Source organism: Okeania sp. KiyG1, assembly GCF_014132355.1.
Lineage (GTDB): Bacteria > Cyanobacteriota > Cyanobacteriia > Cyanobacteriales > Microcoleaceae > Okeania.
In genome coordinates this window covers 1-82583 of record NZ_BLZO01000115.1, presented here as the reverse complement: position 1 = coordinate 82583, position 82583 = coordinate 1, and the positions used below count along the sequence as shown (strand labels likewise).

Below are 82583 nucleotides of genomic sequence, written 5' to 3'. Positions count from 1 at the left end.
TCGGCTGACCAAGTAATATTAACCACTGCATTTGCTGCCCGACGTAAAGCAAAGGGGTCAGAGGAACCTGTAGGTAACATTCCCAATCCAAAAATACTTACCAAAGTATCAAGTTTATCTGCCAAACTCACAACTTGACCGCTAATACTTTCAGGTAAAATATCTCCAGCACCTCTAGGCAAATAATGTTCAAAAATTGCTGTTGCTACAGCTTCATCTTCCCCACAAGCACGAGCATATTTTTCTCCCATTATTCCCTGGAGTTCGGGAAATTCATAAACCATTTGAGTTACTAAATCAGCTTTGCAAAGTAGGGCTGCTCTTTCTATATTTTTGCTTTCTTCTTGACTGATTTTTAACTGTTCAACTATTAACTTAGCTATATTAACAATACGTTCGACTTTTTTCCGCACTGAACCTAGTTTTGCTTGGAATGTTACAGCTTCCAATTCAGGTAAATAACTTTCTAATGGTTTAGCTAAATCTGCCTTATAGAAAAATTGCCCGTCAGCTAACCTAGCTCTAATTACTCGTTCGTTTCCCTTAGCAATAATCTCTGACTTTTCCGGGTCGCCATTAGAGATAGTAATAAAATATGGCAGTAATTCAACTTTAGATTTAGGAGTTTTTGTGGATTTCAAAACAGGAAAGTAACGTTGATGTGTCACCATAACCGTTGTTGTTACTTCCGAGGGCAAAATTAAAAATTCTTCGTCAATTTTACCAACTACTGCTGTCGGCCATTCAACTAAATTTGTAACTTCTGCTAATAATTCTGTCGGAACTTCTGCGATTCCTTGAACTTTTTTGGCTACAGTTTGTATTTGTTGCTCAACTTGACTCTTTCTTTGTTGAAAATCTACTTCTATATAAGCCTTTCTCAAGACTTCTGCATAATCTTTTGCCTGCTCAATTTCAATATATTCAGGATGTAAAACTCTATGTCCGTAGGAGATACGACCAGAAGTAATTATCTCAGAGCCATTTTCTAAATTTATCGGCAATATTTCCCCATCTAATAATGTTACTAACCACCGAATAGGACGAGGAAATTTGATATCTCCATCTGCCCAACGCATAAATCTTTTACCTTCAAGTTTATTAATCCATTCAGGTACTAATTTGATAAGAATTTCTGCTGTTTGTTTACCCTGAATTTTTTTATTGACGAAAACAAAATCACCTTTTTCAGTCGGGCGTATTTCTAGGTCTTTTAATTCTATTTCTTGTTTTTTAGCAAAGCCTTCTGCTGCTTTTGTAGGTTTACCGTCTTTAAAAGCTGCCTTTGCCGGAGGACCTTTAATTTCTTCTTCTCGGTCTGGTTGTTTAGTAGGTAAACTGTTGATGACAACAGCTAAACGTCTGGGTGTAGCATATATTTTCACCCCATCATTTGTTAAAAATGCCTCACTCAATGCAGTAGGGATAAGTTTTTCCCACTGTGATATTGCTTCAGAGACAAAAGTTGCGGGTAATTCTTCTGTACCAATTTCTAATAAAAATGTCGGCATAGCAAAATATTGACAGATTTGGATATTATTATACCGTTTCACTAAAGTAAAAAGTAAAAATTCAGAAGTTAAAAGTTATATTTTAAGTACTTAAAACCTCTACTATACAGTAATTTAAGCTTATTATTTTACTTCATCATTTACCAACTATTTGTGACATTTTTTAAGTGAAATGGTATTAGTTAATTACAACAGTTTACCGAAAAATTGAGTTTAAAGCTTTCCCCCTCTAATATCAACAGGACTTACCCATGCAACTCCCTTGAAAACTATTGTAGGGGCGAATGCCATTCGCCCTCACTCGACTTAGTCTCCGTGCGTAATATCATGTTCGGACGGGTCAGTTATAATAAAATTCAAGGACTTACAGTACCGACAGTACTAAAGAAATACTGAAATTATCAATACTATTATCCAATATTTCATAAGCATTCCTCCTTTCTTCCCTCCTGACTCCTGACTTCCCCTCCCCTCCACGGTCGGGGTTAGGGGTGGGTTGACTCCTGACTCCTCAGAACAGTTATTTATAAGTATTCAACCGAACATGATATAAGTCACGATCAAATCTCACGCATTTTTGCTACATCTTCTTGAGCGGGGGAGTAGGGGAGTGGGTAGGGACGTTGCATACAACACCCGTACATAAGAATAATTAGGGTCTGCGCTTCACTAGTCTTTTTTAAGGAGTAGGGGACCCACCCCTCGCTCCTCCCCTCCCAGGAGGGGAAAAGGGGAGTAGGGTAGGGACGTTGCATAAGTCCGTACGGGAGAATTTTTTTGCCCAACTCTCGCCCAAAATACGCTCTTTCTTTGAGCATGAAGAGCTGAAAACCAGGTACAATTTCTAGACCTAAAAGTCTAAAACATTTACCTGTAAATGCTTTGAGATTTATGAGCGCAAGCCCTAATTAGGGTCTGCTGAAAAAATTAGTTGGTGGGAGTAGGACACGGGGACGCACCAGACGCACCAGACGCGGAGATCGGGGAACAGGCAAAGGTTTCGGCCATTTTATGTGGATAAATTTTCTTGAATTTCAGCAGAAAATTTCAGTAAATTGATGCCAATAACAGCCATAAACGTAGGAGAATTACTGAATATAAAAAGCTCCATTACCCTAAGCTATCCTGAATTTTAGCTTTATGAGCGCAAGCCCTAATTAACAATAACTGGAGTGCTAATTATCAAAAAAGTTATTCAGTTTGTATTAATTACTTAATCAGGACTTACGCAAATCAACCTTGAAAACACCATATGTAGGGGCGCCATTCGGAGCTTTGCGGAACGCAAATGGCATTCGCCCTCACTGGATGTAGTGTCTGTGCGTAAGTCCTGTTAATAATTGAAGTGTCACTTAAGTTCAGCATTCTTTTTTCATCCTTGGTCTAAAACCAAATATCACACATTTTTGCTACCTCTTCTTGAAAGCAAGTAGTAGGGAAGTTGCATAAGTGGTGGTGCATTGTCCGGCAATGTTTGTTAGGAGGTACGGCAGTGGGAGCATCTTGCTCCCGTGCCTGGTATTCCTCTTTGCTGTATACCATGACGCTCCTGAGGACTATCAGACCTACCACCTACCACCTACCACCTAACACCTAATTCTGTGTAGCCTTACAGCGCTTTTGCTCATTCGATGAACCACATCTTCACACATCAAACCTTGTAGGGACGTTCCATGGAACGTCCCTACTGTGGTCTACTAATCATGAAAACCGCTGTAAATAAAATTAGTATAAGTTCTAAGTTTTCAATTTAGATATTTTTCAATTAACTATTCTATGACTATTATTTGTATTTTTAAATATTCTATAACTATCTTGAATAAATATTTTTTATTTTTATAACAAAGCATAAGTTTTAATTAATATCTGCCATGTTTTATACCATAATGAATCTTATACTATAAGCTCGTAAATATATGACATTGAAGTTAGTTAAGCCAATAATTAGTAAATTATTAATCCAGCACATACCTCTGGCAAAAATCAAAATTAAATCTTTTTCTTTCTAAATATTTATCTTTTCGGTCTTCCATTACCTATTCAGAAACTCTTGTAAGAAGTTTAACTATTTTGTGTTTTAAGAGACAGAATTCGTAAGCAATACAATTTATTTAGCGATCGCTTTTATTCCCTGTTATGTATTTAAACTAATAACTTCACTTCATTTAGTTAATAGTTTAAATACAGAGCCATACTCACACCTGGGTACTAATAATTACATCCTAGAGAAAAAAAAAATTTGTGAAGCAAAAGCATAAGACTGGGGTTATGATTATAGTTAAAGATGTAGACTGAAATTATGCCAATAACTTGAACTTGAGCCATCAATATTCATAATTCATATTTTTCAAGCCCAGCACTGAACAATCCGAAATTGAATCAGGAAAAAATGAAGAAGATACTCAAAGACTCAAATATGTAGCTTCTAACTATTTAAAGAGTTGATTCTCATTCAATTCTCAGTAAATAGTATCTGTTTATTCAATTTTATCTCTGATAATAGGGCTGATTAGGCTAAAATAAAATTTGATTGATGAAACTATATAATAAAGTTTCTCTTCAGGTGAAAGGCCATAATATTGAAATAACTCACTCAGATGTAACTTAAATTTTCCTACCATAAATAATGTTGAAGAGGACTCCCGTTATAATCGCACTTATTTAACAGTGATACGGGGCATATAAACTGCGCGGGAAACCCACGCTCGAGCGCCCCAATGCGAATTTCAACCAGAAAAATAATTGAGTAATACCCGCGCGCATTTTTGGCGTTATAATCATATAAATAGTCGTGGGGTACACGGTTGAATAAAAGCGCACCGCCTCTGCTGAGGGTTCCTTAGCGTCAAGACGGAGCAAGAAAGCTTCTGGAGATGGTAGTAGCGGGGGTGCAACTCAGTTTATTTGATTTGTTATCTAGCCCGAGAATCTGTTTTAGCGTAGCTTTGCGCCAGCACTCGCAAGAATCTCCCGTTATAATCGCGAGATTTAACTGTGAGAGTGTCAAAGAGATTCAATGATGATTATGTCCAAAGCCAAAAATTAGGTAACCAAAGACATTCGTATAATAATGCTTGCATAAGCAAAAATTACCAGAGGTATATTCCTCTACCCCGGAAACACTCTAGCTTACTATAAAGTCACACTATGACCACTTTCAATATGTACATGGCTGCCGCAACCAAAACTAAAAGCTCTGATGTCTCCACTTATAGAGATATTGCTAAATTGAACACATCAGCAATTATGGCTTGTGGGTTGACAATGACCTACCAATCTGGAAAACAGTCATACCAGGTACTAAAGAATATTGACTTGACAGTAAACAAAGGTGATGTCCAGCTATTGATGGGACCATCTGGTTCTGGTAAAACTACTTTACTGTCAATCTTAGCAGGATTATTAACACCTACATCTGGTAGAGTATGTATCCTGGGACAAGAAATCACTAAAATGTCCAGAAGCCAACTGGCCAAATTTAGACTTAAGAATATCGGCTTTATATTTCAGGGGTTTAACTTGTTCCCTGCATTGACGGCGAGAGAAAATATAGAAGTGGCTCTGAATATGAAGGGTATCAAAGGTAAGGCAGCAAAACATGAAGCTCAGGTACTTTTAGAGCAAGTAGGGTTAGCGCCCCAGGCCAAGCTACACCCAAGAGATTTATCTGGTGGCCAAAAACAAAGGGTGGCGATCGCCCGTGCCCTATGTGGAAGTCCTAGAGTAATTATGGCTGATGAACCAACAGCAGCGTTAGATTCTCACAGTGGTCATACAGTTATTGAGTTACTGCGTCGTCTTGCAAAAGAAGGTGGTTGTACAGTGTTAATGGTCACTCACGATCCTAGAATAATAAGTTCTGCTGATAGAGTAGTTTATCTTGAAGATGGGGTTGTGCAGGAGAATAAACTTTTATCAGACAATATCCTATAAATTTTTTCATATATTCATCTTCAAATTGATCATTCCCAGAATTTTCTAGCTCTTAACCTGGGAATTAATTCTTTGACCTCAGCTTAGATTGAAAAACTTTTTCCCCGATAATATTCTTGAAAATAAGTTAAATTAGCACAACTAGATCGATCTAGTTTAGTTAGTAATAAAGCAGTATTAGAGCTAGGAGAAAATATATCTAAATTAATTAGAGGATAATTTACCCAAGAAGTTTCCTGATTTTTTTGTAACTTAACTATTCTTTCGATGGAAATAATAGAAATACCAGAAAGTTTAGAGTTGGAATTCCTATCAATTATAATTTTATCTAAGTTAACTTCTGTACCCATGGGTTACCAAAATTTATAGGATTATAGAGAGGATAGTGCGAGTGCCAGCAGAATTATTCGTTGATTTGGATATAGATAGCAAATATTAATAGTATTAGTTGGATTAGATCCAGCCCGATAATCTTAACGTACTTCTTACATACCAAGTTTAACTCCTTATTTTCCAAAGCCAAGTTTAACTCATTGTTACCCCCCAACACCACTAAATATTCCAGATTGAATCAAGTATTGAGTAGGAGCATAAAATAAATTCTATAGTAGCGATCAAAGGTATATTCAGGATTTATCAAATAAATTGGTATACAATAGTTGGGGATTTTAGGGAAAGGTTTTCAGTTCAAATTAACTATTATAAAAATTGTCACAACCAATTTAAGATTGCTAAATTGAAAGACACGCTTAACAGAATGCGCGAATGCAGAATGTAGAATTAATTAATTTTTAAATTCTCAATTATTAATTATTCTGAGCCAGAATAGCAGATATCCAGGTATATAATTTAATTATTTCCATTTTTTGATTAGGAACCTAAAATCTATGGTGAGAGTAAACAAACAACGCTTGGGTGGCTGGCTACCATCCAAGCCGGAATTACTTCGTAAGTGGGTAACTAAGTTTTTGTCTAAACCTGTGGCCGATCCATCTGATTATGTCCCTCCTATCCAGGAGTTGCAAAATTTGGTAGCCAATACGCCTAGTCTACAGCTCACTACCCAAGCCATGTTTACCGAAGCCTACATATACGATCCGGATAACCCTACTGGAGCTCCAGCTGTGACCAGTTGGCCACAGTTTCTGGGTCTGCTCAACAATATTATGACTACATCCCCAGAATTTATTGTAGATAATGATGGAAAGGCACAAGGGTTGGTGGGTTTTCCTATTAATGCCTTACTAGACTGGCCTATGGGCACTACTTCAGGCTACTCCACGTTTTCTTCCGATCTGTTTAACCGTCAATTTCAGAAAGTACTCAAATATTGGGGGCAATTTCTGACTACTGAGAAATCGCGCTATGTCTTGGCTCATGGCGAGCCCGATGCAGATCCTCCCTCTATTGCCTGGTTGAGCAAGTCAGCCAAAGAGCAGATGGTAGCTGTAGCATGTCAACCCAGTCAAGACAGCTCTGCTTGCTTAAATAAGAAATTCGAGGAAATTTTCCAAGTACCAGATCCTCAAGATCCTTATTATCTAGGCTTTAATTCCTGGGACCAATTCTTTATACGTGAGTTTAAGCCTGGATTACGCCCCGTGGGTTCTGCCTCGGTAGTTAATGCCTGTGAATCTGCCCCATTGCAGTACAAGAGCAATGTCCAATTGTCAGATCTGTTTTGGCTCAAGGGTCAGCCCTACTCCCTGGAAAATATGCTCAATTTTGACCCTTTGGCAACTCAGTTTGCTGGAGGTTTGGTTTATCAGGCATTTCTAAGTGCACTTAGCTATCATCGCTGGCACAGCCCCGTGGATGGGGTAATTGTAAAGGCCTTTGTCGTTAATGGATCTTACTACTTGGAGAACAGGTACGAGGGAGTATACAGTTCCGAACCAGATCCATCAGCTCCTAATGCTTCACAGCCCTTTATTACCTCAGTAGCTACTCGGGCTGTAATCTTCATTGATGCTTGTGAGCGGGGTATTGGCCTAATGGCCTTTGTTGCGGTAGGTATGGCCGAAGTATCCAGCTGCGAAATTACGGTACGCGTAGGGGATAATGTTAAACGGGGCGATCAGTTGGGTATGTTCCATTTCGGAGGATCTACCCATTGCCTAGTATTTCAGCCTAGTGTTTCCCTAAATTTCCAGGTATCTGTAACTGATCAACCTAATCTGGATGCTACTAATGTGGCTGTCAAATCCAATCTGGCTACACTGGCGTAGATTGTCAGAGAACCCGGTCTAAAAAGTCTGTGCAACGGACGGGTGGGCGATCGCTATTTCTGAGACAAGAGATCGGCAAAACTTTCCAGAGAATCAATTAATACAGCAGTTTTAGTTAACTGTTTGAGCGATTCAATATTATCAATTTGATTAACAGTATCCACAATATTTGTAGGTACATTTTCAAACCTAGTTTCTAACACTGTGATGATTGATTCTCTTGTAGATTCTAGTTTCCCTTTTTCCAGACCAATCTCCTCTATACTGGTAATATAAGGTATCTTTTTTCCTCCTCATAATTATATACTTCTGTTTGAAATTGTCTTTTCAATTCCTCTGGCAAAATCATCATCCAGTCTATTAATCTGAACAACTGAATCACCATTTCTCTACTATAACCCCTCTCATATAGTAACCGCACCAAAGTTAATTTACCGAAAAATTGGGTTTAAAGCCTCGCCCATAAGCGGGCGACTTTTTTAGTTGATTTTATTTCAATAAATATGTTATCATGTTGTTAGTTTAAGAGTCAAATTATGAAAGCTAGATTTAAGTATCGTATCTATCCAACACCGGGACAAAAATATCAATTAGCCAAGCTATTTGGTTGTGTCCGTGTGGTTTGGAATGATAGTCTAGCTTGCTGCCAAGAAAAGTATAAATCAGGAGAAAAGAAACCTACTTATCTCAGAACTACAAAAACAGTTTATTACTCAAGCTAAAAAGACTGAAAATAGAGAATGGTTATCAGAGGTTTCTGCTATACCATTGCAGCAATCTTTAAATGATTTAAACCAGGCTTATCAAAACTTTTTCAAATCAACTAAAGGTCAGAGAAAAGGTAAACCTGTTAAACCTCCTAAATTTAAGAGTAGAAAGTCAAAGCAAACTGCTAGGTTTACACTCGTGAGGGTTTAAAGTTGGTCAACATAAAGTTTATTTAGCAAAAATTGGAAAGCTGAAAATTGTTTTGTCAAGAGAGTTACCTACTGCTCCATCATCAGTAACAGTAATCAAAGACGTAGGGCGAACGGCCGTTCGCCCCTACATAGATATTTCTTGAGTTTTGTAGTAGAAATACAACCAGAAATCTTACCTAAAACTGATAATTCAGTAGGTATAGATTTAGGTATTAAAACCTTTGCTACATTTAGTGACGGTACAAAGGTTGATGCTCCTAAACCACTCAAGAAACGAATTAAGAAGTTAAGAAAGGTTAAGTTTGTCATTATCTCATAAAACTAAAGGCTCTAAAAGGTATGAAAAAGCAAGGATTAGAGTAGCTAAATTCCATGCCAAACTGAAAGATACAAGAACAGATTTTCTACATAAATTATCTACTGAAATAATTCGTGAAAACCAAACAATTGTTTTAGAAGTATAACAACGTTTCTGGGATGGTTAAGAATCGTAAATTATCCAGGGCAATATCCGATTTAGGTTGGAGACAATTCCGGACACTTCTTAGAAGGAAAAGCAGAAAAATATGGTCGCGATTTTAGAGTAATTAGTCGTTGGGAGCCTACATCTCAAATTTGCTCAAATTGTGGCTTTAAAGGTGGGAAGCTAGACCTTCAGGTGCGAGAATGGGAGTGTCTCAACTGTGGTGCAAAACATGATAGAGACGAGAATGCAGCAATAAATATATTAGTCGCGGGCGGGCAGTCCGAGACACTAAACGGACGTGGAGGCAAGTGTAAGACTACCGCCAAGGTAGCAGCAGCCATTGTTAGCGACAGCTATGCGAAGCAAAACGTCAACCCACCGAGGAGTTACGGCTCGGTAGGAATCCCCGTGCCTTTAGGCCGGGGAGGATGTCAATTTCCAATCTAACGAGAGGATTTTGTAAGCATTCAGCTATTAGCAGTCAGCTATCAGCAACAAGATTCTCTTGTTAAGGACAGTGTTTAAATTAACAACTGACTTTAAGGGCAAGGAAGGGAAGCAACTTTTGTAGTAAGACAATTAAATATTGCTTTTATCCTAAACTAAAAGTAATAGCTGAAGTCCGCAGTTCCTCCGGAGGAGGCTAGCTGATGGCTGACGGCTGAATGCTTACAATTTAACTATAGGAAATCTCAATTTTAATTGACAACCCCAACGACTATAACTATATTTTCTAGGTCGCCATTTTTTCTTGTCATCTCCCAATACAGCTAAATTTACGACTTCTGTATTTTTCAACCGATACTTATTAATTGATAATGGATAATGAAAAATATCTTTAATTATTAATTATTAATTATTAATTATTAATTATCCAATAGTTTAATAATTTAACCACCGGAAATTCTGAAGTATAAGGAGCAGATTCAGATGGAAAGTACGAAGGAATTGACATTTATCGGTAATTTGTGGTAATTGTAACGCCATACAGAACAGAATATTGTACTGTTGCTTGCTAGAACTTAAAAACATAGACTATCCAAGACTTATATCTACAAAATGTCTATGTTTTTACGCCTTTAATTTGTGTTATTATCACATACGTCTGCTAAGACCAGAGGATTTTAGCAACTATTATTGAGTGTTTTGCACTCGACTTTTCATCAGAGATGAAAACCCCGAGGGAATCCTAAACTCAATGTGCTTGAGCGGAACATTAACCTTCCCGTGCCAGTAGACTTATGGACAGGTGAGTCGGAAAATCCCTTAACATCACCGATGAAGAGCGTGTCTAGGATTGTCTAGATTTTTAGAAGGTGCAAGACAATTCTAAGTTAGACCTCACTCAATCTAACCTACATTAACTCGCCCTCAAGTGAAAAGATGGCTGAGTTAAAGCCTAGTCAACTTAAACATTCCTCAAGGAGTCAAAAATGATACGCGCAATAATTATTTTTCTTGTTTCAATATTGTTAATTTCCTCTCCCGCGAGAGCTGCTGAGACCGAAGGAGATCTTAGTGGTTACTGGATGGGAACATGGACTAGCCTAAATGCACCTAATTACAATGGTGTAGTAGAAATGGACATCAAAAATGAAGGAAAGGATGTGTACGGCATCTCGGTGATAGGTAACACAAAGTGTTTCCCGGATCGAGTTTTCAAAGGTAAATTGTCAGGTAAATACAACAACTTTATCAGGTTTAAATTAGCTCCTATAGAAAACCCAGAAGATTCTTTCGCTAAAAACAGGGGAGTTATAAATAGGTATCGCAATGCTATTAGTATGGTCTATAGCTTTAACAAGCCTAACTCTGAATGTTACGGAGATGTTGGTACAATGTTCATCTCTAAGATTCAACCCTATTCTAGTATTCAGGGAATTACGAAGAAGTAATCCTATCTCTGTTTTTTTGCAAGGAGAAGGCGATGCAAATTTGGCGAGTGGCAAACGCCTTCTCTTTTGTCTAAAGTTCAGTGCAGCAAATGGGCGAGACAGTTGGGCTTTTTTGGAGAGATTTTTTCCGCAGCTCAATTCAGCAACCCCTAATTTTTTTCGGCGTTGCTGAATGGAAGTATGAATGCGCGATTGTTTGGTTCTCGCCTTCGCCCCCGCGCATCCCCCATTCAACAAAAAGTGCAGCATCTTCTGGCTTCCCCCGATCCTGCGGGGGACGGGAGGGGGATAAAAAGGGGGACTTTCAGAGTTTCTTCCCCCCAAAATTGGCTTGCTCGGGTAGCTCTGCATCATACCCAGAATCAGCAACGCCTTTTTTTCTAGTAGTGGTGAAACTATCAAATTAAGAATCACCACTAAATTTTCTCAATTAAAACAGACTAATATTTAATTCACAGTAACTAACTTCATCTCCAAAATTTTATTAATAATCTCTTCAACAGCTTTATCTGGAGTTGAAGCGCCAGAAGTCACACCTACAACTATCTGACCTTCAGGCAACCAACCTTCGGATATTTTTACCTCATTTCCTAAAGGTTTATGTTCAATTATATTCCCAGATAAAATTCTTTTAGCATCATCAATATGATAGGAAGGAATGCCATTTTCTATTGCCATTTCCTGTAAATGAGTCGTATTAGAAGAATTAAAACCTCCTATTACTACCATTAAATCTAACTTTTCATCGAATAAACTCGTCATTGCATCTTGCCGTTCTTGAGTCGCGTCGCAGATAGTATTAAAATTTTGATAATGCTCATTTAATTTATCCGGTCCGTACTTTTTCATCATTGTTCGTTCCAGCAACTTTCCTATTTCTTCAGTTTCACTCTTCAGCATAGTAGTCTGATTAGCAATACCAATTTGTTCTAAATCTAAATCCGGATCGAAACCTTCAGAATGAGCTAGTTTAAACTTATCCATAAACTCATCACGGTTGCCACCATTGAGAATATAATCGCAGACATATTCTGCTTGTGATTTATTCAGAACTATCAAATATTTATCAGCAAAAGAGCTAGTAGCTATAGTTTCTGCGTGATTATATTTACCGTGAATAATAGAAGTAAATTTTTCTTTTTCTGTTTTTCTACGCTATTCCAAACTTTAGAAACCCAAGGGCAAGTAGTATCAACAATTTGGCAATTTTTTTCCTTTAATATCTGCATTTCCTGAATACTTGCACCAAAAGCAGGTAATATTACAACATCATTATCTCCCACTACAGAAAAATCTTTTTACCATCAATTACAGGAATAAATTTAACTTTCATATCCCTCATATCTTGATTAACAGAAGGATTATGAATTAGTTCATAAGTAATCCAAATTTGTTGGTTAGGAAAATGTTGACGAGTTTCATAAGCTATAGCTACTGACCTTTCAACACCCCAACAAAAACCAAAAGCTTTTGCGAGTTTGATAGTAACATCCCCTTTTTGCAGGGTATAATCGTTATCTTTAATTTGTTGAATTAAGTTACTTTGATAAACAGACTGCATAACTGTGGCGACTTCTTCAGCATGACCAAACCCTTTGCGGTTATAATTCTCAGATTTTTTTAGCGCCCTGGTAAAAGCTTTTGTATCCATAGATTATGTTCAACCTTATGATTAAATTTCTTTTATTTTATAGCTCACCAAGGATTTTAATCCTTGGCTAATAGCTTAAATTATCTTAAGATGACTCTTGAGGAATATGCCATCTTTTTCATCTTCGGGACTTACGCAGAGACTCTACTTATCAAAATAATATGGGTCGCGCAACCCTGCCTTTTAAGGCGCAATATTTTTGGAGCGGAACTCAAATCCCCGTTACAAAAATAACTTCTGACTCACAGGAGTGCGCGTTCCGCAAGCGAGCTGGCGTCGTCGCGGGGTCGCACCGCTTCTGAGTTCTGACTTCTGACTTCGTTAAGGGGAGGACGAATACCATTCGCCCCTACAGATGGTGATTTAAAAGTCAATTTGTGTAAGTCCTATAGGGGTTAGAATCAATAGCTTTTATAGAATTTTTGATAATTAGCGCCCTAGTTAGCCTTAATTATTGTTATCTTTACTTCTCCCCTACTCCCCCACTCCCTCACTCCCCTACTCCCTACTCCCTCACTCCCCTACTCCCTCACTCCCCCACTCCCCTACTCCCCTACTGCGGTTCTTCTAGTCTCATTTTGCTATACATTTGAATCGCCGTACTCCAAATTTGATAACCATTCTCATTTAGATGGAGACCATCAGTACTAAGGTCCCCTCGGAGAAAACCTTGAGAATCTGTAAATAATGGGTGAAGATTTAAAAAAAATGCTCCCTCAGCATCAGCTAAAGCTTTTAAGCTACGATTTATTCTTCTGATGCGACTATTAGGTAATTGTAACAGATAATCACGACCTTCCCAGATAGCTGCCTCTCCACTGTGGGGTAAAATAGATTGGATAACTATTTGACTGCCAGGATGAATGGAGCGTAATTGGTTAATAATTTTTTTTTGATTTGCTAAAACGACCTGATCGCTCTCTCCATGAATTAAATCATTAATACCAATCATCACAAAAATTGTTTCTGGCCTGGTACTATCAAATAAATAAAGTCGCTTCAATAGGCCAGACGAAGTTTCTCCAGAAATTCCTTGATTTAACCAGGTTCTATCTCTAGGGAGAAGTTGTGAGGGAAACCAAAGGCTCAAAGAGTCTCCCACCATAACAGTTAGACGATGGGGACGATTTTTAGCAGCAGCGATCGCCTCTCGCTGTAACTGTTCTACCCATTGTTCATAAGTCCATTTATGGGTTCTACCAATAGCCAGAAGCTCTTTCCTGGGTTCTCCAAATAGTGGACTTGGTTTATTAGTTCTAATCCTATCAGTAACATAGTTTGTTGTAGCATTTGCTTGAGGCTCTTCTGACAATTTATAGTCACTCATTACTAGAATGGCCACTGTTAAGAACAGTAGCCCGTTAGCAGCTAAGGAAAACCAAGCCCAAGTTGGAACATTTTTAGATAAAGTAAACACCGTAGCTGAATTGACATACTCCCGAAGTTGCACTTAAGCTACAACGCAGGACTCTTCAGTCATGAAAAAAACGACCGCTGTTTTGACAGAGGTGATGCCCTCCCCCTGTGTTGACCTTGATAATAACATGCATACCTGCTAGGTTGTCAAGGGTATAGGAAGGTTTTATGTGTGGAGGTCTCCGACTCTTAGCCCTGGCATTCATCTCGACGCTCCCCTTCAGGAGAGCGCGGGACTTCCCGCCAGGGAAGTTAAATTAGTCTCCGATACTGAAGTAACTGATTTATGGCTATGGCCATTTTACCTAGAATTTTCCCATTAGTGTTTTTGCAGACCTCGATCAATATCCATTCTATTTGCCATACCAGTAGTACCAAGAGCATCAGGTTCTTTCATAAACCCTGTATAAGCTTCCATACCATGTTCGGCAATATCCAAGCCTTCAAATTCTTGTTCTGCATGGACGCGAATTCCCATAGTAGCTTTCAAAGCCAGCCAGAAGATAGTACTCATAATCACTGTAAATAATCCTACTGAGATAACACCTATGGCCTGAGTCAAGATATTAGCGCCTTCAACAAAAATACCAACAGCTAGAGTCCCCCATATTCCACAGACTAAGTGAACTGATGTGGCACCTACTGGGTCATCAACTTTCAACTTGTCAAATAAAGGTACAGAAAATACAACAATGATGCCAGCAACACCACCGATAATTACTGACTCTAAATAAGATACGCCATTACAACCTGCTGTAATACCTACCAGTCCAGCTAAAACACCGTTAATAATCATTGAAAGGTCTGGCTTACTATCTTTGAGCCAAGATGTAATAGTTGCAGTAGCTCCCCCTGCTGCGGCTGCTAAATTTGTGGTTACGGCGATATAAGCCACATTTTCGTTTGCTGCTAGTTCTGAACCTGGGTTAAAGCCAAACCAGCCGATCCACAGAATTAAACAGCCCAAGGTAGCAAAACCCATATTATGACCAGGAATAGCTCTCGGTTGACCATCCTCATCATACTTGCCCATCCTTGGCCCTAAAATATATGCTCCGACCAGTGCTGCCCAGCCACCAACTGAGTGGACTGCTGTTGAGCCTGCAAAGTCACCGAAGCCCATTTCAGCTAGCCAACCACCACCCCAGATCCAATGTCCGGTAATGGGGTATGAAATACCTGTGATTAACAAGCTAAAGAATAAAAAGGCACTAAATTCAATCCTTTCAGCTACAGCGCCAGAAACAATGGTGGCTGCAGTAGCGGCAAAAGCTGCTTGGAATAGAAAAATACAGGCAATGGTAAACCTGAAGGAAATGGGTCTAGTCCGTAGCTAGTAGCTTCCCCAGTTAGGAAAAAACCACCTCCACCAATGAAGGGATGGTCCCCGGCAAACATTATGGAAAATCCTATAGACCAATAAACTAATGTAGCTATGGCAAATACAATTAGGTTTTTTGCCAAAATATTAACTGCATTTTTATGACGACAAAAGCCAGTTTCTAACATTCCGAAACCAGCATTCATAAAAATCACAAATATTGAAGCTACTAAAATCCATATTGAGTCTAATACCCCTTTGACATACTCTGGGGTTAATTCTTGGTCTTGAGCTGTGGCAGCTCCTGCCCATAAGGCAATAATTATGAATACTAGAGGTATACAGGCTAATGTCGCAGGGGAAAACCATCTTGTCCGATGTAACCTGTTTATTAGTGCTGTCGGTTCTAAGAAACTGCTATATCTTGCCGATAATAACTGTTTCTTTTTTGTTCTATTGTTCTTGAACTTTACTTTAGATGTCATTGTGAGAACTAATTAATAGTTTACAATTGAAAATAGCGCACCAATTCTTGTATAGATTTTCTGTGTCTCTTGCTACTTTTATTTAATTTAGTAGCAATAGTTGTTTGAGTCTTTTCACTAAAGTCTCTGCCTGTAAGAATACCAATTATTTGTCAGATTTTTGTTCTAAAATGTTTGCAATTTAATTAAATTTGTGTTAAATATTCCTGATATCCCATTTCCTCTAATCTATTTTGTTTGTCCATGACTGATTCAGCTAGGGTCTGACGATATTTTTGGACTCGTTCTAATAATTCTGGTTGGTGGGATGCTAATATCTGAATGGCTAATAAACCAGCATTTTTGGCATTGCCGATCGCTACTGTGGCTACTGGTATTCCTCCTGGCATTTGCACTATAGAGTATAAGGAGTCAATACCTTGTAATGTTCGGGTTTGTACGGGGACACCAATTACTGGTAGTGGCGTTAAAGATGCGACCATCCCTGGTAAATGTGCTGCACCACCCGCTCCGGCAATTATGACTTTTAATCCTCTTTGATGGGCAGTTTGGGCATATTCAAACATTCTCTGGGGCGTGCGGTGGGCTGAGACAATGGCGACTTCTAAGGGGACTTCAAATTCTTCACAGATAGCGATCGCTTCTTTCATTGTGGGCAAGTCTGAGTCACTGCCCATAATAATTCCGATGATTGGGTTCATATTTCATATTATGTTCTGTAGCATCGGTATTGTATAGCGAAGGTAGGGAGTAGGGGAGTAGGGGAGTAGGGGGAGTGGGGAGTGGGGAGTGGGGAGTGGGGAGATGGGCAGTAGGGCAGTAGGGGAGTAGGGGAGTAGGGCAGTAGGGCAGTAGGGCAGTAGGGCAGTAGGGCAGTAGGGGAGTAGGGGAAAAATTCAAAAATGTATATCTTCACACGTTAGTGAGCAGAACAACCATTAAGTTTTCTATCATCCTAAGCCTTAATTATTGCATCATACTAATTACCATGGATTAATACTTAACTTAGGTAGCACTTCAATTATTAAGTAATTAACACTAGCCTTATCACTTTTTTGATAATAGACATCTTCAGAAAAGAGTCAGTAGGGGGGAAATAATTGATAATTTATGTCCGATAATTGATTTGATTTTTTATTATTGGAGATGTCTAATTAGCATCCTAGTGTCGCTACCCGGAAGTTAAAAGTTATGCATTTAAAAGTCAATCATTTTTGATTTGTAATTGTTTTAGGATTTTGTGACTGGTCAGTTATTTCCGCCATCCTGCACTAGGAGCGCATTAATTATTAGGTAGTGGTGCATTGTAATGGTATTTACATCTAATATTTTATTTTTATTTTTATTTTTGTCACAGTATAGCCAGTGGGAGCATCTTGCTCCCGTTCTAAGTGTTCTTTATCTCTACCTACCATTACTATGCAGGACTACCAATTATTATTGTGTTTACTTCATAGATTAGGATACGTCACTAAATTCCCAGAAACCAGATTTTTTTAATCATTTTTGGATGCTGTTATTATCCCTAAACCACTTAATATAAATAATCCGAATAATATCGAAGGTTCAGGAACTGCTTCAATGCGATTAAAGGTTATAGATGTGCCAAATAACAGATTACCATTACCATCAAAAATACGGTCTAAAGAGTCAATACTATTAGGCTTAATCACAATATCAGAAACAACTTTACCCCCAGGAAAAGTCGTCGAACAACCTTCTGGTTCGTTAGTCCCTACATAGGTATTAGAAACAAAAGAAAGGTTTACTTCACAGTTAAAACTATCTAAATTTGTAGCATTAATAAATTGTTCATATTCAGGGCGATCGCATAAACCAAATAAAGAAGTTTCGTTGAGGAAACGACTAATACTAATAGTAACTTGAGAGTCATTATTACTAAAAAAAGAATACAAGCGCACCCGAAAAGGAAACCCTCCTGTTGTTTGCTCTAAATAAACAGTTTCTGTATTTTCCATCAGGTCACTACCAATAAGTTTAACCGGACAATTTGACATTGTAACCTGAGGAATCATAGGATTATCAGCAACCTGTTTAGTATTATCAAATAAGCCAGTGAACCATTGTGATACCTGCTCCACTTGAAATAAAGTTGCAGCATGACTTTTTTGGGCAAATGTAAAACTTAAAAGTAGAGCGCTTAAAGTACAAAATTTAAGTTGATTTATCTGCATTTTTATACACTTCTTTTCATCAAAAATATCTTATTAAATTGCCACTTAGTTTAACACCGATTCTCATATTTTCCTAACTCTAATTTTTATTCACCTACCAAATAATTAAGGTTTAATACCAGTTTGATAAATATTTGCTACATTTTCGCATTGCGGGGAGTAGGGGAGTGAGGGAGTAGGGGAGAGATAAAAATAAGAATAATTAGGGTCTGCTGAAAAAATTGGTTGGTGGGGGTAGGACACGGGGACGCACCAGACGCGGAGACGCGGAGACAGGTCGATTTGTGGAGGAACAGGCAACGGTTTCGGCCATTTTATACGAAGAAATTTTCTTGAATTTCAGCAGAAAATTTCAGTATTTTGAGGCAAATAAGAGTCATAAACTTGGAGGTAAACTGAATATAAAAAGCTCAATAGCTTTAGCTATGCTGACTTTTAGCTTTATTCAGCAAACCCTAATTAACAATAACTGGCTAATAATTATCAAAAAATTATTCAGTCTGTGTTAATTACTTAATAATTGAAATGTCACTTAAATATAGAATTATTTTTTCAAATTGGTATAAAACCTCTCCTTTAAAAGAGAAACAAGAAAAAATTTTCCTGTTCGTCAATCCTATCCGTTTCCAAGGAGAGGTAATTATTAATTATTAATTATTAATTATTAATTGTTGAACAACTACCACCTTCTTCAATAAAATTTAAGCCCGTGAATTTAACTACTAAAATTATTAACGCTAAAGTCCCTGGTTATCAAGACCTACAACAAATTTCCCTCGACTCTACTGGCAATATTCAAGAAATTATCTCTCAAACAGAGGAACTTTTGCCTACCTCATCTACCACTATTGATGTTCAACAAGATTGGGTTTCTCTTGGTGGGTTTGATTTACAAATTAATGGTGCTTTGGGTTTAGCTTTTCCCGAAGTAGATGCAAATTCTACTACTAAAATACAGGAAATTTGTCAGTATTTATGGCAGCAAGGAATAGATGCTTTTTTACCCACTATTGTCACAACTTCTATAGATAATATTCAGCGATCGCTCCAAGTCTTCCACAATTTGGCCTCACAACCTCAAGACCCAGAAATGGCAAAAATTTGGGGCGTTCATTTAGAAGGTCCTTTTCTCAATCCAGAAAAGCGAGGGGCTCATCCATTGGAATATTTACTACCATTAACGCTCAAAAATGTCAAAGAAGTTTTGGGAGAGTATGCTGAGATAGTTAAAATCATTACTTTGGCTCCAGAATTAGACTCTACAGAAAAAGTCATTCCCTATTTAAAAAATCTAGGAATTACGGTTAGTTTAGGGCATTCTCAAGCCACAGCAAATCAAGCAGAAAAAGCTTTTCAATTGGGAGCTTCAATGGTGACTCATGCTTTTAATGCGATGCCGAGTTTACATCATCGAAAACCTGGTTTATTAGGAGCAGCAATTACAAATTCGGATGTTATGTGTGGTTTAATTGCTGATGGTCAGCACGTCTGTTCAACAATGATAGAAATTTTGTTGAAAGCGAGTCAATATCAGCAGGGAATATTTTTAGTTAGTGATGCTTTAGCACCCTTGGGATTACCTGATGGAATTTATCCTTGGGATACTAGAGAAATAGAAGTTAAAAATGGTACGGCAAGATTAAAAGATGGAACTTTATCTGGAACAACTTTACCTTTATTAGTTGGGGTTAATAATTTGGTGAAGTGGGGAATTTGTGATATTGAAACGGGAATTTATTTGGCGACTATTGCACCTCGGAAGGCGTTAGGAATAGATAGTGAAATTATTGGTAAGTCTGGGAAAAATTTATTGAGATGGAGGGTAATGAAGTCAGAAGTCAGAAGTCATTTTTGTAATGAGGATTTGAGTTGGCAGAGAATATTTAGAGTTTGCTGAAAAAAGCAAAATGTGGGGAGGGTGGGAAGTGTGGGGAGGGTGGGAAGACAGAGAAAGTAGGAATAATTGTTCTTTAATTTTTCTGTTCCGAATACTTTGGAAAGAGATGCTACCCAAAGGTAAACCAGAGCATCTCAAAAAAAATCTACTGAAAAATTTGGCAAGAGTGAGAAAGTAGGAATAATTGTTCTTTAATTTTTCTGTTCCGGAATACTTTTGGAAAGAGATGCTACCCAAAGGTAAACCAGAGCATCTCAAAAAAAATCTACTGAAAAATTTGGCAAGAGTGAGAAAGTCGGAATAATTGTTCTTTAATTTTTCTGTTCCGGAATACTTTTGGAAAGAGATGCTACCCAAAGGTAAACCAGAGCATCTCAAAAAAAATCTACTGAAAAATTTGGCAAGAGTGAGAAAGTCGGAATAATTGTTCTTTAATTTTTCTGTTCCGGAATACTTTTGGAAAGAGATGCTACCCAAAGGTAAACCAGAGCATCTCAAAAAAAATCTACTGAAAAATTTGGCAAGAGTGAGAAAGTCGGAATAATTGTTCGGGAGATTTTTCTGTTCCGGAATACTTTTGGAAAGAGATGCTACCCAAAGGCAAACCAGAGTGCCTCAAAAAAAATCTGCTGAAAAATTTGGCAAGAGTGAGAAAGTCGGAATAATTGTTCGGGAGATTTTTCTGTTCCGGAATACTTTTGGAAAGAGATGCTACCCAAAGGCAAACCAGAGTGCCTCAAAAAAAATCTACTGAAAAATTTGGCAAGAGTGAGAAAGTCGGAATAATTGTTCTTTAATTTTTCTGTTCCGAATACTTTTGGAAAGAGATGCTACCCAAAGGCAAACCAGAGCATCTCAAAAAAAATCTGCTGAAAAATTTGGCAAGAGTGAGAAAGTCGGAATAATTGTTCGGGAGATTTTTCTGTTCCGGAATACTTTTGGAAAGAGATGCTACCCAAAGGCAAACCAGAGTGCCTCAAAAAAAATCTACTGAAAAATTTGGCAAGAGTGAGAAAGTCGGAATAATTGTTCTTTAATTTTTCTGTTCCGGAATACTTTTGGAAAGAGATGCTACCCAAAGGCAAACCAGAGTGCCTCAAAAAAAATCTACTGAAAAATTTGGCAAGAGTGAGAAAGTCGGAATAATTGTTCTTTAATTTTTCTGTTCCGGAATACTTTTGGAAAGAGATGCTACCCAAAGGCAAACCAGAGTGCCTCAAAAAAAATCTACTGAAAAATTTGGCAAGAGTGAGAAAGTCGGAATAATTGTTCTTTAATTTTTCTGTTCCGGAATACTTTTGGAAAGAGATGCTACCCAAAGGCAAACCAGAGTGCCTCAAAAAAAATCTACTGAAAAATTTGGCAAGAGTGAGAAAGTCGGAATAATTGTTCTTTAATTTTTCTGTTCCGGAATACTTTTGGAAAGAGATGCTACCCAAAGGCAAACCAGAGTGCCTCAAAAAATCTACTGAAAAATTTGGCAAGAGTGAGAAAGTCGGAATAATTGTTCTTTAATTTTTCTGTTCCGGAATACTTTTGGAAAGAGATGCTACCCAAAGGCAAACCAGAGTGCCTCAAAAAATCTACTGAAAAATTTGGCAAGAGTGAGAAAGTCGGAATAATTGTTCTTTAATTTTTCTGTTCCGGAATACTTTTGGAAAGAGATGCTACCCAAAGGCAAACCAGAGTGCCTCAAAAAAAATCTACTGAAAAATTTGGCAAGAGTGAGAAAGTCGGAATAATTGTTCTTTAATTTTTCTGTTCCGGAATACTTTTGGAAAGAGATGCTACCCAAAGGCAAACCAGAGTGCCTCAAAAAAAATCTACTGAAAAATTTGGCAAGAGTGAGAAAGTCGGAATAATTGTTCTTTAATTTTTCTGTTCCGGAATACTTTTGGAAAGAGATGCTACCCAAAGGCAAACCAGAGCATCTCAAAAAAAATCTGCTGAAAGCTGTTTGCGCAGCATTCCGCAGGAAAAGTTTACCGCTGACTGCTTCTTTAAAACTTAGACAGGACTTACGCAAATTCTGAGACAATACGCTATCTGTAGGGGGCGAATGCCATTCGCCCCTACTAGATATGGCGCTTGGTGCGTAAGCCTTGTTAGACAAAGCAATATTTTTCCTTCTTCCCTCTTCCTTCTTCCCTCTTCCTTCTTCCCTCTTCCCTCTTCCTTCTTCCCTCTTCCTTCTTACTTACAATTTAGTGCCACATTCAGAACAGAAATTATGAGTAACACTATTTTGTGCCCCACAATTACTACAAGTAATGAACTCCACAGCTTGTTCAAGTTGCTTGCGAATAGGTAAACCAACCATTTGAGCATTACTCTTACCAGGGGCTACCATAGGATAACAATTCTCATCCTTAGTCACATGAGCATCCATCAACACAGGTCCATCGTGAGCCAACATTTGAGCGATCGCCTCTTTAAGCTCCTCCCGACTAGAAACCATCATACCTTTAATTCCATAAGCCTGAGCCAACATCACAAAATCAGGCATTCCCACCTCCATATTAGAAGAAGAATAGCGCTCGCCAAAAAACGCCTCTTGCCATTGACGCACCATACCCTGCCAACCATTATTAATAATCACAGTTTTAACATTAATGCCATACTGCGCCAGAGTCCCCAACTCCTGAATATTCATTTGAACACTCGCATCACCAGCAATACAAATCACCTCCCGGTTTGGCAGTGCCACCTTCGCCCCCATAGCAGCAGGTATCCCATAACCCATAGTCCCTAAACCAGCACTAGAGATCCATTGCCGAGGTCCATTTTTCAGAAATTGAGCAGCCCACATTTGATGCTGACCAACATCAGTAGTGTAGTAAGCATCTGGAGCCATTTTGCCAATTTCGTTAATTACCTCTTGAGGTGAAATACTATCTAAATGTTGGGGGGCAACTAAAGGATAATCTTGTTTCCAGCGATTAATCTTTTCTAACCAAGGTTGAGTTTGATGAGGATTAGCTAAATCTCCTATTTCTCGGCAACGACGCAGCAAGTCTATCAAAATTTGGCGTACATCCCCAACAATTGGAACTTCAGGAATCCGGTTTTTACCCACTTCTGCGGGGTCAATATCAATATGAATTACTTTAGCATGACAAGCAAATTCGTCTAACTTTCCAGTTACCCGGTCATCAAAACGGGAACCAACAGCAATTAATAAGTCACACTCACTCACAGCAAAATTAGCATAGGCAGTGCCATGCATTCCTAACATTCCTACTGATAGGGGATGATGTTCGTTAAAAGCACCTTTACCCATCAAAGTAGTAGTTGCAGGAATATTAAAATGTTCTGCTAATTCTTGAATTTCTGCATGAGCATCTGCGGATATGGCACCACCACCTATATATAGTAGAGGACGGCGTGCCTCTAGCATCAAATTTACTGCTTGGTTAATTTGTCGAGGGTTGCCTTTGACAGTGGGACGGTATCCAGGTAATTTGATGGCACCTGGTTCCACGGGTTCGTAGTCAAATTCTTCCAAACCTACATCTTTGGGAATGTCAATCAAGACTGGACCTGGACGACCTGTACTGGCAATATGGAATGCCTCGGCAATAATTCCGGCCATATCCCTTGGGTCTCGGACAACATAAGAATGTTTAACAACTGGTAGAGTAATGCCATAAATGTCTGTTTCTTGGAAGGCATCAGTACCAATCATTTTTCGGCCTACTTGGCCTGTTATTACTACCATGGGAATTGAGTCCATGTGGGCAGTGGCTATGCCTGTTACTAAATTTGTGGCTCCCGGACCTGATGTAGCAAAACATACACCTACTTTACCAGTGGCACGGGCATATCCATCGGCGGCATGAGCAGCTCCTTGTTCGTGTCTAACTAGAATATGCTCTAGGTCTCCTGCAGCTTCTGAACGGTAGAGTTCGTCGTAAATTGGTAATATCGCACCCCCTGGATAGCCAAATATGTGTTTGACTCCATGACGCTTGAGACTATCCATTAGTGCAAAAGCACCCGTTGCTCGTTTTAGGGTAACTTTAGTTTGTAATTGCACAGGTAATTCCTCTCTAGATACTATTATGTATAGTTAAAAGTATAATTTTAATCAAAAATGGGATGTAATAAAAAGTCTTTTTTTACATAATTTACAAAAAACTTTAAGATTCTCTATAAGAGAGTGTTTGTAGAATAAATATTAAACCATGTAGGATGCGTTAATGAAATGTAAGGCACTATCCCACAGCACGCGGTGTAGCTGTCAAACCGACCATTATTTCTGGAATAATGGTAAAGGTATCGTCGCACACCCTACTTAATTTTTTGTTTACAAATAGCTTCTAAGAGTCATTTTTTCGATATTTTTAAGATTTGAGAAGGCTACTCAAAAAACTGCTGAGTAAATGTATTTTTCTTAACAGACAAGGCCCACTTGGTGACAATCTTATTAAAGATGTCATCCTGATAAACTAAGTAAACTAAAAATTTAAGTGTAAGGAGTGAATAACTTGAAAAAAGTAGAAGCTATTATTCGGCCTTTTAAGCTGGACGAGGTGAAAATTGCTCTCGTTAATGCTGGTATCGTGGGTATGACTGTTTCTGAAGTCAGAGGTTTTGGGCGTCAGAAGGGTCAAACTGAAAGGTATCGTGGTTCTGAGTATACGGTTGAGTTTTTACAGAAACTCAAGGTTGAAATTGTAGTTGAAGATGACCAGGTGGATATGGTTGTTGACAAAATTATTTCTGCCTCTCGTACTGGTGAGATCGGTGATGGTAAGATTTTCATTGCTCCAGTAGATAGAATTGTAAGAATTAGGACTGGGGAAAGTAATATAGAAGCAATCTAGTTTTAGAGTAAGCATTCCGCAGGAAATGCTTACGTTTTAGAGATAGGTTTTTTTATGTTAGGTGACAGGTAGTTAGAAATTACTTTGAGACTTCTGGCAAAGAAAAATTTATGATTTTTGTCTTATCATTTATTTGATTTTAAATTTGCTTAAGAGGTCTAATAACTGAAGTGTCCAAACTTTTTTATACCTAAAAACCTATCCCTATCTCTAATCTTTAAAAATATTTATTTGAGTTATATCCGTAGGTTGAATTGAGAGAACGTAGCTTAAACAAATGTAGTTTTTTTGTTGAGTTTTACTGTCGCTTAATCCAACCTACAGCATATTAATAAGTACCAACATTAATGGCAGATTCTTTACTTATTTCTTTCAGACGTGCAGCATAATTTTCCAATATTTTCACTCTCTGTTCATTAGTCATCCGAACAGGTGCATATACAATTTCTGGTGCCAATACATCAAAACCAACAAATTGCAACATTCCTCTATGAATAGGGCGTAAAATTCCATTAATATCGCCGTTGAAACCTCCCTTAATATAAATATCTTCACCACCACCTGTGGTCAACGACAATAACGCCCGTTTTCCCTGAAAAACTCCTGTTTCATATATTCGACCGCCGCCATAAACTCGTCCCATAGCAAATACACGGTCAACCCATCCTTTTAAAACTGCGGGTAAACCAAACCACCACAACGGAAATTGCCAAATCATTAGGTCACACCACTCAATTTTCTCTATTTCTGAGTTGATATCTTCGGCAAAACTATTCACTTCAGTGGCATATTTTTCCTCAAGTTGTAGTTTGAGATAATTTGGATCTTTGACAGTTTTGAAATTTTGTCTGCTGGAAATAGGATTGAAATTCATTTCATGTAAGTCTGAAGTTTTTACCTCATTTCCTGCATCTACTAAAGCTTCACAAGCTTGACGAAACATTGCACCATTAAAACTCTGGGGTTCGGGATGCCAATACACAATTAATACTTTCATATTTTGGTTTTTCTATAATGTTGGGATTTATACCCATGCTCTCCGGCCTGTGGGAGCGTCCTATGGGAATGCCAATCAATGTTGTGGTTTCACAGAAAATATGTTAAAATGTGAAAGTAAAATTAGCAAGCAGTAAATGGTTGAGAAAGCGTACAAATTTAGGTTCTACCCAACTCCAGAACAGGAGAATCTGTTACGGAGAACATTGGGTTGTGTGCGTTTAATCTACAACAAAGCTTTAGCAGCAAGGACTCAAGCTTGGTATGAGAAACAAGAACGGTTAGGGTATAAGCAAACTTCTGCTATGCTTACCAACTGGAAAAAGCAGGAAGATTTAGATTTTCTTACAGAAGTAAGTAGTGTTCCATTACAGCAAGGTTTGAGACATTTGCAGACTGCCTTCTCTAATTTTTTCAGTGGGCGTACTAAATATCCTAACTTCAAGAAAAAACGTAATGGTGGTAGTGCTGAGTTCACAAAATCAGCCTTCAAGTGGAAAGATGGTCAAGTCTATCTAGCCAAATGTGCTGAACCATTACCTATCAGATGGAGTAGGCAACTACCACAAAACTGTATACCAACCACAATAACAGTAAAACTTGACCCTAGCAGCAGATGGTCAGTTTCTGTGAGAATCAATGACACTAGAGATTTAAAGCTCAAACCAGTTAATAAACAGATAGGTATTGACTTAGGAATTACCAGCTTAGTAACTACCAGTGATGGAAAAAAAATAGCTAATCCTAAAAATCTCAACAAGTTACACAAAAAATTAAGGTTAGCTCAAAAGTGTCTATCAAGGAAAACCTTTGGGTCAAATAATTATCAAAAAGCCAGGCTGAAAGTAGCTAGGATACACGCAAAAATCAAAGATTCAAGGCTTGACTATACCCATAAGCTAACGACTCAACTAATCAGAGAAAACCAAACAATAGTAGTTGAGGATTTGGCAGTAAAAAATATGGTCAAAAAGCGGTGCGACCCCGCGACGACGCCAGTCGCAAGGGAACGCGCACCAAGAGACCATAAATTAGCCAGAGCAATTAGTGATGCCAACTGGGGAGAGCTAGTCAGGCAATTAGAGTACAAAGCTGAATGGTATGGACGGGAATTAATCAAAATTGACAGATATTTCCCCAGTTCTAAGCGTTGCTCTAATTGTGGACATATAGTAGAAAAATTACCTCTAAATATCAGAGAGTGGGATTGCCCAGAGTGTGGTAGTCACCATGACAGGGACATAAACGCTTCGTTAAATATTTTGCGGATGGGAACCCGCGTCGGCGATAGACGCAAGGGAACGCCCACCAAGAAGGCTGCGGGACTCGCAGTGTCAGTCTGTGGAGCGACCGTAAGACCCGAAGGGAGTAAATCCCGGAAGGCAGGTGCTATGAAACAGAAAGCCCCTAACAGTGATGCTAGGAAATCCCGCGCTGTCTCGTAGAGGAGCATCGGGAGGATGTCAAATTTGATACAGTTGCTAGAGTGAGGATAGTCAAGTTAACGAAGTCAGAAGTCAAAAGTTATTTTTGTAACGGGGATTTGAGCTTCGCTCCAAAAATATTTCGCCAATCAAGGCGGGGTTGCGCGACCCATATTATTTTGATAAATATGAAAATACAGAAGAATCAAAAATATAGCTATCAAGTAGGTAATTATTTAGCATTAGATCATCCCACTTATGTTAGACGCTCGGCAGATAAAGAGCTATTTAATGCTTTGAAAGCAGGTGAATATTGTTATGTATTAAGTTCTCCACAAACGGGAAAATCTAGTTTAAAAATTAGAACAATACAACTGTTGCAAGCAGAAAATATTATCTGTATTGCCTTAGATATGACTAGAGTTAACAATAAACTTTTGACTCTAGAAGAATGGTATGAGCAAATAATTTTGACTTTAGAGAAGACTTTTTTATTTCCTCGGCATTTCCCGGAATTATGGTGGGAAGAAATGGCAGATTTACCTGCGGATGAAAGATTATTTATTTTTATTGAAGAGGTACTGTTAGTTAATACTCAAAATGAGAAAATAGTAATTTTTATAGATGAAGTTAATGATGATAGTGTTGTTAATTCAGGCTTTAGTAGTTTAGGGGTATTAATTGATTATTGTATTGAGGAAAGAACAAATAATCCAAGGTTTAAACGCTTAACATTTGCTTTGCTGGGGACAACTATACCCGATAATTTAATAGATAGATGTAGATTTATTGAACTTAATAGTTTCAAAAAAGAAGAAGTAGCTCATTTAGCACAACCATTTAAAGGGATAGTTAAACAGCCACTACAAGTTATAGAAAAAATATTATATTGGTCAGGCGGACAACCATTTTTGATGCAAAAATTGTGTCAAATAGCGATTGACTATCTGGGAGAAAGAAGAGGAGAAGAAAATTCTAATGATATAGCTTTAATAGAAGATTTAGTAACAATTTGTGCGATCGAAAACTGGGATTCACAAGACTACCCGATTCATTTCAACAAAATACAAAATCTCTTGCTGAAGAATATACAGAAATCTATAAGTCATTTAGAAATATATCAACAACTATTAAAACATGGTAGATTAAGACCACCTGGTCAAGATAATCAAAAATTTAAAAATGATGCGATCGCTAATAATAAATGGGAAATTAAAGAGTTATTGAGGTCTGGTGTAGCGAAAATAAATAATGGTTTTTTAGAGGTATACAGTCCGATATATGCAGAAATTTTCAATCAAGAATGGGTACAACAATATTTACCAACAGTAACTAATCTTGCTCCTCAAACTAATCCTCAAATATTAGAATTAAATGACCGGGAAAAAATATCTCTAATGGTACCTGATTTTTCTAATATTGAAGTGACAGAAATTAATCCAATAAATAGTAATGCTTTGATTAAACCACAACAGAAACAACAGGAGATACCAGTACAAAAAAATCAGAATCACATTGAAGAAGGAAGAAATTATCCCCCCTTGCCCCCCTTTGAAAGTAGGGAGGAAGAAGGCATTCCTTTGAAAGGAGGGAGGAAAAAGTTGTTGGGGTTTGAGTCCCTATCCAATTTTCAACACCCTGTAGACGGCGGGGTATTAAACTCAAAAGAAAAAGATAATAAAAATAATAATCCCAATGAAATTCAGGTTCAGCCACAACAGGAATTAGGGGAAATAGCAGCACAGAAAATTCAGAATAATCCCAATAATATTCCGCTTCAATTACAACAGAAACAACAGGAGATAGCAGTACAAAAAAATCAGAATAAAGTTCAAAAAAAACAGGTAGTTCGGAAAAAAGTCAAAAAATCTTCAAATCAACAGAATAAACTGAAACTAGGAGTGGCAGGTTTAGTTATAGTATCAATAACAGCAATGACAGTAGTTGGTTGGGCAACTAAACTTTTTCAAGATACACAAAATCAACTTCAAAGAACAGAATATCAGCTAGAAAAAGCACAATATGAACTTCAAGAAGCACAAGAAGGTACAAAACTAGAACACAAAGGAATTAGTGCTTTAAGAAAATTTGAAATTGCAGAAATAGAAGCATTACTATCAGCAATGCAAGCTGGAAAAGAACTAAAAGAATTAGTTGGAGGCGATCGCCCACTTCAATATTATCCAGCTACAAGTCCCATATTTGCCCTGCAACAAATCCTCAATAATATTCACGAGAAAAATCAAATTCCCAACGTCAAAAAAATTACCATGAGTCCTGATGGCCAACTACTCGCCACAGTTAACAATGATGGTACAGCCAAAATCCTCAAATACTCAGGTCAGTCCGTAGCTCAATTAAGAGGACATCAGGGCAAAGTTTCTCACATTAAATTTTCACCAGAAGGAAACATTTTAGCTACAGCAGGAGATGATAGTACAGTTAGAATCTGGGATTTTCTAGGTAAGCAGCAAGTAGAACTAACAGGCCATAAAGGCCAAATTTGGCAAATTACTTTCAGTCCTGACGGTAAATATATAGCTACTGCTGGAGAAGATGGCACTGCGAGAATTTGGAATATATCAGGCAAGAAAATAGCGACTCTCAAAAAACATCGAGGTCGAATCTTAGATGTCACATTTAGCCCAGATGGTAGATATATAGCTACTGCTGGATGGGATGGGACCGCGAGAATATGGAATAGATCCGGCAGACAGTTAGCCAGACTCAGGGGACATAAAGGTAGTGTTGAAAAAGTAATATTTAGTCCAGATGGTCAACGTTTAGCCACTGCAGGATGGGATGGCACAATTAGGATTTGGCGACGTAGCTCAGGTAAACTCCTAACCAAACTTAAGGGAGGTGAAGGCGGGGTCTGGAATGTCAGCTTTAGTCCGGATGGCAAAAGTTTGGCTACAGCAGGAGAAGATGGAACAGCCTTGATATGGGATACTTCAGGTCAAGTATTATCAAAACTTCCCGGACATCAAGGAATTGTCACCAGTGTAAGTTTTAGTCCGGATGGTGAACGTTTAGCTACAGCAGGTAGTGACGGTAGTGTGAAAATTTGGAACAATAATGGTAATTTGTTAGCCAATCTTAGAGGACATCAAGGCAGGGTTTGGGAAGTTAACTTTAGTTCTGATGGACAACGACTATTAACTTTAGGAGAGGATGGTACGGGTAGAACTTGGGAACTAGAAGATAATCACGAGGCAACACTCAAGGGAAACTCCGATATTTTTGGGTCAGTAAGTTTTAGTTCTAACAGTCAGAAATTAGCAACAGCAGCAGTTGATGGTACTGCCCGTATTTGGGATATTTCGGGAAAACCTTTAGCTCAATTCAATGGATATCTGGGAATGTTTGGGGATATGAGTTTTAGTCCTGATGGTCAACGTCTAGCTACTGCGGGAGATAGTGGTCAGGGTAGAATTTGGAAGATTTCAGGAGAAGAGTTGATAGAGCTAAAAGGTAAAAAGGGGAGAGCAAAGCAAATTGGTTTTAGTCCAGATGGACAACGTTTAGCAACGGTGGGAGAAGATGGTGTTGCCCGCATCTGGAATAATTCTGGTCAACAGTTGGCTGAGTTAAAAGGACATAATGGTCGCGTGTTGGATGTGGTTTTTAGTCCAGACGGGCAATATATTGGTACTGCTGGAGAGGATGGTATTGCCAAAATCTGGGATAGTTCTTTTCAGCTTGTGACAGAATTAAAAATTCTTTCAAGTTGGGTCGAGAGTATGGCTTTTAGTCCATCTGGAAAGTATATAGTGACGGGAGATAGCAATGGGGTAGTCAAAATTTGGGATTTTTCGGGCAATCAAATTGCGGATCTGAAGGGCAATATAGGTAGTGTGAATAATTTGACTTTTAGTGCTGATGGGGAACAGGTGGCTAGTATGGGCAAAGATGGAATGGTAAGAATTTGGGATATTACTGGACGTCAATTAGCTCAATTTGAGAATGCTAAGGCTTTAAGTGTGGATGGTAAATATGTGGCAACTTTGGTGGATAATAATTTACAGTTGTGGCGCGTGAAAGGATTAAATGATTTGTTGAAAGGTTCTTGTGATTGGCTTCAAGATTATTTTATTACTCATCCCAAGGTGAAGGAAGATTTAGAAATTTGTGATATGTAAGGGGTCAAGCGTCTGTAGGGGCGGGTTCCGCCTTAAGTTAACGGTTTTACCCACGACCTTGTAAACCCGCCCCCGCACCAATAATCTAATGCTGTGTCAGTCCAGTAGGGGCGGGTTCCGCGTTAAGTTAATGGTTTTACCCACGACCTGGTAAACCCGCCCCCGCACCAATAATCTAATTGCATAAAATTAGCTGTGTCAGTCCAGTAGGGGCGGGTTCCGCGTTAAGTTAATGGTTTTACCCACGACCTGGTAAACCCGCCCCCGCACCAATAATCTATTGCACTAAATTAGCTGTGTCAGTCCAGTAGGGTGTGTTAGTGTTAGCGTAACTGAGCGAAACCCTATATACAGCACTTTCCGTTGTTATGAGGTACACTCATCGCGGGCAAGATGCCCGCACTGCAATATTTTCATCATTCACCTTGTACACCATTTACCCGAAATCTGCTGTATGTTGTCAGTGCGTAACTCCCAATTAATTAAACTTAAAATCTACAACCTTTTTAAATTATGCTAAATCCAATACAACAATTTTCATGGCAAAAGATTCTCTCTACTTTATTGAGTTTTTTATTAGCAATATTTTTATTACTGCTAATAGCTACTCCCACTGCTTTAGCAAGTCTAAATGATGATAGATTTGATGGTAATATTTTTGCCCTTTATGCGGGTAATGGTTCTCTTGTACCTGCTAGAGTAACATTAAACGAATCTCTCAAAAGTTCTAAACCTGCCCTATTAGTCTTTTTTCTAGATGATAGTAAAGATTGTAAACAATTTTCGACTGTAGTTTCTCAACTTCAAGCATTCTATGGTCGTGCAGCAAGTTTTATTCCTGTTAATGTGGATGCTATTGTTACTCCTATAACTGATGATTCTACAAAATCAGCTTATTATTACGAAGGATTTGTACCTCAAACTGTTTTAATTGACCAAGAAGGAAAAGTTGCTTTAAATGCTAAAGGTCAAGTTGCGTTTGAAAAAGTAGATGATGCTTTTCGAGAAGTTTTTGATTTATTACCCCGCTCTGAGTCTGTTGAACTTAAACGTAGAATTGTTAATGAGGTAAATATTGAGTTGAGTAATTAGTTTAATTAGCTATCAGCTATCAGCGGTCAGCTATCAGCTCTATTAATTAATTGCCTTTAATGTATTTTCGTCATTACAATCGATAGGAAAGCAATCTCAGCTCCTAGTCTTAGATAAGCATTCAGCTATCAACTATTAATGAATTGCCTGTAAAGTATTTTTGGCATTGCTACCGATAGAGAAGCAATCTCAAATCCTAGTCTTTCGTACTTCATGCATAAGTCCTGTATACAGCAGATTCCACTTTGGTGAAGTACACCCATCGCGGGCAAGATGCTATAGCGGGCAAGATGCCCGCACTACAGGCATTTAATTGTTAATATTTGTAGCTCATAGTAGCATTTCTCATAAAGATGAGGTAAATTTACAATCCCCCTAAATCCCCCTTAAAAAGGGGGACTTTGAAACCTCCCCCCTTTTTAAGCGGTTCCCCCCTTACTAAGCTATGCTTTATAAACATCTTTCTTAACATAAAACGTAGACATTATAGACAAGTTATGGGCAAGCCTCTAAAGGCTTTTTTGGGAGAAAAGTGTGTTGAAAAACACATTTTTTTGATAACTGTAGACAGAATTTTTCCTCCCTCTCCTCCCCCTCCTCCCCCTCTTCTCCACCCTCCCACAAGGGTTTCAGGAGTTCCTTATAAGGGATAGCTTACTAAGGGGGGTTAGGGGGGATCTAAAACTGTATCTCACCAATTTGAGAAACGCTATATACACTATATCCTTGTGTTTGCTAATATTTAACCTTGCTTTCCCTCCTTTACCGAATAATTAAGGCAGGACTTACGCAGAACCACCATATCTAGTAGGGGCGGTTTCCTCACGGAATGCTCCGCAAACGCGAACCGCCCCTACAGGTGGCGTATAAATTGGTATCTTGCGTAAGTCCTGTAAGGTTTAAAGACTCTCCTTTAAAGGAGAGGTAATTGTTAATTATTAATTATTAATTATTAATTGTTTAATGCCAATGTATCCTGATTTTCTACCAAAATTAACTGAAAGTCTAACTGAATCTACATCTATTTCTTTTGCTCAAAATATTCAGTATCAATCAATTTATACTCCTCTGACTTCTCAAACAATTAATACAAGTTTTGTCTCTCAAGGTGAAGATAATACCCCGATTTTATTACTACATGGTTTTGATAGTTCTATTTTTGAATATCGTCGCCTTTTGCCATTACTTGCTGCCCAAAATCAAACTTTTGCTGTTGATTTATTGGGGTTTGGTTTTACAGATAGATTGCCGAATTTAAAAATTAATCCACAGGCGATCGCTACTCATCTTTATTATTTTTGGAAAAGTTGGATTAATCAACCTGTTATTTTAATAGGTGCTTCTATGGGTGGTGCTGCTGCTATTGATTTTACTCTGACTTATCCAGAAGTTGTGAAAAAATTGGTATTAATTGATAGTGCTGGAATGCAAAATAATCCAATTATTAGTAAGTTTATTTTTCCTCCACTTGACTATTTCGCCACAGAATTTTTGCGTCGCCCTCAGGTTCGAGCAAGTATTAGTCGTAGTGCTTATTTTGATAAAAGTTTTGCTACTTTAGATGCTAATATTTGTGCCAGATTGCATCTAGAAATGCCTGGTTGGAGTCAAGCTTTAATTTCTTTTACTAAAAGTGGTGGCTATGGTAATTTCAAAAATAAATTGCCTTCTCTGCAACAGCAAACATTGATTTTGTGGGGAGAAAATGACCAGATTTTGGGTATTGGTGATGCTGGTAAATTAGAGGGAGCGATCGCTAATTCTCAACTGATTTGGATTCCTAATTGTGGTCATGTTCCTCACTTGGAAAAAGCAGAAGTTACTGCTAATTATATTCTTGATTTTATTAGAGAAAATTAATAATAGATTTTTTAAATAATTATTCTTGATTAGCTATTACTTTTTATCAAAATTGATTCACAGTTTTCAGCAAAATTTGGTTCAGCTTCAATACAACTAATAAAGTCAAGTTGACTAAATTTTTCCAGGTGGTTTTCAGAAGTATTCAAAAGTTGTTGATAGTAATACTCTAGAGCAGATAATAAAATTTAATCTGTGCTTTGTTTAGTTTTTTCCTGGATAAAGACAAGTTTTTGCGCCTGTTCTTGAGTTAGTTTAGTAGCAATTTTCATTGTTGTATAAAATTGATAGAATAATTTGAATATCCTAGCGTATATAAGCACAATACTTATATTACTTTCCTAATAGTAATTTTATTTCTGGAGAAAAGCAATAATGAGTAACTCGAAAGCAAAATGGGGTGCTGATGGTAGTGAGCTTCCTATAATAGACCCTCATACTAAAGCCAAGCATCAAATTATTGAAGAGTATATAGAAAATCTGATTATAACTCTCTATCAGAAAGCAAGACAAGGAGAAAAAACTTTTACTTTCATAGATGGGTTTTGTGGTGGTGGTATGTATGATGACCAAGAGTCTTCAAGACAGTGGGAAGGTTCTCCTATTAGAATTATTAAAGCTGTTCGTTCAGCTTATAAAAAATGTAAACGCAAGTATCCGCTCAATATTAAATATATTTTTATAGATAACGATAAAAATCATATAGACTGTTTGAAAAATTATTCTATGTTAGAAGCAGGTCTAGAAGAATTAGCAAATGAACAACAGCATGAAATTTCTGGAGATTTTGGTAGTTTAATAGAGCAGTGTGAATTTATTTGTAGAGATTTTGAAAATATAGTTTCTTATTGCATAAGTATAGCTGAAAATCGTAAAGGTCATTCTTTCTTTTTAATCGATCCTTTTGGATGGAGCCATGTATCAATGAATAGTATCAGGCGCATAAATACTCTCAAGGGTTCAGAAATTCTCTATACCTATATGATTAGAGATTTAAAAAGATTTGTCATCGGCAAAAATGGTGTTGATACGGTCAATTTTAATAAAATTCTAGAAGCAAGTGGGTATTATGAATTAGAAAATTTAAAATTACTTGATAGAGTTAGTGAGCAGCGCTATTTCAGGAATGAATCTCTCAGGTTATTTAGGGATAAAGGAAATGCTAAATACGCACATACATTTTCTCTGATACCTAAAGGTTTTACAGTTGTTTTATATTACTTAATGCACTTTTCTCAGAATATAACTGCTTTACAAGTAATGAGAGATGCTTTGTGGAAGCACAATAATTTATATCATTTCTTTGAGTTTGAGGTTTATGGTTTTGGATTAAAAACTATTGACTATTATGAGCAAAATCAAAAGCTAGATTTTTACATAGAAGACTCTCTAGAGAATCACGAATCTTGTATAGATATTTTAGACAAAGACTTAGGTAAAAATATTAGAAATGGTTATGAAGCAACCTTATGTCAAATCTGGAATGATTATATGGAGAAACATCCTGCAACTAAAGATCACTTTGAAGACTTATTAATAAACAGATTATTACAAGATAAAGAAATAGAAATCATAAGAAATGATAAAATAGTAAGAGAAAGAGATGTGAAAAAATTACAAAAAAAGATATAATTAGATATACAGGTCATAAACAGCTTTATTTATTTTAAGTACTAGAAAACTATTATGAATAAGTAAAATAAAAGACTACAAACACCAAAATATATGATACAAATTACTTGGGAGTGTTGGCTATGTCTATTATTAAAGGCTCAGAAAAAATTGTTAATCCCCTTCAAGAAAGTGCCCTCAAAAAGAAAGGTTTATGTGATTATGTCATTAATATAGCATCTGGTTGTCTTCATGGATGTACATTTTGTTATGTACCTTCAACTCCGGCAATTAGAACAAAGCAAAAGGAACTACAAGAAAAAGGAATTAGTAATCCTCAGATGGATTGGGGAAAATATTTATTAGTTCGAGAAAATATACCTCAGCAATTAGAAGAAAAGTTAAATCGTAAGAAAAAATGGCGCGAAACACCAGAAGGTAAAGGAGTCGTTTTATTATGTTCTGGAACCGACCCATATCAAAATTCTCAAACAGCAAAAATTACTCGTCAAACTGTCGAAATATTATCTAAAAATGAGAGAAGAGTAAGAATTTTAACTCGTAGTCCTTTATGGGTAAATGATTTAGATATTCTTAATCAGTCTAATATTACAGTTGGCATGAGTTTACCATTTTTAAATGATGAACTTAGTCTCAAAATTGAACCACAAGCACCCCCGCCTTCTAAACGTTATGAAGCTCTACAAAAAGGTCATCAAGCAGGATGCAGATTGTATGTAGCTATGGCTCCCACTCCTCCGATAATGACATTAGATGATTTTAAAATAAATTTAGAACAAATTATGAAAATTGACCCAGAAGTAATATTTTGGGAACCTATTAATGCTCGTGGAAGTAATGGTAAACGTATGATAGCGGCAGGTTTAGAATTTGCTCGTTCAATTATGACTAAAAAATCGTGGGCAGAAAATTTTATTAAGCAGTGGGAAGAGGTGGAAGAAGCAGCTAAAAGTATTGGATGTTTAGATAAGCTTCATATTTGGCCAGACCCAGAATTAAAAGGTTATGTAGCAGCAGAAAAATTAAATCATTGGTTATATATGCCGACAATAGAAAAATGGCAGGAGGAAACAGTTTCTTATAAAAGAAAAAAACACTAAAACAACATACAAAAAATAGCTATTTAATAAGTTTTAGCCTAAATAGACTTTTTTCACACTTGGAAAAATTACAAGTTACTGCTCATCTTGTTCTTGATTTTATTAGAGAAAATTAATGATAGATTTATCAGAGAATCAATTAGCAGCATTACCTTTAACTAATCTTCCGGAAGATCATCAAATTAACAATCAAAATATTGTCTCTAGTTCGGAAACATTTATCCCAGAACTAGAAGTACAAAAACTTGAAACACCTCCGACTGATTTATCCATCAATAATGACCCTCTGACAGACATTAGTTTTATTGAAAATGCCGGACAAATTAACAACACTGAAGTTGAATATTTAGCAAAAGCAAATAACTATGATTTATTATTTGCCCCAGATGAAATTATCTTTGCTGCCGCTCAAGACATAGAAGGTCAAACTACCTCAGATGTAGTGAAATTAAATTTCCAAAATGCTAATCCGGAACCTATTATTAAACCTTTAAATCAACTGCCGGGAGTTGCCAATTTTTTCCAAGGTAATAACTCTGATAATTCATACGATTCATATATAAATATTCCGACTTATGCCGCTATTGAATATGAAAATTTATATCCAGGTATCGACCTAATATATAGTGGTGTAGATGGCAACCTAAAAAGTGATTTTATTATTTCTCCCAACATCGACACTTCTCAAATTATTCTTAACTACAGTGGGATAGAAGAAGTTAATATTCTTGCTGACGGTACTTTATCTATAGATACTAAATTTGGAGAATTAACTGAAGCACCCCCAATTGCTTATCAAGAAATAAATGGTCAGCAAATTGAAGTCGAAGTTGCCTATGAACTCCTCGAAAATAATCAAGTAGGATTCGACATTGGAGAATATAATCCAAACTATGAATTAGTTATCGACCCCACTGTAGAATATTCCACATTAATCGGCGGAAATGGTTTTGATCGTGGCAATGGTATTGCTGTAGATGTTGCCGGAAATGTTTATATAACTGGAGATACTACTTCCGTTGATTTTCCCACAATAAATGCAATTCAATCAGACTTTAATGGTGGGGGAGTAGTATTTAATAACGATGCTTTTGTCACTAAACTCGACCAAGATGGAACTGTTCTTTGGTCTACTTATTTTGGAGGAAGTAATGATGAATTTGGCACAGATATTGCTGTAGATATAGCAGGCGGAGTTTACGTTACAGGTAATACTAATTCCCTAGATTTCCTAACAGTTAATGCCTTGCAAACTACTTATGGTGGAGGTAGTTTTAATGGCGATGCTTTTGTGACAAAACTTTCTAGTTTAGGTAATAGCGTACAATATTCTACTTACCTTGGTGGCCGAGACGAAGATATTAGTAGAGGTATTGCTGTGGATAATAATGGCAATGCTTTTGTAACAGGAAGTACGGGTGGTTTTTCCCCATTTCCGGCAGACCCAATTCCTGGTTTTGCCGACTTTCCTACTACAGAAGATGCCTTTCAAACCGAAACTACTAATAATTTGAATCGAGATGCTTTTGTAACTAAATTATCCAGAAATGGCAAAACTTTAGAATATTCTACTTTATTAGGTGGGATAGATTTTGATTCAGCAATTGATATTGAAGTTGATAATAATAGTAATGCTTATATTACAGGTTCAACTAGGTCTTTTGACTTCCCACTCCAGAATCCACTGCAAAATTTTTATGGGGGAGATAGCGATATTTTTATTACTAAATTAAATCCAGAAGGTAGCGACTTACTTTTCTCAACTTTTTATGGTCGGGGCGATGGTGATTCAGGTAGTGGTATTGCCATAGATTTAGCTGAAAATATTTATGTTTCTGGTACAACAGGAACTCGTATTCTTCAGGGAGATATTGCTACTTCTCCTGTGGGAGACTTTCCTGCTTTGAGTGGATTTAAAAATTTCTTTGGAGGCGGTAGTAGTGATGCTATTGTGATGAAAATTAATCGGAATGGTAGTTTGGGATATGCGAGTTTTTTAGGTGGAAATAATAGTGAATTTGCTAATGATATTGCTGTGGATAATTTGGGTAATGCTTATGTGACAGGTAGCACTGCTTCTGTGAATTTTCCGATTATTAATGAGTTTCAAGAAGGGGTTGGTTTAGGATTACCCGATGATGCTTTTGTGAGTAAAGTTTCTAGTAGTGGATTGTTTTTAGATTTTTCTGCAACTATTGGCGGTGTGGGGAATGAATCTGGAAATGGTATTGTTATAGACCCTGCTCAAAATACTTATATAGTTGGTTTTTCTGATTCTATAGATTTTCCAGTTATTGATGCTTTGAATAATTTTGGTTTAGAGTCTAATGCTTTTGTAGCTAAGATTGTTTCAGATGTTACGCCACCTGAAATTTTCCAGAATTTTATTCAGTATTTGACGGAACAACAAATTAATCCAATAGAGATATATTTTGATGAAGAATTTTATTTAGAAAATAACGTTGATGTAGCCAGATTTGTGCAAAATGGTTTGTTTACAAATGGTTTAGACCACTTTATTAATCAAGGTCAATTTCAAGGACGCAACCCCAGTCTTTTATTTGATGAAACTACTTATTTAATTGAAAATCCAGGGGTGGCAGAAGCAGTAGATAATAATGTGTTTAATAGTGGGTTCGATCATTTTATTAATGTTGGTTTTTTTGAAGGACGCGATGAAAGAACTACTGAATTTGATGAACGATTTTATTTAGCTTCTAATCCGGTTGTAGCTTTAGCAGTAGAAAATGGTGTTTTTAATACTGGGTTTGAACACTTTATTTTGTTTGGTGAAGCTGAAGGGCGATCGGGAATTTAGAATTTAGAATTTAGAATTTAGAATTTAGAATTTAGAAGTCAGGAGGAGACAACCCACCCCTCGCCCCTCCCCTCACAGGAGGGGAAGTCAGTCGGACCTCCTCAGGATGAGAGAGAATCACAAAGATTCAGTAGTTATGACGATGGGAGAATTTTTTTATATCTAATCAAACGGATTTGATATTATTTAACAACATACTCAGGATTAGAAAAACTATATTTTTTCCTACTCCCGTACTCCCTCACTCCCCTACTCCCCTACTCTCTACTCCCTATTCCCTACTCCCTATTCCCTTAATTACGGTTGGGATAGTATTTGAATCTAATGTTTCTTCTAATATTTCTAGGCCGATTTTCAAAGTAGTGACAATTGCCATAATAGTCACAATTTCTGTTATAAGAATCATAATCCCGGTCATACCTGTCGCGTCTTCGCCCATAATCATAGTCCCGGTGGTATCTGCCACGTCTTCGCCCATAATCATAATTCCGGTGGTATCTGCCGCGTCTTCGCCCATAATCATAGTCCCGGTCGTATCTGTCGCGTCTTTTTCGTATTCGTAGTCGATAATTTTCTAAAGTATTCCATTTGCGGTCAAGTCTGCGGTCTAGGTCGTCGTGAGCTTCTTGAATAATTCTTTCTTTTTCTGCTTTAGGAAGACTTCGGTTATGAGGTTTATCCATCTCTCGTTTAATCCTGCGATCGATTCTTTCGTGTAGTTCATGCCTTTTTCTTTGTCGGTACTCATCTTCCTTTTGACGAGATCGAATGCGATATTTATCTTTGCGATCGGCTAATATAATTTGATTTTCCTCTAAGCTTTTTTGTTCAGTTTTGATGTTAGTAAAATTATTTAAGGCCATTGCTGGATAGGTACAAGCAAAGCCAAAATATAAGGGAATAATCGCAAGCAAAAATTTGTTATTCATAATCAAAACAATGGGATTGCACATTCTCGAATGATACTGCAAGAAATTGGTTTATACTTTGACTAAAAAAACCGAATATTAATCATTCTAGCAATTCTAGAATCCAAAATCCTATTCATCAAAAATCTCAAATCATTCATCACTGTGCAACGCCAAAAGCAGTTAACCATTATGGACTCATTAAGTCCAAGGTGGAATTTTAAGGATGTACCCATGACAAGGGACGCTTAACAGAGAAGTCGGATGAGGTCAAAATCTCATGTCCGGTTCTGAAAACGAGCAGGTTCTATAAAAGAATCAATCTGGAAATGAGCTTGCTTAGTTTAACACTGAAATTGATTTTAGGTTTTCAGTATTTATCTACATCATTAGGAGGATATTTGAATTCCTGATCATCTAATATCATGTCCGGTTGAACAGTGATAAATAAATAACTACGGAGGAGTCAGGAGTCAGGGGTCAGGAGTCAGGAGGAAAGAGGGAAGAAAGAAGAAGAAGAACTGGAGTTGAAGGAGAAAGTTTTTTTATAACTAATTATCCGGACATGATATAAGAGGTTGTTTGTAAAGAATTATGAAGTGTTTTTCCCCCTCGCAAATTGGGTATTTCAGCCTACAAATCTGGGATAAATAACCAAGTTGTTACAGTTTAATGGTCAATCATTGTATATTACAAAACTTTACAAACAGTCTCTGAGTTAAACTAGCACTGTATTTAAACTCTTCCATAGTCAAACCACCTACATCAGATTCATTAGTTAATTGGAGACATTCTGAGTAATCCCAATTAATAGTTAATCTTTCGACAATAAAAGTACCACTAATATTTTGATTACCTATCTTTATTTCGGCATAACTATTCTTACTATCTATTTCATTCATATTATATGTAACTGTAGGTTCAATATTAGAATTATTAGGAGATAATTTTTCATCTGTAGTTGGAGTTGAAGATGATGCAAAGTTAAGAACAATACCAAGCACTAGAAGAAATAACCCTATAGGAATAGTAAATCTTTTTTGTTCTCGTTAAACCTCAATTATACCACCTATTTTTGTAACAAATCCTAAAATAATAATCAATAGTCCTGCCACAATTAGCATGGTTGGTATTTGCAAATTAAGTAATACTTTTATTACGTCTGTCATGTTTTCTACAGCAGTTTCCGAAGCTATGAGGTACAGTAGTTTTTATTCTTTTCTGTTCCCTCACAGGAGTGCGCGTTCCCTCTCTTGGTCAGCATTCCGCAAGCGAGCTGGCGTCGTCGCGGGGTCTGACCGCTTGCGTCTGACGCCGACGCGGGGTCGCACCGCTGTTCCCTGTTCCCTGTTCCCTCAAACCTAAAATTTTGTACCTCATAACAACAGAAAACGCTGTAAATTAATAGCGGTCTAAAATGCGCTAGAATGTTTTATATTAGACTTACGCAGATACGCTATATATAGTACTCAAAACTATTGTCCAATAGTTACTGAACTCTATACATAGTGCCTTTGCGTAAGTCCTGTTATATTTAAGATAGGTGAGAATAACTGAAGTCAGAAGTGGGAGCAGTTAACTCCCACGCGATAATACAACCTAAAAATCGTTAATCATTAGTCTTGAATCATAGTGCTCATCAGAGCATACCAAGTTAAAGGACCGACAATGCCATCAACTTCTAAGCTGCTATTTTTTTGGAATCTCTTGACAGCTGCTTCAGTGTTGGAACCAAAAATACCATCTCTAACTAGAGAATAGCCCATTTCATTCAGGATCATTTGCAGACGTTCAACATCATCACTGCTGCTACCCCGAGCAATAGTAGGAGGCAGTAAAGCTCCCCAAGTTTGAGAACCAACTATACCATCCACTGTTAAATTTCGGTCTTTTTGGAACTGCTTAACTGCGGCGTCAGTGCGAACACCAAAGATGCCATCTTCCACTAAAGAACCATAGCCAGCATTATTGAGAAGGCGTTGTACCAGAGTCACATCAGAACCGTTGCTTCCGTTGCGTAAAACTGGTAAAGAAAAAGAACTAGAAACACTTAAAGTCATTGTTAATTCTCCTGTATTAGGATAGATGAGTATGAGAAATTAGATCGATTTGGTCAGGAACCCCAGGACTTTAGTCCAAGAGTTTGTACATTCTTGTTGCGCTCGCTCCAAGTAAACAAGCCAACACCTGACCTGCTTAAAATATCCTTTGTCTACATTATCGGTCAGAGTTAAAGTTCTGACTGCCACGCTCTCGCTCTCAATGACATTCCTGGGAATGCGAACGCCAGTTCCATGAAGAACGAACCGGACAGTTAAACACGGGAGCGTGGGTTAAGCCAGTACTTTCTAAAAATCATTAGTCTTGAATCATAATGCTCATCAGAGCATACCAAGTTAAAGGACCGACAATGCCATCAACTTCTAAGCTGCTATTTTTTTGGAATTCCTTGACAGCTGCTTCAGTGTTGGAACCAAAAATACCATCTCCAACTAGAGAATAGCCCATTTCATTCAGGGTCATTTGCAGACGTTCAACATCATCACTGCTGCTACCCCGAGCAATAGTAGGAGGCAGTAAAGCTTCCCAAGTTTGAGAACCAACTATACCATCCACTGTTAAATTTCGGTCTTTTTGGAACTGCTTAACTGCGGCGTCAGTGCGAACACCAAAGATACCATCTGCCACTAAAGAACCATAGCCAGCATCATTGAGAAGGCTTTGTATCAGAGTCACATTATAACCGTTGCTTCCGTTGCGTAAAACTGGTAAAGAAAAAGAACTAGAAACACTTAAAGTCATTGTTAATTCTCCTGTATTAGGATAGATGAGTATGAGAAATTAGATCGATTTGGTCAGGAACCCCAGGACTTTAGTCCAAGAGTTTGTACATTCTTGTTGCGCTCGCTCCAAGTAAACAAGCCAACACCTGACCTGCTTAAAATATCCTTTGTCTACATTATCGGTCAGAGTTAAAGTTCTGACTGCCACGCTCTCGCTCTCAATGACATTCCTGGGAATGCGAACGCCAGTTCCATGAAGAACGAACCGGACAGTTAAACACGGGAGCGTGGGTTAAGCCAGTACTTTCTAAAAATCATTAGTCTTGAATCATAATGCTCATCAGAGCATACCAAGTTAAAGGACCGACAATGCCATCAACTTCTAAGCTGCTATTTTTTTGGAATTCCTTGACAGCTGCTTCAGTGTTGGAACCAAAAATACCATCTCCAACTAGAGAATAGCCCATTTCATTCAGGGTCATTTGCAGACGTTTAACATCATCACCGCTGCTACCCCGAGCAATAGTAGGAGGCAGTAAAGCTCCCCAAGTTTGAGAACCAACTATACCATCCACTGTTAAACTTCGGTCTTTTTGGAACTGCTTAACTGCGGCGTCAGTGCGAACACCAAAGATGCCATCTTCCACTAAAGAACCATAGCCAGCATTATTGAGAAGGCGTTGTATCAGAGTTACATCAGAACCGTTGCTTCCGTTGCGTAAAACTGGTAAAGAAAAAGAACTAGAAACACTTAAAGTCATTGTTAATTCTCCTGTATTAGGATAGATGAGTATGAGAAATTATATCGATTTGGTCAGGAACCCCAGGACTTTAGTCCAAGAGTTTGTACATTCTTGTTGCTACATCTCTAGATATTTAGCAACAAGAGTGTTTAAGTTTTAATAGGTGTATTTGAAGATAGCATCACCTAATGCTTTCCATGTTTCAGGACCTACCACTCCATCTACTGTAATATCAGGCGATGGAAAAGGAAAAGTAGCGTTATAATTTTCCTGAAACTCAGTTACTATTTGTTGGCATTGACTATCGTAGTTGGCATTAAATCTCACGTTACTTGTAATCAGAGATGGTCTACCTTGTTGGAGACCAAACCAATAGATTGAGGATAACAATTGTTCAAGAAACCGAACACTATCTCCACTATCTCCTTCTTTTAATACTGGCATTGTTGATACAGTCATTGTTGATACAGCCATTTGAGAAAATTCCTTATTACTTCATTACAAACAACAGAGTTCAGTTTTGTTGAGCATCAAGCTCGACTTCTTTGAACCTCATATATTCATTAAATTTCACTGCATACTGACTTATCGCCTGAGAATATCTGACTTGTTACTGACTTTTAGTGAATCAATGGTAAAGTATATATAGTAGTTAGGTTGAGGAGCTATGCCAAGGTCACTTAAAGTTCGTCAAGGGTGCATTGAAACAGTTAAACTAGCAGTCAGGCGTAATGGCTTTCCCAGCCAGCGAGCTTTGGCTGAGGATGTCGGCTTGGCTTTGGCCACAGTCAGCAATTTCCTCACAGGTAAACCTGTTGACTTTACGACTTTTGAAGAACTGTCTAATAAATTGATGCTCTCGTGGAGAGAAATCGCTGATTTAGATTTTGATGTGCCATCCCAGACAAGCAACTTTAATCCGGAAACCCCTCAGTTCAGAGATGCCAACCCGGACAAGTCGCCTCCCTACCCCAACGGCCCAGTCCCCCTAGATTCTCATTTTTATATCGACCGTCCCCCGATGGAACAACTGAGCTGCAATGAAATTCTTAAACCTGGGAGTGTTACTCGCATTCAAGCACCTCGGAAAATGGGAAAAAGTTCTCTGCTGCTTAGAATTATGGCTTTTGCTCAACAACAGAGCTACAAAATAGTAAAAATAGACTTTCAGGAAGCAGATAAGGCCGTTTATGCCCACTTAAATAAATTCTTACGCTGGTTTTGTGCGAATATAGCTCGCCAGCTACAACTACAACCTCTCCTAGACGAATATTGGGACGAGGAGATGGGTAGTAAAGTAAGTTGCGGGATTTATTTTGAAGGGTATTTATTAGGGCAAGTAGACACCCCTATCGTTTTGGTCTTAAACGAAATTAATTTAGTTTTTGAACATCCGGACATCGCTGAAGAATTTTTACCCCTGCTGCGATCTTGGCACGAACAAGCAAGGCAAAGTACCCTATTTCAAAAACTGCGTTTAGTTGTAGTTCATTCTACAGAAGTGTATATATCCCTAGATATTAATCAATCTCCATTTAATATAGGATTGCCGATAAAGCTGCCTGAATTTAATTTCAAGCAAATTCAAGATTTAGTAACCAGACACGGACTAAACTGGACAGAAGGAGATAGAGTTAAGCAGTTGATGGCAATGGTGGGAGGACATCCTTATTTAGTGCGTATTGCTCTCTACCATTTGGCTCAAGCACAAATAACATTAGAAACATTGTTACAACAAGCTCCTACTCAAGGAGGAATTTATGGTGGTATCTTACGCCATCACTGGGAAATCATACAAAAAAAACCAACACTATCAGCAGCACTTCATCAGGTGGTAATGACGAGCGAAAGCGTCAAGTTAAACCCAATTGTGACTTATAAACTAGAAAGTATGGGACTCATCAAATTAGACGGCGATCGCGCTTACCCCTCCTGTCAAATGTATCGTCTTTATTTTGCTGGTCAATACCAACAAGAAGAAAATACGGTTTAATTCAGCTAATATCATGTCCGGATAAGAGCGTGATGAAAAAAACTATCCTGTCACAAGCGAGGGCAAATCTCTATATTTTCCCTCCATACCTACTCCCTACTCCCTACTCCCTTTTTCCCCTCCACCGGAGGGGTTAGGGGTGGGTCCCTACTCCCTACTCCCTGATTTATAAGTATTCAAACGGACATGATATAACTAATAAATGATATAACCCACATTCCGCACCACAAAATGTAGTATAGAATCAGGAGACAGGAGACAGGAGACAGAATTTTAGAAGAAAATCATAACTGCCGTGATTGAGTAATCAGGATCAAGCAAGTATTTATGCGTAAATTTTTTACTAGGAATTTGATGGACGAAAAAAGTAATTGAGATGATTTGCATAGTATAAATAACTTACCAAGCTACAGATTCATATACTACTTTTGATGATACGCTCTTGAAGTGCGTGTGGGTGGGATATAAAATCTGGTTATAAAGTTATCGCACTTTCTACTTCCATGCAATGCAGACATAAAATGCCTACTTATCCCCAGATAATTCCAACTCTCATCCTTTCTTCCTACTGACCAAAAAATAAGGTCAATAGTCTCCCCTTGGCTGCGCCGCGAGCTAGCGCTCTACAAGGGGATGAAAAAGCGGTTGAGGGATGGATGGGTTTCCTAACCATATCAATCAACCAAGACAGCGGTCGTTTGCGGAGCATTCGTAGGATGGGATGGCGAGGAAACCTGGCCATATCCATGAGACCAAGAAAAAATCAAGTTCAATATTTCAATTCACTTTACTTTCCTAGGTCATGCTGCGCAAACAGGTAGAGGTACTGTTAGCGTAGCTCCTCCGACAGGAGGCTAACTGAAATGACTCCTGACTCTTGTGCTCATATAGTCATTTAACTTTAGATTGAGACAAAGCTTTCTTGCTATGAGGGAGTTTCAGACTAAAAACATCTCATTTTTAAGTTGAACTACTATACAATAACTAATTATCCGGATACTATTAGACATCTCCAGAAAATAGGGAGCAGGCATTAGAGGGAAATAATTGATTTTATTTTTGATTCTTGGAGATTTCTATTATGATGTATCAAATTGGTGGTAGCCTGCAAGATGATTCGCCCAGCTATGTCGAAAGACTTGCTGACACTGAACTATATGAAGCCTTAAAACGAGGGGAGTTTTGCTATGTGCTTAATTCTCGTCAAATGGGCAAATCTTCCCTATTAGTTAGAACCAGACATAAATTACAAAAAGAAGGTATCAAATGTAGCACTGTCGATCTAACTAATATTGGCAGTAAACATATTACTCCTACACAGTGGTATAAGGGAGTAGCTGGTGAGTTATGGCGGGGGTTTCAACTTTTAGGCAAAGTTAATTTGAAAAAATGGTGGAAAGAAGAAGAAAATATTTCTTTACTGCAAAGATTGAGTCGTTTTATTTGTGATATTCTGCTCAAACAATTTCCCGAAAACAATATTGTCATTTTTATAGATGAAATTGATAGTATTCTCAGTCTAGATTTTTCTGTAGATGACTTTTTTGCCTTGATCAGATTCTGTTATAATCAACGAGCAATAGATCCAGAATACAAACGCATAACTTTTTGCATTTTTGGGGTTGCCACGCCATCAGATTTAATTAAAGATAAAACTAGAACTCCTTTTAATATTGGTCGCGCCATTGAACTAGATGGTTTTACATTAGAGCAAGTTCAACCTTTAGCAGCAGGATTAAAAATTGGAATAGGAGATAGTTTTGAAGTTATAAAACAGATATTGTATTGGACAAATGGGCAACCATTTCTCAGCCAAAAGTTATGTAAATTAGTGGTTGAAGCTAGTCGAGATTCAGTCAGTGAAATTCTCACTATTCCCCCAGGGAACGAAAAATTTTGGGTGGAAAGCATAGTGAGAACGAAGATACTGCACAAGTGGGAATCACAAGACGAACCAGAACATTTAAGAACAATTAGAGATAGGATTCAACGAAATGAAAAACGTGCCGCCAAGTTATTAGGAATCTATCAGGCTATTTTACAAAGAAAAGAAATAAAAATAGATGACTCTCGAGAACAAATGGAACTAATTTTGTCTGGTTTGGTAGTGAAAAAGGATGGTTTATTGAAGGTGAAAAACCGGATTTATGCGGAAGTCTTTAACACAGAATGGGTAGAAAAGCAATTAAATGTCCTACGTCCTTATTCTCAGGTATTAGAAGCTTGGATAGCATCAAACAAAACTGACCCATCTCGTTTGTTGCGGGGACTGGCATTAAAAGATGCTCAAAAGTGGTCTCAGGGGAAAAGTTTAAGCGATATAGATTATGAATTTTTAGCTGCGTCGGTAGAATTTGACAAATCGGAAATACAAAAAGCATTAGAAGCCGAAAAGACTAAAGCAATTGAAGCACAACTGGCAGAGGAACAAAAAAGATTACTGCAAGAGCAAAAAACTGCGAAGCTACAAAGGGTATTTCTGGGTGCAGTCAGTTTAGCCTTATTAGTCGTTTCTGGATTGGGAATAATAACTTTTATACAATATCAACGAGCAGAAACTCGTGAAAAGGAAGCAATAATTAGCGAAATCAAAGCATTAGTTTCTTCTTCTACTGGAAACTACAACTCACATCAAAGATTAGATGCACTTTTGTCTGCGATTAAAGCCTACAATCAAGTACAAACATTAGGAGAAGTAGACTCAAAGCTCAAAAACCAAGTTGAATTAGTACTTACGAAAGCCTTGTATGGGGTAGACGAGTACAATCGCCTAATCGGTCACAGTGCGGGTCTTTGGGGAGTTGCGGTTAGTCCCGACGGCGAGTTTATTGCCTCTGCTAGTGCAGATCGAACCGTCAAACTCTGGAATAAAAACGGTAAGCTGTTGACAACTTTCACGAGTCACAATTCGGGGGTTTTGGGAGTTACTTTTAGCCCAGACGGAGAAATAATTGCCTCTAGTGATGAACAGGGGAATATCTTGCTGTGGTATAAAAATGGCAAGTTATTGAGAACATTGAAAGGACACAGTGGAGCGGTTTCAAGAGTTACTTTTAGTTCCGACGGTAAGATCATTGCCTCTGCTAGTGAGGATAAAACAGTTAAACTCTGGAACAAAAGTGGCAAGTTATTGAGAACATTAAAAGGACATAGCATGAAAGTTGCTGATGTGGCAATTAGTTCGGATGGCGAGATTATAGCTTCTGCTAGTACAGATCGAACCGTCAAACTCTGGAACAAAAACGGCAAGTTGTTAAATACTCTAACTGGTGTTGGAGTCAGATCAGTAGCAATTAGTCCCGACGGCGATATCATAGCTGCTGCTAGTAAAGATCGAACAGTCAAACTTTGGAACAAAAGCGGCAAGTTGTTAAATACTCTAACCGATAATGATGGTATGATTTATCGTCTGGCCTGGAGTTCTGACGGACAAATGCTTGCTTCTGCTTCGATAGACACTACAGTGAAAATCTGGCATCGAGATGGGAGACTGTATAGAACTTTGAGAGGACATAGTGCTGTTGTTAGAGATATTGCTTTTAGTCCTGATGGAAAGACGATCGTCTCTGCGAGTGAAGATAAGACTGTAAAACTCTGGAAACTTGACAACAGTTTGTATAAAATCCTTACTGGCCATGAGGATTGGGTAGGGGCAGTCGCCTGGAGTTTTGACGGAAGTTTACTTGCATCTGTATCAGCAGATACCACCGTTAAACTCTGGCAAACAAATGGTAAGTTACTCAGAAGTCTGGAAGGACATCAGGCTATTGTTTTTGATGTGGATTTTAGCCCTAATAATAGAACTCTCGCATCAGCATCAGCAGACCGTAGCGTTAAAATCTGGCAAACAAATGGCAAGTTGCTGCAAACCCTTGAGAAAAATGTTGTTTTTTGGGGGGTTGCCTTTAGTCCCGACGGCGACAAAATAGCCTCCGCTTTGGGAAACAATACAGTTAACCTCTGGCAAACAAATGGCAAATTTTTACTCACTTTGACAGGACATACTGCTGAGGTTAAAGACGTTACTTGGAGTCCTAACGGCAAGATAATTGCCTCAACTTCTGTTGATAATACGGTTAAACTCTGGCAGGCGGACGGAAAGTTATTGAGAACTCTTACTGGACATAAATCGACAGTTAGAGGTGTAGTTTTTAGTCCCGATGGTGAGATTATTGCCTCTGCTGGGGCAGATAATATGCTTAAACTTTGGCAGCCAGATGGGACCTTATTAAGAAGCTTTTTTGGACATGATGCTTCTATTTGGGGAGTAGACTTTAGTCCCGACGGCAAAATTATTGCCTCTGGTTCTTTGGACAAAACAGTCAAACTCTGGAACATTGACGGTACTTTATTAAAAACTCTAACCGCACACTCTGGTGGAGTTAGAGGAGTTGCTTTTAGTCCTGATGGAAAAATTCTCGCTTCTGCTAGTAGCGATCGCACAATCATTCTGTGGAATTTGGATCGGATTCTTCAGCTTGACAAACTAGGTTATGCTTGCAATTGGGTAAAAGATTATCTACAAACCAATCAACAGTTAGAACAGAGCGATCGCCACCTGTGCGGCGATTTCGGTTAATTCTTCGACTTTTGCTTGTTAAATGAACTGTCGGGAGTGCCTTTGAAACACCCCATTACCCAAGGATATGAGTCTGTGACAAAGTAACCGTATACCGTTCTTAGAAACCTACGATAATCTATAGAAACATAAGATTATCTGTTCTATTCCTGCTTCATTCTAGTAACGTAGGCGTTATCCAGTAGCCAATTTTTCCGTCACCCACGCCGTAGCAACCAGCTGAAAGTAAGTCTAATTTGACGCCATTAAGAAAAATTGCATTGTCTGTAGTAAGGGATAGCTCTGTCTTTTTGGATGCTTGTTGTGGATCCGTTGTAACTTCAAGAGTGAGATTTTGTTCAGACTTTTTCTGCTTTAGGAAGACTTCGGTTATGAGGTTTATCCATCTCATGTTTAATCCTGCGATCAATTCTTTCATGTAGTTCATGCCTTTTTTTTTGTCGGTACTCATCTTCCTTTTGACGCGCTCGAATACGATATTTATCTTTGCGATCAGCTAATATAATTTGATTTTCCTCTAAGCTTTTTTGTTCAGTTTTGATGTTAGTCAAATTATTTAAGGCCATTGCTGGATAGGTACAAGCAAAGCCAAAATATAAGGGAATAATAGCGAGCAAAAATTTATTATTCATATCGAAACAGTTACCTCTATATACTCTTCTTTTATCAAGTACATTTTATACCAAATTAGATGAGCTTACCCTGAAGCGGATTTACGATGATAGGCTATAATTTAATTCATTCCAGCATTAATCAACTTATACTCATTTCCTAAATCTTTAAATTTATCAAAATAACATGGGTCTAAAACCCCCTCAAGCGGAAGACCAAATTGTAATAGTTAAAGAATATGCAGCTTTTCCCTTGAGACTAATTGCTAATCTCGAGCAAATGAGAAATCCTTACAAAAAAAAGCTTTCCCTAGTATTGAGAAAGCTTTAGCTACGAATTACTTGACAGATGAATTTAAGAAATGGTTAATTGTTCAGCCAAGATTTTAATCTCTGTCCTCCTCATCATTTTTCTCACCGGAAAGAAAATAAAGAATCTTTTCTATTACCCCGTTGGGTTCTTTGCGGAATTCTATTCTTTTGATGCTATTTTGGTCTATTTCCATTGCAAAGCTGTACGACAATAGCTGGTTTACAAAAAATATGACTGTCATAGATTTCCCTGAAATTTTCTGTGCTTTGTTTAGCAATGCTTGTAGCTTGCTTACCTGCTCTGAGTTTGTTTTTGCCATTGCTTTCCTCTGTGTTGATGCGCTTTTTATGTGAAATGACTCATTTGAGTAAGTGATAGCTATCACAAGTTAATGTGAGATTTATCACAAATAGTTGACAAAACAAAACCCACTGTATAAACTAGGGAATATAAAGATTGCAAAAGTTATATTCAAGTTATCTATATTTAAGTTATCTTTTAACTCGAGCAATCAATTAACTAAAAATACAGTTTGGTAATTACTAATAATTACAGCTTGGTAATTACTATGTATTGTTATTCAACCCTGCATTCATTGTGCAGATAAGGCCAATATAGGGGGCAGAGGCACTTGGTTGGTCTGGTAAACTTTGTCAAGTGCCTTTGTAACCCTACTTATTACACCACCAAGGAAATTCTACATTTTTTTATGTATTGAGTCAACCCTCCATCTATAACTAGGTGAAATTATAACAGAAAAATATATCTCAGAGTTAGCTGTCTGTGAAAATCAATTGAGTTGCTATACAATTCGCGTACAACCCCTTCACTCTCAAATTTCTTGCTAGCTTTCTTTACTACAATTATTACCAAAAATTTTTGAATTTGACAAGGTGAACTACAACAACTGGAGTTTATACCAGGGCAAACGCATCTTATTTTGAAGTTCTGACAGGGTAAGGATGTCAGGCTCCTAAGTATTTATACTTATCACTTTTGTAAAGCTTAACAGTACAAGTTTCCAGAATTTAGATGTGTTTGCCCTGGAGTTTATACTAAATAGTTGAAGATAAAATCAAGGAAAGGATTTAGAAGGTTTGAACTGTCAATAGATGTGACAATACAAAGATTACTGAAGTGGAAAGGGAGAAATTTCTAGCTTAAAATCCCATCCACCAATTGAAATTACAGAAGTATCTAACCACAAATATCCATCTGGTAGTGCCAAATTATCTGATGGATTAATTAATTTTATTCAGAACCATTTAGTGGAGCAAATCGAAAATTATGCTCAAGGAAAAAAAGGCTATATCGTACAAATAATCGGTCATACTGATGGTGAACAAAATAATCGTTTTCAAGTAAGTAATTTAGACGATCGCTTAGAAAAAGTTATTGGTAATGACAATATTAATAATCTGACTCCAGCTTCAAATGTAGACTTAGGTTTAATGCGAGCTCTAGCAGTAGTAAAAGAACTTGAAAAAAACCCTCGTTTAAAGCAACTAGGATTAAAATTCCGAGCTTATTCAGCAGCACAACTTTATCTACCTTCAGGAGAATATGCGAGAGTAGAGTGCTATCCAGACCAAACAAGACGGCGAATAGAAATTCGTTTCAGTCCTCCTGCTGAGAAACAATAGCTCCTGTGGACTTGATATAATATAGTTTACAGCGCTTTTCAGATTAATGAACCACATCGTCATAACCAAAACCCTGTAAGGGCGAATGGCCATTCGCCCCTACCAATAACTGATAACTGATAACTGATAACTGATAACTGAAATGACTCCTAGCAACATTAAAACTGTACTTCATATTCCACTGATAATACTGCATTATCACTAAAGTTACTGCCGCCTCGAACGCGTACTTCATCATTAACTTGATAACGCAGAGAATATTCCGTTGGTTCATTGGCGCCAAAAAGTCTAGTCATGGATACTCCTAATTGATTCGTCACGTCAACACCTACCTCCAAACCCCAACCCAAAGAGGAAGCACGTCGCGCTCCACGTTTAGGAATACTTGCAGGAAATATCCGAAATTCACTTAACCCAGTCGCGGCAATAATATCCTGTTGTAAGTTAGCAAGAATAGTGGTACTTGCTACATTAGCTAATGCTAAATTCCTATCTTCACTAAGGGTATTAATAATATTACCGCCCAACAAACTGACTATTTGTACTTCCGATCGCCTTGGAGAACTGGTCAATTCTAGGTTATTTTCTAATTCTGATAGAGGTCCTTTTGCTGTTGCCATAATTCTCACTCTCTGACTACTATTCAAGGTGCCTGGTGATGGAGCGTCTATTGTCTCGGATGATAATGGTGATGATGGGGATGATGAGCGGTTGGTCTCAAAAGCTGATGCTAATAGCTGTACATCCACAATGGGATCGAGTCCATTAATTGGGGTAAAGGTAGCTGTGTTTTTATAGTTGGGGTCTAAACGCAATTCTGTAGTAAATAGATTAATTACCCCTGCTTCAAGGTCGATATCACCGCTGGGACGAATATCGCTGAGGGTGCCGTTTATCAGTAAACCACCTGCAACTTCAAAGTTAGCTAGTCCTGGACTAATCATCAGTAGGCGATCGCTTAGAATCACCTGAAAATTATTTAGACCAATCTCTATGCCAAAATCAGGTGCATTTTCTCCATTACCTGCTGCTGCTGCAAAACCTGCTGCCTGATTTAAGAATATTTTACCTTGGGAGACTTCAACGTTACCGCCTATTTCTGGTTGCAAAGCTGCACCTGTAATCAGGACTTTTCCATCAATACCACCTTGAAAAACTCGTTGAAAGTCTATATTGAGTTGGTCTAATGTAATTGTCAGGGGGTTATTTATATCTGGTTCTTGACTGTCAAAGGGTTGAAAAATTGGTAAAACACCAATGACTTCAACTTTACCGTCACTAAGAATTCCTTGGAGTTCTTTTACTTCGATACGATCGCTCTGAAATAAAACTGTACCTGTTAGGTCTGTGAGGGGTTGGGGAAATGCTGCTGCTGTGATACTCATGTCTGCAAATTTAGCATATCCTTCTGGTTTTGGTTGTTGTAATGTTCCTTTGACTTCCAATAATATATCTCCTTTACCAGAGTTTAATGTTAACTGGTCGGTCAAGATATTAACTATCTGCAACGCATCATTTTTAATATTGACGCTAACGTTAATTAAATCGCTCCCTGCGGAAACTTGAGCAAAGGGTAAGTCTATGGGTACATCACCTCTATACAAAATTGGGTCTCCAATTATGGAAAGACCTCCACCAAAACGCAGACGTCCGGTGTTGTAAATAAATTCTGTTTGTGCTTTTTCAATGGGTTTTTCGTTTAAGGTGCCGTCTACTATATTGATTTCACCTACAGCTCTGGGGTCTTCAAAATTTCCTCCTATTTCTGTTTCGGCATTCAATTTTCCTGCAATATTAATATTGATATTTGGTGGTATATAATTTTGGGCAAATTTCTGTATTTCTGCTAAATCTATATTTTCTAATCGTAATTTCCCAGTCTGATTTTCTGGACTCAAATCTCCATTAAATGCTAATAGTGTTTCTCCTACTTGTACTTCTAGTGGTTTTACTGTCAGCACTTCGTTTTCATATTGACCCTCTAGCAGAAATTTATCGATTTTGTAAGGTCCCCAATTCCAGTCCCTACCATTGATGTCAAATTTACCGTCAATACCAGACTGCAAAGATCCTTTTGCTGCTACTTCTGCTGAAAATGTAATATCTAGGTCTGCAAGGGGTGGTATTTGTATGGGAATATTTGGTTGTTGACTTTCTTGTTGTTGTTTTAGCAAGGCTTTAATTTCGGCAAACCGACGCAGTTGGGAAATGACTGGTGTATTTTCTGGAAAACCTACTGCAACTGGTTGTACATCTTTAGCGTTGGCATAATTTGGAGTTGCTATACCTCGTGCAATATCTTCTAAGTTAAACCATTGGAGGGCGGTCAAAATATCTTGAGCTTCTCCTTTTTCAATTTTTAGGTTGCCAGCAAATTTGGGGTCGAAATTGGCAGCGGGAGAATTAATATCAACCATTGCTTGTAAGATATATCGACTGTCTCCTAATAATAATGTACCGTCATTGAGAGTTCCTATACCTTTGGCAAAATTGATGTCTGCGGTGAAACTTTCTGCATCTATATAACCAATACTAGGTTTGGCAACTGCAAGATTTCCGTTTGCGGTGATGGAGTTCAGGTCAAATGTTCTCAAACCAGATATTGCTATTTTTGCGGATGCTTCCCCGGAAACTTGAGCGATATCAAATTGTGCTGCTGGTGCTATATCTAATAATTCGACAGGAAATTGCTCTAATGTTACTAGGAGGTTTTCTCCTTCTGTGACTCCTGCGAGTTTTGCTTGGTCGCGTTGAATTAAGAAAGCAGTGGGAAAATAGGTTTGATCAAATCGGTCTAATACTAATTCTAGACGGTCTTGTTCGCCAGCAATTTTAAATGTTACTCCATCAGCTATTCCTGCATTTAATTTTCCAGATAAAACGGAATCAAAATCTACTGAATTTACGGCTAAGTTTCGCAAGACAACATCGCCAACTAAACTTAAATCTTCGATAGATTTACCGATTACTTTTCCATCAAAGTTGACTCTACCTGTTAATAACTCTCCTTTTTTTTCTATGGGTAAATCTTGCGTTAATTTTTCTATGGGCAGAGATTCTAAGTCAAAGTCTGATAAGTTGACATTAATATTAATTCCCGAAATTGTCGGTGTTTTTTGCTGTGGAAAATCCTGTACGGGTGATTGGCGCTGTAGGGGTGATTCGCGAATCACCCCTACAATTCCATTAGCATTAAATGCTGGCTGGATAGAAACTTTTTCTATTTCTACTTGTTTACCTTTCCAGTCAAACAGAGAATTAAGAGGTTGTTGAATAACTGGTAATTCTGAAAGTGTTAATTTGGCTTGAGCTGCTATAGCTTCTGGAGATAAATTTGCTAGGGTTCCGGATAAGTCTATATTTGTATTTAAAAAGCCACCAATTACTGGTAAATTTTCAGCTTGCCCTAATAATTTTTGTACCCGTCTAATAGTTGCAACGGTTGATTTTGTCTGTTCTTGTTTTTCCAATGCTGCCGAAAATTGCTCTAAAGGAATTTGCTCTCCTACTACAGCAGTTTGCCATTTTTGACCTACTAATTCTCCAGTAATATTAACTGCTCCACCATTTGTTAAAAGTACTTTTCCTTCTGCTTCAGCAGCTATAGCTTCTGGGTTTAAATTTTCTAAATTTCCGGCGATTTTAGCACTACCGAGAATATTGCCATTTATTGTTTCTAAATAAGGCAAAACTTCTGGAGGAACTACACCAATTTCTTTAGCTATTTTTTTGACAAAACTCAATGGAATAGGTTCAGCGATCGCGGAACCTACAAAATTACCATTATCTAATTTTCCTGTGGCATTAATTGTATTATTTCCAATGATTAATTTTCCGGTTCCATCAGCAGCTATTGCTTGAGGACTCAGATTATTTAAGTTACCAAATACGGTCAGATTGCCAAATAATTCTCCTTCAATTCCTGGGGGTAAGGGCGAATGCCATTCGCCCCTACGGGATATGGCAAATAAACCAGTTTTTCTGACCGTTTCTTCCAAAGAACGTAAAGCAATATTTTCTGTTTCTACATTAGCAAAAAAGTTGCCTCGTTCGAGTTTTCCATCAATATAAACAACATTGCCATCAACAAATACCTGACTATTACTATTAGCAGTAATTGCTTCAGGAGATAAATTGTTTAAATTTCCAGATAAATTAGCATTAACATCAACTTGACTATTTAAAGATTTAATAGCAGGAATTTGAGCCTGTAAAATTTGAACTTGATTAGGTTCTACAGGAATTAATCCCGAAATTAAAACCGCCTCTCCCAAATCTAAAAGAGGATTTACTGCTAATTTACTGCTATTAACAGAAGCTTGAAAATTACCATTATTTAACCTCCCCGTAGCATCAACAAATCCTCCAGCAATAATTACCTTTCCATCCCCATCAACAGTAATTCCTGTAGGAGTTAAATTATTAATATTTCCAGATACAGTCGCTTCCCCCTGAATATTTCCCTTAGTATCTGTTGGTAAAACATTATTTTTCAGAGAAACAATTTGTGCCTCTGTTAATAACTTTTCCACAGCAGTAAGAGATATTTGATTAGTTTTAACTGTCGTTTGAAAATCACCCGAACTTAAACTACCTGTAGCATTAATTGTACCTTCCTCTATTTTGAGATTTCCAGCTAAATTTCCTGCTATATTTTCCGGAGTAGGATTTGCCAGATTTCCTGATAAATTAACCTTACCATTGAGTCTACCATTCAGAGTTTTTAACCTGGGAATATTAGCTCTAATATTATTTAACTGTTCCTGGTCAGTAATAACTCCAGAATTTACTGCCGATAACCCCAAATCTAACAAAGGATTAAGTGGTAAATCTTCAGTATCAACCAATGCTTGAAAATTACCATTATTAACCCTCCCATTAACATTAACCTTACCATTAGCCAGATTAACATTCCCCTGAAAACCACTCGTCATCCCAGGCAAACTTAAATCATTTAGATTAGCTGAAAAAGTAGCTTCACCATTAACCTTTCCATCAGTTTGACTAGACAAAATAGGATTAGGAGTCGTCAGAAAATTTGCATTTCTCCCTATTCTTTCTAAAGCACTTAAACTCAATTGAACAGCATTTCCCTTACCTTGCAAATTACCATTATTTGCCCGAGCATTAAAATTAACCTGACCACCAGCAACACTTATTACCCCACTCCCATTCCCATCAATAGTATTAATTGAAAAATCCCTCGTGAGACCAGAAGAACTAGCTTCAGCATTAACAATACCCTCCAACCCAGATGGTAAACCCAATGGTTTTAAAGGTTCTAAATTATCTAAATTAACTTGATTTACAGTAACATTGAGCTGCCAGTTTTCCAGATTAGCAGTACCATCAATATTAACCCTTCCCCCACCAACCTCAACAACAGTATTTTTAATATTCGCCTGACTATCAACAACATCAACAGTACCACTCACCGGATAAACAGCATTCGGTAACTGCCATAGAACCTGTCCTTTCAAACTTTCCAAAGCACCAGCGATCGCTACTTCAGAAGAAAAATCACCCAAGGGAAGAGGTGAAATAATACCATATTGTTGAGCGATCGGTTCTAGGGGTAAATTTTCCACCTTCAGGTTTAAGTCAACTACAGGATTAAAATTCGTTTCCTGCTCCTTACTGACTAACTCCCGACTCCCGACTTGTAAGTTCTGAGTTTTGAGTTCTGAATTCTGAGTTCCCACTCCTTGTTGAACTGACTGACTACTGACTCCCTCCTGAATTCTAAATTCTAAATTCTGAATTCTAAATTCTGAATTGCCTGTAATTTTCCCTCCCACCACTGGAGTAATTTGTAAGTCAGAAAAACCAGCAGTTAAACTGAGCGGTTGAAATTCTTGGTTTAACTGCGGACTAATAGTAAAATTTGTCGCAATATCCTGAAAACTTAATCTATCAACCCTAGTAACTTCAGTCGTTTGAACTTTTCCTGAAACCACTGGTTGCAGCAAACTACCAACAATCTTGAAATTAGTTTTCACACCCCCATCCAATAAAGGTCTAATATCCTGAATTTGACTCCGAATTTGCTGAAGTTGCTCTTTAGTTTCTACTGTTTCAATACGCTGCGAAAGTAAATCAATTTCTGTAGTAAAAGTATTAAACAAAGTGTCGAAACTAACAGGCAAAACCTCCGCATTCAAATTCAGATTAAGATTTTGAGGATCTAAGTCCGCCGTTGTTTGTGCCGTACCCTGGAGTTTTAATCCAATATTCCCATAGTTAGCATTTAAACTTTCCACCCTAACTTTTGGCCAAGCAACATTAGCAACCGTATTCAGGTTAACAGTGTCGCTCAGGAAACTGCTGTTAGCACTCAACTCCTGCAAACTAACTTTTCCCTGGATATTTTGTACAAAGTCAGCAACTTTATCAGTTAGTTTAATCTCAGTCCGGAGGTCTGCATTTAATACCCCACTTTGCAGACTCACATCAGGAATATTTTCAAACGCTAATGCTAAAGGAACAAATATTGGTAATTGCAACTTTTGCGCTACGACATCAGCTTTAACTTCCGAATTTTTGAGATTAACATCAGCATCAACCCGAAAATTACCACCACCATCAATAACTTTCCCATTCAGGTCTACCAACCAACGTTGCAATTTGTCCCTAGAAAAAACTTCACTATTACTTAAATCTAACAATATCGGTTCAGAAGACCTTCCTGTTTCAGCAGGCAAAATACTAACATCCAGTTCCGGGAAACGTAGAGCTGTAATATCAACATTAAAAGGAGGAGGTGGTAAATCTGCCAATTCTGGAATTTTAAACAAACCATCAGCTTCTTGTCGTAAATTAGCTTCAGATTTTCCAAATGTAATATCAAGTTTCAGAGTTTTAAATAACAGAGGTCCAAGAGCATACCTAACCTTAACTATCTCCGTAGAAGCAGCGATCGAGTCTGTTGAAGTTGGAGGTAAAGATGAAGGGCCAAATTCTAGATAACCAATTCTAAATTTTTTCAGTTCGCCCACTTTAACTGGCCTTTGGGTAAGTCTGGTTAGATTCTCACTCACCATTGGGGCTAACTTTTCTTGAAACCACCAAGTTCCTACTGCTCCCCCTCCTACAGAGACTGTCCCTAAACCCAGACCACTAATAATTACTATTCTGCGCCAATTTCTAGACTTGGAGGTATCCGTTTGCTGATCAGAATTGTCTGGAGTGTTGGTCATTTCAGTTATCAGTTATCAGTTATCAGTTAGCCTCCTATCGGAGGAACTTCGTTATCAGTACCGACCGCTAAAGTCAGAAGCACCGAAATACTGAAGTTTACTTTCTCTTGGTCGATTGGATATGGCGCAGGTTTCCTCGCCATCCCACCCTACGGGAAGCTCCGCTAACGACCGCTTTTCATCACCTTGAAAGGTGAGACTATAGTAACACCAGACCATGTACTCTCCACCCTCCCCTTTCCTTGATTATAATTTAGACCACATTATTTCTTTGTCTCTACTAATATAGACAAAACAATTGTCTATTCATATTAGGAAAAGTTATGCCAGTATTTGTTTTACTGTTTAATGCTAGAACTGAAAATGAAGGAATTCATACTATTCAGATTGGCGATCGTAATAAGGTATTGATGTTTGAGTCAGAGGATGATGCCACTCGGTTTGGTGTTTTACTAGAAGCTCAAGATTTTCCTTCTCCGACAGTGGAAGAATTTGACCAAGAAGAAATTATGGAATTCTGTAGGGGTGTAAATTATGAGTGGGAAGTTATACCAGCAGGTTCTTTGGAGATACCCCCAGAGAATAATGTAGAAAATACTGATTGGCAACTAGATGCAGACCAAATGTCTGAAAAGGCTGAAAACTCAGAGTTTGACTTAGATAGAATTAGGCGTCAACTGGAGGGTCTTTTATAGAACCCATTTGTTTATAAAGATGGGGAGTGGAGGAGTAGGGGAGTGGGGGAGTGAGGGAGTGGGGGAGTGAGGGAGTAGGGGAGTGAGGGAGTAGGGGAGTGGGGGAGATGGAAACATTTTTCTACCTGCTTGGTGCGCGTTTCCTTGCGCCTAAGGGCGATGCGGGGTCGCATCCGCTTTTTGCCATATTCTCTGACTGAATTTCCTGAATTCACCAGGATAGACTTCTATGCCAAAAGCACATACCGCGTGCAAAGATACCATCAGGGTTCTATAGTTGTTTTGTACACAATCAAGTTAAAATTTAAAAATTAAAAGTATTTTTTATTCTCCATGAGTAAGCTCCATGGAAAGCAGGGGAGTGGGGGAGTAGGGGAGTGGGGAAGTGGGGGAGATGGAAGCATTCCTTTTTGCTATATTCTCTCACTGAATCTCCTCATATCTAGTTGATTTTTTTGTCAAACTATTAAGATATACCAGGGAATAGGCAATAAATAACAGCGGTATGACCTCATGGAGTGGATAGACTACAGTAGCAAAAGCATTTTTCTAGGACCTACGGACGTTAAATACAACGTCCCTACTCCCTACTCCCTACTCCCTAAACAAAAAGAATTTTTTAATCAGTAATGGGCTAAAGATGGACAATTTACAGGCACGAGGTCATTTATTGACTGAACAGGTTAACCCCAATAGTCATAATTTAGATAGGTTAAGCTCTTTAGAGTTGGTGGACTTATTTAATCAAGAGGATCGGCGAACTTTAGAGGCGATCGCTGCATCCCGTTTACAATTGGCTCAGGCAGTGGACATTACTACTGAGGCTCTACGCCAAGGTGGCAAACTTTTTTATGTGGGTGCTGGTACAAGTGGTCGTTTGGGGGTATTGGATGCGGCTGAATGTCCTCCTACATTTTGTACGCCTTCGGATTTGGTACAAGGAATTATTGCTGGTGGTGCGGGTGCTTTAGTCCGTAGTTCGGAAGATTTGGAGGACCGCTTTGAAGATGGTAGTCAGGCGATCGCTTCGCGCCATATTACGAATTTGGATGTGGTAGTCGGTATTACTGCTGGTGGTACAACTCCTTATGTCCATGGTGCTTTAGAAGCAGCAAAACAAAGGGGGGCAAAAACAATTTTTATTACTTGTGTGCCTGTAGATCAGTTTAGTGTGGAAGTAGATGTAGATATTCGGTTGGTAGTTGGCCCAGAGTTATTGGCAGGTTCCACACGCTTAAAGGCAGGAACAGTGACAAAAATGGCTTTGAATATTTTATCAACGGGAGTGATGGTCGGACTGGGAAAGGTTTATGGTAATCGTATGGTTGACGTAGCAGTGAAAAATACTAAGTTACGCGATCGTGCCCTACGCATTATTGAGGATTTAACTGAGTTGAGTAGGGATGAGGCCACAAAATTATTAAATAAAAGTAATGATTCAGTTAAATTGGCACTTTTTATGCATTGGAGTGGTTTAGAAAAAGAAGAAGGGGACCGGATTTTATCTGAGTACCAGGGTAATATCAGAGCAGCATTGCAAGAAGTAGGAAAAATAGGGGATTAGAATTTAGAATTTAGAATTTAGAATTTAGAATTACCTCTTCTTATTCTTATAAGTTTAAGAGGATTGGATCAACCACTTTTTTCTCCATGAATGGAGAGGCTTTATCTTTTTTTTGGGCATTGCATAATTGCGGGATGATTTTATCAGAGAGGATCAACTATAATCCCCGTGTCTCCGTTTCGGCCTCAATCATCCCAGTATTCAGCAACGCCTTTTTTTGCGGGTTTAATACCCCACCGTCACCCGCAGTACTCAAAATTGTTTGGGGTTAGAATTCCCATGCAATTTTCCCTCCTGACTCCTGACTCTTTCTTCAAACCTCCTTAATCTTGACTATCATACATTTATTCAGAAACTCCCAGAACTTATATGAGATATCTATTATTAAAGACCGCTTTATCAGTTGTTTTAGTGATGGAGTTCTTAAGTATTGCTGGAGTTCTACAAAGAACAGCTTTAGCAATACCTAACTTCCGAAATATTAGCAGTGACTGGAGAATTTCTCAAACTTATGTACCTCCAGACCGAGGCGCACCTCCAACTACAACATCTTCAGGAACCCGTGGCCCGCAATGCCTTTTGTCTGAAAAAAAAATTGTTCCTCTCCTCATACCAGGAAATAATATTGGAATAACATTATCTAAACATCCGACATTTTTTATCTACATTCCTCCCTATCAAGAAGCTGAAAAAGCAAGGTTTTTTCTGACAGAATGGATTTCAGAAGAAGAAATATACCAAGAAGATTTTCAACTACCTGAAAAATCAGGAATTATTAAAATTAAGATTCCTGCTGAAAAATCAGCTCCTTTGGAAATTGGAAAAACCTACACTTGGGGAGTACAAATATGGTGTGAATATGACCCTCTTGGAGAAAGTGCAGATTATTTGAGTCAAGGTTTTATAGAACGTATCGAAGCTGATATAGATTTACTTGAAAAGTTAAAAACAGCAAGACCTCTAACTCTGCCAACTGTTTATGCTTCCGAAGGAATTTGGTATGATGCTTTAGAAAGTATAGTAGAACTTCGTAGCCTAAATATAGATAATCCTCAGTTAATAGATGACTGGCAAAAATTATTTGAATCAGCTAATTCTCAGGGTAAAGAAGAATTTATTCAAGCACCTGTATTAGATTGTTGTGAAAGAATGGAAGAAAACAATTAAAAATCTTGCTTGGAAATGGCGCTGTGTATTAGTTACAGTTCCTAGTATTACTGTCTTATTAATCGGGCTAAATTTGACAGGTAGTTTGCAAATATTTGAGTTTGCTGCATTCGATCAATTAACTAGATTACGTCCCCAAAAACCTGTAGATCGAAGATTTTTAATTGTGGGATTGACTGAATCAGATATACAAAAATTGGGGACGACAATTTTATCCGATGAACTCCTTGCGAACTTAATAGAAAACTTAAAAAAATATCATCCAGCAGTAATTGGTTTAGATATATATCGAGATTTACCAGAAGAACCAGGATATGAAAAATTAGTAAAAGTATTTGAATCTACACCAAATTTAATAGGTATTAAAAAGGTAGTTGGTAATCACAATGATTCTCCCATTAACCCCTCACCAATTTTAGATAAATTCAATCAAGTTGCAGCTAACGATCTGCCAATGGATGCGGATAGTAAGATTAGACGATTTTTTTTATATTTGACAGATCAAGAAGGTAAAATAGTACCAAGTTTAGGATTGAAATTAGCAACAATATATCTGGAAAATTTCAATATTTTTCCTAAACCTTCAGTCGTTAATTCTGAATATTTACAGTTGGGAAAAGCTGTATTTGTTCCTTTTGAAAAAAATCATGGTGCTTATGTACGGGCTAATGCTGAAGGATATCAAGCTATTCTTAATTATCGCAGCCCAGAAAATACATTTCAACAGGTTTCAGTAACAGATGTTTTAAATAATCACATTTCACCTGAATTAGTACGCGGTCGGATTATTTTAATTGGCTCAGTAGCAGAGAGTAAAAATGATTTATTTCTCACACCTTACAGTAGCAAAATCATTGGAATTCCTGAAAAAATGTCAGGGGTAGAAATTCATGCCAATATTACCAGTATGATTATTAGTTCTGCTCTTGGTGAAATTAATCTTATTAAAATATGGCCGGAATATTTAGAATATCTATGGATTTTTTCTTGGTCAACATTAGGGGCAAGTATTAGTTGGAAATGGCGATATTCTGGAGGTTTTTCTCAATTTTCTGGTGAATCTATTATTGGTTTATTTGCTGCTAGTGCTGGATTAGTTTGTATTCGTTATTATGGTTTTTTATGGGGTTTCTGGATTCCTATAATACCGCCATTATTAGCTATTTGGTTATCGGCGATCGCCATTACAGCTTTTATTGCTAAAACTGCTGGATATATTCGTGAGGTGTTTAGTCGTTATTTGACTGATGAAATAGTAGCAAATTTATTAGAAAATCCTGATGGATTAAATTTAGATTGTCAGCGACGAAAAGTGACGATTTTGATATCTGATATCAGAGGATTTTCGGCTATATCTGAAAGGTCAGAACCAGAAATAATTTTTTCTATATTGAATATTTATCTAGCAAGAATGACGGAAATAATTAATGAATATGGTGGTACTATTGATGAGTTTATTGGTGATGCGATTTTAGTTATTTTTGGCGCTCCTACTCAGAAAGATGATGATGCAGAGAGAGCTGTTGCTTGTGCAGTGGCAATGCAGATGGGAATATATGATGTTAATGCTAAATTAAAAGATTTAAGTTTGCCAGAAGTTCAGATGGGAATTGGCATTAATACTGGAGAAGTTGCAGTTGGTAATATTGGTGGTAATAAGAGGTCTAAATATGGAGTTGTTGGTAGTAATATTAATCTAGCTTCTCGCATTGAATCTTATACATTAGGAGGTCAAATTCTGATTTCAAAAAATACTCTCGAAGCAGTCACTTCTATTGTTCAAATAGTTGAGCAAAAATCAGTAAAAATCAAAGGTTTTGCTGAAGCTATAACTATTTATCAAGTAATAGGTATTGCCGGAAAATATAATTTGTTTTTACCTGCAATATCAGAAAAATTTGTGGCTTTATCACAAGCAGTTCCCATTCAGTTTGCAGTTGTTGATGGAAAGGAAGTTAGCAAAAAATTAATCTCCGGCAGTTTTGTCAAAGTATCTGCTAGTTGTGCTGAAGTAAAATCTGATTATTTGGTAAATTCAATGAGTAACCTAGAGATTCATCTATTAAATGGAAATCTTCAACAAGAAAAAATGGATTATATTTATGCCAAGGTGACAGGAGAAAAAGAAGATAGAAGTGGATTTTATATACATTTTACTGCTGTATCTCCAGAAGTTGAAAATATTTTGCAAACTTGGGTTACAGCTAATAGTTAAGAAAGGAGTCAGGAGTCAGGAGTCAGGAGTCAAGAAGTGGATTAGATTATTGGGGCGGGGGCGGGTTCACTCAGTCATGGGTGATACCATTAACTTAACGCGGAACCCGCCCCTACTATTGCACTATTGCACCACTTTAGGCGTGCCACTCTACTACTATACTTTAGTATTTTTCCCTACTCCCTACTCCCTACTCCCTAATTAACGAGAATAAGCTTGAACATATCTAAGTATCCCACGAGCGACCGCCTGTGCCATACGACTACGTTGAACAGGGTCTGCAAGAATCCTAGAATCATAATTACCAGTGACAAAACCCACCTCTACCAATACAGCAGGCATCTTAGTCTTTCTTAGCACATAAAAACGAGCCCGCTTCACGCCACGATTATTCATTGTGGGGAAACTTTCCAACATACTATTCTGAATATACTGTGCTAGAGCCTGGCCACTTTGATAATAAAAAGTCTCTAAACCATTCACATCAGGACGACTCGCACTAATAGCATTAGCATGAATACTCACAAACAAATCGGCACCTACCCGATTGGCCAATTCTGCCCGTGGTGGTAAATCTAAATCCCGGTCTGTCTTACGAGTCATCACCACTTGTATATTATTCTGCTCCAGGATTTGAGCTATCTCCAATGACATGGGCAACACAATATCCTTCTCTCGCAGACCAAAACCCACTCCACCTAAATCCGTAGGTCCTCCGTGCCCAGGGTCTATAACTATCATTAACCGTTCATCACGCTGGGGTAATCTATTCGGTAGAGGAAAACGACGATTTCGATTATTAGTACTGGAAGGGCGGTCGTTGCGACGAGGCCAGGGGAAAGGCCACCGTCTCGGACGTAAATTCCCTGAAGAATTTTGAGGTAATCTATTCTGAGGAGAAGAATTTTGGGGTAATGAACTGTTTCCCCGTGGGAATAGTGGGGGTCTAGAACTAGAAGATTGGTCTCTAGGATCTGGACGCCAACCAGGAGGAGTAGTACCAATATTACCCCAACCCATGGGTAAAGATAACTGTTGTGGGGTAAGCTGAGTTACCTGAGCAATTTTAATATTAGTAGCAGGCTTAACCAGAATAGTAACTGTTTCTGGATCTTCTTGACGTATCTTGGCCCAAAGTAGAGGACTGCCAACCCGTCGGCCAGGTAACTTTAATCGGTCATCTACCTTAGCATTATATATAGTAATTCCATAAGCATCCTCTTCAGAATCCCAACCACTGGTGTAGTTTAGAGGTTTATCTCCTGTAATGACTAAGTCAGTACCATTTTTCAACTCTACTGACTTAACAACTGCAAAACCAGTAGCTTGATTAATTGTTGGTGGTGTTTCTCCTTGAGGCCATATTGCTACTCCACCCGCATAAGCACGAGCTTGCCATTGAGTTTTGGTATCTGGAAGACTCACTGTCAAACGAACTACTGCAGGTTTTGTTGAAAGCTGAGTAAGTTGAGTAATTGTTAATCCAGATTCGTTAAATCTTTGATTTGCCTTGACATCTTTTGCTGTGAGAGTAGCATTCAGAATATCAATGGTCATCCAGGTACGGTCAACACTCTGCTTGAGTTCTATTTCTGGTAATTTACCGCTCGTTTGTAGAACTAATCCCTCTTGCTTTACTTGGACATCTTCTACAAGAGTTGGCGTACCAGTGGTAGCAACTTGATTAACAGGAGCAGGGTTTCTTGGTCTTAGTATATTTTGATTACTCGGTCTCTCTACTCTGCGAGGAACTAAAGACGGTCTTTGAGGTGGTGCGGGTGGAGACTGAGAATTTTGAGGTAGTGGGAGTGGAGACTGAGGACTTTGAGGTAGTGGGGGTGGAGACTGGGGACTTTGAGGTGGTGCCGATGGAGACTGGGGTGTAAGATTAGTATCTGAAGTAGAGACAATTTTTTGAGGTGTGGGTATTTGTACAGTCCATTCGCTAGGAGAGATACCCCGAAATTGTACTTGTTTTGGATCTAGAGTATAGCCATTATTTAATTCTACCACAATCCGAGCTGTTTGAGAATTAAATTGTCCTACTCTAACTGCCTTAATTGCCCCACCGACAACTTGAGAAGTCCTGATACCACCTAAAGTTGTGCCAGGCAAATCTATAACTAAGCGAGTTGGGTTAGTTATGAGTTGTGCTTTTGGCTGAACACCTCCTTCAGTGGTAAAGGATAGTCGATTCTGATTTGCTTGAAACTGCCAAGATTCTAGGGTAGCAGCTTCAGTAGGACTTCCAAGTACAAAAACACTGAGTATACTTGGAAGTAAATAGCGTACCATTAGGTTTTTTCCCATCTGGGTACTTTTGAGAAATATCACACGATTTCCTGGATATATATTTTTCATATGTAAGTTTAATACTTTTTGAACTCTTCTAGATATAGATATCTAGATGCATAGATGTATTGATATACCGCTCAACTAAACTTACTCAAACTTACTCACAAGTCTGAAAGTATAGTCATTCGTAGTGGGTCAAGCACTACAGGGTTAAACGGCAAACCCTTTATTCCCTGGTCAAAAACATCAGGAATTACTTTTTTAATAATGTTTAACGACCCATTTACATCTGCATTTAATAATTTATTTTCCCTGGTTTTATATAGTCCTCTTGTTACTCTTTTTCCACTGAACTTCGGTTTGTTTTCTCCATATTTTGGTAAATTATCCCCATCTAAACAGCTTGATTGAGATGTATAGGATTCTTCGGTAATTATTACTTTTATTCCTCTTAGTTGGGCTTTATATGTTAACATCTCTATTAACTTATAATGAGGGATATTTACAAATTGTTGATTGTTCTTTTTTCCGAATTTTATTTCTTGTTTCCAAGTCTGATTCTGCCCAATAATTAAGGTTCCTATTTCATGCTTGATACACCAATCTATTACCCTTTTACTTGCTGTATGGAGATAGTTTTCTACTCGACAATTTCGTTTGTGAGTTAATTTTTTTAACCGATGAGAATTAGTTTGATTGTGGCTATTTAATTGAGATTGTAAATAAGAGCGTTGTTTATTATAAAAGGTGTTAATTGCTTTTAATGGTCTGCCTTTAATCAACAGAGGTGTAGTTCCTGTTTGATTTGTAGTTACAGCTATTAAATTATTTACTCCTAAATCTACTCCTGCTATTTGTTGATTTTCTGTTGTTGACTCCGATTTTTCATATACTATTTCTATGATGTAACAGCTACTTTTGGGGATAATTCTGGTTTCTATTATTTCTGTCTGTGAAGTGTGGATTTTTATTTCACTCATTGACAGATGACAAATTCCTTTTTTTAAGGTTTTTTTGTAAATTGATTCATGAGGATAGGGCAGAATATTTCGGCCTTTTATTTTATGTTTATATTTGGGGATTTTTGGTTTCCCTAAAAATTTATTTGACTGTTTTTGCCACTCTCTTAAAGCCGCAAAATAACTACTCCAAGCTGAGTCTAATCTTCTGATTATTTGCTTACTTACTTTGGTAGGTAAAGCTTGGTAATCTTCACTTTTAGATACCTGGTGATACAGTTGATTAAAGCTTAGTTTCTTTTTGTTTTCAAAGAAATGTTGGCGATAATAATAGTTAGCTAAATTGAATAAATTTTTCGACAAAAAGCCTTGTGGTCTATTTCTGACCACAAATAATGTGATTTGGTAATAACATGACGTTCAACTAGCTTCATATCCTAATTGTAGCTGATAACGACTCAATGAATAGACAACTGAGCAAAATTACTCATTTTAGTTTGATAGCTATAATTATGAGTAAGTTTGATGAACTTTAGATAAGTTTTTGCTTTCTGTATTTACCCCCTGATAATTTTTGGCGAATAGAATAATCATTAACCTGTATAATTTACTCATACACCAGATTTACACTTCAATAATGACTTTTAGCATAACTAGAGGAACATACTATCATATAACTTTCTATATAGTTGTCAGTTATTCCAGATAAATTTGTCGATTTGGACAATATTTTTAATTTTTTGTCCGTAGCTGCGGGTATTATAGCGATTTTTGAATTGTATAGTATTAGAATCAGGACTTACGCATGCAACTCCCTTGAAAACGCTATATGTAGGGGCGAATGGCATTGGCTAGCGCCAAGCTCCGAATGGCGCCCTCACTGGATTTAGTGCCCGTGCGTAAGTCCTGAGAATGAAGAAGTTTGATGATGATATTACTGTATTTAACTAACTATTCGCGCTTCAGCATGTCAGCTTTTGGCTTTTTGACCTTGGCTTTATACCCCGGCAACCCCAAGCGCCTCCTAGTTGAACAGGGGTTGCTCATCTCCTCCTCAACATAAAAAAAAGTCCTAATGCTGAGTGCTGAGTGCTATTTAAGTTAAAAGGCGTTGGTGAAGCGCGTGTATGATATTAATCTTAATTACTCAGGACTCAGGAGTCAGTAGGGGCGATTTCCGTTCCGGAATGCTCCTAATTACGCGAATCGCCCGTACAGTCCTCAGGAGGAAAGAAAGAAGAAGAAAGAGGAGTAGAAGGAGAAAGTTTTTTGGTCGCGGAGCGCGGAACAGAGTTCTATGGCACTCTGCTCCGGACATGATATCATACCTCTTTTCACCAACGCCAGTTAAAAAATAGCTCAAATACATTAATAGCAACTGCTATAAAATCGTAAAGGTCATTTCAATTATCAGTTATCAGTTAGCCTCATAAGGTCGGAGCTGCATCGGAACTTACTCATAACCAACACATAACATAGGGGTTAACGGCCGTTAACCCCTACAAAGCCCTTAAACTTTACAAATGGTGTTATAATATCATGTCCGGTAGCATCGGTCTTGTATAGCAAAGGTAAGGAAGAAGGAAGAGGGAAGAAGGAAGAGGGAAGAAGGAAGAGGGAAGAGGAAGGAAGGCTACCCTCGCAAGAAAAAACCATTATTTCCTGTAGATATTCACCCTTGGGTTTACACAAACGATATAAACGGACATGATATAATGTAGTCTTGAACGTAACTCCTGTTAATCTCAAAAATCATTACCACTCAGCAATGTCAAAGAAGTTATAATTCATTCATCGACCAATTTTCTATATTCTACAATAAGAGCAGTCGAAAGCTTAAAACTAGGTTTTGTAAAATTCTTTTTCCAAATTGATATCATACCTCTTTTCACCAACGCCCAACTTTATCAACTTTTAGGTATTTCTGCGATCGCATCATAGTCTGAAAATTTGTAGTGACTTTAAAAGCTCTTTGCATCTTGAGAAATCATACTAAAGTGTATCCAGCAATCTCTACCCTGTTGTTTAGCTTCATATAAAGCTTTATCAGCTTGGCCTATAAATCCATGGAGCGTTTGAGCTAATGAAGGAATTTGAGTCGCAATACCAAGACTGATAGTAACTATTTGTTCTTTCCCACTAGGATGAAGAATACCTAAAGCCTTAATGGCTGATTGAATTTGTGCTGCTACTTCACAAGCCCCAATTCGGTCAGTATTTGATAAAATTACAGCAAATTCTTCGCCCCCATAACGAGCTAGCAAGTCTGCCGGACATTTCAAAACCCCTTGAGCTGTATGAGCTATTTTAATCAAGCATTTGTCTCCTTCTTGATGACCGAAAACATCATTGTACAGTTTGAAATAATCTACATCAAGCATGATTAGAGATAAAAATTGCTTTTGTCTTCCCATTCGTAGCCATTCTTGGTCTAAAAATTCATCGAAGTAACGACGGTTAGGAACTTGAGTTAAACCATCAAGTCGAGCCAGACGTTCTAACTTGAGATTTGCTTGTTTAAGTGCATCCAGGGTGTTGCCTAACTCATCTGCTTGTGAGCGAGTTTGAGCCAGTAGATGGGAATGTTCTAAAGCGACGCTAAACTGAGCTGCTAATTGTTTGACAAATCTAATTTCAGCGGCAGTCCATTCACGGCTGTTTTCACACTGATGAATACAAAGTAATCCCCATAGTTTTGAACCCATGATTAAAGGCATAATAATTTGTGCTTTAATCTGAAATTTTTCTAAGACTTGAATATGACAGTCTTTTAAACCAGCATTGTAAATATCGGTCAATACTTGCATACGCCCTTGTTGATAATAGATGGCATACTGTTCGCCAAAACAATAATCGTTGACTTTGATCGAAAGCGTGGAATCATAAATGGGTAAAACGCTTTCAGAAACAAACTCTCCATAGCAGTAGTTACTTTCTGGGTAGAAGCGAAATATGCCTACGCGATCGCTCTCTAGAGCTTTTCTAACTTCTTTGGCAGTGGTTTTAAATAGGGTATCGAGGTCGAGAGATTCACGAATTTCTGAAATTAAGTTGAATAAAATCATTTGTTGCTGGCTAGCTGCTCGCAAATCTTTGGCTGTTTGTTCGACTTCAGCTAGTTGTTCTGCTTGCTGCACTGCAAAGCCCAGTTGAACAGCAATTTGAGTCAAAAAATTTACTGCTGCAGTTTCCCACTCACGGGGCCTGGAATGCTGATAGGCGGCCAGAATACCCCATAGTTTTTGTTTGACAAAAATGGGAGCAGTGGCATATGCTCGGATGTGAAATTGTTCTAATATTTCAATATGGCATTGGGACAACCCTACTTGATAAATATCTTTTACTACGAGTGTTTCATTACTCCTATACCGACCACCTTGATGCTTTTGAAGATAGCAATCATTCCAGATAGTGTTGTTGTCTGTAAATTCGAGTTCATCCCAACCAACTTCAGCAAATTCAAAGTCACCAACAAATTCACCCCCCCATTCTTCATTAAAACGATATACTGAGACTCGTTCTACACCTAAAAGTCTACAAGTTTCTTTTGTGGTTGTCTGAAAGATTGTTTCTAGGTCGAGAGATGCTCTAATCTTGCTAATAACTCGATATATTGCTTTCTGTTGTGCATATATTTGCTCTAGTTGTTCAGTTTTTTCCTGTAGTTGAGCTTCTAAATTCTCTATAGTAGGTAATCCCAATAACCTAGATATTTGATTAATAATTTGACGGCCGATAGTAGGTAATATAGATTGAGGTATTATTTTATTCATCAGAATTTTTTATAAAAAATTATAAGCTAAATATAGCACTTTAAAAAAAGTCTGTGTAGCCGTATTCTATTGGATATTGATATTATTTATATTTTTTGTATTAAAAAATGTGAATAATTTGATACCTAATATAGATATCAAATCCGCTGGCTAAGGTTCCCGATAAATCCGAGCGTTCTAATTCTCTTTATGATTATACTGCCTGTAAGGGCTGTAGGAAAGACCTAAAATTATTGACTCTTAAGCTGTTCAGTATTTATAGTGGTTTTCAACCATGTTAACTACACATCTTCAAAAAATATGCTCATTGTTTTTCAACCTCAAACAATGAACAATTAATCGTTAAAGTTAATAAAAATATAGGCGATCGCTAATTAGGACTTGCTGATTAAATCTAAAAGCATTGACATATTAAAGATAAGTGCTTTTTTGGGGCTTTTAAAAAGTGCAAATTTTTCAGTCTAAAACGCTCAAAAAGTCAGTATTTTAGGCTCATAGTTGGGCAGAAAAATCATTCTTACAAAACTTAGCTCCTACCTCCTCGCTCCCGACCCTTTTCTCCCCTCCCAGGAGGGGTTAGGGGTGGGTTGTCTCCTGTCTTCCCCTCCCAGGAGGGGTCAGGGGTGGGTTGTCTCCTGTCTCCTACCCCAGCCAAAAGACTTTTGAGCGCAAACCCTAATTATTAACAACTTGTAATTGTGATGTTAAAAATCGATCCATCCAAGCTTCTAAATAGGCTTGATTTTCTGCTTGTTCCTCTGGATTTTCTGTATCTAAAGGATGAGGGGCTAATCCTAAAAGTGCTGCTGTTGTTACACAAAACATTGACTTTTGAAAAGTCTGACAAATTTTGACTCGTAAATTATCTGTACCTCGGTTAGTTTTTTGGTAAACTTCTAGAAGATAATCTGGTAAAAAATGTCGCATATCTTGCATTAGTAATGTGGGTGGAATTCCAGCTCCTCCAATAGGTAATGGATCTGCATATAAAGCACCATAAGTAAATCGACTTTGTTCGTGGTCTATTTGTTGAGCTTGAGCATTGTATGAAACTGTCCCTAAAAATGGTGTACCTCGGAAGAAAATTGCTTCTACATAGGGAACTGCTGTATCGGTTAAAAAGGTTAAACCTACTGATTTAGGAATTATTTCATAATGCTTACCTTTTACATTTACAGTGTATGTAATTGGTAAATTTGCTGCTGCTACTAAACCTGATAAAATATGATCTACTACTTGAGGAATAGATGTTATTTTTCCCTGGTCATATTTATCAGATAAGGTCATAAATATGTCGCTCATTACCCGCCAAAATTGACCTAAAGCACTGTAATAAACTTGTTGACGTACCAGGTCTGGTAAAAATTCTGGAAATAATTGATTGAGTGGCATTAAGATAAAATTTCCTATAATTTTGGCATCTATTACTGCTTTTGCTAGTTGTTTAAATTCTGGTGAATCTAAATATTTATCGAGACCTCCACCCCCATGCCATAACATTCCTCTCATGCAATATTCTGCATACTCATAATTAATTCGGTCATGCCACCAAAACTTGAGTAATTTACCTAATGAAATTTTGCCGTTGAAGTATTTAAAAAAGGGAAAAATTTCTAAAAATTGATGTTCGGCAATATAAATTAGATTCTTGGAATAGGCATCTAATACAATGCCATAGCTTTTCAAAATTCCGACAACTTCTAAGACGTTTTCTGGTGTATCTTTTAGTAGGGCTTGACCAGATTTTAAACGATTAATATAGACTGAAAGTGGATGAGTATTAGATTTGAAAATTTTGGTCATAAATTTTTGTCCGAAATTTGATATTTCATTTATACCATTTATCAAAAAGAATGCTATCCTTATGCAAAATTTCAATGATTAGCGTTGGTGAATCTATACCACTTTGAAAAAAGAATGCTACAAAAGGGTATAGTTTTATCGAATATGCTTAAAAATAGCTTATCCAATTCATTTTAGATATTTATATCTATTGTTTTTCCCTTTTTTAAAATATTTTTCCCCTCTTCCTTCTTCCTTCTTCCTTCTTTCGTACGGACTATGCAACATCCCTACCATTTGTAACAAACATTTATCACGCTTGGTATTAGCTATGATTTTCATGGCTGTAGGAATAGGAAATAGTAGGGACGTTGCAGAAGGGCGTCCCTACAGATTATTTCGTTTACGGGTTGTTCGGGAGCAAGTAATATAGAATCCGGTTGAATAGTTATTGTATAGTTGGGAGTAGGGGACCCACCCCTAACCCCGACCGTGGAGGGGAAGAGGGGAGTGGGGGAGATTAAATATTTAAGTAATTATAGAATTATCAACATATACTATATAACCGGATTCTATATAATGATATCAAATCCGTTTAATTGGACATAAAAAAATTCTTCAATCGTCATAACTATGCTCATCTTTGTAATTCTTTCTCCTCCTGACTCCTGTACGGACGCCATTCGTCAGCTATGCGTCAGCTTTCCGAAAGTTTTTTTTCTATGGTGCTATTATCCACACATGATATAACTGCAAAAGACAAATAATTCTGAGTAGAAAATTATTCTCTAAATTCTTCTTATTCAGAATAATTAACGAGTACAGGTAAAGGAGCGATCGCTGACTTTTTAACTACCTGTGACAACTTATGTTGACCTGCGCTCATAGCATTTGCTTCAGTTTCAGTCCAACGCAACATCCAGTTTGGTTGTATTCCTAAAATGACGATTAGAAGTGCTAAAATAATAGATGGTATTCTATCTGACAATTGTACGGGAGGCAAATTCACAACTGTTTCAGATAACCTACCAAAAAATACTCGGTTCGCTAACAGCAAAAAATAGGCTGATGTTAATCCTGTTCCGATCATACACAGAAGAGTAGGAACTGTAAACACATTGAAACTGCCTCTAAACACTAAAAATTCGGAAATAAATCCAACCATTCCTGGAATACCAGCACTTGCCATTACTCCTAAAATCATCAAACTACCAATCAATGGTAAACCTTGTTCTGGGTTTAACAAACCACGCAATACATCTATGTCACGAGTGCCAGCTTTTTTGTAAACTACTCCCACTAATAAAAATAGTAGGGCTGAAATTAGACCGTGACTAATCATTTGAAATACTGTTCCCAAAATGCTGAGGGGAGTTGCTGCTGCACTTGCTAATAAAATGTAACCCATGTGACCAACGGAACTATATGCTACCATTTTTTTCATGTCTTTTTGGGCGATCGCATTAAATGAACCATAAAGTACACTAACTACTGCCCATATTGCTAACCATGGAGAAATATATACCCAAGCTTCTGAGAACATATTTAATCCAAATCTCAGTAAACCATAAGTCCCTAATTTCAACATCACTCCTGCTAAAAGTACAGAGATAGGTGTGGAAGCTTCAACGTGAGCATCGGGTAGCCATGTATGGAAGGGAACTAGAGGAATTTTAATGCCAAACCCAATGACTATTGTTCCTAATAATAATAGTTGAGTTCCTAAAGGTAGGGTATGGGCAACTACTTGGTCGTAAGCGAAATTAGATGAGCCACTTAACCACGCTACTCCCAGGAACCCAGCTAGGATTAAAATTCCTGAAATTGCTGTGTAAATCAGAAATTTTGTGGATGCGTAACCCCGTCTTGGTCCTCCCCAAATTGCTATTAATAGGTATAGAGGAATTAGCTCTAGTTCATAGAAGAGGAAAAATAGTAGTAAGTCTTGAGCGAGAAAAGCTCCAAATAAGCTGAGTGCTAGCAACAATATTAGAGAGTAATAAAAACGGGGTCTTTTGATTGATTTGTCTGTGGCATAAATAGCAATAGCAATTAACAGACCATTTAATACTACTAATGGCAGGGATAAACCGTCCATACCCAGGGAGTAGCTTAAACCTAGGGAGTCTATCCAGGGAAATAAGACGACGAACTGTATATTTGGATCTTGTGGGTTGAATTCAGTCAGTAGGACTAAGGACCATACTAAACTAATTATGGCCACAACTAGAGCTAGTTGCCTGGCTAGTTTTGGCGAGATAGTGCTTGGCCAAAAACCAATGATAGCTGCACCTATTAATGGCACTAAGAGCAGACCGTTGAGCATTTATTGATATTTTCCTTTGATGGGAATTGACAAATTGATTTAAGTGCAATTTACCGAAATAACACGGGAGCATGAAAGCCATCGTCTTTTAAGCGATGGATCAAAGGCGAGGAGTCGGATTTTAATCCGAAGTATTTTATTTTACCGAAAAGCAACGTTGAAGCTCCCCGTGTTTGAACCGGGACATGAAAACAAGGGAATCGTTGAGACTAGACAACTTTAGTTGTTCTCTGTTAGTATTATCGACAATAACTTTTCGGTCCGCCCGTTTCCAATGTACTCTTGTCAGCAAGTTTTAGTAAATAAAAATCCTGAATTAATTGCTATCTTAACATTCTTATGTGAACAGTCTCACAAGCTAGCTAACATGGGAATATATTATGCCAGGCAACTATATTTTAAATCTCAAAAAGGCATTAGCAAGTATGACTTGGAAAAGGTCTACAAACACAACTATCATTACAAGGTTTTATATTCACAAGCAGCACAACAAATATTGAGAACTGTAGCTGAATCATTTAGGTCTTATTATGGTCTCATTATTGCCTACAGTGAAGGAAAAATCTCAGACAAACTAAGGATTCCTAACTACATAAAAAAAGGGGGAATGGCTACAGTTAGTTATCCTTCTCAAGCATTAAAACTAAAAGGCTATCGAATCATAGTTCCACTAGGTAATACCTGTAAACGCTGGTTTTGTATCGATAGCTTATTGATTCCCATGCCAAGTAATCTCGATTTTTTATCTGTTAAAGAACTGAGAATATTACCGAAGAACAGATGTTTTTATTGGGAATTTGTCTATAAAAGAAGTAGTATTTAAACCTCAATTAAATCAAGAAAATGTATTAGGAATTGACCATGGCGTAAATAATTGGTTGACCTGTGTATTGAATGTGGGTAGGAGCGCGGGTTGTAGATGGTAAATATCTCAAATCAATGAATTGTTGGTATAACAAACAAGTATCAACCATTAAAGAAAATAAACCTTTGGGATTTTGGTCAAATAAACTAGCTGCTTAGTAAAAATTGTACCTTATTAGGTAAAAAAATTTGCAATATCAGCCTGTAAACTAACTTTGTGTTTGCTCCTAAATCAAAAAAAACTACAAAAATAATTATTGAAAGTGCTTTATATTTTAGTTGTGATTCCTAAGCTCATAGGTCAATTATGGAAAGTTGGACAAACTGTAATTGGCTTAATTTTTCGCCATCCTGTGACAGGTGTTAATATAGTCCCCATTTTGCCTGATGGCCGGATAGTTTTAGTTCGTCGCCGTGACAATAATCAATATGCTCTACCAGGAGGTATGGTGGAATGGGGTCAAAATGTTACAACTACTGTGAAAAGGGAGTTACTTGAAGAAACAGGATTAGAGTTAGTCAAAGTTCGTAGATTAGTGGGAGTATATTCTGCACCAGATCGAGACCCTAGGCTACATTCTATTAATATTTTGGTTGAGGCTGATGTTCGGGGAGAGCTGAATGTTCAAGATGCTGTGGAAATTACTGGTGTTCAAGCTTTTGAAGTTACATCTATACCGGATAATCTTGGCTACGACTACGAACGACAATTAAAGGATTATTTTAGTGGTTTGACAATTTTAGATTAATTTCGTGATTTGATCGTCTCACAATAGAAAAGAATTATTTGAAGGTATTTTCACTTGAATAGATAAATTTGGGTGAAATATCTGTTAATTTTTATAATTCCATAGTTATGCACTTTTTATGGCGTAATTCTCGTGTCAAGTTGTCTGGTGGGGTATTGTTTTGGCGTGAAATTGGTGGTAATTCAAATAATGTAGTTTTTCTGCATGGTTCTTGGCATGATAGTAATCAATGGTTACCAGTTATGGAGCGATTGAGTCTACATTACCATTGTTTTGCACCAGACTTACCAGGGTTTAGTGAGTCAGAATTTTCTGCTACTCATTATTCTATTAATCAAATAGTAGAATCTTTGGCTGAATATATAGCTACTTTGAAATTGGAGAAGGTATATTTAGTTGGTCATTCTTTAGGGGGTTGGATAGCTGCTAGTTATGCTCTCAAATATTCTGAACAAGTATTGGGCACGATATTAATATCTCCTGAAGGAATTAATCTTGCTGCTGTTAAAGCTCGTTGGCGGTTCTTTAGATGCTTAACTCAAAAACCTTCTTTTTTGTGTTGGGCTTTACAATTAATATATCCTTTTGTTAGGTTATTAGGCGCTCACAAAAAATTAAGAAAATTCTACAATTTAGACAAAAATCATTGCTTTATTCCACGGGAACGAAAATTTTATTTAGACCTAAATGGGCGGAAGTTCAAGCTGAGTTATTGAAAGAAGATTTGGCGTTTCTGAAAGTAAAAACGTTGATTTTACAAGGTTATAAAGATACCGATCTTGCTTTATGTATGAGTAAGTTTTATGCGGATTTATTGCCGATAGCGAAACTTCATTTAATTAATTCTGGTGGAGATAATTTACCGGAGCAAATGCCGGATATAGTAGTAGAAGAAATTACGAATTTTCTGAGTGATGGAGATAATTTTTAGTATATAAAAGGTGCGTGTTGTGTAATACTAAATTGATAAATTTTTGCTACAAATAGCTAGGATATTTCTGAGAAGTTAGGAGTCAGGAGTCAGGAGTCGTATGGGAATGGTTTAAATACCAGTTTTGAGCTAGTAAATTCTCTTTTTTGTCAAAGGGATATTTTCTGTAACCTACATTTCGCACAACAAATTGTAGTATAGAATCAGGAGTCAGGAGACAACCCACCCCTAACCCCTCCCAGGAGGGGAAGACAGGAGACAGAATTTTAGAAGAAAATCATAGCTGCCGTGATTGAGTCATCAATCAAGCAAGTATTTATGCTTCATTATTTACTCGGAATTGGATGAACGAAAAAAGTAATTGAGATGATTTGTATAGTATAAATACCTACCAAGCTACGGATTTATATACTACTTTTAATGATACACTCTTGAAGTGCGGAATGTGGGCTGTAAAGTATTTAGAACGCACTTATTATTCGTAACATTTTTTTTTCAAATTGGTATCACAAATAGTTTCCAATTTTAAATGTCAAATAATACCAAATTGATAAATGTTTGCTACAAATAGCTAGGATATTTCTTAGAAGTCAGGAGTCAGGAGTCAGGAGTCGTATGGGAATGGTTTAAATACCAGTTTTGAGCTAGTAAATTCTCTTTTTTGTCAAAGGGATATTTTCTGTAAAGTATTTAGAACGCACTTATTATTCGTAACATTTTTTTCAAATTGGTATCACAAATAGTTTCCAATTTTAAATGTCAAATAATACCAAATTGATAAATGTTTGCTACAAATATCTAGGTATTTCTTAGGAGTCAACCCACCCCTAACCCCTCCCAGGAGGGGAAGTCAGGAGTCAGGAGTCGTATGGGAATAGCTTTAATACCATTTTTTAGGGCTTAAATTATCTTTTTCTCTCAAAGAGAAATCTACTATAAATTATTTTTATCGCTCTTACTATTCGTAACATTCTTTTTTCAAATTGGTATAATTGCCCGAAACTATCGTCTTATAAAAGTTTTTAGTCGATCAAATCTAACTTCTAACTTCTGACTTCTTCTAATGCTGCTACTAATTGCTGAATATGATTTGTTTCATGGGTGGCCATTAATGAAATGCGAATCCGACTGGTATTAACAGTAGGTGGACGAATGGCCGGAGCAAATATTCCTGCTTGTTTTAATTTTTCTCCTATTGTTAATGCTTCGGCTGCATTTTTGAGGGGAAAGCAGATAATTGGCGATTGATAATTTACGTTTTTTTTCTCTGCACCTAACTGTTTATTTTCTGTTTCTAATAAATTCATTAAAGTCTCTAGATTTTGCCATAATTTGAGACGACGTTCTGGTTCTTTTTTGATGATTTTTATAGCTGTTAAAGCAGCAGCAGTATCTGCGGGAGTTAAACCAGTTGTATATATCCAACTGGGTGTTCTATTTCTGAGAAATTCAATTAATTTTTTTGACCCAGCAACATAGCCTCCTAAACTTCCTAATGCTTTGCTGAGGGTTCCAATTTGAATTAATTCTTTTCCTGTACAGTTAAAATGTTCGACACAACCTGCTCCATTAATGCCAAATACTCCTGTGGCATGAGCTTCATCTACTAATAACATACTGTTATATTTTTCTGCTAAATCTAATAATAATGGCAGTTTACATAAATCGCCATCCATACTAAAAACACTATCTGTAATTATTAAGCTGCGACGATATTTTTCTCGATATTGTTCTAGTTTATTTGTTAATTCTTCAATATTATTGTGGCTATATTCAAGAATCTCTGCTCCACTAAGAATAGCTCCATTTTTGAGACTAGAATGATTATATTTGTCTGATAAAATTAGGTCACGTTTACTGATGACTGAAGATATTACACCTATATTTGCTAAATATCCTGAGCTAAAAACTAATGCTGTTTCTGTTTGTTTTAATTTGGCTATTTCAAGTTCTAATTCTTGATGTATTTCTCGATGACCTGTTAATAAACGAGAACCAGTGCTACCTGTACCAAATTCTTTTGTTGCTTGAATAGCTGCCTCAATTAAACGTGGGTCTCCTGCTAATCCTAAATAATCATTACTGGCAAAATTGATGAATTTTTTTCCTTCTAGTTTTATAGTTGCGCCGGGAAGACTTTCGATAGTTTTGACTGAACGATACCAGTTAGCTTTATGTATTGTTAATAGGGATTTATCTATCCAACTATAGGGATTATTTTGCATTTTTTCTGATTTATTTTATTTGTCTTTACCGAAAAATTGTGGTTTAAAGTCTCCCTTTTTAATACCAATTTGATAAATTTTTGCTACATTTTCACATTGCGGGGAGTAGGGAGTGGGTAGGGACGTTGCATACAACGTCCCTACAGGAAGAAGTAAAAATAAGAATAATTAACAATAACTAGCTAATAATTATTAAAAAAGTTATTCAGCCTGTATTAATTACTTAATAATTGAAGTACAACTTAAGTATAGTATTCTTTTTCAAATTGGTATAAGGGGATAATAAATAAAAATTTTCATGATTAGTCAATCCTATCCTTGAAAAGAAGAGGTAATTGTTAATTATTAATTATTAATTATTGAAATATTTTTCCATATAATAATTGAAGTTTTATATCAAATCTATCTCTAGTTTGATTTGGCGATCTTTGATGTGTAAGAATACTTTTTTCCTATTCCCT

59 protein-coding genes and 2 pseudogenes are annotated in these 82583 nt (G+C 37.4%); 30 read left to right on the top strand and 31 right to left on the bottom strand.

Annotated elements, in window-relative coordinates; genetic code table 11:
* Positions 1–1511, bottom strand: a 1511-nt coding sequence (glyS, locus tag SAGCYANO_RS27060; protein ID WP_202222910.1) for a glycine--tRNA ligase subunit beta, incomplete at its 3' end; no start/stop codon positions are given.
* Between the two features lie 1383 nt (positions 1512–2894).
* The gene (locus SAGCYANO_RS27055; RefSeq protein WP_202222909.1) at positions 2895–3053 is read right to left on the bottom strand and encodes a hypothetical protein; all 159 of its coding nucleotides are present in this window, start codon (positions 3051–3053) and stop codon (positions 2895–2897) included.
* 1704 nt (positions 3054–4757) lie between these two features.
* Between SAGCYANO_RS27055 and SAGCYANO_RS27050 the strand changes: the two genes are divergently transcribed.
* Positions 4758–5444 carry an ABC transporter ATP-binding protein gene (locus tag SAGCYANO_RS27050; protein ID WP_237396735.1) on the top strand — a complete coding sequence of 229 codons (687 nt, stop codon included), beginning with the start codon at positions 4758–4760 and terminating at the stop codon, positions 5442–5444.
* Positions 5445–5527: 83 nt separating this feature from the next.
* Here SAGCYANO_RS27050 and SAGCYANO_RS27045 read toward each other — a convergent pair whose 3' ends face one another.
* Positions 5528–5794 (bottom strand): hypothetical protein, encoded by a 267-nt coding sequence (locus SAGCYANO_RS27045; RefSeq protein ID WP_202222908.1) that lies wholly within the window; start codon positions 5792–5794, stop codon positions 5528–5530.
* A 537-nt stretch (positions 5795–6331) separates the two neighbouring features.
* Between SAGCYANO_RS27045 and SAGCYANO_RS27040 the strand changes: the two genes are divergently transcribed.
* A complete protein-coding gene (locus SAGCYANO_RS27040; RefSeq protein ID WP_202222907.1) occupies positions 6332–7672 on the top strand; it encodes a phosphatidylserine decarboxylase family protein in 1341 nt (446 codons plus the stop codon).
* Positions 7673–7725: 53 nt separating this feature from the next.
* Here SAGCYANO_RS27040 and SAGCYANO_RS27035 read toward each other — a convergent pair whose 3' ends face one another.
* Complete coding sequence (locus SAGCYANO_RS27035) at positions 7726–7875, bottom strand: hypothetical protein (RefSeq protein WP_202222906.1); 150 nt, start codon at positions 7873–7875, stop codon at positions 7726–7728.
* A 333-nt stretch (positions 7876–8208) separates the two neighbouring features.
* Between SAGCYANO_RS27035 and SAGCYANO_RS49460 the strand changes: the two genes are divergently transcribed.
* The 5 genes from SAGCYANO_RS49460 (at position 8209) to SAGCYANO_RS27010 (ending at position 10953) form a co-directional block, all read left to right on the top strand.
* A complete protein-coding gene (locus tag SAGCYANO_RS49460; RefSeq protein WP_307785974.1) occupies positions 8209–8394 on the top strand; it encodes a helix-turn-helix domain-containing protein in 186 nt (61 codons plus the stop codon).
* Positions 8395–8731: 337 nt separating this feature from the next.
* On the top strand, positions 8732–8911 hold the full coding sequence (locus SAGCYANO_RS49455) for a transposase (RefSeq protein WP_202222905.1): 180 nt from the start codon (positions 8732–8734) through the stop codon (positions 8909–8911).
* A complete protein-coding gene (locus SAGCYANO_RS49450; protein ID WP_202222904.1) occupies positions 8895–9056 on the top strand; it encodes a transposase in 162 nt (53 codons plus the stop codon). The genes SAGCYANO_RS49455 and SAGCYANO_RS49450 overlap by 17 nt, the downstream gene beginning before the upstream one ends.
* Before the next feature lie 122 nt (positions 9057–9178).
* Positions 9179–9505: a zinc ribbon domain-containing protein gene (locus SAGCYANO_RS49445; protein ID WP_307785975.1), complete on the top strand. Its 327-nt coding sequence runs from the start codon at positions 9179–9181 to the stop codon at positions 9503–9505.
* Between the two features lie 1082 nt (positions 9506–10587).
* Positions 10588–10953: a hypothetical protein gene (locus SAGCYANO_RS27010; protein ID WP_237396734.1), complete on the top strand. Its 366-nt coding sequence runs from the start codon at positions 10588–10590 to the stop codon at positions 10951–10953.
* A gap of 447 nt (positions 10954–11400) precedes the next feature.
* On the opposite strand, the pseudogene SAGCYANO_RS27005 reads toward SAGCYANO_RS27010, so the two are convergent.
* From SAGCYANO_RS27005 to SAGCYANO_RS26985, 5 genes and pseudogenes are all read right to left on the bottom strand, one after another.
* Positions 11401–12604, bottom strand: a pseudogene (locus SAGCYANO_RS27005) (4-hydroxy-3-methylbut-2-enyl diphosphate reductase).
* A gap of 553 nt (positions 12605–13157) precedes the next feature.
* Entirely contained in the window at positions 13158–14054 is an 897-nt protein-coding gene (locus SAGCYANO_RS27000; protein ID WP_237396733.1) for an SGNH/GDSL hydrolase family protein, read from the bottom strand.
* A 285-nt stretch (positions 14055–14339) separates the two neighbouring features.
* Positions 14340–15826, bottom strand: a pseudogene (locus SAGCYANO_RS26995) (ammonium transporter).
* 185 nt (positions 15827–16011) lie between these two features.
* Positions 16012–16527, bottom strand: coding sequence for a 5-(carboxyamino)imidazole ribonucleotide mutase (gene purE / locus SAGCYANO_RS26990; RefSeq protein ID WP_202222902.1), 516 nt, complete (start codon positions 16525–16527; stop codon positions 16012–16014).
* Between the two features lie 795 nt (positions 16528–17322).
* The gene (locus tag SAGCYANO_RS26985; RefSeq protein ID WP_202222901.1) at positions 17323–18021 is read right to left on the bottom strand and encodes a chromophore lyase CpcT/CpeT; all 699 of its coding nucleotides are present in this window, start codon (positions 18019–18021) and stop codon (positions 17323–17325) included.
* A gap of 709 nt (positions 18022–18730) precedes the next feature.
* Between SAGCYANO_RS26985 and nagA the strand changes: the two genes are divergently transcribed.
* Both nagA and SAGCYANO_RS26975 read left to right on the top strand, forming a co-directional pair.
* Positions 18731–19918, top strand: coding sequence for an N-acetylglucosamine-6-phosphate deacetylase (nagA, locus tag SAGCYANO_RS26980; RefSeq protein WP_202222900.1), 1188 nt, complete (start codon positions 18731–18733; stop codon positions 19916–19918).
* Positions 19919–19928: 10 nt separating this feature from the next.
* A complete protein-coding gene (locus SAGCYANO_RS26975; RefSeq protein ID WP_202222899.1) occupies positions 19929–20096 on the top strand; it encodes a hypothetical protein in 168 nt (55 codons plus the stop codon).
* 652 nt (positions 20097–20748) lie between these two features.
* On the opposite strand, the gene SAGCYANO_RS26970 is transcribed toward SAGCYANO_RS26975, so the two are convergent.
* From SAGCYANO_RS26970 to ilvB, 3 genes are all read right to left on the bottom strand, one after another.
* On the bottom strand, positions 20749–21402 hold the full coding sequence (locus tag SAGCYANO_RS26970) for a hypothetical protein (protein WP_202222898.1): 654 nt from the start codon (positions 21400–21402) through the stop codon (positions 20749–20751).
* A gap of 65 nt (positions 21403–21467) precedes the next feature.
* Positions 21468–22031, bottom strand: coding sequence for a hypothetical protein (locus SAGCYANO_RS26965; RefSeq protein ID WP_202222897.1), 564 nt, complete (start codon positions 22029–22031; stop codon positions 21468–21470).
* 84 nt (positions 22032–22115) lie between these two features.
* Positions 22116–23954, bottom strand: coding sequence for a biosynthetic-type acetolactate synthase large subunit (gene ilvB / locus SAGCYANO_RS26960; protein WP_202222896.1), 1839 nt, complete (start codon positions 23952–23954; stop codon positions 22116–22118).
* 451 nt (positions 23955–24405) lie between these two features.
* On the opposite strand from ilvB, the gene SAGCYANO_RS26955 reads away from it, so the two are divergent.
* Positions 24406–24744 (top strand): P-II family nitrogen regulator, encoded by a 339-nt coding sequence (locus SAGCYANO_RS26955; protein WP_202222895.1) that lies wholly within the window; start codon positions 24406–24408, stop codon positions 24742–24744.
* Between the two features lie 328 nt (positions 24745–25072).
* Here the strand turns inward: SAGCYANO_RS26955 and SAGCYANO_RS26950 are convergent, their stop codons facing one another.
* Entirely contained in the window at positions 25073–25741 is a 669-nt protein-coding gene (locus tag SAGCYANO_RS26950; protein ID WP_202222894.1) for an NAD(P)H-dependent oxidoreductase, read from the bottom strand.
* A 136-nt stretch (positions 25742–25877) separates the two neighbouring features.
* Between SAGCYANO_RS26950 and SAGCYANO_RS26945 the strand changes: the two genes are divergently transcribed.
* The 7 genes from SAGCYANO_RS26945 (at position 25878) to SAGCYANO_RS26910 (ending at position 39808) form a co-directional block, all read left to right on the top strand.
* On the top strand, positions 25878–27185 hold the full coding sequence (locus SAGCYANO_RS26945; RefSeq protein WP_202222893.1) for an RNA-guided endonuclease TnpB family protein: 1308 nt from the start codon (positions 25878–25880) through the stop codon (positions 27183–27185).
* Between the two features lie 167 nt (positions 27186–27352).
* Positions 27353–31306, top strand: coding sequence for an AAA-like domain-containing protein (locus SAGCYANO_RS26940; protein WP_202222892.1), 3954 nt, complete (start codon positions 27353–27355; stop codon positions 31304–31306).
* A gap of 513 nt (positions 31307–31819) precedes the next feature.
* Entirely contained in the window at positions 31820–32398 is a 579-nt protein-coding gene (locus SAGCYANO_RS26935; RefSeq protein ID WP_202222891.1) for a thylakoid membrane photosystem I accumulation factor, read from the top strand.
* A gap of 969 nt (positions 32399–33367) precedes the next feature.
* Positions 33368–34258, top strand: a complete 891-nt coding sequence (locus SAGCYANO_RS26930) for an alpha/beta fold hydrolase (protein WP_202222913.1) — start codon at positions 33368–33370, stop codon at positions 34256–34258.
* Positions 34259–34633: 375 nt separating this feature from the next.
* Positions 34634–35890, top strand: coding sequence for a three-Cys-motif partner protein TcmP (gene tcmP / locus SAGCYANO_RS26920; RefSeq protein ID WP_202222890.1), 1257 nt, complete (start codon positions 34634–34636; stop codon positions 35888–35890).
* A 122-nt stretch (positions 35891–36012) separates the two neighbouring features.
* Positions 36013–36990: a radical SAM protein gene (locus SAGCYANO_RS26915; protein ID WP_202222889.1), complete on the top strand. Its 978-nt coding sequence runs from the start codon at positions 36013–36015 to the stop codon at positions 36988–36990.
* Positions 36991–37105: 115 nt separating this feature from the next.
* Positions 37106–39808 (top strand): SBBP repeat-containing protein, encoded by a 2703-nt coding sequence (locus SAGCYANO_RS26910; protein ID WP_202222888.1) that lies wholly within the window; start codon positions 37106–37108, stop codon positions 39806–39808.
* Between the two features lie 293 nt (positions 39809–40101).
* Here SAGCYANO_RS26910 and SAGCYANO_RS26905 read toward each other — a convergent pair whose 3' ends face one another.
* The 6 genes from SAGCYANO_RS26905 to SAGCYANO_RS26880 all read right to left on the bottom strand — a co-directional run bounded on the left by SAGCYANO_RS26905 (position 40102) and on the right by SAGCYANO_RS26880 (position 44716).
* The gene (locus tag SAGCYANO_RS26905) at positions 40102–40761 is read right to left on the bottom strand and encodes a hypothetical protein (RefSeq protein ID WP_237396732.1); all 660 of its coding nucleotides are present in this window, start codon (positions 40759–40761) and stop codon (positions 40102–40104) included.
* A 635-nt stretch (positions 40762–41396) separates the two neighbouring features.
* Entirely contained in the window at positions 41397–41720 is a 324-nt protein-coding gene (locus SAGCYANO_RS26900) for a hypothetical protein (protein WP_202222886.1), read from the bottom strand.
* 612 nt (positions 41721–42332) lie between these two features.
* Entirely contained in the window at positions 42333–42776 is a 444-nt protein-coding gene (locus SAGCYANO_RS26895) for a peptidoglycan-binding protein (protein WP_202222885.1), read from the bottom strand.
* 298 nt (positions 42777–43074) lie between these two features.
* The gene (locus SAGCYANO_RS26890; RefSeq protein WP_237396731.1) at positions 43075–43518 is read right to left on the bottom strand and encodes a peptidoglycan-binding protein; all 444 of its coding nucleotides are present in this window, start codon (positions 43516–43518) and stop codon (positions 43075–43077) included.
* A 298-nt stretch (positions 43519–43816) separates the two neighbouring features.
* Complete coding sequence (locus SAGCYANO_RS26885) at positions 43817–44260, bottom strand: peptidoglycan-binding protein (protein WP_202222884.1); 444 nt, start codon at positions 44258–44260, stop codon at positions 43817–43819.
* Between the two features lie 138 nt (positions 44261–44398).
* On the bottom strand, positions 44399–44716 hold the full coding sequence (locus tag SAGCYANO_RS26880; RefSeq protein WP_202222883.1) for a peptidoglycan-binding protein: 318 nt from the start codon (positions 44714–44716) through the stop codon (positions 44399–44401).
* 193 nt (positions 44717–44909) lie between these two features.
* Here SAGCYANO_RS26880 and SAGCYANO_RS26875 point away from each other — a divergent pair, with 193 nt between their 5' ends.
* Positions 44910–46235 carry an AAA-like domain-containing protein gene (locus tag SAGCYANO_RS26875; RefSeq protein WP_202222882.1) on the top strand — a complete coding sequence of 442 codons (1326 nt, stop codon included), beginning with the start codon at positions 44910–44912 and terminating at the stop codon, positions 46233–46235.
* Between the two features lie 1081 nt (positions 46236–47316).
* Positions 47317–50814 carry an AAA-like domain-containing protein gene (locus SAGCYANO_RS26870; protein WP_202222881.1) on the top strand — a complete coding sequence of 1166 codons (3498 nt, stop codon included), beginning with the start codon at positions 47317–47319 and terminating at the stop codon, positions 50812–50814.
* Positions 50815–51152: 338 nt separating this feature from the next.
* Here SAGCYANO_RS26870 and SAGCYANO_RS26865 read toward each other — a convergent pair whose 3' ends face one another.
* Positions 51153–51446, bottom strand: coding sequence for a hypothetical protein (locus SAGCYANO_RS26865; RefSeq protein ID WP_202222880.1), 294 nt, complete (start codon positions 51444–51446; stop codon positions 51153–51155).
* Between the two features lie 365 nt (positions 51447–51811).
* Positions 51812–52057: a hypothetical protein gene (locus tag SAGCYANO_RS26860; protein WP_202222879.1), complete on the bottom strand. Its 246-nt coding sequence runs from the start codon at positions 52055–52057 to the stop codon at positions 51812–51814.
* A 949-nt stretch (positions 52058–53006) separates the two neighbouring features.
* On the opposite strand from SAGCYANO_RS26860, the gene SAGCYANO_RS26855 reads away from it, so the two are divergent.
* Positions 53007–53381, top strand: a complete 375-nt coding sequence (locus SAGCYANO_RS26855; protein ID WP_202222878.1) for a hypothetical protein — start codon at positions 53007–53009, stop codon at positions 53379–53381.
* Positions 53382–53424: 43 nt separating this feature from the next.
* Here the strand turns inward: SAGCYANO_RS26855 and SAGCYANO_RS48105 are convergent, their stop codons facing one another.
* From SAGCYANO_RS48105 to SAGCYANO_RS26845, 3 genes are read right to left on the bottom strand one after another with little or no spacing between them, the layout of a single operon-like run.
* The gene (locus SAGCYANO_RS48105; RefSeq protein WP_255502721.1) at positions 53425–53556 is read right to left on the bottom strand and encodes a hypothetical protein; all 132 of its coding nucleotides are present in this window, start codon (positions 53554–53556) and stop codon (positions 53425–53427) included.
* The gene (locus SAGCYANO_RS26850; RefSeq protein ID WP_202222877.1) at positions 53540–60577 is read right to left on the bottom strand and encodes a translocation/assembly module TamB domain-containing protein; all 7038 of its coding nucleotides are present in this window, start codon (positions 60575–60577) and stop codon (positions 53540–53542) included. The genes SAGCYANO_RS48105 and SAGCYANO_RS26850 overlap by 17 nt, the downstream gene beginning before the upstream one ends.
* A gap of 54 nt (positions 60578–60631) precedes the next feature.
* A complete protein-coding gene (locus SAGCYANO_RS26845; protein ID WP_202222876.1) occupies positions 60632–60796 on the bottom strand; it encodes a hypothetical protein in 165 nt (54 codons plus the stop codon).
* A gap of 104 nt (positions 60797–60900) precedes the next feature.
* Between SAGCYANO_RS26845 and SAGCYANO_RS26840 the strand changes: the two genes are divergently transcribed.
* The 4 genes from SAGCYANO_RS26840 to SAGCYANO_RS26825 all read left to right on the top strand — a co-directional run bounded on the left by SAGCYANO_RS26840 (position 60901) and on the right by SAGCYANO_RS26825 (position 66218).
* Entirely contained in the window at positions 60901–61272 is a 372-nt protein-coding gene (locus SAGCYANO_RS26840) for a DUF3110 domain-containing protein (RefSeq protein WP_202222875.1), read from the top strand.
* A gap of 640 nt (positions 61273–61912) precedes the next feature.
* Positions 61913–62836 (top strand): N-acetylmuramic acid 6-phosphate etherase, encoded by a 924-nt coding sequence (murQ, locus tag SAGCYANO_RS26835; RefSeq protein ID WP_202222874.1) that lies wholly within the window; start codon positions 61913–61915, stop codon positions 62834–62836.
* A gap of 369 nt (positions 62837–63205) precedes the next feature.
* On the top strand, positions 63206–64003 hold the full coding sequence (locus SAGCYANO_RS26830; RefSeq protein ID WP_202222873.1) for a DUF928 domain-containing protein: 798 nt from the start codon (positions 63206–63208) through the stop codon (positions 64001–64003).
* On the top strand, positions 63978–66218 hold the full coding sequence (locus tag SAGCYANO_RS26825) for a CHASE2 domain-containing protein (protein WP_202222872.1): 2241 nt from the start codon (positions 63978–63980) through the stop codon (positions 66216–66218). Before SAGCYANO_RS26830 ends, SAGCYANO_RS26825 begins: the two co-directional genes overlap by 26 nt.
* A gap of 201 nt (positions 66219–66419) precedes the next feature.
* Here SAGCYANO_RS26825 and SAGCYANO_RS26820 read toward each other — a convergent pair whose 3' ends face one another.
* Together SAGCYANO_RS26820 and SAGCYANO_RS26815 are read right to left on the bottom strand one after the other, a co-directional pair.
* Complete coding sequence (locus SAGCYANO_RS26820; protein WP_237396729.1) at positions 66420–68513, bottom strand: N-acetylmuramoyl-L-alanine amidase; 2094 nt, start codon at positions 68511–68513, stop codon at positions 66420–66422.
* A 161-nt stretch (positions 68514–68674) separates the two neighbouring features.
* Positions 68675–69862: a transposase gene (locus tag SAGCYANO_RS26815; RefSeq protein WP_237396727.1), complete on the bottom strand. Its 1188-nt coding sequence runs from the start codon at positions 69860–69862 to the stop codon at positions 68675–68677.
* A 1168-nt stretch (positions 69863–71030) separates the two neighbouring features.
* Here SAGCYANO_RS26815 and SAGCYANO_RS26810 point away from each other — a divergent pair.
* A complete protein-coding gene (locus SAGCYANO_RS26810) occupies positions 71031–71183 on the top strand; it encodes a hypothetical protein (protein WP_202222870.1) in 153 nt (50 codons plus the stop codon).
* A gap of 250 nt (positions 71184–71433) precedes the next feature.
* Here SAGCYANO_RS26810 and SAGCYANO_RS26805 read toward each other — a convergent pair whose 3' ends face one another.
* The 4 genes from SAGCYANO_RS26805 to SAGCYANO_RS26790 all read right to left on the bottom strand — a co-directional run bounded on the left by SAGCYANO_RS26805 (position 71434) and on the right by SAGCYANO_RS26790 (position 77353).
* The gene (locus tag SAGCYANO_RS26805; RefSeq protein WP_202222869.1) at positions 71434–73245 is read right to left on the bottom strand and encodes a diguanylate cyclase domain-containing protein; all 1812 of its coding nucleotides are present in this window, start codon (positions 73243–73245) and stop codon (positions 71434–71436) included.
* A gap of 675 nt (positions 73246–73920) precedes the next feature.
* Positions 73921–75048, bottom strand: coding sequence for a CO2 hydration protein (locus tag SAGCYANO_RS26800; protein WP_202222868.1), 1128 nt, complete (start codon positions 75046–75048; stop codon positions 73921–73923).
* Between the two features lie 168 nt (positions 75049–75216).
* Positions 75217–75369: a hypothetical protein gene (locus tag SAGCYANO_RS26795; protein ID WP_202222867.1), complete on the bottom strand. Its 153-nt coding sequence runs from the start codon at positions 75367–75369 to the stop codon at positions 75217–75219.
* Between the two features lie 457 nt (positions 75370–75826).
* Positions 75827–77353: an NADH-quinone oxidoreductase subunit M gene (locus SAGCYANO_RS26790; protein ID WP_202222866.1), complete on the bottom strand. Its 1527-nt coding sequence runs from the start codon at positions 77351–77353 to the stop codon at positions 75827–75829.
* 274 nt (positions 77354–77627) lie between these two features.
* Here SAGCYANO_RS26790 and SAGCYANO_RS26785 point away from each other — a divergent pair, with 274 nt between their 5' ends.
* The 5 genes from SAGCYANO_RS26785 (at position 77628) to SAGCYANO_RS45705 (ending at position 79897) form a co-directional block, all read left to right on the top strand.
* Positions 77628–78176 (top strand): hypothetical protein, encoded by a 549-nt coding sequence (locus tag SAGCYANO_RS26785; RefSeq protein ID WP_202222865.1) that lies wholly within the window; start codon positions 77628–77630, stop codon positions 78174–78176.
* A gap of 71 nt (positions 78177–78247) precedes the next feature.
* A complete protein-coding gene (locus tag SAGCYANO_RS48100; RefSeq protein WP_255502719.1) occupies positions 78248–78376 on the top strand; it encodes a hypothetical protein in 129 nt (42 codons plus the stop codon).
* Positions 78377–78513: 137 nt separating this feature from the next.
* Positions 78514–78966, top strand: coding sequence for an NUDIX domain-containing protein (locus tag SAGCYANO_RS26780; RefSeq protein WP_202222911.1), 453 nt, complete (start codon positions 78514–78516; stop codon positions 78964–78966).
* 68 nt (positions 78967–79034) lie between these two features.
* Positions 79035–79682, top strand: a complete 648-nt coding sequence (locus SAGCYANO_RS26775) for an alpha/beta fold hydrolase (protein ID WP_237396726.1) — start codon at positions 79035–79037, stop codon at positions 79680–79682.
* Between the two features lie 8 nt (positions 79683–79690).
* Positions 79691–79897 (top strand): alpha/beta fold hydrolase, encoded by a 207-nt coding sequence (locus tag SAGCYANO_RS45705; protein WP_237396724.1) that lies wholly within the window; start codon positions 79691–79693, stop codon positions 79895–79897.
* Between the two features lie 1043 nt (positions 79898–80940).
* Here the strand turns inward: SAGCYANO_RS45705 and bioF are convergent.
* Positions 80941–82122, bottom strand: coding sequence for an 8-amino-7-oxononanoate synthase (gene bioF, locus SAGCYANO_RS26770; RefSeq protein WP_202222864.1), 1182 nt, complete (start codon positions 82120–82122; stop codon positions 80941–80943).
* Positions 82123–82583 lie beyond the last annotated feature (461 nt).

Excerpts from the sequence above, each read along its gene's own strand:
- SAGCYANO_RS26850 (WP_202222877.1), bottom strand. The coding sequence starts at position 60,577 with ATGACCAACACTCCAGACAATTCTGATCAGCAAACGGATACCTCCAAG.
- SAGCYANO_RS26830 (WP_202222873.1), top strand. The coding sequence starts at position 63,206 with ATGAGATATCTATTATTAAAGACCGCTTTATCAGTTGTTTTAGTGATG.
- SAGCYANO_RS48105 (WP_255502721.1), bottom strand. The coding sequence starts at position 53,556 with ATGAAGTACAGTTTTAATGTTGCTAGGAGTCATTTCAGTTATCAGTTA.
- SAGCYANO_RS26805 (WP_202222869.1), bottom strand. The coding sequence starts at position 73,245 with ATGAATAAAATAATACCTCAATCTATATTACCTACTATCGGCCGTCAA.
- SAGCYANO_RS26945 (WP_202222893.1), top strand. The coding sequence starts at position 25,878 with ATGGTTGAGAAAGCGTACAAATTTAGGTTCTACCCAACTCCAGAACAG.
- SAGCYANO_RS26915 (WP_202222889.1), top strand. The coding sequence starts at position 36,013 with ATGTCTATTATTAAAGGCTCAGAAAAAATTGTTAATCCCCTTCAAGAA.
- SAGCYANO_RS26885 (WP_202222884.1), bottom strand. The coding sequence starts at position 44,260 with ATGACTTTAAGTGTTTCTAGTTCTTTTTCTTTACCAGTTTTACGCAAC.
- purE (WP_202222902.1), bottom strand. The coding sequence starts at position 16,527 with ATGAACCCAATCATCGGAATTATTATGGGCAGTGACTCAGACTTGCCC.
- SAGCYANO_RS26935 (WP_202222891.1), top strand. The coding sequence starts at position 31,820 with ATGCTAAATCCAATACAACAATTTTCATGGCAAAAGATTCTCTCTACT.
- SAGCYANO_RS26790 (WP_202222866.1), bottom strand. The coding sequence starts at position 77,353 with ATGCTCAACGGTCTGCTCTTAGTGCCATTAATAGGTGCAGCTATCATT.
- SAGCYANO_RS26950 (WP_202222894.1), bottom strand. The coding sequence starts at position 25,741 with ATGAAAGTATTAATTGTGTATTGGCATCCCGAACCCCAGAGTTTTAAT.
- SAGCYANO_RS27010 (WP_237396734.1), top strand. The coding sequence starts at position 10,588 with ATGGGAACATGGACTAGCCTAAATGCACCTAATTACAATGGTGTAGTA.
- SAGCYANO_RS26820 (WP_237396729.1), bottom strand. The coding sequence starts at position 68,513 with ATGGTACGCTATTTACTTCCAAGTATACTCAGTGTTTTTGTACTTGGA.
- SAGCYANO_RS26940 (WP_202222892.1), top strand. The coding sequence starts at position 27,353 with ATGAAAATACAGAAGAATCAAAAATATAGCTATCAAGTAGGTAATTAT.
- SAGCYANO_RS26845 (WP_202222876.1), bottom strand. The coding sequence starts at position 60,796 with ATGGTCTGGTGTTACTATAGTCTCACCTTTCAAGGTGATGAAAAGCGG.
- SAGCYANO_RS26890 (WP_237396731.1), bottom strand. The coding sequence starts at position 43,518 with ATGACTTTAAGTGTTTCTAGTTCTTTTTCTTTACCAGTTTTACGCAAC.
- SAGCYANO_RS26905 (WP_237396732.1), bottom strand. The coding sequence starts at position 40,761 with ATGTGCAATCCCATTGTTTTGATTATGAATAACAAATTTTTGCTTGCG.
- SAGCYANO_RS27045 (WP_202222908.1), bottom strand. The coding sequence starts at position 5,794 with ATGGGTACAGAAGTTAACTTAGATAAAATTATAATTGATAGGAATTCC.
- bioF (WP_202222864.1), bottom strand. The coding sequence starts at position 82,122 with ATGCAAAATAATCCCTATAGTTGGATAGATAAATCCCTATTAACAATA.
- SAGCYANO_RS27055 (WP_202222909.1), bottom strand. The coding sequence starts at position 3,053 with ATGGTATACAGCAAAGAGGAATACCAGGCACGGGAGCAAGATGCTCCC.
- SAGCYANO_RS26785 (WP_202222865.1), top strand. The coding sequence starts at position 77,628 with ATGTACTCTTGTCAGCAAGTTTTAGTAAATAAAAATCCTGAATTAATT.
- SAGCYANO_RS26910 (WP_202222888.1), top strand. The coding sequence starts at position 37,106 with ATGATAGATTTATCAGAGAATCAATTAGCAGCATTACCTTTAACTAAT.
- SAGCYANO_RS26895 (WP_202222885.1), bottom strand. The coding sequence starts at position 42,776 with ATGACTTTAAGTGTTTCTAGTTCTTTTTCTTTACCAGTTTTACGCAAC.
- SAGCYANO_RS26860 (WP_202222879.1), bottom strand. The coding sequence starts at position 52,057 with ATGGCAAAAACAAACTCAGAGCAGGTAAGCAAGCTACAAGCATTGCTA.
- SAGCYANO_RS26840 (WP_202222875.1), top strand. The coding sequence starts at position 60,901 with ATGCCAGTATTTGTTTTACTGTTTAATGCTAGAACTGAAAATGAAGGA.
- SAGCYANO_RS26795 (WP_202222867.1), bottom strand. The coding sequence starts at position 75,369 with ATGAAAATCATAGCTAATACCAAGCGTGATAAATGTTTGTTACAAATG.
- SAGCYANO_RS26870 (WP_202222881.1), top strand. The coding sequence starts at position 47,317 with ATGATGTATCAAATTGGTGGTAGCCTGCAAGATGATTCGCCCAGCTAT.
- SAGCYANO_RS26930 (WP_202222913.1), top strand. The coding sequence starts at position 33,368 with ATGTATCCTGATTTTCTACCAAAATTAACTGAAAGTCTAACTGAATCT.
- SAGCYANO_RS26875 (WP_202222882.1), top strand. The coding sequence starts at position 44,910 with ATGCCAAGGTCACTTAAAGTTCGTCAAGGGTGCATTGAAACAGTTAAA.
- SAGCYANO_RS49460 (WP_307785974.1), top strand. The coding sequence starts at position 8,209 with ATGAAAGCTAGATTTAAGTATCGTATCTATCCAACACCGGGACAAAAA.
- SAGCYANO_RS26975 (WP_202222899.1), top strand. The coding sequence starts at position 19,929 with ATGTGGGGAGGGTGGGAAGTGTGGGGAGGGTGGGAAGACAGAGAAAGT.
- tcmP (WP_202222890.1), top strand. The coding sequence starts at position 34,634 with ATGAGTAACTCGAAAGCAAAATGGGGTGCTGATGGTAGTGAGCTTCCT.
- SAGCYANO_RS26880 (WP_202222883.1), bottom strand. The coding sequence starts at position 44,716 with ATGGCTGTATCAACAATGACTGTATCAACAATGCCAGTATTAAAAGAA.
- SAGCYANO_RS48100 (WP_255502719.1), top strand. The coding sequence starts at position 78,248 with ATGTGGGTAGGAGCGCGGGTTGTAGATGGTAAATATCTCAAATCAATG.
- murQ (WP_202222874.1), top strand. The coding sequence starts at position 61,913 with ATGGACAATTTACAGGCACGAGGTCATTTATTGACTGAACAGGTTAAC.
- SAGCYANO_RS26865 (WP_202222880.1), bottom strand. The coding sequence starts at position 51,446 with ATGAATAATAAATTTTTGCTCGCTATTATTCCCTTATATTTTGGCTTT.
- SAGCYANO_RS27040 (WP_202222907.1), top strand. The coding sequence starts at position 6,332 with ATGGTGAGAGTAAACAAACAACGCTTGGGTGGCTGGCTACCATCCAAG.
- SAGCYANO_RS26985 (WP_202222901.1), bottom strand. The coding sequence starts at position 18,021 with ATGCAGATAAATCAACTTAAATTTTGTACTTTAAGCGCTCTACTTTTA.
- SAGCYANO_RS27050 (WP_237396735.1), top strand. The coding sequence starts at position 4,758 with ATGGCTTGTGGGTTGACAATGACCTACCAATCTGGAAAACAGTCATAC.
- SAGCYANO_RS26800 (WP_202222868.1), bottom strand. The coding sequence starts at position 75,048 with ATGACCAAAATTTTCAAATCTAATACTCATCCACTTTCAGTCTATATT.